Source organism: Bacillus sp. SKDU12 (genome assembly GCF_010093085.1).
Taxonomy (GTDB): domain Bacteria; phylum Bacillota; class Bacilli; order Bacillales; family Bacillaceae; genus Bacillus; species Bacillus mexicanus.
This window is the reverse complement of record NZ_MSRC01000018.1, coordinates 1-115343: the sequence shown is the minus strand read 5'-3', so window position 1 is coordinate 115343 and position 115343 is coordinate 1. Positions and strand designations below refer to the sequence as shown.

General features: G+C 44.9%; 120 protein-coding genes, 2 tRNA genes, 1 pseudogene and 1 riboswitch (1 of these 124 running past the window's edge). Of the genes and pseudogenes, 34 read left to right on the top strand and 89 right to left on the bottom strand.

Annotation, left to right across the window (positions count from 1 at the left end; all coding sequences use genetic code 11):
• The 3 genes from BTW01_RS16660 to BTW01_RS16650 all read right to left on the bottom strand — a co-directional run.
• A tRNA-Ser gene (locus BTW01_RS16660) sits at window positions 1-9 on the bottom strand (it extends 82 nt beyond the left edge of the window).
• A 4-nt stretch (window positions 10-13) separates the two neighbouring features.
• Window positions 14-88: transfer RNA gene (locus tag BTW01_RS16655), tRNA-Asn, on the bottom strand.
• A gap of 120 nt (window positions 89-208) precedes the next feature.
• Window positions 209-661 carry a SprT family protein gene (locus BTW01_RS16650; protein ID WP_162104104.1) on the bottom strand — a complete coding sequence of 151 codons (453 nt, stop codon included), beginning with the start codon at window positions 659-661 and terminating at the stop codon, window positions 209-211.
• A 103-nt stretch (window positions 662-764) separates the two neighbouring features.
• Here BTW01_RS16650 and cmpA point away from each other — a divergent pair, with 103 nt between their 5' ends.
• Entirely contained in the window at window positions 765-878 is a 114-nt protein-coding gene (cmpA, locus tag BTW01_RS16645; protein WP_003225207.1) for a cortex morphogenetic protein CmpA, read from the top strand.
• A 9-nt stretch (window positions 879-887) separates the two neighbouring features.
• Here cmpA and BTW01_RS16640 read toward each other — a convergent pair whose 3' ends face one another.
• The 14 genes from BTW01_RS16640 to acpS form a co-directional block, all read right to left on the bottom strand.
• Entirely contained in the window at window positions 888-3047 is a 2160-nt protein-coding gene (locus BTW01_RS16640; RefSeq protein ID WP_162104103.1) for a Tex family protein, read from the bottom strand.
• Between the two features lie 166 nt (window positions 3048-3213).
• Window positions 3214-3813, bottom strand: coding sequence for a phosphoserine phosphatase RsbX (gene rsbX, locus BTW01_RS16635; RefSeq protein WP_162104102.1), 600 nt, complete (start codon window positions 3811-3813; stop codon window positions 3214-3216).
• Window positions 3813-4601: an RNA polymerase sigma factor SigB gene (sigB, locus tag BTW01_RS16630; protein ID WP_003240361.1), complete on the bottom strand. Its 789-nt coding sequence runs from the start codon at window positions 4599-4601 to the stop codon at window positions 3813-3815. The genes rsbX and sigB overlap by 1 nt, the downstream gene beginning before the upstream one ends.
• Window positions 4567-5049, bottom strand: a complete 483-nt coding sequence (gene rsbW, locus BTW01_RS16625; protein WP_162104101.1) for an anti-sigma B factor RsbW — start codon at window positions 5047-5049, stop codon at window positions 4567-4569. The genes sigB and rsbW overlap by 35 nt, the downstream gene beginning before the upstream one ends.
• Complete coding sequence (gene rsbV / locus BTW01_RS16620; protein ID WP_162104100.1) at window positions 5046-5375, bottom strand: anti-sigma factor antagonist RsbV; 330 nt, start codon at window positions 5373-5375, stop codon at window positions 5046-5048. The genes rsbW and rsbV overlap by 4 nt, the downstream gene beginning before the upstream one ends.
• A gap of 61 nt (window positions 5376-5436) precedes the next feature.
• Entirely contained in the window at window positions 5437-6444 is a 1008-nt protein-coding gene (rsbU, locus tag BTW01_RS16615) for a phosphoserine phosphatase RsbU (RefSeq protein ID WP_162104099.1), read from the bottom strand.
• Window positions 6445-6455: 11 nt separating this feature from the next.
• Entirely contained in the window at window positions 6456-6857 is a 402-nt protein-coding gene (gene rsbT / locus BTW01_RS16610) for a serine/threonine-protein kinase RsbT (protein ID WP_162104098.1), read from the bottom strand.
• 3 nt (window positions 6858-6860) lie between these two features.
• The gene (rsbS, locus tag BTW01_RS16605; RefSeq protein WP_162104097.1) at window positions 6861-7226 is read right to left on the bottom strand and encodes an RsbT antagonist protein RsbS; all 366 of its coding nucleotides are present in this window, start codon (window positions 7224-7226) and stop codon (window positions 6861-6863) included.
• Window positions 7227-7230: 4 nt separating this feature from the next.
• A complete protein-coding gene (gene rsbRA / locus BTW01_RS16600) occupies window positions 7231-8055 on the bottom strand; it encodes an RsbT co-antagonist protein RsbRA (RefSeq protein WP_162104096.1) in 825 nt (274 codons plus the stop codon).
• Window positions 8056-8170: 115 nt separating this feature from the next.
• On the bottom strand, window positions 8171-8521 hold the full coding sequence (gene ndoA, locus BTW01_RS16595) for a type II toxin-antitoxin system endoribonuclease NdoA (protein ID WP_003156187.1): 351 nt from the start codon (window positions 8519-8521) through the stop codon (window positions 8171-8173).
• Between the two features lie 4 nt (window positions 8522-8525).
• Window positions 8526-8807, bottom strand: coding sequence for a type II toxin-antitoxin system antitoxin EndoAI (endB, locus tag BTW01_RS16590; RefSeq protein ID WP_003225183.1), 282 nt, complete (start codon window positions 8805-8807; stop codon window positions 8526-8528).
• Window positions 8808-8921: 114 nt separating this feature from the next.
• Complete coding sequence (gene alr, locus BTW01_RS16585; RefSeq protein WP_162104095.1) at window positions 8922-10091, bottom strand: alanine racemase; 1170 nt, start codon at window positions 10089-10091, stop codon at window positions 8922-8924.
• Window positions 10092-10202: 111 nt separating this feature from the next.
• A complete protein-coding gene (locus tag BTW01_RS16580) occupies window positions 10203-11219 on the bottom strand; it encodes a LolA family protein (protein ID WP_162104094.1) in 1017 nt (338 codons plus the stop codon).
• 164 nt (window positions 11220-11383) lie between these two features.
• A complete protein-coding gene (acpS, locus tag BTW01_RS16575) occupies window positions 11384-11749 on the bottom strand; it encodes a holo-ACP synthase (protein WP_162104093.1) in 366 nt (121 codons plus the stop codon).
• Between the two features lie 93 nt (window positions 11750-11842).
• On the opposite strand from acpS, the gene BTW01_RS16570 reads away from it, so the two are divergent.
• Entirely contained in the window at window positions 11843-12442 is a 600-nt protein-coding gene (locus BTW01_RS16570) for a rhomboid family intramembrane serine protease (RefSeq protein ID WP_162104092.1), read from the top strand.
• A 191-nt stretch (window positions 12443-12633) separates the two neighbouring features.
• Here the strand turns inward: BTW01_RS16570 and BTW01_RS16565 are convergent, their stop codons facing one another.
• The 5 genes from BTW01_RS16565 to BTW01_RS16545 all read right to left on the bottom strand — a co-directional run bounded on the left by BTW01_RS16565 (window position 12634) and on the right by BTW01_RS16545 (window position 19177).
• Complete coding sequence (locus BTW01_RS16565) at window positions 12634-14115, bottom strand: PH domain-containing protein (protein WP_162104091.1); 1482 nt, start codon at window positions 14113-14115, stop codon at window positions 12634-12636.
• Window positions 14105-14584 (bottom strand): PH domain-containing protein, encoded by a 480-nt coding sequence (locus tag BTW01_RS16560; protein WP_162104090.1) that lies wholly within the window; start codon window positions 14582-14584, stop codon window positions 14105-14107. The genes BTW01_RS16565 and BTW01_RS16560 overlap by 11 nt, the downstream gene beginning before the upstream one ends.
• Window positions 14585-14755: 171 nt before the next feature.
• Window positions 14756-16249, bottom strand: a complete 1494-nt coding sequence (gene cshA / locus BTW01_RS16555; RefSeq protein WP_162104089.1) for a degradosome RNA helicase CshA — start codon at window positions 16247-16249, stop codon at window positions 14756-14758.
• Window positions 16250-16646: 397 nt separating this feature from the next.
• Window positions 16647-18020, bottom strand: coding sequence for a UDP-N-acetylmuramoyl-tripeptide--D-alanyl-D-alanine ligase (locus tag BTW01_RS16550; RefSeq protein ID WP_162104088.1), 1374 nt, complete (start codon window positions 18018-18020; stop codon window positions 16647-16649).
• A 71-nt stretch (window positions 18021-18091) separates the two neighbouring features.
• Complete coding sequence (locus tag BTW01_RS16545) at window positions 18092-19177, bottom strand: D-alanine--D-alanine ligase (protein WP_162104087.1); 1086 nt, start codon at window positions 19175-19177, stop codon at window positions 18092-18094.
• A 153-nt stretch (window positions 19178-19330) separates the two neighbouring features.
• Between BTW01_RS16545 and BTW01_RS16540 the strand changes: the two genes are divergently transcribed.
• Complete coding sequence (locus tag BTW01_RS16540; protein WP_162104086.1) at window positions 19331-19651, top strand: thioredoxin family protein; 321 nt, start codon at window positions 19331-19333, stop codon at window positions 19649-19651.
• 14 nt (window positions 19652-19665) lie between these two features.
• On the opposite strand, the gene BTW01_RS16535 is transcribed toward BTW01_RS16540, so the two are convergent.
• A complete protein-coding gene (locus tag BTW01_RS16535) occupies window positions 19666-20538 on the bottom strand; it encodes a cation diffusion facilitator family transporter (protein ID WP_162104085.1) in 873 nt (290 codons plus the stop codon).
• Between the two features lie 247 nt (window positions 20539-20785).
• Between BTW01_RS16535 and BTW01_RS16530 the strand changes: the two genes are divergently transcribed.
• Together BTW01_RS16530 and fbpB are read left to right on the top strand one after the other, a co-directional pair.
• Entirely contained in the window at window positions 20786-20950 is a 165-nt protein-coding gene (locus BTW01_RS16530) for a Fur-regulated basic protein FbpA (protein ID WP_162104084.1), read from the top strand.
• On the top strand, window positions 20937-21083 hold the full coding sequence (fbpB, locus tag BTW01_RS16525; RefSeq protein ID WP_162104083.1) for a Fur-regulated basic protein FbpB: 147 nt from the start codon (window positions 20937-20939) through the stop codon (window positions 21081-21083). Before BTW01_RS16530 ends, fbpB begins: the two co-directional genes overlap by 14 nt.
• A gap of 81 nt (window positions 21084-21164) precedes the next feature.
• On the opposite strand, the gene BTW01_RS16520 is transcribed toward fbpB, so the two are convergent.
• The 9 genes from BTW01_RS16520 to dctS form a co-directional block, all read right to left on the bottom strand.
• Window positions 21165-22310, bottom strand: a complete 1146-nt coding sequence (locus tag BTW01_RS16520; RefSeq protein WP_162104082.1) for an acyl-CoA dehydrogenase family protein — start codon at window positions 22308-22310, stop codon at window positions 21165-21167.
• A gap of 128 nt (window positions 22311-22438) precedes the next feature.
• Complete coding sequence (locus BTW01_RS16515) at window positions 22439-22774, bottom strand: hypothetical protein (protein ID WP_162104171.1); 336 nt, start codon at window positions 22772-22774, stop codon at window positions 22439-22441.
• 95 nt (window positions 22775-22869) lie between these two features.
• Entirely contained in the window at window positions 22870-23637 is a 768-nt protein-coding gene (locus tag BTW01_RS16510) for an ABC transporter permease (RefSeq protein ID WP_162104081.1), read from the bottom strand.
• Window positions 23630-24556 (bottom strand): ABC transporter ATP-binding protein, encoded by a 927-nt coding sequence (locus tag BTW01_RS16505; RefSeq protein ID WP_162104080.1) that lies wholly within the window; start codon window positions 24554-24556, stop codon window positions 23630-23632. Before BTW01_RS16505 ends, BTW01_RS16510 begins: the two co-directional genes overlap by 8 nt.
• Before the next feature lie 89 nt (window positions 24557-24645).
• Complete coding sequence (locus BTW01_RS16500; RefSeq protein ID WP_162104079.1) at window positions 24646-25884, bottom strand: dicarboxylate/amino acid:cation symporter; 1239 nt, start codon at window positions 25882-25884, stop codon at window positions 24646-24648.
• Between the two features lie 68 nt (window positions 25885-25952).
• A riboswitch (cyclic di-AMP (ydaO/yuaA leader) is annotated at window positions 25953-26083 on the bottom strand.
• A 47-nt stretch (window positions 26084-26130) separates the two neighbouring features.
• Window positions 26131-27183, bottom strand: coding sequence for an AI-2E family transporter (locus tag BTW01_RS16495; protein ID WP_162104078.1), 1053 nt, complete (start codon window positions 27181-27183; stop codon window positions 26131-26133).
• A gap of 272 nt (window positions 27184-27455) precedes the next feature.
• Complete coding sequence (gene dctP / locus BTW01_RS16490) at window positions 27456-28721, bottom strand: C4-dicarboxylate transporter DctP (RefSeq protein ID WP_162104077.1); 1266 nt, start codon at window positions 28719-28721, stop codon at window positions 27456-27458.
• A gap of 119 nt (window positions 28722-28840) precedes the next feature.
• Window positions 28841-29521 carry a response regulator gene (locus BTW01_RS16485; RefSeq protein ID WP_162104076.1) on the bottom strand — a complete coding sequence of 227 codons (681 nt, stop codon included), beginning with the start codon at window positions 29519-29521 and terminating at the stop codon, window positions 28841-28843.
• Entirely contained in the window at window positions 29511-31118 is a 1608-nt protein-coding gene (gene dctS, locus BTW01_RS16480; protein WP_162104075.1) for a two-component system sensor histidine kinase DctS, read from the bottom strand. Before dctS ends, BTW01_RS16485 begins: the two co-directional genes overlap by 11 nt.
• Window positions 31119-31188: 70 nt before the next feature.
• On the opposite strand from dctS, the gene BTW01_RS16475 reads away from it, so the two are divergent.
• Both BTW01_RS16475 and BTW01_RS16470 read left to right on the top strand, forming a co-directional pair.
• The gene (locus BTW01_RS16475) at window positions 31189-32241 is read left to right on the top strand and encodes a TRAP transporter substrate-binding protein (RefSeq protein WP_162104074.1); all 1053 of its coding nucleotides are present in this window, start codon (window positions 31189-31191) and stop codon (window positions 32239-32241) included.
• Between the two features lie 86 nt (window positions 32242-32327).
• Window positions 32328-33149: a manganese catalase family protein gene (locus tag BTW01_RS16470; protein ID WP_162104073.1), complete on the top strand. Its 822-nt coding sequence runs from the start codon at window positions 32328-32330 to the stop codon at window positions 33147-33149.
• Window positions 33150-33185: 36 nt separating this feature from the next.
• On the opposite strand, the gene BTW01_RS16465 is transcribed toward BTW01_RS16470, so the two are convergent.
• From BTW01_RS16465 to BTW01_RS16445, 6 genes are all read right to left on the bottom strand, one after another.
• On the bottom strand, window positions 33186-33524 hold the full coding sequence (locus BTW01_RS16465; protein WP_162104072.1) for a YdbC family protein: 339 nt from the start codon (window positions 33522-33524) through the stop codon (window positions 33186-33188).
• Window positions 33518-33859 carry a cupin domain-containing protein gene (locus tag BTW01_RS16460; RefSeq protein WP_162104071.1) on the bottom strand — a complete coding sequence of 114 codons (342 nt, stop codon included), beginning with the start codon at window positions 33857-33859 and terminating at the stop codon, window positions 33518-33520. The genes BTW01_RS16465 and BTW01_RS16460 overlap by 7 nt, the downstream gene beginning before the upstream one ends.
• Window positions 33860-33991: 132 nt before the next feature.
• The gene (gene gsiB, locus BTW01_RS16455) at window positions 33992-34363 is read right to left on the bottom strand and encodes a glucose starvation-inducible protein GsiB (protein ID WP_162104070.1); all 372 of its coding nucleotides are present in this window, start codon (window positions 34361-34363) and stop codon (window positions 33992-33994) included.
• A 278-nt stretch (window positions 34364-34641) separates the two neighbouring features.
• On the bottom strand, window positions 34642-34842 hold the full coding sequence (locus tag BTW01_RS18545; protein ID WP_238391433.1) for a hypothetical protein: 201 nt from the start codon (window positions 34840-34842) through the stop codon (window positions 34642-34644).
• Window positions 34843-35115: 273 nt separating this feature from the next.
• A complete protein-coding gene (locus BTW01_RS16450) occupies window positions 35116-35496 on the bottom strand; it encodes a UPF0715 family protein (RefSeq protein ID WP_162104069.1) in 381 nt (126 codons plus the stop codon).
• 292 nt (window positions 35497-35788) lie between these two features.
• On the bottom strand, window positions 35789-36604 hold the full coding sequence (locus tag BTW01_RS16445) for an EcsC family protein (RefSeq protein ID WP_162104170.1): 816 nt from the start codon (window positions 36602-36604) through the stop codon (window positions 35789-35791).
• Window positions 36605-36722: 118 nt separating this feature from the next.
• On the opposite strand from BTW01_RS16445, the gene BTW01_RS16440 reads away from it, so the two are divergent.
• The 4 genes from BTW01_RS16440 to BTW01_RS16425 all read left to right on the top strand — a co-directional run bounded on the left by BTW01_RS16440 (window position 36723) and on the right by BTW01_RS16425 (window position 39391).
• The gene (locus BTW01_RS16440) at window positions 36723-37175 is read left to right on the top strand and encodes a DUF2188 domain-containing protein (RefSeq protein ID WP_162104068.1); all 453 of its coding nucleotides are present in this window, start codon (window positions 36723-36725) and stop codon (window positions 37173-37175) included.
• Window positions 37176-37252: 77 nt separating this feature from the next.
• Entirely contained in the window at window positions 37253-37510 is a 258-nt protein-coding gene (locus tag BTW01_RS16435; protein ID WP_003225121.1) for a GlsB/YeaQ/YmgE family stress response membrane protein, read from the top strand.
• Window positions 37511-37740: 230 nt separating this feature from the next.
• Entirely contained in the window at window positions 37741-39018 is a 1278-nt protein-coding gene (locus tag BTW01_RS16430) for an Nramp family divalent metal transporter (RefSeq protein ID WP_162104067.1), read from the top strand.
• 106 nt (window positions 39019-39124) lie between these two features.
• Entirely contained in the window at window positions 39125-39391 is a 267-nt protein-coding gene (locus tag BTW01_RS16425; protein WP_162104066.1) for a hypothetical protein, read from the top strand.
• Between the two features lie 299 nt (window positions 39392-39690).
• On the opposite strand, the gene BTW01_RS16420 is transcribed toward BTW01_RS16425, so the two are convergent.
• The 4 genes from BTW01_RS16420 to lrpC form a co-directional block, all read right to left on the bottom strand.
• Window positions 39691-41415, bottom strand: coding sequence for a pyruvate oxidase (locus tag BTW01_RS16420; RefSeq protein WP_162104065.1), 1725 nt, complete (start codon window positions 41413-41415; stop codon window positions 39691-39693).
• Between the two features lie 65 nt (window positions 41416-41480).
• A complete protein-coding gene (locus tag BTW01_RS16415; protein ID WP_162104064.1) occupies window positions 41481-41930 on the bottom strand; it encodes an NUDIX domain-containing protein in 450 nt (149 codons plus the stop codon).
• 129 nt (window positions 41931-42059) lie between these two features.
• The gene (locus BTW01_RS16410) at window positions 42060-44246 is read right to left on the bottom strand and encodes a DNA topoisomerase III (protein WP_162104063.1); all 2187 of its coding nucleotides are present in this window, start codon (window positions 44244-44246) and stop codon (window positions 42060-42062) included.
• A gap of 64 nt (window positions 44247-44310) precedes the next feature.
• On the bottom strand, window positions 44311-44745 hold the full coding sequence (lrpC, locus tag BTW01_RS16405; RefSeq protein ID WP_162104062.1) for a transcriptional regulator LrpC: 435 nt from the start codon (window positions 44743-44745) through the stop codon (window positions 44311-44313).
• Window positions 44746-44930: 185 nt separating this feature from the next.
• On the opposite strand from lrpC, the gene BTW01_RS16400 reads away from it, so the two are divergent.
• Window positions 44931-45221, top strand: coding sequence for a DUF3817 domain-containing protein (locus BTW01_RS16400; RefSeq protein WP_162104061.1), 291 nt, complete (start codon window positions 44931-44933; stop codon window positions 45219-45221).
• 44 nt (window positions 45222-45265) lie between these two features.
• On the opposite strand, the gene amj is transcribed toward BTW01_RS16400, so the two are convergent.
• The 5 genes from amj to BTW01_RS16375 form a co-directional block, all read right to left on the bottom strand.
• Complete coding sequence (amj, locus tag BTW01_RS16395) at window positions 45266-46075, bottom strand: lipid II flippase Amj (RefSeq protein WP_162104060.1); 810 nt, start codon at window positions 46073-46075, stop codon at window positions 45266-45268.
• A 493-nt stretch (window positions 46076-46568) separates the two neighbouring features.
• Window positions 46569-46991 (bottom strand): pyridoxamine 5'-phosphate oxidase family protein, encoded by a 423-nt coding sequence (locus BTW01_RS16390; protein WP_162104059.1) that lies wholly within the window; start codon window positions 46989-46991, stop codon window positions 46569-46571.
• Window positions 46992-47068: 77 nt separating this feature from the next.
• Window positions 47069-47620: a GNAT family N-acetyltransferase gene (locus tag BTW01_RS16385; RefSeq protein WP_162104058.1), complete on the bottom strand. Its 552-nt coding sequence runs from the start codon at window positions 47618-47620 to the stop codon at window positions 47069-47071.
• Window positions 47621-47706: 86 nt separating this feature from the next.
• Window positions 47707-48210, bottom strand: a complete 504-nt coding sequence (gene lyxE / locus BTW01_RS16380) for a D-lyxose ketol-isomerase (RefSeq protein WP_162104057.1) — start codon at window positions 48208-48210, stop codon at window positions 47707-47709.
• A 15-nt stretch (window positions 48211-48225) separates the two neighbouring features.
• Entirely contained in the window at window positions 48226-49086 is an 861-nt protein-coding gene (locus BTW01_RS16375) for an SDR family oxidoreductase (protein ID WP_162104056.1), read from the bottom strand.
• A 150-nt stretch (window positions 49087-49236) separates the two neighbouring features.
• On the opposite strand from BTW01_RS16375, the gene BTW01_RS16370 reads away from it, so the two are divergent.
• Entirely contained in the window at window positions 49237-49833 is a 597-nt protein-coding gene (locus tag BTW01_RS16370; protein WP_202923610.1) for a class I SAM-dependent methyltransferase, read from the top strand.
• A 19-nt stretch (window positions 49834-49852) separates the two neighbouring features.
• Here the strand turns inward: BTW01_RS16370 and BTW01_RS16365 are convergent, their stop codons facing one another.
• The 12 genes and pseudogenes from BTW01_RS16365 to BTW01_RS16310 form a co-directional block, all read right to left on the bottom strand.
• Entirely contained in the window at window positions 49853-51364 is a 1512-nt protein-coding gene (locus tag BTW01_RS16365) for a class I adenylate-forming enzyme family protein (RefSeq protein WP_162104055.1), read from the bottom strand.
• A gap of 210 nt (window positions 51365-51574) precedes the next feature.
• Window positions 51575-53659 carry a BglG family transcription antiterminator gene (locus tag BTW01_RS16360; RefSeq protein ID WP_162104054.1) on the bottom strand — a complete coding sequence of 695 codons (2085 nt, stop codon included), beginning with the start codon at window positions 53657-53659 and terminating at the stop codon, window positions 51575-51577.
• Window positions 53660-53925: 266 nt separating this feature from the next.
• Window positions 53926-55932 carry a penicillin-binding protein 3 gene (gene pbpC / locus BTW01_RS16355; RefSeq protein WP_162104053.1) on the bottom strand — a complete coding sequence of 669 codons (2007 nt, stop codon included), beginning with the start codon at window positions 55930-55932 and terminating at the stop codon, window positions 53926-53928.
• Between the two features lie 386 nt (window positions 55933-56318).
• Window positions 56319-56564, bottom strand: a complete 246-nt coding sequence (locus BTW01_RS16345; protein ID WP_162104052.1) for a YczI family protein — start codon at window positions 56562-56564, stop codon at window positions 56319-56321.
• 173 nt (window positions 56565-56737) lie between these two features.
• Window positions 56738-57379, bottom strand: a complete 642-nt coding sequence (locus BTW01_RS16340) for an SGNH/GDSL hydrolase family protein (RefSeq protein ID WP_162104051.1) — start codon at window positions 57377-57379, stop codon at window positions 56738-56740.
• 63 nt (window positions 57380-57442) lie between these two features.
• A complete protein-coding gene (locus tag BTW01_RS16335) occupies window positions 57443-58195 on the bottom strand; it encodes an IclR family transcriptional regulator (protein ID WP_162104050.1) in 753 nt (250 codons plus the stop codon).
• Between the two features lie 15 nt (window positions 58196-58210).
• Window positions 58211-59218 carry a biotin-dependent carboxyltransferase family protein gene (locus BTW01_RS16330; RefSeq protein ID WP_162104168.1) on the bottom strand — a complete coding sequence of 336 codons (1008 nt, stop codon included), beginning with the start codon at window positions 59216-59218 and terminating at the stop codon, window positions 58211-58213.
• Between the two features lie 2 nt (window positions 59219-59220).
• Window positions 59221-59943, bottom strand: coding sequence for a 5-oxoprolinase subunit PxpB (gene pxpB, locus BTW01_RS16325; protein ID WP_162104049.1), 723 nt, complete (start codon window positions 59941-59943; stop codon window positions 59221-59223).
• 68 nt (window positions 59944-60011) lie between these two features.
• Window positions 60012-60077: pseudogene (locus BTW01_RS18540) on the bottom strand (hypothetical protein); the annotation flags it as partial.
• A 92-nt stretch (window positions 60078-60169) separates the two neighbouring features.
• Window positions 60170-61384: an NRAMP family divalent metal transporter gene (locus BTW01_RS16320; protein WP_162104048.1), complete on the bottom strand. Its 1215-nt coding sequence runs from the start codon at window positions 61382-61384 to the stop codon at window positions 60170-60172.
• A 14-nt stretch (window positions 61385-61398) separates the two neighbouring features.
• Window positions 61399-62172, bottom strand: a complete 774-nt coding sequence (locus tag BTW01_RS16315; protein WP_162104047.1) for a 5-oxoprolinase subunit PxpA — start codon at window positions 62170-62172, stop codon at window positions 61399-61401.
• A 201-nt stretch (window positions 62173-62373) separates the two neighbouring features.
• The gene (locus BTW01_RS16310; RefSeq protein ID WP_162104046.1) at window positions 62374-63123 is read right to left on the bottom strand and encodes a phosphoglycolate phosphatase; all 750 of its coding nucleotides are present in this window, start codon (window positions 63121-63123) and stop codon (window positions 62374-62376) included.
• 130 nt (window positions 63124-63253) lie between these two features.
• On the opposite strand from BTW01_RS16310, the gene BTW01_RS16305 reads away from it, so the two are divergent.
• Window positions 63254-63418 (top strand): hypothetical protein, encoded by a 165-nt coding sequence (locus BTW01_RS16305; protein WP_162104045.1) that lies wholly within the window; start codon window positions 63254-63256, stop codon window positions 63416-63418.
• A 35-nt stretch (window positions 63419-63453) separates the two neighbouring features.
• On the opposite strand, the gene BTW01_RS16300 is transcribed toward BTW01_RS16305, so the two are convergent.
• The 6 genes from BTW01_RS16300 to BTW01_RS16275 all read right to left on the bottom strand — a co-directional run bounded on the left by BTW01_RS16300 (window position 63454) and on the right by BTW01_RS16275 (window position 68390).
• On the bottom strand, window positions 63454-63846 hold the full coding sequence (locus tag BTW01_RS16300; protein ID WP_162104044.1) for a 3-hydroxyacyl-ACP dehydratase FabZ family protein: 393 nt from the start codon (window positions 63844-63846) through the stop codon (window positions 63454-63456).
• A 161-nt stretch (window positions 63847-64007) separates the two neighbouring features.
• Window positions 64008-64571 (bottom strand): signal peptidase I sipU, encoded by a 564-nt coding sequence (sipU, locus tag BTW01_RS16295; protein ID WP_162104043.1) that lies wholly within the window; start codon window positions 64569-64571, stop codon window positions 64008-64010.
• Between the two features lie 278 nt (window positions 64572-64849).
• Entirely contained in the window at window positions 64850-65971 is a 1122-nt protein-coding gene (locus BTW01_RS16290; RefSeq protein ID WP_162104042.1) for a mannitol-1-phosphate 5-dehydrogenase, read from the bottom strand.
• Between the two features lies 1 nt (window position 65972).
• Window positions 65973-66404 (bottom strand): PTS sugar transporter subunit IIA, encoded by a 432-nt coding sequence (locus BTW01_RS16285; protein WP_162104041.1) that lies wholly within the window; start codon window positions 66402-66404, stop codon window positions 65973-65975.
• A 24-nt stretch (window positions 66405-66428) separates the two neighbouring features.
• Window positions 66429-67865, bottom strand: a complete 1437-nt coding sequence (locus tag BTW01_RS16280) for a PTS mannitol transporter subunit IICB (protein ID WP_162104040.1) — start codon at window positions 67863-67865, stop codon at window positions 66429-66431.
• Window positions 67866-68036: 171 nt separating this feature from the next.
• Window positions 68037-68390 (bottom strand): hypothetical protein, encoded by a 354-nt coding sequence (locus BTW01_RS16275; protein WP_162104039.1) that lies wholly within the window; start codon window positions 68388-68390, stop codon window positions 68037-68039.
• Between the two features lie 163 nt (window positions 68391-68553).
• Between BTW01_RS16275 and BTW01_RS16270 the strand changes: the two genes are divergently transcribed.
• Genes BTW01_RS16270 through BTW01_RS16260 form a run of 3 tightly spaced genes read left to right on the top strand, consistent with a single transcriptional unit; the run spans window position 68554 to window position 71409 of the window.
• A complete protein-coding gene (locus tag BTW01_RS16270; protein WP_162104038.1) occupies window positions 68554-69126 on the top strand; it encodes a DeoR family transcriptional regulator in 573 nt (190 codons plus the stop codon).
• Window positions 69127-69155: 29 nt separating this feature from the next.
• On the top strand, window positions 69156-70781 hold the full coding sequence (locus BTW01_RS16265) for a copper resistance CopC/CopD family protein (RefSeq protein ID WP_162104037.1): 1626 nt from the start codon (window positions 69156-69158) through the stop codon (window positions 70779-70781).
• Window positions 70782-70794: 13 nt separating this feature from the next.
• Window positions 70795-71409 (top strand): YcnI family protein, encoded by a 615-nt coding sequence (locus tag BTW01_RS16260; RefSeq protein ID WP_162104036.1) that lies wholly within the window; start codon window positions 70795-70797, stop codon window positions 71407-71409.
• A 42-nt stretch (window positions 71410-71451) separates the two neighbouring features.
• Here the strand turns inward: BTW01_RS16260 and gdh are convergent, their stop codons facing one another.
• From gdh to gabT, 4 genes are all read right to left on the bottom strand, one after another.
• Window positions 71452-72237 (bottom strand): glucose 1-dehydrogenase, encoded by a 786-nt coding sequence (gene gdh / locus BTW01_RS16255; protein WP_162104035.1) that lies wholly within the window; start codon window positions 72235-72237, stop codon window positions 71452-71454.
• 19 nt (window positions 72238-72256) lie between these two features.
• Window positions 72257-73120, bottom strand: a complete 864-nt coding sequence (gene glcU, locus BTW01_RS16250; RefSeq protein WP_162104034.1) for a glucose uptake protein GlcU — start codon at window positions 73118-73120, stop codon at window positions 72257-72259.
• A gap of 124 nt (window positions 73121-73244) precedes the next feature.
• Window positions 73245-74633 (bottom strand): succinate-semialdehyde dehydrogenase, encoded by a 1389-nt coding sequence (gene gabD, locus BTW01_RS16245; protein WP_162104033.1) that lies wholly within the window; start codon window positions 74631-74633, stop codon window positions 73245-73247.
• A 68-nt stretch (window positions 74634-74701) separates the two neighbouring features.
• Window positions 74702-76012 (bottom strand): 4-aminobutyrate--2-oxoglutarate transaminase, encoded by a 1311-nt coding sequence (gabT, locus tag BTW01_RS16240; protein WP_162104032.1) that lies wholly within the window; start codon window positions 76010-76012, stop codon window positions 74702-74704.
• A gap of 105 nt (window positions 76013-76117) precedes the next feature.
• Between gabT and BTW01_RS16235 the strand changes: the two genes are divergently transcribed.
• Window positions 76118-77596 (top strand): PLP-dependent aminotransferase family protein, encoded by a 1479-nt coding sequence (locus BTW01_RS16235; protein ID WP_162104031.1) that lies wholly within the window; start codon window positions 76118-76120, stop codon window positions 77594-77596.
• On the opposite strand, the gene BTW01_RS16230 is transcribed toward BTW01_RS16235, so the two are convergent.
• Window positions 77559-77873 carry an ArsR/SmtB family transcription factor gene (locus BTW01_RS16230; RefSeq protein WP_162104030.1) on the bottom strand — a complete coding sequence of 105 codons (315 nt, stop codon included), beginning with the start codon at window positions 77871-77873 and terminating at the stop codon, window positions 77559-77561. The two genes, BTW01_RS16235 and BTW01_RS16230, sit on opposite strands and share 38 nt — an antisense overlap.
• 140 nt (window positions 77874-78013) lie before the next feature.
• On the opposite strand from BTW01_RS16230, the gene BTW01_RS16225 reads away from it, so the two are divergent.
• From BTW01_RS16225 to BTW01_RS16210, 4 genes are all read left to right on the top strand, one after another.
• Entirely contained in the window at window positions 78014-78301 is a 288-nt protein-coding gene (locus tag BTW01_RS16225; protein WP_162104029.1) for a putative quinol monooxygenase, read from the top strand.
• 16 nt (window positions 78302-78317) lie between these two features.
• A complete protein-coding gene (locus tag BTW01_RS16220; protein ID WP_162104028.1) occupies window positions 78318-79067 on the top strand; it encodes an NADPH-dependent oxidoreductase in 750 nt (249 codons plus the stop codon).
• Between the two features lie 162 nt (window positions 79068-79229).
• Entirely contained in the window at window positions 79230-80108 is an 879-nt protein-coding gene (locus BTW01_RS16215; protein WP_162104027.1) for a TetR/AcrR family transcriptional regulator, read from the top strand.
• 31 nt (window positions 80109-80139) lie between these two features.
• A complete protein-coding gene (locus tag BTW01_RS16210; RefSeq protein WP_419724076.1) occupies window positions 80140-81546 on the top strand; it encodes an MDR family MFS transporter in 1407 nt (468 codons plus the stop codon).
• Between the two features lie 49 nt (window positions 81547-81595).
• Here the strand turns inward: BTW01_RS16210 and BTW01_RS16205 are convergent, their stop codons facing one another.
• The 4 genes from BTW01_RS16205 to yclN are packed head-to-tail and all read right to left on the bottom strand — an operon-like array spanning window position 81596 to window position 85214.
• Window positions 81596-82549, bottom strand: a complete 954-nt coding sequence (locus tag BTW01_RS16205; RefSeq protein WP_162104025.1) for a siderophore ABC transporter substrate-binding protein — start codon at window positions 82547-82549, stop codon at window positions 81596-81598.
• Between the two features lie 22 nt (window positions 82550-82571).
• Window positions 82572-83330 carry a petrobactin ABC transporter ATP-binding protein YclP gene (gene yclP, locus BTW01_RS16200; RefSeq protein WP_162104024.1) on the bottom strand — a complete coding sequence of 253 codons (759 nt, stop codon included), beginning with the start codon at window positions 83328-83330 and terminating at the stop codon, window positions 82572-82574.
• Window positions 83324-84271: a petrobactin ABC transporter permease YclO gene (gene yclO, locus BTW01_RS16195; protein WP_162104023.1), complete on the bottom strand. Its 948-nt coding sequence runs from the start codon at window positions 84269-84271 to the stop codon at window positions 83324-83326. The genes yclP and yclO overlap by 7 nt, the downstream gene beginning before the upstream one ends.
• Window positions 84264-85214 (bottom strand): petrobactin ABC transporter permease YclN, encoded by a 951-nt coding sequence (gene yclN / locus BTW01_RS16190; protein ID WP_162104022.1) that lies wholly within the window; start codon window positions 85212-85214, stop codon window positions 84264-84266. Before yclN ends, yclO begins: the two co-directional genes overlap by 8 nt.
• Before the next feature lie 393 nt (window positions 85215-85607).
• Here yclN and BTW01_RS16185 point away from each other — a divergent pair, with 393 nt between their 5' ends.
• Together BTW01_RS16185 and BTW01_RS16180 are read left to right on the top strand one after the other, a co-directional pair.
• Window positions 85608-86972, top strand: a complete 1365-nt coding sequence (locus BTW01_RS16185) for an aspartate kinase (RefSeq protein WP_162104021.1) — start codon at window positions 85608-85610, stop codon at window positions 86970-86972.
• A gap of 148 nt (window positions 86973-87120) precedes the next feature.
• The gene (locus BTW01_RS16180; RefSeq protein ID WP_162104020.1) at window positions 87121-87225 is read left to right on the top strand and encodes a YjcZ family sporulation protein; all 105 of its coding nucleotides are present in this window, start codon (window positions 87121-87123) and stop codon (window positions 87223-87225) included.
• 92 nt (window positions 87226-87317) lie between these two features.
• Here the strand turns inward: BTW01_RS16180 and BTW01_RS16175 are convergent, their stop codons facing one another.
• The 5 genes from BTW01_RS16175 to gerKA form a co-directional block, all read right to left on the bottom strand.
• The gene (locus BTW01_RS16175; protein WP_162104019.1) at window positions 87318-87440 is read right to left on the bottom strand and encodes a PhrC/PhrF family phosphatase-inhibitory pheromone; all 123 of its coding nucleotides are present in this window, start codon (window positions 87438-87440) and stop codon (window positions 87318-87320) included.
• Complete coding sequence (rapC, locus tag BTW01_RS16170; protein ID WP_162104018.1) at window positions 87424-88572, bottom strand: response regulator aspartate phosphatase RapC; 1149 nt, start codon at window positions 88570-88572, stop codon at window positions 87424-87426. The genes BTW01_RS16175 and rapC overlap by 17 nt, the downstream gene beginning before the upstream one ends.
• A gap of 359 nt (window positions 88573-88931) precedes the next feature.
• Window positions 88932-90056, bottom strand: coding sequence for a spore germination protein (locus BTW01_RS16165; protein WP_162104017.1), 1125 nt, complete (start codon window positions 90054-90056; stop codon window positions 88932-88934).
• Window positions 90057-90079: 23 nt separating this feature from the next.
• Window positions 90080-91303: a Ger(x)C family spore germination protein gene (locus BTW01_RS16160; RefSeq protein ID WP_162104016.1), complete on the bottom strand. Its 1224-nt coding sequence runs from the start codon at window positions 91301-91303 to the stop codon at window positions 90080-90082.
• A complete protein-coding gene (gerKA, locus tag BTW01_RS16155; RefSeq protein WP_162104015.1) occupies window positions 91293-92900 on the bottom strand; it encodes a spore germination protein GerKA in 1608 nt (535 codons plus the stop codon). The genes BTW01_RS16160 and gerKA overlap by 11 nt, the downstream gene beginning before the upstream one ends.
• Before the next feature lie 125 nt (window positions 92901-93025).
• Here gerKA and BTW01_RS16150 point away from each other — a divergent pair, with 125 nt between their 5' ends.
• Window positions 93026-93247, top strand: a complete 222-nt coding sequence (locus BTW01_RS16150; RefSeq protein WP_162104014.1) for a hypothetical protein — start codon at window positions 93026-93028, stop codon at window positions 93245-93247.
• A 14-nt stretch (window positions 93248-93261) separates the two neighbouring features.
• Here the strand turns inward: BTW01_RS16150 and BTW01_RS16145 are convergent, their stop codons facing one another.
• Window positions 93262-95016, bottom strand: a complete 1755-nt coding sequence (locus BTW01_RS16145) for a right-handed parallel beta-helix repeat-containing protein (protein ID WP_162104013.1) — start codon at window positions 95014-95016, stop codon at window positions 93262-93264.
• A 279-nt stretch (window positions 95017-95295) separates the two neighbouring features.
• Here BTW01_RS16145 and BTW01_RS16140 point away from each other — a divergent pair, with 279 nt between their 5' ends.
• Window positions 95296-96774 carry a peptide MFS transporter gene (locus BTW01_RS16140; protein ID WP_162104012.1) on the top strand — a complete coding sequence of 493 codons (1479 nt, stop codon included), beginning with the start codon at window positions 95296-95298 and terminating at the stop codon, window positions 96772-96774.
• 221 nt (window positions 96775-96995) lie between these two features.
• Here BTW01_RS16140 and BTW01_RS16135 read toward each other — a convergent pair whose 3' ends face one another.
• From BTW01_RS16135 to BTW01_RS16120, 4 genes are read right to left on the bottom strand one after another with little or no spacing between them, the layout of a single operon-like run.
• Window positions 96996-97460: a pyridoxamine 5'-phosphate oxidase family protein gene (locus tag BTW01_RS16135; RefSeq protein ID WP_162104011.1), complete on the bottom strand. Its 465-nt coding sequence runs from the start codon at window positions 97458-97460 to the stop codon at window positions 96996-96998.
• Window positions 97457-97684, bottom strand: coding sequence for a phenolic acid decarboxylase subunit BsdD (gene bsdD / locus BTW01_RS16130; RefSeq protein WP_162104010.1), 228 nt, complete (start codon window positions 97682-97684; stop codon window positions 97457-97459). The genes BTW01_RS16135 and bsdD overlap by 4 nt, the downstream gene beginning before the upstream one ends.
• Before the next feature lie 16 nt (window positions 97685-97700).
• Window positions 97701-99122: a phenolic acid decarboxylase BsdC gene (bsdC, locus tag BTW01_RS16125; protein WP_162104009.1), complete on the bottom strand. Its 1422-nt coding sequence runs from the start codon at window positions 99120-99122 to the stop codon at window positions 97701-97703.
• A gap of 2 nt (window positions 99123-99124) precedes the next feature.
• Window positions 99125-99745 carry a non-oxidative hydroxyarylic acid decarboxylases subunit B gene (locus tag BTW01_RS16120; protein WP_162104167.1) on the bottom strand — a complete coding sequence of 207 codons (621 nt, stop codon included), beginning with the start codon at window positions 99743-99745 and terminating at the stop codon, window positions 99125-99127.
• A gap of 83 nt (window positions 99746-99828) precedes the next feature.
• On the opposite strand from BTW01_RS16120, the gene bsdA reads away from it, so the two are divergent.
• The 6 genes from bsdA to BTW01_RS16090 all read left to right on the top strand — a co-directional run bounded on the left by bsdA (window position 99829) and on the right by BTW01_RS16090 (window position 104851).
• Complete coding sequence (gene bsdA, locus BTW01_RS16115; RefSeq protein ID WP_162104008.1) at window positions 99829-100701, top strand: transcriptional regulator BsdA; 873 nt, start codon at window positions 99829-99831, stop codon at window positions 100699-100701.
• A gap of 115 nt (window positions 100702-100816) precedes the next feature.
• Window positions 100817-101623, top strand: coding sequence for a cystine ABC transporter substrate-binding lipoprotein TcyA (gene tcyA / locus BTW01_RS16110; RefSeq protein ID WP_162104007.1), 807 nt, complete (start codon window positions 100817-100819; stop codon window positions 101621-101623).
• Window positions 101610-102314, top strand: coding sequence for a cystine ABC transporter permease TcyB (tcyB, locus tag BTW01_RS16105; RefSeq protein ID WP_162104006.1), 705 nt, complete (start codon window positions 101610-101612; stop codon window positions 102312-102314). The genes tcyA and tcyB overlap by 14 nt, the downstream gene beginning before the upstream one ends.
• A 13-nt stretch (window positions 102315-102327) precedes the next feature.
• Window positions 102328-103071, top strand: coding sequence for a cystine ABC transporter ATP-binding protein TcyC (gene tcyC / locus BTW01_RS16100; protein WP_162104005.1), 744 nt, complete (start codon window positions 102328-102330; stop codon window positions 103069-103071).
• A 359-nt stretch (window positions 103072-103430) separates the two neighbouring features.
• A complete protein-coding gene (locus tag BTW01_RS16095; RefSeq protein WP_162104004.1) occupies window positions 103431-104078 on the top strand; it encodes a YczE/YyaS/YitT family protein in 648 nt (215 codons plus the stop codon).
• Window positions 104079-104176: 98 nt separating this feature from the next.
• Window positions 104177-104851 carry a 4'-phosphopantetheinyl transferase family protein gene (locus tag BTW01_RS16090; protein WP_162104003.1) on the top strand — a complete coding sequence of 225 codons (675 nt, stop codon included), beginning with the start codon at window positions 104177-104179 and terminating at the stop codon, window positions 104849-104851.
• Here BTW01_RS16090 and BTW01_RS16085 read toward each other — a convergent pair.
• Window positions 104846-106180: a PLP-dependent aminotransferase family protein gene (locus tag BTW01_RS16085; RefSeq protein WP_162104002.1), complete on the bottom strand. Its 1335-nt coding sequence runs from the start codon at window positions 106178-106180 to the stop codon at window positions 104846-104848. The two genes, BTW01_RS16090 and BTW01_RS16085, sit on opposite strands and share 6 nt — an antisense overlap.
• Window positions 106181-106303: 123 nt before the next feature.
• Here BTW01_RS16085 and BTW01_RS16080 point away from each other — a divergent pair, with 123 nt between their 5' ends.
• Together BTW01_RS16080 and BTW01_RS16075 are read left to right on the top strand one after the other, a co-directional pair.
• Complete coding sequence (locus tag BTW01_RS16080; RefSeq protein WP_162104001.1) at window positions 106304-107242, top strand: DMT family transporter; 939 nt, start codon at window positions 106304-106306, stop codon at window positions 107240-107242.
• A gap of 53 nt (window positions 107243-107295) precedes the next feature.
• Window positions 107296-107853 carry a YcxB family protein gene (locus BTW01_RS16075; RefSeq protein ID WP_162104000.1) on the top strand — a complete coding sequence of 186 codons (558 nt, stop codon included), beginning with the start codon at window positions 107296-107298 and terminating at the stop codon, window positions 107851-107853.
• A 14-nt stretch (window positions 107854-107867) separates the two neighbouring features.
• Here BTW01_RS16075 and BTW01_RS16070 read toward each other — a convergent pair whose 3' ends face one another.
• The 4 genes from BTW01_RS16070 to BTW01_RS16055 all read right to left on the bottom strand — a co-directional run.
• Entirely contained in the window at window positions 107868-109094 is a 1227-nt protein-coding gene (locus BTW01_RS16070; protein ID WP_162103999.1) for an MFS transporter, read from the bottom strand.
• Between the two features lie 99 nt (window positions 109095-109193).
• Window positions 109194-109925: a surfactin biosynthesis thioesterase SrfAD gene (gene srfAD, locus BTW01_RS16065; RefSeq protein WP_162103998.1), complete on the bottom strand. Its 732-nt coding sequence runs from the start codon at window positions 109923-109925 to the stop codon at window positions 109194-109196.
• Between the two features lie 27 nt (window positions 109926-109952).
• Window positions 109953-113780, bottom strand: a complete 3828-nt coding sequence (gene srfAC, locus BTW01_RS16060) for a surfactin non-ribosomal peptide synthetase SrfAC (RefSeq protein WP_162103997.1) — start codon at window positions 113778-113780, stop codon at window positions 109953-109955.
• Window positions 113781-113816: 36 nt separating this feature from the next.
• On the bottom strand, window positions 113817-115343 hold a 1527-nt coding region (locus BTW01_RS16055), incomplete at its 5' end, for a condensation domain-containing protein (protein WP_238391432.1).

The window sequence follows — 115343 nt, the reverse complement described above, 5'->3', positions numbered from 1 at the left end:
TACTTCTCCAATATGGCTCCACAGGCAGGATTCGAACCTGCGACCGATCGGTTAACAGCCGATAGCTCTACCACTGAGCTACTGTGGAATAATGAGACAAGACTTATTTTATCAGCCTTGATTTTCAGTGTCAAGAGGTCAATGTTTTTTCATCTCTCGTAACGACTTTTATAATGTAACATAGACTTACTATAAACGTCAACCTTTTTCACGAAAAAATTCTTTTTATTTTGCCGCGGCATGTTCCGCACCTGTATCGGTCAGGGTTCATGGCACGTTTCTTTATATACTGTTGGCCGCACGCCGTACAGATATACATATAAGTTTTTTTGTTTTCTGTTTTTTTCTTAAGAGGTGTACAGAATCTTGGGGCATTGACCTGTTGCATCAGCATTCGAAAATCTCTGTCTCTATGCTTGTACCCTTTCCCCTCAAGATGAAGATGGTAATGACAGAGTTCATGCTTGATGATGCCGATCAATTCCTCCCTGCCATGTTCAATCAAATATTTTTTATTCAATTCAATGTTGTGGGAAGTTAACAGATACCTTCCGCCCGTCGTTTTAAGCCTATTATTAAAAAGCGCCTCATGGCGGAACGGCTTTTTAAAATACGTTTCTGAAATATCCTCAGTCAGCTTTTGAAGCTCTTTATTATCCATCGTGCACCTCACTTAAAAAACATTGAACGGGACAATTCACCGTCCGCATACAATATGGTAATCACTGTCCCTCTTATGATAAAAGCTGAGGAGGAATGAGCCTATGCCAAATTGGCTTAAAAAACAGATGCAAAAAGCATTCCTTGAGAAAGACAATTACCAAATTAAACTGCTGAATCAATGCTGGTATTTCTATAGGAAAAAACACTGCTCGTAAGCAGTGCTTTTATTTTATCATAGACAGCGATACTCTGCCTTTTTGCACATCTACGCCGTCAACCCAAACTGTGACAATATCGCCAACCGATACGACATCAAGAGGATGCTTGACGAATTGATTGCTGAGTTTGGAGATATGCACTAATCCGTCTTGTTTGACTCCGATATCAACAAACGCTCCGAAGTCCACTACATTGCGTACGGTGCCTTGGAGCTCCATTCCCTCTTTCAAATCTTCCAGTTGAAGGACGTCTGTTTTCAGCAAAGGCTTTGGCACCTCATCGCGGGGATCGCGTTCCGGCCTTGTCAGCTGTTCACAAATGTCTTTCAGAGTGATTTCTCCGATTCCCAGCTCTTGTGCCGTTTCAGAAAGCGCGAGCTGATTGATTTTATCCTTCAATTCCGCTGTACCGATTTGTTCTGTTGAAAGGCTGAGCTTTTTCAATAACGCTTTCGTTTCTTTATAGCTTTCCGGGTGGATGCCCGTTCTGTCCAAAGGCTCTGTCCCTTCCTGTACCCTTAAGAAGCCAATACATTGTTCATAGGTTTTTGCACCGAGCCTTGGAATATCCTTTAGTTCTTTTCGATTGGAGAACTTTCCGATTTCATCGCGTTTTTTGACAACATTGCCTGCAACAGACTTTGATAATCCCGCTACATATTGAAGCAGCGCGGCTGATGCTGTGTTGACGTTTACTCCCACTTTGTTTACGACCGTTTCAACAACGAACCGCAGAGATTCATTTAATCGTTTTTGACTGACGTCATGCTGATACTGTCCGACGCCAACAGATTTCGGATCGATTTTCACGAGTTCAGCAAGCGGGTCTTGAAGTCTTCGCGCGATAGATACAGCACTGCGCTCTTCAACCTGAAGCTTTGGAAATTCTTCTCTGGCAAGCTCAGAAGCTGAATACACGCTTGCTCCTGCTTCATTGACGATCACATAATAAATTTTGCGGGGCATGTCCTTCAGTACATTGACAATGAACTGCTCCGTTTCTCTGGATGCCGTCCCGTTTCCGATTGCCACCATCTCGACTTGATGCTGCTCAAGAATCTTTTTCACTTTTTCATGAGCTTCTTTTGTTTTGTTGACTGGCGCATGCGGATAGATGACATCAATCTCCAAAACTTTTCCGGTCTCATCAGACACAGCGAGCTTGCATCCAGTTCGGAAGGCTGGGTCAACACCGAGAACGGTTTTGCCTTTCATCGGCGGCTGAAGAAGAAGTTTTCTTAAGTTTTCGGAGAAAATATGAATCGCCTGCTCATCCGCTTTTTCTGACAGCTCTTTCCTGATTTCACGTTCGACTGCCGGCTGAATCAGTCTTTTATAGCTGTCTTCAATCGTTTCCTGCAAGATTTCTTTTACAGACGTTGAGCGGTTTTTGATGATTTGATTTTCTAAATACGCCTTAATCTGGTCCGCTGGCGGTTCGATAGACACCTTTAAAATGTCTTCTTTTTCACCGCGATTCATCGCCAGCACTCTGTGCGGAACGACTTTTGCGATTGGCTCTTCATACTCATAATACATTTCATATACATTTTTCTCGTCGGTGTCTGCCGATTTTCCGGCTGCAGACTTCATGATTCCTTTTTTAAAGGTTTCCTGGCGAATCCACTTTCTGAAACTCGGCTCGTCTGAGATTTGTTCTGCAATAATATGCTTGGCGCCTTCAATTGCTTCCTCTCGTGTGAATACTTCTTTTTCTTCACTGATGTATCGGTCTGCCGTTTCTGAGAGACGGTCATCCTGCGGAAGCGTCAGGATATAGTCAGCAAGCGGTTCGAGGCCTTTGCTTTTCGCGACTGTTGCCTTCGTTTTTCGTTTTTGTTTATACGGGCGGTAAAGGTCTTCGACTTCCTGAAGCTTCACCGACTGCTCAATTTTTCGTTTTACGTCATCTGTCAGTTTATCCTGCTCTGCAATGAGTCTGATGACCTCTTCTTTTCGCTGAGTCAGGTGTTGTATGTATTGCCAGCGTTCAGAAATCGTCTGAATCTGAACCTCATCCATTGAACCCGTCTGCTCTTTACGGTATCGGGCGATAAATGGAACTGTGTTGCCGTCCTCAAGCAGATGGATGACACTTTCAACATGTTTTTGTGATAATCCTATTTCTTTCGCAATTTGCTGTTTTAAAAGGGCTGACGTTTCCATGTAACCAAAGCCTCCAATTTTGTCGTTCTTTCTCTAGTGTATCAAAAACCGAAAAAAACACATAAAAAAAGACAGTCAGCGCTGCCGGTTTTTATGCTCATATGTCTGTTTGATGGCCAATCGAAAAAAAAGAAGCCGACGTTCCGGCTTCTCATTTTCTGTTCTCCTAGGACAGTTGCCCAAGAATATAGGTCAGATCATCTTTTCTTGATGTCGTATACATTTTCAGCGAATTCGATATATCTTCTACCGACTGGCCTTTTTTCAAGTGGGAGCGGATGTCGGGTACGTCAAGCCCATCTGTATGTATAATGAACTTTGAACCCTTTTCATAAGTGGCGGTGTGCGTTTTGTATTTTTGCGGCTTGCCTGATAAATAGCCAGATATCGGCAGAGGATAAAAGCTGTCACCAGATGGAGAATGCAGAATAAACCGTACGTTTCCGACAGAGCAGTACGTAAACTGTCTTTGTTCAAAATTAATCTTCAGAATAGATGCTGTAGCGCCTCTTTTGTTTTTCATCGCCTGATTACAGCGTTCGATAATGCTTTGTACGTCTTCATTCGCATAATCTTCCACTAAGTCTTTGATGGCTGCAGAAGATTCGTTGGCAAGCGATCCGCTTCCAAGTCCGTCAGCTACCGCACAAATTAACTCCTTATCATCAGCTTTCATAAAAAAGCTGTCGCCGCAGATTGATTTTCCTTCTTTATTCAGTTGGTATACAAGTGTTTGAATGTGCTCGTTTTCTTCAACCTGAATCATTACATTAACTCCATCGAGGGATCTTCAATCAAGGCCTCTCTGAGCTTCTTCACAGCTTTTCGCTGCAGACGCGAGACGTGCATTTGAGATATACCGAGAATGTCCCCAGTTTCTTTTTGGCTTTTGTTTTGAATATACGTTAGATCAATAATTTGTTTTTCGCGGTCTGAGAGGACGTGAAGCACGCTTTGCAGCATCATTTGCTGGTTGACCCGCTCATATCCGTCCTCCTGAGATCCGACGATATCAAGAATCGTGACAGTGCTTCCATCCGCATCCGCTTCAATGCTGTGGTCAACGGATAATGCTTGATAGCTTTTACCCATTTCCATCGTCTCAAGAACCTCTTCTTCTGAAACATCGAGGAATTCAGCAATCTCTTCTACTTTCGGAGACCTTTGTGTTTCAGTTGTCAGCTGATCAACCGCCATTTTGATTCTTGGACCCAGCTCTTTAATCCGTCTCGGCACGTGAACACTCCACGTTTTGTCTCTAAGGAAACGTTTAATTTCCCCGATAATTGTCGGAATGGCAAAAGCCTCAAACGATTTGCCGACGACGGGATCGTATCGCTTAATGGCACCGAGCAGACCGATCATGCCGACCTGGCGGAGATCCTCATGGAAGCTTTTGCCCTTTGAATATTTTTTCGCAAGCATATCAACCAAATTTGTATATACTTGCACAAGCGTTTCTTGCGCCTGTTCATCTTGATTTGTTTGGTAATCGCTTATGAGCCGATCGACTTCATCTTTAGTTAGTTTCGTAGTTTTTGATGGTTGTGTCATGATCAACTCGCTCCCCATTTAAATACTTTGTCATCGCTACGGTGACGCCGGAGTTGTTTTGCACTCTGACTTCATCCATGAGCGTTTCCATTAAATATAGACCGAGCCCTCCTTCTGATAATTGATCAACTGTGTGAGAAGGAGTGTACGGCCCTAAATCTTGCTGCTTTTGATCAAAATCAAAGCTGTCTCCTTCATCTGCCACAATGACCTCTAAACGGTCTTCAAACACACCGAATCGGATTGACACTTCTCCGCTTTTATCTTCTTTGTAAGCGTGTTGAACCGCATTTGTACACGCTTCACTGACTGCGATTTTGAGATCTTCAATTTCATCGTACGTATAACCCATTCTGCTCGCGATGCCTGACAGTGTCAGCCTGATAATTCCTACATATTCAGGCTGGGCCGGCACTTTCATTTCGATGTAATCAGCGTTATTCTTCATTGTACTCCACCTTCTGACTTTGCAGAAATATCAATAATGTCCTTTAAGCCTGTAATCTCAAACAGACGGATCAACCGATCAGAAAGATTTTCAAGTTTCAGCGAACCGCCTTGTTTCTTGACTGTTTTAAAGACGCCTACAAAAACGCCGAGTCCGGTACTGTCCATGTAGCTGACATCTTTCAGGCAAATTCTTAAATCAGCGCCTTGTTCTGCCAGAGGAACGAGTTTCTCTCTGAGCACCGGAGCTGAATATACATCTATTTCTCCTGCAATATTTACTTGCGTATCATTCTGACTTTGCTTTACATCAACATTTATATTCATGCATATCACCTCAAATTATCCTTCAAATCATTAATTGTCTTATACCCTCGGCTGATTGATGCTAAACCTTTCTTCGCAAAACAATTAACGTAAAATCATCATGAAGCTGAAAATCCTGCAATTTGAGGAGGCTGTCATAAATGTTTTTGACCATTTCCTGCGCGGAAGAACACATATGTTCCTCAATAAGCTTCTGCAGATCAGGACGCTCCAAGAAACCGTTTTCCGTTCTGCATTCTGTGACACCGTCAGAAAATAAGACAATCATATCGCCCGTTTCGAGGTGCTGATCGAATTGTTTGTAGTCATAATCCTGCGAAATGCCGAGAACAAGTCCTTTGGCTTCTAAATCGTAAAACGTGTTGTCTTTTTGAGAATAGTAAAATCCCGGTTCATGTCCCGCTGAAGCATATGTAATTTGATGTTTATCCATATTGTAATTTGCATAAAACATCGTAATAAACATACTCGCATCAACGTTTTGTTCAACAACTCGGTTTAAGTTTTTCAACACCTGAGAAGGGTGTATGCCCGTTTCCGGTAAAGAATCCATCGCATATTTAATCATGGACATACAAAGAGCAGCCGGAATGCCTTTTCCGATCACGTCCGCGATTGCGATATTAATCGATTCCTTGTCTTTTACAAAATGGTAATAATCACCGCTCATCTGTTTAGCAGGCACACTGATGGCCCCGATATCCAGCGCTTCTTCCATCGGGATCTTTGTTCCGAGCAGAGTCTGCTGGACATTGGCCGCGATTTCAATTTCTGATTTGATTTCCTGCTGTATTCCCCTTAGTGTTTGATGCTCCTGATAAGCCATTCCATATCCAATCATGACTTCTATTAAAAAATCCAGCGAATGAAAAACATCTTCCGGGAGACTTGGATACAGCTCCTTCAGCACTTTTCTGTGAATACTGATGATTTCTTCCGGAGGAATTTGATGCTCGATTGTTTTTCGGCTGAATTTTTGGGCTTGATATAAAGATGTTTCTGTTAATTCGGCGATATATCGGCTAAGCAGCTGATGATACCGCTGCTCAATAACCTCCCTGAAATCCACTTTCTAACCTCCTACCGAAGCCACTTAATGGCTTGTATCTCTGTTCCTTCCCCCGCTACGGAATTTAAACTGAATTCATCCATCAGCCTTTTCACGCCGGGAAGTCCCGCTCCGAGTCCGCCAGACGTTGAAAATCCGTCTTCCATGACTTTGCGGATATCAGGAATTCCCGGCCCTTGGTCTTCCGCTATGATTTTTAAACCCTTTTTTCCTCTGTCTAAGACTTGTTCAATTCCGATCTGGCCTTTGCCGGCATATAAATAAATGTTCCTGGCTAATTCTGAAATAGCCGTCGTAATCCTAGCCTGGTCTACCGTGCCGAAACCCAGTTCTTTGGCAACGTTTCGCCCCAGTTGTCTAGCAGCCACGATATCCCATTCTGTCATGATTTTCACACAGGATTGGTCGTTCATTCGCTATTCCCCCAATTCCCGCTTCAATGTATCAAGCCCTTGCTCTAAGTCGAGCGCAGTTTCAATTTCCTCAAGTGCGATTCCGAGTTCAATCAGCGTCACTGCTACAGCAGGCTGTATTCCTGTCAAAACCACTTTTGCGCCCATTAATTTAGACATCGTGATTACATCGCCAAGCACTTTAGCGATAAAAGAATCAATCATGTCGACAGAAGTCAGGTCAATCACAACTCCGTTAGCACCTGTTTCGTATATTTTATTTAATAAGTCTTCTTGAAAGGTTAATGCAGTTTGGTCATCTAGTTCCCATTGAATGGACACTAATAAGCAATTATACAGTTTCAAGATCGGGATTTTCGGATGTCTCAAAATGTTATTCCCCCAATGAAACGATTTTTCGATCTGTCATTTCCAAAGCTGTTTGAATTCCTTTTTGCAGGGTATTCTTAGTTATAACTTGAGATAAATCAATGCCCAGATTAACGATGGTTTGAGCAATTTCCGGACGGATTCCAGCGAGCAGGCATTTTGCTCCGACAAGCCTTACCGCTTCAGATGCCTGAATAATATGATGGGCAACCATCGTATCGACGACAGGGACACCTGTAATGTCAATCAGCACAACTTGGGAACGGTGTTTGACGACGCCGTTAAGCAGGTTTTCCATAATGCGCTTTGCGCGTTCGGTATCAATGGTTCCGACAAGCGGCATTACGGTGATATTTTCAAATACCGGGATGAGCGGCGCCGATAGCTCCTGGAGCGCGATTTTTTGCAGTGATACTGTTTTTTCCCATGAGATTGAGTATTGATTTAAGATTTCTGTATTAATCGGGCTGAAAAAGCGCTCCATTCGCCAAATTAATTCCGTACTTTCTTGATCTGGCAATCTCTTATCATTCATTTTCATATAGAGACGCTTCCAAAATTCAGTCAGCGCCGTAGCCAGAAACTTCAAAGAAAGTCCGATTTGAACGGCTCTCAGCGCCAGTTCGCTGATTTGGTCTTCAGCAGTGCTGTCATCCTTAACAGATGAAAGCAGAATGTCGATATACTCTTTAGATATATTTTCATACACTTGGTCAGTCAGCTGATATGATTCTTGCTCGCTTAATTCTTTTAGTGTGTCAGTCCAAAGTTGGAGCAGTTCATTTTGATTCTCGGCAATGAACTGGTATACAGTCTGATTCGACATCAAATTCGCTTACCTCCCGATAAAAAACAACATATTTTTTTCGTTATTCCACTATTATATCGCTTATGTTTTTTGAAAACAAAAAAAGTTGCTCTATTTGAGCAACCTGTACATATGTCTAAAAATCAATGAGTGCCAGACTGATTTGTAAGGCTTCATCAACCTTATCCATCATTTCATCATCCAGATGAGTAATCTTATCCGTTAATCTTTGCTTGTCAATCGTCCGAATTTGCTCCAGCAAAATAACGGAGTCTCTTTCAAAACCGTAGCGTTTTGCATCGATTTCGACGTGGGTTGGTAATTTCGCTTTCTGTATTTGGGCTGTTATGGCTGCAACAATAGCAGTTGGGCTGAAGCGATTTCCGATGTCATTTTGGATCACTAAAACCGGGCGCACTCCGCCTTGTTCTGAGCCAACAACAGGAGATAAATCAGCAAAATAAACATCGCCGCGTTTCACAATCAAATGATTATCCTCCGCTGACTAAGCGCTCAACTGTCGTTTCAGCCTCGCACTCCGCAAAGTGAGCCTCAGAAGAAATATTCAGGTTGATTTTCGCCATTTCCATATAGCCGCGTCTCATCAAATCACGATTGTGACGAGTTGTTCGTTCGCTGACATACGCTCTCACTGCTTGTGATATCAGTTCATTTCTGCTTCGTTTCTCCCGCATCGCTACACCATCCAATTCAGCTACTAGGTTTTCAGGCAGGCTGATTTTCATTTCGGTTCTTGCGCTGGATTCAGACAAAAAACATACACCTCCACCAAACTTACGGATACGACTCTTTATCCATCCAGTGATAATGATACCATTATTCACTCATCAAGCAAAGCTGTTTTATGAATTCTTCATTGGGGTGAGCTATTTGCTTGCATTTTCCTGCAATAAAGGATTTCTCACTTCCATTATACTCTCATTTTCCAAAAACATACGGGGAACACGGGAACTTATTGTACAAGACACCTCGTAGTTGATGGTTTCAAGCCTGTCTGCAATTTCATCCATGGAAATATATTCATTTGCCTGCCTGCCAATCAACGTGACTTTTGTGCCTGGCGGATATTCCTGATCCAGTTCCACCATAAACTGGTCCATGCAAATTCGCCCGGCGATTCTCAAACGTTTTCCCTTCACAAGAATCTCGGTTCCTTGCAATTTTCTAAGCCATCCGTCCGCATATCCGACAGGCACCGTCCCGATCCATGTGTCTTTTTCCGCTGTGTATTCCGCTCCATAGCTGACGCTTTCGCCTTTTTTGATCAATTTGACATGAGACAGCGTTGAATGCAGGGTAAATGCGGGACGCAGCACAAACGGTATTTCATCTGTAATGTCGGCCGACGGACGGAGGCCGTACATGCCGATACCGAAGCGGACTGCATTGAAAAAGCCTTTTTTCAGACGGAGGCCGGCGGCGCTGTTCGCGCAGTGCACCATCATTTTCTTTAGCGGGAGCGGAGCAATCAGTTCTTTAAAACGCTCAAATTGCATGAAAAAATAGTCTCTTTCTTTTTCATCCGCTGTCGCAAAATGAGTAAATACCCCTTTGCATTTTAAACGGGGATTGCGGTCAAGAACCGCCATCACGTGACGAACTTCTTCTTCAGTTTTTACCCCAAGCCTGTTCATCCCCGTATCGACCTTCAAATGAAAACGAAGAGAGTCCTTTTTCAAGTGGCGGGCAGCCTCCTGAAGCCATTCAACAGAATAACCTGTTAATGTCACGTCATATTGGGCCGCAATTTCCGCATATTGCGGAGGAACCGCTCCAAGCACCAATATAGGTGCCTTCAGACCTTTCTTACGTAATGAAATCGCTTCATCGAGAATGGCTACGGCCAAGCATGAAGCACCTGCGTCAAGAGCCGCCTGCGCTGTTTCTGCGTCACCATGCCCATAGGCGTTCGCTTTTACAACTGCCATCAGATGGACATGTTCGCCGATATGTTTTTTCATATTACTGACATTTTCCTTTATCGCGGACAAGTCGATTTCCGCCCACGTATCTCTGTAAAAAGGTTTTGTGCTCATTATGACACTTCCTAGCTTTTATTCATTATTATTTACATATCATACTAAAATTAAAGGGCAAAGGGAAACGATGCCAAACGAAAAAAAGGCCAAGTGTTTGGCCTTCAGCTTTTATTTAGATGATTGACCTTGCATGCTTTTCGCGACTGTCACCATTTCCTCTTTCGAAAGGTTTTCAGAGGAGAGAAGGTAATCTACGCCGGCATATGTCCATGATAATGAAGCATCCGACAAGGCGCCGATAGTGTAGCCAAGGTTTACCGGCTCGCCGTTCATTGTGATTGAGGAAGAAGCTTTGGCAATTTGGGCTTTTTCCTGAATTAAGGTAAATGATTTTTCTCCTCCGAAAGTCATGATGATCCGCTTTCCATCCTCAGTAGAAATATCTTTTTCTTCAAGAAGTTTTACGCCAAGCGGCAGTTCAAGAGGTGTTTTGACCGCGAATGTCTCGGATGGCTTCGCACTTGTAGCGACATCCATTTGGGAAAGAGTCATATTTTTCTTTTCATCAAATGATTCTTTGTCAAATTGTTTATTAAATTCGAAACTGCTGAATTCTACTTTTACCATGACTTTCCGGTCAGTATCCATGACTTTGACAGAGGATGGGCTCATATCTTTTTTGTTAAATGTGATTTCTTGTGTTGGCAGCATTTTATTATGCTGATAGTTCGTTTTTGTTTCGAATACGTATTTCTTTTCTTTCGCAGTAAAGACCGCATCCGAATCGTTTTGAACATCCTTTACGAGCGATTCAAACAGGTAGATCTGGCTGCTGTTGTTCGGCCAGTCGCTTTGAAACCTGAAGCTCTTATTTAAAGACGGCGTGAGAACAAATACTCCGTTTTCGTTTCGTAAAATGACTTGATTTTGGTCCTTTTTGGAATTTTCTAAATAAACCCTGTACAGAGATGGCTTTTTGTGCCAGATTTCCACATTGTATACTTGAGGCTCACTCCCTGTCTCGATGGTCATTTTCGCTTTTGCTTTGTACGAGGTGTATTCTTTCGCCTTTTCATCTAAACCGGTCACAATATCTTGCTGTGTTTTTTGCCCGCAGGCAGAAAGAATAAGGACAGCAAGCAGTCCCGTTAAAAGCAAAACAAAGCTTTTTCTCACCTTTTTCAACCCCTTTTTCTCAATTGATGTAAAAGGAAGAAATCGCTTGTTTGGCTTTAACGGTACGCTCGGTACACGTTAGACAGAACGAATGCGTACCATAAAAGCCTCAAACAACTTGTCTCCCTTAATGCACTATCAAATATATGAGTGGGGTTTCCCTAATATGCAGACTAGCTTGACAACCTTTCAATGATAACCTGCGCGGCTGCATATTCTTTTGTATGAGTGATCGATACGTGGACAGCGGCTTGGCTCAGCTTCGCACAAGTGATATAAGGCTTGCCATTAGGATCTTTCTTAATTTCAATGTCTTGAAAACTGAGCCGCTTCCCTATACCAGTGCCATACGCTTTCGAGAATGCTTCCTTTGCCGCAAATCTGCCCGCGAGAAATTCGATTTTTCTGCTCTCTGAAAGCCCTTGGTATTGGTCCAGCTCGCTCTGCATCAACACACGCTCTGCAAACCTTTTCTGGCGGCCGGCCATCGAAGCGACTCGATTAAGCTCGATGATGTCTATTCCAATGCCATAAATCATGTATAATAACCTCCTTTGCGTATGTACTATTCGAATGGTTTGTCTCATAAACGTGTTACGATAGAAATATCAAAATAAGAAAAGGGGCTCGGAATGTTTATACGGACGGAAAATGTACAAACGTTTATCAGACTTTATCCCATTGTCACCTTTATATTGGCCTTACAAGCCGTTCTCTGGCTACTTTTTTCACTTCCTGTCCATTCAGTTGCGTTATGGAGAGATGCAGTCACAGGCTATAATCTAGGCGTCGCAAACGGTGAATGGTGGCGGCTGATCACCCCAGTTTTGCTGCACGCCGGTTTTACCCATCTGCTGTTTAATTCCATGTCCATCTTTTTATTTGCCCCGGCTTTGGAACGTATGCTGGGAAAAGCGCGTTTCCTGCTTGTGTACGCCGGCTCCGGCATCATCGGCAACATCGGCACATATGTCGCAGAGCCGCTTGATTACGTGCATGTCGGGGCTTCAGGCGCGATTTTCGGACTGTTCGGGGTGTATTTGTTTATGGTTCTTTTTCGCAAAGAGCTGATCGGTCAGGAGCATTCTAAAATGATTCTCACACTGCTCGCATTTGCCGTGCTCATGTCGTTTATCAACTCCAATATTAACATGACGGCCCATCTGTTTGGACTTTGCGGCGGATTTCTCCTCTCGTTTTTATGTGTGCAAAAAAAAGAGCGGCGGTTTTAACCGTCGCTTCAGATTGTTGACAACATCCTAGAACGGTTTTCATTTTAGGATGTTGTCATCTTTTCAGCGTGATTGAAAATCCTTGCAGTCTAGGAAGGACGAGCGGAGCAGAGCGAATGGTAATTCGCGAGCACCAACGCGCAGGACTGACAACGAATGCAAGGGGTTGTCAATACGCTTGAGCGGCGGTTTTAATCGTCCGCTCTTTCATATGAGTACCAGTTTAAAATGAAGTCTGCATCCTCTTCCCCTATATCCCTCACCGTTAACTCTTCCATATGGCTCGATGATTTTGCCGAGGTCGAAATGGTGTACAAGCGGCCCTTCTTTTGAAAATAGGATTGGCTGAACTTACAAACCTGCATTCGTCTTTTTAACACAATGGCGGTTGTTCTGCTGATAAATCTGGACGTCAATTGAAAGCGGTCTCCACTGATCGTCCATGATGCATCTTTATACGCGAGGTAGCCGAGGATCAATTCAATCGGAAGTAAGATAATCGTCAGATAACCCCATGGCTGAAAGAAGATGCATATTGGAATGATCAAAAAGAGTGAAAAAATGACGGAACGGAACAGATATCGTTTCAACGCGCGGCGCGGCAGACGACAGACGGTTTCTTCCAGCGTATATTCCGGTGTAAACGTCCGGAGCATGTGAGGAAGCTTTTTCTTATGAATCAACGGAAAAAGAATAGTCAATGCGCCTTCTTCTTTTTCTCTGTCGCCTCCTCCCGCGCTGACGATAGATACCGTCACAAAGCCGAAAAGCTGGCGTATGATGTTTTCTTTTATTTTAATGGCTTGTATTTTTCGAAGCGGAACGGTGACTTGGTGTTTTTCAATAATCCCTCTTGAAATCACCAATTCCTGCTCTTTTTTTATGATTTGAAAATTCGCGTATTTAAACATCATACCGGCGATGCTGAACACCCAGGCGATCAATAAACCAATAAAAATAAGGACAGCGTAAATGCCGATGCTTGCGTGATGAAGAAAGGAAAATTTATCGAAAAACCAATCCATCGGCAGTACTTCGTCAAGCTGTGTAAAAAGCGCAAATACAGCAGAGATTATCACTCCGATTCCGCCGGACGTGGAAGCGGCCATAAGCAGCTCTTTTACGTTCATCCGATAATGTTCTTGCTGCTCAACAGCCGGAATGAACTCCTGCTCAGCTTCAGGTGATTCTTCATCTTGTTCGCTTTTGTGCTTTTGGGCTTTCCGCTTAAAGACGGCTTCCTTGATGCGTTCGGCTTCTTCAACAGAAATAGCAGAAAGTACAGCTTCCGCTTCCTTGCCTCCGCCTGCTGTTTCAATTTGCAGCTTCACAAGCTTAAAGATTTGCTGGACCACTCCTGCGCTCGTATTCATTGTTTGAATACGCTCGATCGATATGTATCGCTTTTTCGTAACAAACAAACCTTCTTCGATTCTAAATTCATCATCTTCAATTCGATAGGTAAACCTTCTCCAATTGATGATGCTTGCTATTATTAGCCAGATAAACAGTATACCAAGCGCAATAGCTCCGTAAAAACGGACAGTATTGTTCGAATTGACGATATACACAAAAAAGAATGGCAGAATGATATTTTTTATCGTTTGAATGATGGTATGGCATAAATTCAAAATAACTGCCGCCGGGTGCAGGCGTTTCGGTTCAGACATCATCGTCAGTCACCCTTGCCAGGCGAGAAATGGAGTCTCTCAGCCGATCCGCTTCCTCCATCTCCAAAGCAGGAATTGAGTGAACGGTCGCGGCCGTGGAAATTTTCACCGTTGCCAGATTGTACTTTTTCAATATCGGTCCCTGCGATGTATCGACGTGCTGTACCCTGACCATCGGGACAATCACACGCGTCACCACAAAAATGCCTGACCGAATATCTATTTCATGTTCATGGACTTCATAGCGCCACACTTTATGACGGATCTTCGGAACGATAAAAACCGTCACAATCGAACCCAGCAGCCAAACCGCTCCGAGCCCGCCGCTGATCCAGTATGGCCAGTGAAAATAATAGCTTAACACTGCAGCCGCTATGATGATAAGCAAGCAGACAGCGGATATGATGATTTCTTGAAGTCGCCAAACCTTTAATCCGTCTGGACTGATTTGGTTTTTTGGCTGGTCTCTCAAATTACCTACCTCCCTTTTTTCGTTGGTTACCTATACGTCTCTTATATAGAAATGGTTTCATTTTTAAGCATACATAGAAAAACAGCATTCGTCAGCTGCAAGTTTGCTGAATAACCAATCGTAAACATAAAAAAGCCCAAAACGTCATGTTTTGGGCTTTAATTAATCGTATTAGTATGATTTTTTCTGGCGTCTGTCACCTGAAGAACGGCGATCGTTTGAACGCTTTTTGTCATAGGAAGAACGGTTGTTGTTGCTGCTTTTCCCTTTTCCGCCGCCGCGGTAGCCGCCGCCTTGTCCGTCTCTTCTTTTAGAAGAACGCTGGTTTTTGTAGCGTTTGCTGACCATTGGCGCTTCGTCCGTCAAGCGAACCGGTGTAGCATCCGGCTCTTTTGTAGACATTTTGATAGCCGCCGCAACCACTGTTACTGCATCATGATCTTTAAGCAGCTCAGCTGCCGCTGTCATGTAGAAGTTCAGGTTGTTTTCACTGATAGCCGTGCGAAGACGTTCAACAGTAACCTGCTGCTGGCCTTCTAACGCTTCATCAAGTGTAGGCTCCTTCATGTGGTCCATTTTGCGTTTTGTTGTTTGTTCAATTGCGCGAAGCATGCTTTTCTCACGCGGTGTGATGAACGTCATTGCCATACCTGTTTTTCCTGCACGGCCTGTTCTTCCGATACGGTGAACGTAGCTTTCAGGATCTTGAGGTACGTCAAAGTTGTATACGTGTGTTACACCTGAGATATCAAGTCCGCGAGCGGCAACATCAGTTGCGACAAGAACTTCGATTGCACCTTCTTTAAATTTGCGAAGCGCAACCATACGTTTCGCCTGCGTTAAGTCACCATGAATTCCTTCAGCCGCATATCCGCGAAGGTTCAGAGCTTCAGCCAGCTCATCGACACGGCGTTTTGTACGTCCGAATACGATCGCAAGCTCAGGAGACTGAATGTCAAGAAGACGAGTCAATGTATCGAATTTTTTACGCTCTTGCACTTCTAAATAGAACTGCTGAATGTTAGAAACTGTCATTTCTTTCGCTTTTACTTTTACGTGTTCCGGCTCAGTCATGAATCGCTCTGCAATGCGTTTGATCGGCGCTGGCATTGTCGCAGAGAACAAAAGTGTCTGATGCTCGCTCGGCACGTTTGAAAGAATAGATTCAATGTCGTCAATGAATCCCATGTTGAGCATTTCATCCGCTTCATCCATTACAACAGTGTTTACATTGTTTAAACGAATTGTGCGGCGGTTGATGTGGTCAAGAAGACGTCCAGGTGTTCCCACAATAATATGCGGATTTTTCTTTAATGCTCGGATTTGCCGTCCAATATCCTGACCGCCGTAAATAGGAAGCACCTTCGCACGCTTATCTTGTCCGATTTTATATAATTCTTCAGATACTTGAATGGCTAATTCACGGGTTGGTGCGATTACGATTGCTTGAATATTAGGAGACTCGTGGTTAATTTTTTCAACAAGGGGTATACCAAACGCAGCTGTTTTACCTGTACCTGTTTGCGCTTGTCCAATGACATCTTTATTTGAAAGTCCGAGCGGTATCGTTTGTGCCTGAATTGGTGTTGCTTCTTCAAATCCCATACGATTGATTGCCTTCATGAGATCAGAACTTAAATTAAAATCTTGAAACGTTATAGTCAAATTATTCAAACTCCTTCTAATTGCTGTTTCAGTAATGTCGTGGTTTACCACTTAAAAACTGCCCTTTAGACAGAAAGGACAGGATCCATACGTATACAAAGCCCGAATTACTTTATATTTTATATTACCATTACACTATTTGTTTTTCAATAAGATGAGAAGCAGATCGGCTTCTCGAATATGCCGGCTGGCTCATCCGCTCTCAAAAGTCCGGCGGAGAACTTCGGGTCAGCGGATGAAAGTCCGGACGAATATGTTCGCATTGCGAAATAACCTGTATATATTGTATCATAGCCGCAGCCTGCCAGACATACATAATTTCATGCCGGCATACATTAGTGTTTGCACATCATATTATTTTATGACGCAATATGCGTTTTTCCGCAGGATTTTTTTCTTATAAAAGCGGGCTCTCTATTAAATCTTTAACGATTTCTTCAAGCTTCATACCTCTGGACGCTTTGAATAAAATCAAATCTCCCTTAGACGCGCTTTCCTTCACCGCTTGGAGGAGATCTTTTTTCTCAGTGTAATGACTGACGCGGTCTTTTTCAAAATGTTTCAACGCGCCCTCCGCGATAAACGCTCCCAGTTTTCCGTACGTAAAGACGCGATCGATTTTCTCAGGGCTGATCACAGCGCCGCACTCTTTATGAAATGTTTCTTCAAGATCGCCGAGTTCAAGCATATCGCCGAGCACGAGCATTTTTTTCCCGTAGCCGTCAAGGCTTTCTGTCAATTGAATGGCAGCCTTCATGGATGTCGGGCTCGCATTATAAGCGTCATTGATAATCGAAACCCCACTGTCTGCTTTGATGAGCTCAAGTCTCATGCCAGTTACCTTTAGTCCGCTCAGCCCTTTTGCCGCATCCTCAAGTGTGATGCCGAAATAAGCTCCTGCTGCAATCGCAGCCATGGCGTTCATGACATTGTGCTTGCCGAGTATCGGAATAAAAAACGTTTTTTTCATTCCTTTAATTGTAAAATGGGTTCCTGCTTCACTCTGGCTGATATCCTGAAGCTGGTAATCATTTTGCGCACCAGTTCCGTACGTTTTCGTTTGGCAGCTGTATGCTTGTTGAAGGAGCGGTTCGTCTCCGATATAAATCAGCACGCCGTCTTCTTTCAGCCCGTTAATGATTTCCAGTTTCGCCTCCGCAATGCCTTCTCTTGAGCCAAGGTCTTGCATGTGGGATTCACCGATATTCGTAATTACTGCCGCATCCGGGTTTGCCAGACGGCTCAAAAGGTCAATTTCTCCTTTGGCGCTCATTCCCATCTCCAATACAGCGATTTCTGTATCTTCAGGCATGGCTAAAACAGTCAGCGGCAGGCCGATGTGATTATTGAAATTCCCTCCTGTTTTATGGACACGGTACCGGGTTCCCAGGACGGCGTGGATCATATCTTTTGTTGTCGTTTTGCCATTGCTTCCAGTTACCCCGATGACACGGGCGCCAAGCTCTTGCAAATAAGCTTTCGCAAGCTGCTGAAGAGCTAGAAGAGTATCGTCTACTAAAATAACCGCATGATTCTCAGGCGGATTTGGTTCAGACCGATCCCACAGAACGGCTGCTACACCGGCTTCAAAAGCCCGCGGCACAAAAGTGTGACCGTCAAAACGTTCCCCTTTCAGCGGGATAAAAAGCTGATGTTGCTCCAGTTTTCTTGTATCAGTTGCCACTCCATGAATGATTGTTTGTTCATATTGCGGATTTGTCAGTGTGCCTTTAACCATATCGGCAATATTCTTAACTGTTCGCTTAATCAAGTGAGATTCCTCTCTTTCTTTTGTATATACGGGAAAAGACACTGCCCTCTTACCGGCAGTGTCCATCTACATTAGAATGTATGCTTAATGAATTGTTTCTCAGCGTGGCGTTCTTTTGCAAGTTCTACAAGCTGTTCAATCAAGTCCGCATATTCCACTCCGGCCTCTTTCCAAAGCAACGGGAACATGCTGAAAGGTGTAAAGCCAGGCATTGTATTGACTTCATTGATCAGAACCTCGCCGTCAGCTGTCAGGAAAAAGTCTGCTCTGACAAGACCTGAACCATCGATCGCTTTAAACGACTTAATCGCCATATCACTGATTTTCGCGTATTCCTCATCGGTCACAATCGCCGGGATTACAAGGTCCGTGTCGCCGTCCTCATATTTCGCTTTGTAATCGTAGAAATCAGTTTTCGGCGCGATTTCTCCCACAACAGAGCATTTAGGATCGTCATTTCCAAGTACACCAATTTCGATTTCGCGACCGTTAATTCCTTCTTCAACGACGACTTTTCGGTCATATTGGAATGCAAGCTCAAACGCTTTTTGCAGTTCTTCACGGTTTCGGCATTTGCTGATTCCGACACTTGAGCCAAGGTTAGCCGGTTTTACGAAGCAAGGGTAGCCTAATTCCTGTTCTACCTGCTCACAGCTTTCTTCCGGAGAACGCGTCCACTCTTTCTTAAGGAAAGCTGCGTATTTCGCCTGAGCAAGGCCGGCCTGCGCGAATAAATGTTTCATAACTACTTTATCCATGCCGGCTGAGGAAGCAAGCACACCATTGCCGACATAAGGAATATTCAGCAGTTCAAGCATCCCTTGGATCGTACCGTCTTCTCCGTTTGGTCCGTGGAGGAGCGGGAATACGACGTCGATGGCTTCATTTTGCTGTGATACTTCCTGCGGAAACATCTCTTGGTTCAGAGCAGCTGGAGAAAAAGCACTGCCCCCTTGCTCAAATTGAAGCATTTTCACATTTGAAACAGGCTCAGTTAAACGGGCGCCTCTGACCCATTCGCCTTTTTCAGTTATATAAATTGGATGTATATCAAACTTCTCAGTATTTAACGCTTTGATTACAGCCAGAGCTGTCTGCAGAGAAACATTATGTTCTGCCGACTTTCCTCCGTACACTAATCCTAGACTTGTTTTCAATGGATACTCCCCCCACTACAATTCATCTTTACTATCTTATCACTTTCACGAGAAAATGATCTAATTATTTTTGGGCATGCTGATGTTGAAGGCATATGTATGTAATTCCTTTTTATTTTATATTAAAATGACATTGAAAAGGAGATGTGACATATGAAAAAAATCACAACAAACGAACAATTTAATGAACTGATTCAATCTGATAAAGAAATCGTCGTGAAATTTTATGCTGATTGGTGTCCAGATTGCACACGCATGAATATGTTCATCGGCGACATCTTGGAAGAGTACAATCAAAACGATTGGTATGAGCTCAATAAAGACGAGCTTCCTGATTTGGCTGAAAAATACCAAGTAATGGGCATTCCTAGCTTGCTTATTTTCAAAAACGGTGAAAAAACAGCTCATCTTCACAGCGCCAATGCCAAAACGCCTGAAGAAGTGACTGATTTTTTATCTGAACATATAAGCTAATTCGTTTGACAGTCTTATTTTATGTCGTCAGGCTCTACATGAACATGAACATGAGTGACATCATGTTCATGTTTTATTTTGTCTTCTACTTCATCTGCCACGCCATGTCCTTCTTCTACTGTAAGCTTCGGATCAACCGTGATGACCATCTCAATATGAACTGCGCTCCCTAGATATCTTGCTTTTACATCTTTTAAACGATGTACATTCTCAATCCTGCCAACGGTCTGTTTGTAAGGCTCCAAATCTTTCACATGAAATCCGTCTGTTAAAGAATGTGAAGCGTCTTTAAAGATATCCCATGCCGTCTTGCAAATGATGAGGCCAATGATAAAAGCTGTTACCGGATCAATCCACGGCAGCTGCAGCCGGGATGCTATCACGCCGATAAATGCTCCGGCACTAACAAAAGCGTCTGACCTGCTGTCCTTTGCCGCTGCCATCAGGGCAGAGCTTTTAATGGATGCGGCCAGCCGTTTATTATATAAATAGACGCCGTACATAAACACGGCACTGCCTAAAGCCGTCCATGCGGCGATTAGACTTGGCGTTTCTGTTGTTCCGCCCGTAATCGCTCTTCCTCCGCCGATTAACACTTCAATGCCGACAGTCATCATAATAAAAGACGCAACAAGAGACGAAATCGTTTCAGCCCGATAATGGCCATATGGATGGTCACTGTCAGCCGGTCTTTGAGAAATGCGCAGCCCGATCAGCACCGCTGCTGACGCAACAATATCTGTCCCATTATTTAATCCGTCTGCTCTCAGCGCTTCAGAGTGATAGAGAGTCCCTATGAAGAGCTTCACCACAGTAAGAATGACATATGCCAAAATATTGAGGAGCGCCCCTTTTTCTCCCTTTTTCAGATTTTCCGTCCGCTCCATTGAATACCAGCCTCCATTCTATGGCTTAGTATGGTTCAAAATATGAAAAATAGCAGCGACAGCATGTAATGAAGAGCGACATTTCGACAGAAAATATTGCCCGGGAAACTTTTTGTCGATCTGTTGAACACTTTAATTTATCAGAAAAATAAAACTACTATTGTCTTTACAGGCTATTCTGAACATTGTATACTCAATTTAATTGATAATGATTATCATTTTTATTTGATTGGAGGTTAGTGACACAATGACACCTCAGTCAGCAGACATCAGAAAAACAAAGCTCATTCATCTGTTAATACAGAATGGTATATACAAAAAGTCAAAGCGTCATTTGTATGAATTGTCGCTGACGGAGTTAGAAAGCGAATATACACATGTCAGGAGGGCGCAGGGATATGCCGAAGCGTAAAGTGAAAACCTACCAACAACTGATTCAGGAGAACAAAGAGGCGATTATCGGGAATCCAAAGCTGATGAACATCATTTATGACAGGATCGACCGCAAGCATCTAAAAAACCTGCAAAAGCAAAACAATGCATAAAAAAGAGCCGTGAAGGCTCTTTTCCAGATTGTTGACAAAATCCTAAAACGGTTTGCGTTTTAGGATTTTGTTATCTTTTCTTCATGACTCAAATGCTTCTGCAGCCAATTTTTGGATCACCGCGTCATCCATCGGCGGGTTATGAAGACCGGCGCGCACATCGCGATAATAGCGCTGAAGCGGATTGGTTCGTTCAAGGCTTCTGGCTCCGACAATTCTCATTGCTTTATCGACAACAGACATTGCCGCATTTGTAACGATATGTTTCGCCGCACCGAGCTCACTTCTTAAATGAGGGCGGCGCTGAGGATCATCATACAATTGAGCGATATGAAAAAGAAAATGTTTGGCATTGAGCAGCTCAAGCTCCATTTCGCCAGTTCTTTGCTGTACGGCCGGGACATCTTTGATCGGCCCCTTCAAACTGTTTGGCGAATACTCAGATGCGAATTGGACCGCATAGTCTCGTGCCGCTCGAGCAATGCCCAGATAAACCGCCGGGATGTGAAGCAGCCAGCCATTCGGCTTCGCTCCCCGAGGCCCTTGAAGCAATTCCACCAGCTTCTCCTCTTCAAGCGTTACCTCATTCAGTACAAGGTCATGGCTTCCTGTCGCCCGCATCGCACTCATATCCCACGTTTCTTCAATCGACAAACCGGGGTCATCTTTATGAATGAGAAACACGCCTGTTGTTTGTTTTTCCTCAATCCATGCCGTCACTAAAAAATAATCCAATGCTTGTGACATCGTGGTGAAGGTCTTTCTTCCGTTCACTGTCCACTTGCCATTCTTTTTAACGGCGTTGGTGCCGGGACGCCCTCCTCTTGTCGGGCTTCCAGTTTGCGCTTCTGTCGCTGCCCTGTTGATGACGGCTCCGTTTTGAACTTCCTTCGCAATACATGCAAACACGTCTTTATCCCAGGTGTTTCCTTCTCCAAGCTCTCCGATTACGCTCAAATGCCAGCCGATACTTAGTGCTGTGGGAGCGTCTCCCCGCGCAAGCCGTTCTTGAAACAAAAGCATATCGTAAACAGAAATGCCTTCTCCTCCAAAAGATGACGGCAATGTTAATGACGTATACCCGGCATCACGCAGTTTTTGTATTTTTCCCACAGGAAAACGCCCCTGTTTGTCATCTTCAGCTGCTGTTTGCTGACATTCATCCGCAATCCGTCCGATTTTCTCCACCCATCGCCGCTGTTGATCGTTTTGTATAAATAATGACATCCGGAAGCCCTCCAATTTCTAATTCCGATAAATTTAATAAGTATTATAGATTTCCTGCCGGCATTCCGCAACTGTTAACCTTTCTCTCCGGAATTGAAAAAACGCCGTTCCTCTAAGGAACAGCGCGATTACACAGGATTTGCATCCCGGTCTTGTTTCATGCCGAGATAAATCAGCATATATGTCAGGTAACCCATTGTCATCACCAGACCGCCGAAGAAAAAGCTCGAAAAAATCGGCTCTTCAAAAGCAGTTACTGCCGCAAGCACAATCCAGCTTGCATACAGATAGACGATAAAATAACGGATACCCGTCTTCATTTTATATATCATGTACAGCCCCGCGAGAGAAAACAATCCAAGTGCGAGTCTGAAATAAACAAGATGTTCAAACTGAAACATGAATGACACAAATGAGAATCCCAACAGCAATACAATCGGTAAAGCGGTAATAAAGTTTCTCAGATCGAGACACCTCCGTTAGTACCTATAGTATAAACCAAAAGATCAAATCATATTAATTTACGTGAGCTTTTTCACAAAAATGTCATTCTTTTCCTCTAAACCCGAACATCCCGTTTGCAGAAGCACCACCAGCCAACGGCGATAAAAAATATGGCATGTATGATGATAATTCCTACTGAAAACCACGGCGTCATGCCTGAAAACAGGACTGTCTGTCCGCTGCTGTATTGAGTGAAATCAGTATTTGCAAAAAGCAAAAAGCTGCCCCATTTGTTTTCAAATAGCTTCATGAGCTGAACAAGTGTACTCGCTCCATATAAAACAACAAAAGAAACGACAACTGCAACTGCGCTGTTGCGGAACAGCGAAGAACAAAGCAGTCCGAATAACCCCATCATGACAGCTTCAAGCCAATTTGACCCAATCAGCTCCAAAGTATTCATCAGCAATGTCTTTGAGTCTGCGCTTACTGATGTGCCAAAAAAGATGAGACCGAATAACAATGCCAAAATGTAGTATGCCAGATACAAATAGAAACTGACCAGCACAACTGTGATTAATTTGGACCAAAAAATCTTTTGGCGTTTTACCGGGCGAATAAGCAGAAATTTGATCGTCTTTTTATCAAATTCCATTGAAACAATTGTCGCTGCAATCACGATCGTTAAAGCCTGCAGCAAGATGTTCAGGCTCGGTGTATATGATAAATAGCCGATGAAGTTTTCATCTGTTCCGGCACTGATGACTATCCGTTTAATGATCAAAGCCATGAAAAATTGAAACACCGCCATCAGGATGAGAGATACCAGTGTGACCTTCCGATTGAAAAGTTTCATATGTTCATTCCAAATTAATTTAGACAAGCTCTTCTCCCTCCTCTTGATGAGCGGTTGTCGCTTTTATAAATTCATCCTCGAGTGATTGCGTGTAAGGCGTAATGGAAAAGACATTCAGGCCTTGTCCGACAAGTGAACGGTTTAGCTCCGGAATGTTTTCTTTCGCTATTTCAATCACAATCGCTCCGTCTTGCCGCTCCGCATGATATTGATTGCCTGTCAGCCAATTGAGCGCTTTTTCTTCCGGCTGCACTTCAATGACCGCTTTCTCTGTTTTTTGATCTGTTCCATGCAAGCTGACTTCCGCTTTGATCTCACCTTTTTGAATAATGATGACACGGTCGCACAGGTCTTCAACTTCACGCAATAAATGAGTGGCGAACAGGACTGCTGTTCCTTCTATTTCTGCGAGCTCCTTGATATGATCACGAAAATCTTTCATACCCGCCGGATCGAGACCGTTTGTCGGTTCATCTAAAATAAGAAGCTTCGGCCGGTGAATAATCGCTTGTGCAATACCGAGACGCTGACGCATGCCTAAGGAATAAGTTTTCACCTTATCGTGGATCGCTGATGTCAGACCGACACGTTCGACTACCTCATCAAGCCGTTCATCTGCAATCTTTTGATGCATATTCGCAAAGTGCTTGAGGTTTTCCCAGCCAGTCAAATACGGATAAAATTCAGGATTTTCGACGATCGCCCCAACGGCCTCCATCGCTTTTTCAAACTCTGTATCATGATGGAATCCGCTGATTGTCACACTTCCGCTATTTTGTTTTAACAGCCCGACGATGATACGGATGAGCGTTGTTTTTCCAGAACCATTCGGACCGAGGAGACCGATGATTTCACCCTCCATGACATCCATGCTAATCTGTTTTAAAATTTGAGTAGACCCTATCTTCTTATCGAGGCCTTCAATATGTAAAATCGGCTCAGCCATAAAGCCTTCCTCCTTTTCGACAAAAATAAACAGTGCCTAAACATTAGGCACTGTTTGTATTATAGCATTTGTTGCTTCCAAATGTTTGGTTAAACCGATAGAGTCGGCGCCTGCTCAGGCTGCTTATTCTTCTCTGTTTCTGTAATGACGACGGCACAGGCCGCGTCTCCTGTTGTGTTCACTACTGTGCGGAGCATATCAAGCAGGCGGTCAATTCCGAGAATTAACCCGATCCCCTCAACAGGCAGGCCGACAGATTGAAGCACCATGGCGAGCATAATCAGGCCGACTCCAGGAACACCCGCGGTTCCGATACTTGCTAAAACAGCCGTCAGTATCACCATCAGCAGCTGAGTGAATGTCAAATCATGACCAAATACCTGCGCAATGAAAACGGTGGCTACCCCTTGCATAATGGCTGTTCCGTCCATATTAATCGTGGCGCCGAGCGGCTGCACGAAGCTGCTGATCGGCTCAGGCACTTTTAATTTCTTCTGTGCCACATCCATGGATATCGGCAGAGTCGCATTGCTGCTGGATGTACTGAATGCAACGACCATGACCTCTGAGAAATTTTTAAAAAATGTAATCGGATTTTTTCTGGCTATAAGCGCAATCGTAGATCCGTAGGTCACGATTGCATGGATCAGTAATGCAATTGTGACCACTATCATGTACAAACCCATCGCTTTCATTGCACTGAATCCTTGGCTTCCGATAGCTGTCGCAATCAGACCGAATGTACCATACGGAGCGAATTTCATGACAAGATTCACCAAGTACATCATCAATTCATTTCCTTGTTCAACGACTTTGAGGAGCATATCCGCTTTTTTTCCGAGCATTGTAATCCCAAGCCCGACAAAAATGGCAAAAGCGATAATTTGCAGCATATTTCCTTCTGTCATCGCTTGAACTGGATTCGCAGGGATAATGTTCAGAAGAGTGTCGGCAATACTTGGGGCTTTTTCAGCAGTGAATTCGGCAGACGATGTATCATACGTCCCGAACTCTCCCGGTTTAATAACAAGAGCTAAAATGATGGCAATGGTAATGGCCACCGCTGTTGTGAGGAGAAAATAAGAAATCGCCTTGACACCGATTCTGCCAAGCTTCTTAGGATCACCCAGACCGGCTACTCCGAGTGTCAGTGAGAAAAAAACAATCGGAACGACAAGCATTTTAATAAGATTTAAAAAGATGGTGCCAAGCGGACCGAATACAAACTTATTTAAATTTTCAAATAATTCAGGCGATGTGACATTAAGAACAATCCCTGTCACCGCACCTAGCACCAAGGCGATGATAATCTTTGTAGCCAGTTTCATCTGCATTCCTCCCCTTTTTTTGAAAAAAGCCCGCGAGAGACCCCCGCGGACTTTGAATCATCAAACCACAGGACTCTCTTCACGCTGATGAGGTTAGCTGACGGGTTCGGACGAAGAGATGTCCGTTTTTCAGATGAAAAATTAACCCCAAAAGATCGGGTCCCCCACTCCTTACGAAAGGATTAAGCGTGTGGCTTACTTTTATATGATTAGTTTATTTATACAGAAAAGTTCCAATTTTGTAAACTATTTTTTGTTACTTTTTTCTCGTGATCTTTTAGGTCCTTCTTCCTTGTTAGTGACATCTAGAATATCAAGAAGAAATACAAAGATCGGAATCCCAATAATTAAACCCCATATGCCGAAAAAGTGCTCAGAAAAAATGAGGACTGTGAAAGTGAAAAAGATCGGCAGCTCCGTTTTCGCAGACATCAGCTTCGGATTTAAGAAATATGTTTCGACCGCATGAATGGCGAATATGACGAGCACAATGTAGAGAACGTAAATTCCGCCGCCAGTGCTGTAGGCGATAATACTGAGCGGGATCAAAGAAATGACGACACCCGCTACAGGGATCAATCCAAGGAAGAACACCATAATCGAAAGCCCGAACAGCTGCGGGAAATGCATAATCGAAAGCGCGATAAACGTCAGCACACAGTTGACGAGCGCAATGATGAATTGAGCTTCAAGCACCTTGCCGAACGTTCTTGCAAATTTGCTTCCGAAAAAAGCAATCTCCTCATAAAAAACCGCCACTTTGCTCGTTTTAAATTTCGCCATGAATTCAGAAAGCCGCTTTTTCTCAAATAAGAAAAACATGCTGAGAATGAGCGCCATTACGATCTGCAAACCGAATGTGCTAATATCGGCCAGATACGTATACACCACATTGAAACCCTCTTTGACATACGAGCTGATATTAATATCTCCGAAAACACTTGTGATTTCATCAAAGAAAGGGATGGTGTCTGGGTGGTACGCAATATGTTTAATCTGCTTCACCAGCTGCTGAATCTGCGCCGCGACGACCGGATAAAATACAAATCCTCCCACAGTAAGCAAAACGGCCAACAGGATATAAAGAAACGTTATAACAACCCGCTGGCTCACGCGGAAGAACCGGCTTACAAACTGTCGTACAACAAGTTCTAACCGATCCATAAGAAAAGTGAAAATGAAGGTCAGCAATATTAAGTTGATCATGCTCTTAAATAAATATAACACACCAGTTAATACGACAAAGATGGAAAAACGTCTTACACCCGGGTGCTGAAAAAATTTAACTAAAGCGGTCATTTATACACTCCTGTTAGGACAAACGTCCTTCATTCAATATAGTATCCATTTGTAAATTATATAACAAAAAAATGCTGAGGTCTCTGTCCATACCTTAATAATTCTTAAACAATTAAAAAAACGGCCCTTGATGGACCGTTCCGGATAGTTGATAACATCCTAAAACGGGTTATCGTTTTAGGATGTTATCATTTTTTCAAAAAAATTGAAACTCTTGAAGTTCAGTAGGGACGAGCACCTGACACCGCATGCAAGAGTATGACACCGTTTTTTCAGACTGCTGTTTTCATTTTTTTCATGCCGTCAACAGCCTCTATGCTTTTGGCTTCATCGAATTCGTTTTCGCTTTTTGCAACAATGATCGTCGCGATTCCGTTTCCGATCAGGTTCACTATTGCTCTACCTTCACTCATAAACCGGTCGACTCCCAGCAGAAGCGCAAGTCCCTCCAGCGGAATGACCTGAAGCGCTGACAGTGTTGAGGCAAGGACAATAAATCCACTTCCCGTCACACCTGCCGCTCCCTTCGATGTCAGCATCAGAACGAGAATAATTGTAATTTGCTGACCAATGCTGAGGTCTACTCCAAACACCTGTGCAAGAAAAACAGTCGCCATCGATAAATAAATGGATGTGCCGTCAAGGTTGAACGAATAGCCCGTCGGAATAACAAGCCCGACAACGGATTTTGAACAGCCGTACCGCTCCATTTTATCCATCATTCGCGGAAGCACCGATTCTGAAGAGCTGGTGCCAAGCACGATTAGAAGCTCATCTTTAATGAAGCGCAAGTAATTCCACAGGCTGAATCCGTACAGCTTACAGATAAGATTTAAAGCAACAAATACGAACAGGAACATCGTAATATAAACCGACATCATTAAGCTTGCGAGCGGTTTGATAGAGTCAAGACCGAAGTGCCCGATCGTATATGCCATCGCCCCAAATGCCCCAATAGGTGCGGCGCGCATGATGTAGCCGATGATTTTGAAAAAGACGTGAGAAATTTTGTCGAAGAAATCAATGACGCTTTTTCCTTTTTCACCTAATGCCGCAAGACCGACTCCGAAAAGAATAGAAAAGAATAAGACCTGCAAAATGTCCCCTTTTGCGAAGGCATCAACCATGTTAGACGGAACAATATGTGTGATAAATTCAATCCAGTCGATTCCCTGACCGCCATTTTGCGTGTATTGTGATACATCTCCCTTTTCAAGCTTGCTGTAATCAAGACCCGCGCCCGGCTTCATCATATTGACGACAAATAAACCGATAATAAGCGCGAGGGTGGTGACAACCTCGAAATAAATAAATGCTTTTCCGCCTACTTTCCCGACCTTCTTCATATCGCCCATTTTTGCAATCCCAAGAACGATTGTGAAGAAAATGATTGGAGCGATCACCATTTTAACTGCATTGATAAATGTATCGCCTAGCGGTTTCATTTCTTTGCCGGCATTTGGCCAGACCAGCCCGACAATGACCCCGATGATGACCGCAGTTATGACCTGAACTGTTAAATTTTTAAACAGTTTCATATTCTTCATCCCCCTGTCCTATTCGCCTTTGTGTCTTTCTTACTATAATGATAGCGTTTTCATATAATTGGGGGAAGTTTATGATCATAACGGACATTTTGGTCTTTTTGGTCTCAGGTTTATCTTTTCAACACATAGCGATTGACGGGCCGGCCGACTCCGCCGTATTGAACGTCCAATTGAATCGCTCCGGTTTTCTCCAAATAATCAAGGTATCGTCTGGCTGTCACTCTGGCGATGCCGAGCGCCTTGGCGACCTCTTCCGCAGAAAGAGATGCGTTTTGTTTGTTCATAATAGCAGTAACTTCATTCATCGTGAAATGATTGAGCCCTTTCGGAAGATTTTGCACGGCCTGCTGCGGAATATTCAGAATTGCATCAAGCTGTTTCTGAGACAGCGTATCGCTCGCTTCTATTTTTTGTTTGTATTGCTTGTACTTTTCAAGCGCCTGTCTCATTCGCTCAAGCTTAAACGGTTTTAAAATATAGTCAGCCGTCCCATTTTGCAGCATAAGAGAGATCGTTTCTTTGTCTTTTGCAGCGGAGACGACAATGACATCGACTTCAATTTTTTGCTTTCTGATCTCCTGTAAGGTTTTGATTCCGTCTTTTTTCGGCATGTACACATCGAGAATGACGAGATCGGGCTGTTTTTCTTTAATCAGCTTGATCCCTTCTTCACCGTTTCCTGCTGTTGCACAGACGGTAAAGCCTTTGACAGTTGTGATGAAATCCTTATTTACCTCTTGAACCATCGGATCGTCTTCGATGAGCAGAACCTTCCATTCCTTACGAGCCATGCTGCAATTCCTCCCCCTTCATTGGAAAAACGATAGAAAAAGATGTTCCCTTACCCGCGTATGAATCAACCTCTATCGCGCCCGATCCTTTGTCTGTTATTTGTTTCACTAAATAGAGTCCATAGCCTGTGCCGCCTGCTTTATTGACCGTGAATCCTTTGTCGTAAAGGCGCGGCATGTGTGCCGGTTCAATCCCGCAGCCGTTATCTTCTATTAAAATAGCAAGGATATCATCTGCTTGTTCGATGCTGATATCAATGCGTTTGTCATCAGACTGAACCGGTTCAAATGAACCGAAAGCATTTTCAATCAGGTTGCCGAGAAGCACGACGAGATCATGCTGATCAACGAGCTCAGGAAATTGCTGAAGACTGCTGTTTTCATCAATATGAACAGCAATGCCGAGCTCTCTTCCCCTTCTGGTTTTACTTAATAGCAGACCGGCAACGGCATCATTTTGAATCGAGCGGTGCAGAAATTCGGTCGCGTTTCCCTGCTCCGCTGACGTCTGGAATGCAAGCTGCAAGGCTTTTTCAGATTTCCCCAGCTGGATCAGACCGGCGATCGTATGCAGCTTATTCATATGCTCGTGATTTTGGACGCGGAGCGCTTCCACAAAGTTTCTGACGCCAGTCAATTCCTCTGCCATCTTCGCCGCCTCTGTTCTGTCCTGAAAAATCGCGACAGCCCCGATAACTTTTTTCTTCATGACGATTGGAATTCTGCTGCTCATAATCACCTTTCCGCTGACACGAATTTCTTCATTATAAACCGCTTTGTTCTGCTCCACGATTTCCGGCAGGCGTGAATCCTTGAGGACGTCCCAAATCACCTTCCCGACCAGATCCCCCTGCACTTCAAAGATCTGTTTCGCTTTTTCATTGAATATCGTGATGATGAGCCGATTATCAATGGCAATGACGCCTTCATTCATGGAGTGAAACGTCGCTGTCCGTTCTTCATACATGCGGACAATCTCATGAGGCTCAAGCTGAAACATTTGTTTTTTAATATGGCGGGCCAAAAGAAAGGAACCTGCGAGGCCGAAGCCGAGTGTCATCACAACGATGAATGTGATATCACGCTTCAAATGAAGCAAAATGTCTGTGATCCCCGGCAATGTTTTTCCGACAAGCACAACGCCTATCTGGTTCAGATCATGATCCTTCACCGGATAAAAAGCGCGGACCGCCGTGCCGATTTCGCCCTTTGCTTCTGAGAAATAAATGTGCTCCGCAAACGCCGCCTCTTCGTCGGCACCCTCGGATTTTTTGCCGATGCTTGTGCTGACAGGATGTGTGTAGCGGATGTGGTTCATATCCATGACGACAATATAGTCTGCCTCATTAATCATCCTGATTTCTTCAACTGCGTGGCGAAGATCTTCTGTTTGATTTTTTCGCGCCAAAGCCTCTTTTGCTTCTGTCATTTCCGAGACTGTCCGAGCAGTATTCATCAAACGTTTTTTCAGCTCCCGCTCCTCTGTGTGCTGGATATTGCCGATAAGCACAATGCCGCCGATCAAAAAGGAGAAAATGACGAGAATGTAGGATAAGATCGTGATTTTCCAACGGATTGAGAGCTTCTTTTTGTTCATCAGCTTCTCCTTTCAGGTCTTTACGAATGGCATGGCCCCTATTATTCTTAACTTAGGGGGAGGGCTGTTCATGAAAAGTTTGCTTGCATGTCTTGCACTGATGGCTGCCGGAATTGCAACCGCTTTATTTATCGGGTTCCATGATCATACTGGCCGTGAAAAGATTGTTTATGACGACGACCAGGAAGGCTTACAGGATCAACGCGTGTTTACATTCAGCCATGTGGTTGCCGAAAATACGCCAAAAGGGCTGGCCGCCAATAAGTTCGCCGAGTTGGTGAATGAGAAATCCGGCGGTAAAATAAAAATTGAAGTCTTTCCGAATGGAAGCCTGTATTCAGACATTGAAGAAATTGAAGCATTGCAAAACGGCGATGTTCAATTTATCGCCCCCTCCACATCGAAGCTCGGCATGCTCTCGCCTGAATGGGGCGTGCTGGATCTGCCGTATGCATTTACAAATTATGATGCCGTCAAAAAAGGGCTGAACGGCAGTATCGGCACACAGCTGTTTAATTCTTTAAAGAAAAACCAATTAAAAGGACTCGCCTATTGGACAAACGGCTTTAAGCAAATCACGACAAACCAAGGACCGGTCAAAGAACCGGATGATTTAAAAGGACAAGCTCTCCGCATTATGCAAAGCGATGTGATAGAGGATCAGTTCAAGCTGCTTGGCGCAGCGCCTCATCAAGAATCCTTCAATTCTACCTTTCAGCTGTTAGAGAACAATGTAGTCGATGGCGAAGAAAATACAATCTCAAATATCTATTCTAAAAAATTTTATAATGTTCAGGACTATTTGACAATAAGCAGCCACGGTTATCTTGGTTATGCTGTCATGACTGATGAGCATTTTTGGAAAACACAAACACCGGAGACAAGACGCGTCTTGACTGAAGCGATGAAGGAAACGACGGAGTGGAATGAAACGCATGCCGAAAAAATGAACAAGGGACAGCTGGAAGAAATCAAAAAAAATTCTTCTATTAAAATATATGAGCTGTCAGATCAAGAGAAAAAAGAATGGATGAAGCGCCTTGATCCTATTTACCGGCAGTATGAGCCCATTTTGGGCCGCAAGCTGATTCAAGAGCTTTTAAAGCTGCGTGAAGATTCATAGCCCATCTTAATACGCTATTTTTCGTTTATCTTTCAAACGATCGGAAATATAGAAAGAGATAGATAAATGAAAAAGGAGATGGGTACATGTTTAAGCACACAAAAAGGCTGCAGCATCCTGCTAAGCCAGATCGTCCAGATCCATTATTCGCTAAAAAAATGCAAGAAATTTTAGGCGGGCAATTCGGAGAAATTTCCGTTGCCATGCAATACTTATTTCAAGGCTGGAGTACAAGAGGAAATGAAAAATACAAAGATTTGCTGATGGATACGGCAACTGAGGAACTCGGTCATGTTGAAATGATCGCCACAATGATCGCCAGACTTCTTGAGGATGCTCCGCTTGACCAGCAGGAAAAAGCTGCTGAAGATCCGGTCATCGGCTCTATCTTGGGCGGTATGAATCCTCACCATGCGATTGTATCAGGACTCGGCGCCATGCCGGAAAGCAGTACAGGCGTACCTTGGAGCGGCGGCTATATCGTAGCGAGCGGAAACCTGCTGGCAGACTTCCGCGCCAATCTGAATGCGGAATCTCAAGGCCGTCTGCAGGTTGCACGCCTATTTGAAATGACGGATGACAAGGGCGTTAAAGATATGCTCAGCTTCCTGCTGGCGCGTGACACGATGCATCAAAATCAATGGCTCGCGGCCATTAAAGAATTAGAAGCACAGGAAGGTCCGATTGTGCCGGGAACATTCCCGAAAGCACTCGAAAAACAAGAGTTCTCGCATCAGCTGATCAATTTCTCTGAAGGCGAAGAAAGCGCCGGGCAAATCTGGCTGAACGAAAAAGCGCCTGACGGAGAACCGTTTGAATATGTAAAGGAACCAAAAGCTTATGGAGAAAAACCTGAGCTAAAACCAGCACCGCCTTTCGTTCATGATACACTTCCGGGACGCGAGTAAAGACAAAAGCCCAAAACACAATGTTTTGGGCTTTCATTATGCCTTCAAAACAGTCCAGTCTGGTTCGTATTGAATGTCTGGGTTATGTAACAGATCGTGCTCTTCGTATAGCGACACTTCTATCGAATGCATCCCAGCCTTCTGTCCGTTTCCATCGTAAATGCTGTCGTGTTCGTTCTTCATAAAATGATCATAGGCGGCTCTGTTTTTCCAAACGCTGATGATTTCTGCGGTTAGCAGTCCATCTATAGTTTTCCACCAGCCGCCTGCCTGTTTGATGAAGCCATTTACATGTGATAATGCTCCCCACTGCGATTTTGCAAATGCTTCAGCGTTTGCATCGTCTATTTCACACACAATCTTTTTGATCAGCATGACGCACCCTCAGTGATAACTGTTTCCGCATGCTTATGCTCGACACAGAGATTCACGGTTCTGACGTAAGAGCGCGTGCGGTGAACTGTGCCTTTCGGAATGAGCAGGCTGTCATTCGCTTTGAGTGCCGCGGTTTCTTTGTCCTGAAAATCGATCAGCAGCTCCCCTTCAAGAACGATAAATAATTCATCTGAGTGGGGGTGATAGTGCCAGTCATATTCTCCCGTAAACACAGCAAGGCGCACGCAGTGGTCGTTGACCTCTGAGATTGAAAAATTGGCGTGCTTGTCTTTGACTTCATTTGCGATGGCGAGCAAGTTTTGCATCTCGGACATTAGCGAAAACCCCTTTTTCACTTATTGTATCGCAACACCGGCTTAGATCAAGAAATCCCCATCATAAAAAGCGATCCAGCTGATGCGCCGGATCGCTTTTTATTTACAGGTTGTCTGCCTTGTTGTTTTTGATTAGTCGTTGTTGCGGGCGTTTCCACCTTTTGAGCCAATTTCTTGGTAGAATTCTTTATCATGATTTTTGCTTGTTGTCTCTCCGCCTTTACGGCCGATTTCTTGATAGAATTCTTTGTCATGATTTTCGCTAGTGGCTTCTCCGCCTTTTTCACCGATTTCTTGATAGAATTCTTTATCATGATTTTCGCTAGTGGCTTCTCCGCCTTTTTCACCGATTTCTTGATAGAATTCTTTGTCATGGTTTTCGCTAGTGGCTTCTCCGCCTTTTTTGCCAATCTCTTGATAGAATTCTTTGTCATGGTTTTTGCTTGTTGTTTCTCCGCCTTTTTTACCTGCTTCTTCTCTGCTCATTTTGTTATTGTCTGCCATTTTGAATTCCTCCTTTAATTGGTGTTGGTTGTTGTATTCCCGCTGGCAATTCTTTTAAACAAACAAAACACATCGGGTGTGTTTTTGGACTGTCGAGAAGTTTTCCTTAACACACACACTCTCCTGTAATAAAGTAAAAGGAAGACTGACAGCTGGAGCAGAAGCACATGCTTAACAGATACAAAGTTTTTTTGATGAAAGTACACGACTTGCGGATGTATATGGCATAAGCTGCTTACCAGATAAAGCCGATTGAGGATTTAATAGATAAAATCCTGTTACCATAAATGTAGAGCAAGAAACGAAAATGCCCATGCACATATGCCGAACATGACAAAGAACCGAAGAAAAGTTTCATATGTTGTCAGTCTTCGTTCTCTTTTTGTTTTCCTTAATCTCCAATAAAGAGCGTAGCCGGATAACAATAAAATGATTTTCCCCAGTTGTGACACGGACTCTAAAAGTTTAATGCCATTCATTGTTTCACCTCTTATTTTATTATCACAGACGAAAAAATCGTTTCCAACAGTTATATAAAATTAAGCAATCCAATGGCATAAAAATAGAACTCTGGTTCACTTTATGGAATACAGAACGTTTTTTTAAAAAAGAGCAGACCTTTAAAGGACTCTGCTTTATTTAATCTGATAAGTAAGAGTTATTTTTTAGAAGACCCGCCAAAAGTAATTCTTAAACCAATAGCCTTGATCATTGCAATAGTCCAATAATATGAACTAAGGGATAAATCTACTTCATTTTTTTCTCTGAAAAAAAACAGAATCCCAAAGCCAATAAACGAAAGCTAAAAGAAAACTAAAAACGTACAATACATACCTAACAAAAACAATAAGACCGTAATCAGTAAGTAAAGCTAAAACCGAACAAACAATAAAAGCAAAGAAGAAATAAATCCATAAGTAACGGATATTAAACTTTTGAGGTTTTCGATTTAAAAAAAGTTGTACAGGTACAGCAAAAATAACATAAGCAATAAGCATAAAAAGGGAAGTCACCTGAAAATAACCAAACCCAAAGTCTGGGGGAGTAAACACAATCATATAGACAAATGTTGCTGATGTTACGGAAAGGACAAGCATACATACAAAGCTAAAAATTCCACTCAGAATACGCATCCCAATTACAAACTCCTTTTCGATTCATTTAAATCGAGGTTTCTGCATGAAAAATATCTATATACTACGTTTTATAATTCTGCTTTGTTTTGTTTATTCACAAAAAACAAAGAGTTTTATTTGATAGAAATACGAAGGCAAAAGATAGTGCCCCTACAATAAACGTAAACTATAAAGATGATACCTACAAGTTTAAAAAACGAAAAACCTATATACACTGGTTCGGCTGGTACCATAAACAGCGATATTATAAAAAAGCAGGCGGAGCGCGGTGTCCGTCTGCTTTCGGCTATTACATTTCTCGTTGTGTTTCTTTCAGTCGCTCAAGGATGCGCCGCTTTTTATACAGCATCATGCCTGTTTCGGTAATATCGTTTAATGTTGAGCGGTTGGCTGCGGCGCCAAAGATCATTCCCGCAACCGGCACCAGCTGAAAAAGCTTTTTCCAGCCAAACGTATCGCGATAGCCTAAAATGACTTCACGCCAGCCTTGGATTTGAGATGCGACATTTTTATATGTACGGTCTTGATCATAGTCTTTTAATTCTTGCAAAATTGATTTTTTGCCGACAACATCAGCAGATGTCAGCTGCAAACATTTTACGATGAAGACACGCTCTTTTTTCTCCTTTGGGTTATAGCCGTAAGCAACCGCGATATCCTGTAACGTTTTTAACGACAGGCCAAGTACGGCCGGAATATCAGCCGCCAGCGTAAACACACCGCCCACTCCCGTTGTCGCGCCTTGAACGGTTGCCGTGTTGATTCTGTTTTTGCCCATTCCTTCAGCAATTTCATTCATGAGAGAAAGAGGCGCTTTTCGTACGTCTTCGAGTGATTCGACATTCTCCTCCGGCAGTTTCTTTTGAAACGCCCTGATAATTTGTTTTTCAGATGTCAGGTACTGTCCTCCTGTTTGAACAAAGCTGCCGACCTCATCCAAAAGCTTGCCGATCTTTTTTTGAATGAATGCCGGTGTCAGCTTGTCCAGCAGCTGAAACGGGAGACGGCTGAGCTTTTCCCAAAACCAGACTTTTTGCTGAGCTTTTTCCCATTTCTCTATCTCTTTTAATTGCTGATGTAAGTCTTCTGTTCGTTCTGTTATCACCTCATCCACACGCCCCTTCCGTTTTTTCTACTATATAGTATACCCTTCATTTTCTCGAACACGTTTTTATTTTTCACCTGCGGGTACCATTTTTATAAAAGGAAAAGGAGTGATGGAAATGCCTTGGTCGATGAAGGATTATCCCGCTTCACTCAAAAATCTGGATAAGCCGGTGAAGAAAAAAGCAATTGAGATTGCGAATGAGATGATTGATGAGGGTTATGAGGACAGCCGCGCGATTCCAATTGCGACAAGCAAAGCAAAGGAGTGGGCAGAAAACGCCTCTAAAAAAGAAATGGATGATTTCATCAAGCATGATGATGAGACAGAACGCGACGAAGATTCTAACAGCGGCGGAGACCATGAGCTCATGGATAAAGCAGAGCATGTCATCAAACATAAAAATGGCTGGGCGGTCAAAGCTGAAGGTGCCAAACGTGCCTCTGATATTAAAGAGACAAAAGAAGATGCGATTGAACGGGCAAAGGAAATTGCAGCACATAAAGGCACTGAGGTGATTGTTCATTTGGCTGACGGAAGCGTGCAAAGAAAAATCAAAAAAGAATCATAAAGCGATATGCTTTTCGATGTTTCGAATGCAACATAAGCGGATATTGATTGATAAAACATTGATGAGAGGTGAGTATGATGATTAGCTTTTTAGTTTCATTAGTAGTTGCAATCGTAATTGGATTAATTGGAAGCGCCATTGTAGGAAACCGGATGCCCGGAGGAATTTTCGGATCTATGATTGCCGGGCTGATCGGCGCTTGGATCGGACACGGACTCCTTGGCACTTGGGGGCCGAGCCTTGCTGGCTTTGCTATTTTCCCAGCCATCATTGGAGCCGCCATCTTCGTATTTTTACTGAGCCTCGTATTTCGCGGGCTGCGTAAGGAAGCCTAGACCCATTTCATGCAGGAGGCATCGTTTCGAACTGAAACGATGTCTTTTTTTATATGGACCTTATCTGAACCCCTACATAACATGTTACATATCAGGGAAGAATCCGGATGTGGCTTTTGAACATTTTCAGTTGACAAGAAACCGTGATGATCATATGATGTAGATAAAATAATTTGCCTTAAGGAAACTCTTTGTTGTTTGGCAAAAACCAATTAGAATTTAGGTGAGACATGATGAACAAGGATATCACAGCACAATCTCCCCGTTCCAAAGCAGTCCAAGATGCGCTTGACGGGAAAATCAGAGGGTTCAGAGGGCTGCTTCCTTTTCTGGGCCCCGCGTTTATAGCAGCTATCGCTTATATTGATCCCGGCAACTTCGCAACGAATATATCGGCGGGCTCTAAATATGGATATATGCTGCTCTGGGTGATTTTGTTTTCTAATATCATGGCGCTTTTAATCCAATCCTTATCCGCCAAACTCGGGATCGCAACAGGCAAAAATCTGCCTGAGATTGCCCGCGAAGAATTTCCAAAGCCTGTCTCAATCGGATTATGGATTCAAGGTGAGCTGGTCATTATCGCAACTGATCTGGCGGAATTTATCGGAGCTGCTCTGGGACTGTATTTGCTGTTTGGCATTCCGATGCTTGAAGCCTCTATTATAGCGGCGATCGGTTCTTTCGCGATATTAGAGCTTCAGCGCCGCGGATATCGTTCACTTGAAGCCGGCATTACCGGTATGCTGTTTGTAGTGGTGATCGCCTTTGCGCTGCAAACCTTTTTCGCAAAGCCTGATGCCGCGTCAGTGATGAAAGGCCTTTTTGTTCCGGCTTTTCAAGGCACTGACAGTGTGCTTCTAGCAGCGGGTATTCTCGGCGCAACCGTGATGCCGCACGCCATTTATTTACACTCTGCCCTTACCCAGCGGCGGGTGGTCGGCAAAACTGATGCTGAACGAAAAAAAATCTTCAGGTTTGAATTTATTGATATTTTAATAGCGATGCTGATTGCGGGGGCTATTAATGCAAGCATGCTGATCGTGGCTGCTGCTTTATTTTTCAAAAACGGCCTGTTTGTCGAGGATCTCGATGTCGCATTTCAGCAATTCGGACATCTTGTCAGCCCTGTGTCAGCGGCTTTATTCGGAATCGGCCTGCTCGTTGCCGGACTATCCAGTTCGTCTGTCGGCACGCTTTCAGGCGACGTGATCATGCAGGGATTTATCAAATACCGCATCCCGCTGTATGTGCGCCGGTTTATCACGATTATTCCGCCGATCTTAATCATTGCGTCAGGCGTCAATCCGACGACCGCTCTCGTGCTGAGCCAGGTCGTGCTGTCCTTCGGAATCGCCTTTGCCTTAATCCCGCTCATTATGTTTACAAGCAATAAACGGATTATGGGATCACTGATCAACACCAAATGGGTCACAGTGGCATCATGGCTGATCGCTGTATTAATCGTCGCTTTGAACGTGTTTTTAATTGTTGATGCGTTTCGTTAGAAAAAACCGGCTCTCGAGGCCGGTTTTTGATTTTGAGTAAAAAGCTCATTGATACCCTTCTTGTCAGAAATTTGTTATGATAGAAGAAAAAATCGGAGTTTTGATGATGTCATTATTTATTCTGTTTTATTTATGGATTGTTCCTATTGTCATCGGTATTTTATGTTCTGTTGCTGCCTATAAATCTAAGGGAAAAATGAGGATCGCGCCCGGCATCGCCATGACCGCGCTCAGTATCGTCTCCTTAATCACCGCGTTTACGGCCGGACACACGAATTTCCATGTGTTTATCGGCGGCATGTTTTTATTCGGCACTTTATTGGTTGGTTCTGCTTTTCCTTTCTTTTTTGGGCTCAAAAAGAAAGAGAAATAAACTCATAGAGATATGAGCGCTGTAAGATTTGATAAAAATAAACATATAAAACATACAAGGACAAATGCGCTGATCTTTCTGTTTTGAAAGAAGATGCATTTGTCCTTTTGTCCGTTTTGAGCATGGCGAATATCATGACAAGCTGCATAGATCATTCCTAGAGACCCTAATAAATACACCGCTAATTTTATAGATTCAAACATGCTTTCCTCCTTTGATTTCATATACTGCTATGGTAACTTAAAATCCACTTGTTTCCAACACTTAAAAACAGGGGTCCTTAATAGGCCTCTGTTTTATTAAAATAACCGTTTTAAACTTTTCTTCAGTGACGGCATTTCGATTTTTTGGTTTTCGAAGAAGTTTTTCAGCATGTACTTGCTAAAGCCTTTTGCCTGCCCGTAGGTGATTTTTCCCGGCAGCGGCGGTTCATTTCCGATCGTGACGTCCACCACAACCGGCTGGTCAGCGCGCAATGCCTCATGGAAAGCCGGCGCAAGCTCTTCAGCTTTGGTTACCTTGATGCCTTTTGCCCCGCAGCTTTCTGCAAATGCAGCATAGTCGACATTTTGAAGGTTTGTGACAAAGTCGATATTGCCTTTGACCTGCTGCTCATATTCGATCATGCCGAGATTTTCGTTGTTTAAAATGACGACGGTGATCGGGAGTTTGTATTTGACGGCGGTCGGGAGATCCTGCATGACCATGGAAAAGCCCCCGTCACCACAGACAGCGATCGCCTGACGCTCCGGTTCGGCCAAGCTTGATGCGATCGCTCCCGGCAGGCCGCAGCCCATTGTCGCAAGCCAGCTGGACACGATAAAATCCTGATTCGCATTCATTTTGAAATGACGCGTCATCCAGACTGTTACAGTGCCGACATCTACAGAGAGCACTGCATCATCGGCTGCTGCTTCCTGGAGACGCGCTACGACTTGCTGGGGTTTGAGAGGTGTTTCCGCCTCACTTTCATCTTTTTCAATTTCATTCCACCAATGCTGCATATGTTCCGTGCAGGCATCTAAGAATCTTCTGTCTTCCTTCCGTTCAATATACTCGGTCAATTCACGCAGGCCAAGAGCAGAATCGCAGACAAGGCCGGCTGTCACCGGATAGCGTTTTCCGATTTTCGTCGGGTCTGAATCGAGCTGGATGGCCGGTGTGTCATCAGGCAAATAATCACGGTATGGGAATGACGTTCCGAGCATGATTAATAAATCGCATTCCTCCATTGCCTCGTAAGCCGGCTTCGTGCCAATCTGTCCGAGATTGCCGAGAAAATGCGGATGCTTATCAGGCACAACGCCTTTTGCCGGAAGTGTGACTACAATCGGCGCGGCGGCTTTATCCGCAAACTCCAGAAGTTCCTGTTTTGCCTTTTTCATTCCCCGGCCCGCCAAGATAATCGGCTTTTTGGCATTATTAATATATTGCGCACAAGTGACGAGCTGTTCCTTTTTCGGTTCAAGGTTCCCTTCAATATACACGGGTGAAGTGTACACAGGCTCGCGTTTAATTTTCTCTGCAAACAAGTCATCAGACACGCTCAATACCGCGACGCCTTTTTTGCTGTAGGCGGTGCGAATCGCTTGGTTCAAAAGATCCGGCAGTGACTCGGCACTATGTACCTCTCTGTTGAACACAGCTACGTCTTCAAACATTTGTTCAAGCTTAATCTCCTGAAAATAATCCCGTCCGACCTCGCCTGATGAAACCTGTCCTGCAATGGCCAATACAGGGGCGCCGTCCGCTTTTGCATCATATAATCCGTTTAATAAGTGTACTGCACCCGGTCCTGCGATCGACAGGCAGACACCGATTTTGCCGGTGAGTTTCGCTTCAGCCGCAGCCGCCAGCGCTGCCACCTCTTCGTGGCGGGTTTGAATAAATTTCAATTGACTGCTTTCGTGTCTTAATTCTTCAACAAACTCATTTATACTGTCTCCAGGGATGCCGTAAATATGATTAACTCCCCATTGTTCCAGCAATTCTGTCATCGCTTTTCCTGCAGTTTTTTGTGCCATGCCGTATCCTCTCCTTTTTCTTTTTCATACCACAGGAGAAACGCTTTAAAACCCGGAGACTTCTATCACTTGCCCAATCTTCTTTTCAACAGTCCGATTGCCGCGAGCATCCCTCTGTCTTTGAGGATGATGGTCGCATCTTGAACACCCTGCATAGCATCTTTGATTTGTTTTTTTCGATTGGGCACCATCAAAATTGGCAAACACTTCGGAGAAAACCACTTCAGCCCCGCTGTCTCTATGCCGTTTTCTATTGCTTGTCCGCCTGTTATGTATCCGGAAAACATGTGCTGTTCATCTTGAAATTTTGGTCTTTGATAGACACCTATTTTTGCAGAAAGCGATGCGCTATATCCCGTTTCTTCCGCTACCTCCCGGACTGCTGCTGCTTCAGCCGTTTCCCCGGGATCGACCATGCCGCCCGGCAGATCCCATAAAGGGACGTCTTTTCGTTTCACCAGCAGGATCCGCTGATTTTCGTTCAGTACGATCACAAATGCGCCTTGTGTATACATGGCAGTTCTCCTTTTCCCGCAAAAAAAGGACCAAGGTGATACCCTTCCTTGATCCTGTAGCTTTCTTTTAAAATGATACGGCAGCATGGCTGCCATTGTGCCTTTTTCCAGAGCAGCTAGTTTTCTCTGTTATTTATCCAAACCGAGTTTCTTCAGCTGTTCTGCCAGCGCGTTGTTAATCGGTTCGTCTTTCGTATTTTGTTTTTTCATATAAGAAGAAACGTCCCGTTTGGAAGCGCGCCCTTTGTCTTTGTTTTTTCGTTTTTCAAATACGGAAAGCTTCTCACGGTGCCCGCAGACACATGCGAAGGTTTGACCCTCACCTTGGCCGCGAAGCTCCATTTTTTTATGGCAGTTCGGGCAGCGTGCGTTTGTTTTTTTGGCAATCGTTTTTCTGCTTCCGCATTCACGGTCTTGGCACACGAGCATCGTGCCGCGTTTGCCGTTCACCTTCAGCATCATTTTGCCGCATTCCGGACATGCCGTTCCTGTGATATTGTCATGTCTGAATGTCTGGCTGCTGTTTTTGATTTCTTTGACCGTTTGGTTGGCATAAGCTTTCATGTCTTTAACAAAGACAGTTGATTTTAGTTTTCCGGCGGCGATTGCAGAGAGCTTTTGCTCCCATTCTGCCGTTAAGGCCGGTGATTTCAAATCGTCCGGAACTAGCTGCAGAAGCTGTTTTCCTTTAGAAGTGATAAAAATATCTTTATCTTTTTTCTCGATTAAAAAGCTGTTGAACAGTTTCTCAATAATGTCTGCACGCGTTGCCACTGTGCCGAGGCCGCCTGTTTCTCCGAGCGTTTTGACGAGACCTTTTTCTTCTCCCTGCATAAAGGCGCTTGGGTTTTCCATTGCTGACAGCAGGGTTCCCTCGTTAAAGCGGGCAGGCGGTTTCGTTTGACCGCTTGTTTCCGTTAACGTGCGGACGGCAAGAGCATCGCCTTTTTGAAGGGCTGGGAGGGTCTGATCTCTGTCATCCTCATGCTCGTCATCTTCATCCGCCATATCATAAACGGCTTTCCACCCTTGTGACTGCACGGTTTTGCCTTTAGCAGTAAAGGTTTCTCCGCCGATCTCTGCTATGACCTTTGTTTCCTCATATTCAAACGCCGGCATTAATACAGCTAGAAAACGTTTCGCAATCAGATCATACAGCTTGCGTTCTTTGTCACTCAGGCTGCTGAGAATGAGCGGCTCTTCGGTCGGGATAATCGCATGGTGATCTGACACCTTCGCGTCATTGACGTAGCCTTTATGGGATTTGATGCCGCGGCTTTTAATTTGGCGGGCATATTGGGCATACGGTTTTACTTCCATGCCTTCCAGACGGTCTTTTAACGTCGGGACGATGTCACTGGATATAAACCTTGAGTCTGTTCGCGGATATGTGACAAGCTTATGCTGCTCATATAGCTTCTGCAAAACAGAAAGTGTCTCTTTGGCAGAAAATCCGAAGCGCTTGTGGGCGTCACGCTGCAGCTCAGTTAAATCATAAAGCGCGGGAGCAAAGCTTTTTTTCGCTGTTTTTTTCAGTTCAGCAATGACCGCTTGCTTTCCGTCAAGGTCTTTTAGCAAACGGCTTGTCACGTCTTGATTGAACGTTCTCGTTTGCTTTGATTTTTTATCCTGCCATGTCAGCGTCATGCCCTCGACCGCTGCGCGGATGCCGTAATAAGGAACAGGCGTAAACGCTTGAATGTCCGCCTCGCGCTTTGCAATCATGGCAAGCGTCGGTGTCTGTACACGGCCGCATGAAAGCTGGGCATTGAATTTTGTGGTGAGCGCACGGGTCGCGTTAATTCCCACGATCCAATCCGCTTCCGCTCTGGCGACAGCAGAATGATACAGGTTTTCGTATTCTTTGCCGCTGCGCAGCTTTTGAAAGCCTTCCTTAATCGCTTTATCTGTCACAGACGAAATCCACAGCCGTTTGATCGGTTTGCGGACATTCGCTTTTTCAATGATCCAGCGGGCGACAAGCTCTCCTTCCCGGCCTGCATCAGTCGCGATGACGATCTGGTTGACGTCTTTACGGGTAAGCTGGGATTTGACTGCATTGAACTGTTTTCCGGTTTTCTTAATCACAACCAGCTTTAAGGGTTCGGGGATAATCGGCAAATCCTCCAGCCGCCATGATTGAAACTCTTTTCCATAGCCTTCCGGATCAGCGAGTGTCACTAAATGGCCCAAAGCCCATGTAACAATATATTGATCACCTTCGAGATAACCATTTCCTTTTTTATGACACTTCAGTACCCGGGCCAAATCCCGGCCGACTGAAGGTTTTTCAGCTAATACAACTGTTTTTGACATGCTTGATCACTTCTCTTTCTTTCACGCTCATCCATTTATTATAACAGACTTCGCGCAGCACTCTCTAACCGCGCCCGTTTTTCGTGTCAATTTCTGAGAAAATGACGTGAGTGACGGTTTGCGCGTATGGTGATGTTTTGTTGATGAAATCTTCTACCGCTTCGAGGCTCTGAGCATTAATTTTCAGCATATAGCAGGCTGCACCCGCAATTCGGTAGCAAAATTCGATATTCGGCAATGTTTGAATATAGTTTTTGAACCGCTCGTAATCCCCGTTTTTGACAGTTGCTTCTACAATACAGGAAACAGGAAACCCCAGTTTTTTCTGATCGACCTCCAGTGTGTATTGCTTGATGATCCCAAACGATTCAAGCTGCCTCACCCGTTCTGTCACAGATGGCGGCGACAGCTTAATTTTTCTGCCTAATTCCCTCATCGACAAACGGCTGTCTTTCTTCAGCTCTGCAATGATATTCAGATCAATTTGGTCAAGTTTCATGTCAACATCCTTCTTTACTCATGTTGTACACATTATCTCGGGTATTTTTGCAAATGACAAGTACAGCCCGCTAGAGCTAGGTTGTAAAAATGAATGTTGTTTGAACATTTTCTGAAAACTATCATGTCCGCTCGCCGTATTGTTTATCATATAGAAAGAAAACACACCCACAAGGAGGGCGATTTATGTTGCAAACGCCGATCGGAAGACTTCGCACGATGGGTTTTATTGAAGGAATGTCACTCTTAACTCTTCTGTTCATTGCCATGCCGCTGAAATATTGGGCAGGCCTTCCGCTTGCCGTAACAATTATCGGTTCGGTTCACGGCGGGTTGTTCATTTTATATTTACTTGTCTTGGCGTATGCGGCTTTCTCTGTCAAATGGCCGCTGAAATGGTCAGCCGCCGGATTTATCGCCGCTTTTGTCCCATTCGGAAACTTTTTGTATGACCGCGGATTAAGAAAATATAAATAAGGAAACGCGAAAAAGGCTGGATCTTTATGATCCAGCCCTTCTTATTAAAACCACTTTGTCAGCCACGCGATATAGTAGGCGCCCGGAATAAACATAAGCTGGGCGAGGAGTGTGCCCGCCACCCTTGAGGTAACCATTGTGATAGAGGCCCACTTTAAATACGTATAGCTTCTTTTTCCTTTTGCCACGTCATCGGCGAGAACAGATACCTTAGGATCAACAAAAATGGCCAGCAGCATCGTCGCAATCCCGTTGATCAAACCCGATGCCATTACGGCTGTCGTACTGCGCTCCGGTGCCAGAAGGCCTGCATACAAAGCTGAAAGCACGCCGATCGTATAAATCGATGTAATCAGCATGTTGATGACAAACAAACGCTTCGGAATCAAGCGTATGTGAAATCCTTTCACATACGAAAGAGACGGCAGCCGCAAATAGGAGAGCGCCTTTTTGAATCCTTGTTTCGAGAATCCCTTCCGAAACACTTGTAAAACAGAGCCGCCGCCGCTCGCCAAGTGAATTATCGCCCGTGAAAATAAAGCGACAAAAGACGGGAGCAAGAGAATACCCAGAATGGTGCCAACTGTCGACCCAAAAATCAAGAAGCGAAACTGCTCGCTAACAATCGACAGAGCGTTTTTTCCCGCGTCATCAATTAAATGTCCGGTAAAGGGCTGCTGCACCATGTTCGACATTCTGGATACGATGACCATGACATTGAATAGTGAAAGCGCAGACGCAATAAATCCTACGCGAGCCCCGGAAAGCCTTGTGGCATAAGCTAAGGTTTCTATCGAGTGAATCAGCAATAAAAAACAGAAAATAAAAAGCACCTGTGTTGTGATGACATGCACGTTATACTTCCTCCAATTTCATCCTAGAGATAAGACTGTAAAGAAGATAGAGAGGTTTCAGTTTACAATAAAAAACCGCCGGCGTACGCCGAGCGGTTTGTCTTATTCTTTTCTATATGCAAATAAAGATTATATCATCCGCCTCATCAGGCGGGTTAGATTCATAAAGCATTGTTCCGAAGAATCATTCTGGAAAGTAAACACCATGGAAATTTCTTGAACACAAGACAACGAAAGCCCTACCTCTCAATCGTCACTGCGGCTCCGAAGCCGCGCCGGTGTGAATTGTAAAACAAAAAAGTCTTTTTTCCATCTCATCGTTAGGGGCGATTTGTTATGAAGGAAAAGAATAAGGACAGCTAGTATGCTGCTCGTGAAGCGGTAAAGCTTCTATCTCAAAACAGAAAAAAGAAGTTTACTTTCTTTTTTATTTGCTTATTTATCTTGCTTAGCTACTCATGATAACATATCGCCCCTGCAAATGCAAACTTTTTTATAAGTCGAGTGAGACTGGCGTTTTTTCTCCGGCATTCATTAATCTGATATCCTCCGGTTCAATTTCAAGAATCACCAGATTCGGATCATCCTTACCGTCAAACCAGCGTTCTAATTGAGAATTCCAGATTTTGTCCTTCAGTTCGGCTGAATTGTTGATTTTGGCCTTTCCGGCAACTTCCACATACGCGTCACCAAAGCCTTCACCATCATAGCCTAATAAAATATGGACATGAGGGTTGTTCTCAATTTCTTCCGCTTTATGAGTTTCCTTGCTTGTCGGTGTGTAAATTGTCAGACCGTCATGGAAAAAAGTCATGTAGCGGGAATGCGGCTTGCCCTTTTGAACTGTAGCGAGCGAACCTACTTTATGGTGATCTAGAACATCAAATACTTTTTGTTTCATATCTTGCTGATTCATCGTGAATCACTCCTTTTCAACGTCTCCGCTTTTACTTTTCCACACACGAAGAAGATTTAAACAAGAAAATGTGCGCTTTATTTCGATTCTTTCCATTCACGCTTCAGCAAGCTGTAATAGACAAGGTCATGATACCTGCCTCCAATGAATAAGCCGTCCCGTGCCTTCCCTTCCTCCTGAAAGCCGAGCCGCTCCGGGACCGCTCTGCTTTTTTCGTTCCCGACAGCCGCACATATCGCAACGCGGTTCAGCCCAAACTCTTCAAAAGCATACGAGATCAGAGTTCGGCAGGCCGCGGTCATGATGCCTTTGCCTTCATACTCTTTGTCAATCCAATAGCCAATTTCCGCTTTTCGATTCACTTGGTCTAAATTGTGGAGGCCGATCATGCCGCATAGGCTGCCGTCATAGAAGAGCCCAGCTTCGATGCCGTTCAGGTCGGCATATTGCCGCCGCCAATCTGGAATAAGTGTTTCTCGATACGTTTCAGCACTGCTTGGGTTTTCCGCAAAAAAGAGCCACCGGCCGAGCCGCTGCTGATTTTCGATAATCAGTTCGGCAAGCCGATCCGCATCCTTTGGCTCCAACAATCGAAAGGTGATGTACTCATTTACCTTGCAGGTGAACATTCCCTCGCCCTCTTTCCTTTTTTACCCATTATAGCGGTGATTCTGTTTTTTCAATACAAAAAAGGATGGGCTGTTACGCCCCATCCTTAAATTCTTGGATCTGTAAAAATATCATGATCGTCTGTGCTCGTCGAAGACATTTCCGTCACAACGGCTCCTTCTTCCCCGGCCTGGAACCAATGCTTGGTGTTCGGCGGGATCGTATATTGCTCGCCTGGTTTAAGCTCAATTTCGTGCCAGACTGTATAGTATTCTTTGTCCTCTTGCGGAGGGAGAACCTTTGGAAGCTGTGTTTCTTCTCCTTCTACATAAAGATATACTTTTCCATAACGGCAGCGGAATGTCTCTTCCTTGCCTTTCTGGCCGTCGACCGGCGGATGGCGGTGTTCCGGGCAAGTCTGTCCCGGAAACAGCACCAGTTCCTTTGAGCAATAACGGTCTGTATTCACGTAGATGAAGAGCTGGAGCCCGGCTTTTCTTTCTTTTCCTAAGCCGTAGTCCATCAGCTGAATTTGGCCTACTTCTTCATCTGTTAATACAATACCGGCTTTTTGATAATAGCTGTTTACTTCTTCTTTCGTGATACCCACATGTTTCACTCCCTCTTATGTCGTCACAAAACTGCCGCCATTAACGTGCAGTGTTTGGCCTGTCATGTAAGATGACTCATCTGAAGCCAGCAGCACATAAGAGCCAACGAGCTCAACAGGCTGTCCAGGACGGCCTAGAGGCGCATTTTTTCCAAATTGAGCGACTGTCTCTTCTGAGAAGGTAGACGGAATTAATGGCGTCCAAATTGGTCCCGGTGCAACTGCATTCACACGGATTCCATCACTGGCAAGCGCCTGTGCCATTGTTCTTGTAAAGGCATTGATCGCACCTTTTGTCACTGTATAATCAATCAATTTCGGGTTCCCTACGTACGGATTGATAGATGTCGTGTTGATAATAGTACTGCCCGGTTTTAAGTAATCAATTGCTTTTTTAGTCAAATAAAATTGTGAATAAAAGTTAGTTTTGAATGTGCGGTGAAGCTGTTCACTTGAAATATCTTTGATGCTGTCCTTAGGATGCTGTTCACCGGCATTGTTGACAAGAATATCTAGGCCGCCTAGCTCCTTAACCGTTTTTTCAACCGCTTCATTGCAGAATTCCTCTTCGCCTACGTCACCAGGGATCAGCAGACATTTTACGCCTTCTTGTTCTATGCGCTTTTTCGTCTCTTCTGCGTCCCCATGCTCATCTTTATATACAATGGCGACATCCGCACCTTCTTTTGCATATGCAACAGAGACCGCGCGTCCGATCCCGCTGTCGCCGCCTGTAACGAGCGCTACTTTTCCTTTTAATTTGCCAGAGCCTTTATAATGTTCGTATTCGTACACCGGGGTTGGATCCATTTCACTTTCAAGTCCCGGCTGACGATTTTGGATTTGTCCCGGCAGTTCATTTGGATAATTTGTCATGCTGAATCTCCTCCTTTGTTTTCATGTCTATTTGTTGTGTACCTCACACATTCTTGCGATAAACATGGTTCAACACCTTCACATTGTTTTATCAGAAAAATGTTTCACATGAAACGTAAGGAGGAAATAACTTGCAAAGGGGGTTGCTGAATGATTAATATGCTTTCAAAAAAATTCAGCAGGCCAAAGGGCGTAATCGGCATGATAGCCGGATACATCATGGCTGCTGAAAATCAGACACTGAATCAGTGGACAATAGATCAACTGGGGATCACACATGGGGACAGCATTTTAGAAATAGGGTTTGGGCCGGGATACTGTATGCAGCAGATGCTGAAACGCGAGAAGAGCATTCATCTTTATGGGATTGATGTATCAGAGGCTATGCTGAAGCTGGCCGCCCGCAGAATAAAATCGAAAGGTGTGTGCCTCATACAAGGAAGTATCGAGACATTTCCTCTCTCCGACTCGTTTTATGATAAAGTCATTTCCGTTAACAACTACACCATCTGGAATGACCAGACAAAAGGCGTGAAACAGATTTATCAGGCGCTAAAGCCCGGCGGAAAAGCGGCGATTACGATGCAGCCGCGGGAGGCTGATGCCAGTCCCGAGAAAACAAAATCATTTGGACAACAGATGATTGCCGACTTCCAAGCAGCCGGATTTGAAGACATAGAACTGCAATTTAAACATATTAAGCCTCAGCTTTCCGTCTGTGCAACCGCAAAAAAGCCCGCCACATAATGAAGTGACGGGCATTTTTTTATGAATGTACGGCCTGCTTGCGCAAGACGTCCTTTTTCACCTTGCCGAGGTTATTTTTCGGCAGTTCGTTCACAAACTCAACTTCAGGTATTTTATAAGCGGACAGGCGTTCTTTACAATATGCGATGACGTCCTCTTCTGTTAAACGCTTGCCGCCGTTTGTCACGATAAAAGCGCGCGGTTTTTCTCCGTACAGCGGGTCTGGTATACCGACCACAGCCGTTTCAAGAATTCCCGGGATCTGCTGGATAACTTCCTCAACCTGATCCGGATAGACGTTATCGCCTCCGTAAATAATGACATCCTTGTAGCGCCCCGTGATGAAAATAAAGCCATCTTCATCCACGTAGCCTGAATCTCCGGTTTTGAACCAGCCGTTTTGCAGCACTTTTGCCGTTGCTTCAGGATTGTCTTCATAGCCTTTAAATAAGAATGGCGTGTGAACAACGATTTCGCCGATCTCACCTTGAGGGAGCTCTTCTCCCGTCTGCGGATCTTCGACTTTCACTTTCACACCCTCCACAGGTTTTCCTGCTGATGCCGCTTTATCCATTCCCATCTCAGGCATCCATGTACTGATTCCCCAAGCTTCAGTGCTTCCATAGCCGTGTGCGAGCGGAATGCCGATATCAGAATAACGGCGGATCAGGCTGCTCGGCACTTTTGTACCGCCTGTCATTAAAATCACGAGAGAAGATATGTCGGTTTGGTGCTTTTCCCATGCTTCGAGCAAATACGTGTAAAACACAGGAAGAGCCATCACGCTTTGAATTTTTTCTTCTTCAATGACCTTCAGCATATCAACAGGATCTTGATCCTTTGTAAAAATGAAACTCGTTCCTGCAAAGGTTCCCAGCATGATGCAAATGAGCGCACTCGTATGATAAATCGGGTGGCACGCAAGAAAACGAAGCCCCTTCATACGAGTTGCTGAGCTAGTGGATTTTTCTACGTATCTGTATATGCCGCCATGTGTGATCATGCATCTTTTCGGGTTTCCTGTCGTTCCAGACGTAAACATCAGAAGCGCCGTATCATCAGGGGAGACCATTTCAGTTTCAGGGAAATGGGCAGGACCCGCAAACAGAGCTTCAAATTCATCAGATGTTTCGTAAGCTGTACCTGTTTCCATCATAATCTGGAGTGAAGACAGTTCAGGAAGAACTTCATTGAGTGTCTCTTTAAACTCCGCTCCGTAAAACATCGCTTTCGGTTCACTCGCTTTTAAAATGCCTGTCATTTCATATGGTTTCAGCTGCCAGCTGACAGGCACCACAACAGCACCTATTTCAAGCGCTGCGAACATAACAGTTGATGCAGGATGGCCGTTTTTGCAAAGCAGTGCGACACGGTCTCCTTTTTGAATTCCTTTTTGCAGCATGGCATTTGCCAGTTGATTAATCCGCTTACGGTATTCTTTATATGTCAGTGTATGAGCTCCGCTTTTTACAGCCTCTATTTCTTCGTTATCCGGCATGTCATGCAGGATCAGATGCTGTAGTGTTTCCATATCGTCATCTCCTATATTCTCATTAATCTTCAATTATTTGTTAGATTTTCTTCCTTGCATCACCCATTTTAACCCAAAAAAGATAACTTGTAAAACTATTTCATTTTGGAATTATTCCATTGATGAATGATAAAATAGTCCTATTTTTCTTATTTTGCACCCTATCCACATAAAAACACACGTCAATTTTTTGACGTGTGCCCTGCCGGATTACAGTATGTTTTTCTCCTGCATCCATGTGAAAAATATACGGTTTAACCGTTGGTAGAGTTCAGGTTCTCCCTCTTCCTGAAACCCCGCCAGGCTTTCGCTGCTCTCAATAATCGCCGAGCTGATCGCACTTAATATCTCCGATCCTTCAGCAGATAATGAGCCCGGCGCCATCATAACGAGGATGCGTGTCATGAGGAGGGTATTTCCGTCCATGCCATTCACTTCATAAGAGGTGTTAAGATCATATATTTTGAAAAAAGGCAGGACAATTTCATCATTTTTGAGATGATAAAGCGCCATGTTTGTTTCCGGTATTCCCAATCCGCCTTGTTTTTCCCGCTCCGCCAGGCAAACCGCCGCTTTTTTCGGATCATGGATCAAGCCCTCTTTCTTCAGCTGTTGAAAAAGCTCTAGGTGGAGCATATGATGATCCGGTTTTGTACTGAGGTGAGTAAGCGTAAAGTGACGCAGAACATCTTGAGTGACAGCCATATACCGCCCCATGCTTTCCACCGCTTCCAGCATATCAGGCACGTCAGCTTGCTGCTTCTCTTTCTTCGGGCTTCTTTTTTTCTCAAGTATGAGCGGAATGTTCCGCTTGATATACTGCTTCACCTGATTTGCGTCTTCTTCATTTAAAAGCGGGCTGACCATAATATAATCGATGTTTTTGTAAGGAATCGGGACGGTGGAAACGATCATATCATAAGCGTGAACATCTTTGCTCTTCAGCTCGATCAAAGATGACATGTCAAATGATTGAATGTCCGGCAGTTCTTTCTTTAGTCTGGAAGCAAGCATTTTCGACGAGCCGATTCCGCTTGAGCAAACGACAAGCGCTTTCAATTTTGCTTCTTCTTTTTTGATTTCAAGAGCAGAGCCGAAGTGAAGAACGATAAAAGCGATCTCATCATCAGAAAAAGACATACCCGGAAAATACTGATCGACACCTTCCTCGACCGCCATATATAGCAGAAAATAATCGCGCTTGATCTGTTCCTTCATTGGATTGTATATCTCGATATTCTCTTTAATGCGGCTGACGGCTGGCTCCAAGTGGGCGATCAGCCCTTCATATAAAGAGTAGTTTTTCGTAAGATCGATTCTGATTTTTTCTGAAATAAAAGCAATGAGCCGTTTCGTTTGCAAGGCCGTTTCCAGTTCGATTTCCTGTGCTTTATACTCTGTTTTGTATTTGCGGTTGGCGCTTCGAAGATGGATTGTCATATAGCCGACCTCCGCCTCTGGAATCGTCACGTCGAAAGCACGTTCAAGCTCGCCCGCGATCTCAAGCGCGGAGCTGTATTCTTTTGCGTTCTTCAAATCCTCAAGCTCAGTTTCCTCCATGGTAATGGTCTCCCCAAGCTTGATGCGTTCGATCGCATACGTCAGATGGACAACGAGCGCTATATAAGAGCTGTCGGATAACGAAAAGGCGATTTTTTCTTTCAGATGAAATAAGATCCCCTCCATTTTTAACAGCTCACCTTTGCTGACGACACCGAACATTTTCTCTGAAGAATCGTTTTTTCCTTTGATGTTTACTTCAACCGCTTCCAAAAACATTTGGATGTCGAGGCGGTTCACAATGAGGTTGCCGACAATTTTTCGTTTTGCATTTTCCGGCCCTATAAGCTGGATGCCAAACCCCCTTTTACGGATCAGTGTCAGTCCGAAAGGTGAGATCCATTTCTCCAACTCGTCTAAGTCATAGCTGATTGTGGCGTTCGTCACCTGCAGATCTTGGGCCAGCGTGTACAGCTTAACAGGCTCCTGAGACTCTAATAACGAACAAAGGATGAGCAGTTTCCGTTCATCAGTGCTGTATTCATGCTGTTCATATGATAAATCGGTCAGCATCTTTTGTTTATCCTCGGAACTTCCCACCGCCTTCAATCCTTTGCCGGGCTGTTTATCGAGCATAAGCCCGGCCGCCTCCATCAATGGCTTAATGGATTTCAGCTCCCTGTGAATGGTTCTTGTGCTGACTCCCATCAATTTAGCAAGCTCAGTTACGGTTACATATCGGCTTTGCAATAACAAGTGCTTTAACAGTTTTTGTTCTCTGACAGTCATATACATAAAAAAGGCCTCCTAGACAATCATGATGTGCAGATGAAGCCGCAAGGAAAAAGTGAGGTCTTCTTTTAAATATAAAACGCTTTCATTGAAGATTCAAACACTTATAAATGGAAATTTGGCACTAAGCGGTGTGACAATATTGAAAAAGCACCAGCTGCTAAGCTGGTGCTTTTTGTTAAGTATATTGTAACATGCGCGGCTGCATAAATGCGAAACCACCGATTCTGATCAAGTTGTATGTCAGCGCATGTACAGCGAAGGGTATTTTAATTTGATTGAAATTGCTTCTTCGCTTTCTCAACAACGTAGTGACTGCCGCCGTGATCCTGCACATTTTGGATCATCATTGCGATTAGCAAGTCTTTGTTTTTATAATCATAGCCGACGAACCAGCCATTTTCCGCGCCGTCTTTATCATCTTGTGATGTTTTCAGCTCGGCTGTTCCAGTTTTTCCGGCAACAGTGATTCCGTTCACGACAGGCTGATATGCTGATCCGCGCTCATCTTCCACAACGCCTTTCAGACCTTTTGTAATGTCTGCCGCCCCTTCCTTCGTGACCACTTGCTTATGCCAGACATCAGCTGTTTGTGAGTCTTTTTTGATCAGCGTCGGTTTGACAAGATCTCCATTATCGACAAATGGCGTGTAAGCAGCTGCCAAGTGAAGCGGAGACATTTGCATCTGCCCTTGTCCGTACCCTGTATCCGCAAGCAAAATGTCTGAATCGAGCTTGCCGTTTGCGATAGACGATTGCTGGATCGGGAATTCATATGGAATATCCTCTGAGAAGCCGAACGTTTTCATGCCTTTTGTGAAGGTGTCCGCTCCCATATCAAGCGCATTCTGGGCAAAGTAAATATTGTCTGACGTAATAAGGGCATTTTCTAAATTGACCTGCTGAAGGCTCTCTGATACACGTGTGACTGAATAGCCGCCCCAGCTCGAATCCTTTTGCCACTTTTTCCCTTTAATTGTTTTCTTCTCATCTGCTTTTAGGGTGCCGTTTTTGATTCCGATAGCAGCCGCAATCGGTTTAATCGTAGAACCCGGTGCATATGTTTTGTTGAACTTCGCTGAGAATGGATTGTTTTTATCTTCGTTCAGCTTTTTCCATTCCTTATCGTCCCAGCCGAAAATAAATCCGTTCGGATCATAAGAAGGCGCGCTGACAAGTGCAAGTGTTTCGCCTGTCTTCGGCTGCAGCGCGACTGCCGTTCCGCTGTCATCCTTCAGCTCATCATACAGCTTTGTTTGCGTTTTGATATCAATTGTAAGATGAAGATCCTCGCCGTCCTTCGCTTTCTTTTCAGCGATGACTTCTCCGGTTTGCGGCACGTAGATTTTCCATCCGGTTGTGCCTCTCAGCTTGTCTTCATACACATTTTCAAGTCCGGCGATGCCGATCTTAGATGTATCGCTATACGTACCATCTTTCTTTTTCTTTAATTCTTCCGCAGTGATGGCGCGGACATAGCCTGTCAAATGGGCTGATTTTTCGCCATATGGATAGTAGCGGGAGCTGACATTTGTTCTTGTCACCCCTTGCAATGAGGTCGCCTCAGACACTACATTTTGCTGGTCAGGCTTGACCATTTTGATTGGGACAAATGAGTCGTCTTTCACCCAGCCTTGATCCAGCTTTTTCTTAATATCGTCTTCAGTTATATCCAATTTTTTCGCGAGATCTTTCATGATTTTTTCTTTTTTATCGCCAAGCTCCCCGGGAATAATTCCAATTTCCGGAACATCTGTATTGACAGCTAAGCCTTTCCCGTTTTTATCGTAGATTTGGCCGCGTTTCGGTTCAATGCTCATAATTTGCACTGTTTTGTCATCAGACAGCTGCTTGAAAATAAACGATGGGTCCCAATCTATATTCCATGACTCCTCGTCATCTGTTTTTTCTTTTTTCAGCACAGCGGTATTTTTGAAGCTGACTTTACCCGCGTTCGTGTCCATGCTGACTTTATACGGGATGTGCTTCATCTTCTCGTTGTCTTTATCGTCCTCATCCACTTTTCCCGCAGTGACTTTCAGATTTTTTACGCCTGCCTGTTCGTAGATGGCTTTATACCTATTGACGAAATCTTTTTTGGAGATTTCTTTTTTGACATCTTTGGTCAGGCTTTGATACATGTCATCGAATTGTTGATCGTTCCACTGTTTCACGAATGCTTCCATGCGATCCTCTGGCGAATCTGTTTTGGAGCATCCGATTAATCCAATCAATCCGATGCATAGAAATACTAGTAGAATACACTTTTTTAACATGACTTTCCCCTGCCTTCCATTTGTTATTTTCTCTTAAATGAATTGGTGCGTGCAAGATTTTTTTAAAAATAAAGGAAAAGGTTCCCGTTTTTACAGAAACCTTCTGTCAATTTCGATAGATGATTTGAAAAGAGGAAAATAAGGGATGACATGGTCAGAAAGGCACAATACGCACATGAGAGAAGGGCTTGAACAAGAGGTTGAGAAGGCGTTCCGGCTGAAGGGCTTTATCACTCTTCTGCTATTTGCTGCTTAGGGAGGCGGGAAACACTTGAGGGCCATACAGAAGGCTTTCGCGGTTCCAGAATATCAAGAGTGGAAAACCTCGCTTCATCGGTTCTGACCGTATTCCCGATGGTCGGGCATTTTCAGGGTGTGTAATAGATTTATATAATATGAAGCGTAAAACCGATAAGAGAGATAGACCATACGAAAACGGCGGTATAAATATTAAAAGCGCCGGAGCCGTCGTTTTCTTTATTCCGCTCTTCAAGCCCCTGCATAAACATAACAGCACCAAGAAAGACGAGCATAACCGATTGGATAACAGAGGTGTGTTCCGTATAGTTAAAAGCAATAAGCGCCAATAAAATAATGATAATCGCAAAAGACATTTTAAAAATCCGAAACAAAAGGACCATCCTTCCTAATATACGAAATATTGAACGCTATGGCTATATTTGCCTACATCCTCCATTATTCTAGCGCACTTTTTTATTCTGTAGAACAGGAGACAGGGAAATTTAAGTTTCTTTTAATGTTTCATTTACACATAAAAAAGGCACCCCTTTATAAGGTGCGCTTTCTATGAAACTGACAATTCTTTATAGCCTAACCGATGAACGGCTTCGGCCATTGCTTGATAGCCTTTGCAGTTCGGATGGACACCGTCAAGGGACAGATATTCCTGTTCTTTACCTTTAAAAATGCTATAGGCATCCGCGACTTTGACATGGGGTGCTGCTGCAAGTGTTTCTAAATGGGAATTAAAAGACCTGATCCATTTGCCAGCGATCGCAATGCTGGGAAACGGATTGTATAAGTTGAACACACGGATGGCGTACGGGGACGGATTCTCTCCTTTGATCTCGGCGATGTTGGCAATCATCTTTTCAAAATTCTCATGGCAATGGGCGGATACACGGCTGAAAATCGTTTCATCCTTAGATGTTTGGTAAGCTAAAACCGAATCGATGAGATCGTTTCCGCACCCCGTGATCGTTATCATATCAGCATGTCGAATGCATTTTTGCACATAAGGATATGACAGGAGCCCCAGAATCTCTTCTGTATTCAGGCCTGATTTGGCAAAGATGGATATGGCCGTTTTTGTTTTCAAGTCAGCCTCCATCATATCTCCGAAACGCTTGACGTACCCGGGTGAAAACAGCCCGGAGCCTCTCCCTGTCGTCAAAGAATCCCCCAGTGCTGTATATCGAAGCACCATGTTCTTTCCTCCACTCCTGAACGTCGATACGTTAATGTACGCAGCGGAGAAAAGATTGGCTACTCATGTATACCCTATTTTTCGTGAAATCTGTAAAGCGGCGTCCTTGACCTTTTCTGTTAAATAGGGCAGCCTGTCTTCTGTAAATCTCGCTTCAAAGCCTGCAATACTGATGCCGGCTGCCACCTGACGTTTATGATTAAAGATCGGGGCGCCGATCGCCGCCGTATAGTTTTCAAGTTCTGAATAGCTGATGGTATAACCTTTTTCGACGGAAGCATCAATCACCTGGAACAATGTTTCAGGATCGGTAATCGTGCCGGAGCCAATTGACTTAAGCTTGTTGTGTTTGATGTATGTTTCGATTTCTTCGCGGGGAAGAAAGGACAAAATGCTTCTGGCGCATGCTCCCGCATAAAGAGGAGAACGTCTGCCGACCGCCGTGTACAGCCGGACAGTCTGCGCCCCTTCTATTTTCTCAACGTATATCGCTTCATCGCCGTCCCTCATGATCAATTGCACAGCCTCATCCACTTCCCGGCACAGCTCCTCCATCACCGGTTTCGCTATTTTTCTGATATCCATCCTGTCAGCGACAAGCTGCCCGAATTCTAAAAACACCAATCCGAGCGAATATGCGCCGGTCGCATCCCGATTGAGAAATCCCATTTCCTCCAAAGAGCTGACCATCCGGTGAACAGAGGTTTTCGGCATACCTGACAGCGATACCAGTTCACTTAAGGTGAGGCTTGGTTCACGCAAAAACAAATTAAGCAGAGCCATAGATTTGACTACGGTTTTATTTTTATTCTGCATCATTCATCCCCTTTGTTATGTCAGCCATTCCATCTTCATTCTCGTTTTCAGTTCTTTTATATGCTGCTCCCGTTCAATCGCAAGGGCTTCCGCTTCCTGAAGGGATACAGGCTCAAACTGGACATGCTCGCCCGGCATGATTTGAGAGACAATCGGCAGGTCAACAGATATGATATGCGCGATCCTTGGATAGCCTCCTGTCGTTTGCCGGTCTGCAAGCAGGATAATCGGGTTGCCGTCAGGAGGCACTTGTACTGTTCCGAACGAAACTGCTTCCGATACCATCTCAAGCGGCGCCTTCAGTTCAAGCGGTTCTCCTTTGAGCCTGTACCCCATACGGTCGGACTGCGGCGTGACCCGAAATGTTTCTTCATAAAAACGCGTTTTCGATTCTTCTGTAAAAAAGCGAAATTGTTTGCCTTCCAGCACTCGAATAACAGGATTCTTTTTCAATGGCAGAAACCTTCCGCGGCTGACCGACCATTTCGGGGCAGCAAACTCCTGCTTTTCAAGCTGCGGGCTTAATCGGGAAAGGATGGTGAGCGAAAGAGGGGACGCCTCTCCAATAGTCAGTTCATCTTCCTTTTGAAGCGCTCTGCCATGAAGTCCGCCAATTCCTGCTCTGACGTAGGTGCTTTTGCTTTCCATGACGTGAGGCACATCGAAGCCGCCGGCAGCCGCTAAATAGGCACGGCTGCCGAGTTTGCAGGGTCCAAAGCTGACCGTGCTGTTTTCCTTGACGAGCACAGGCTTCCATAAAGGCGCTTCCTCATCATTAATACGCAATGTAAAGTCCGCCCCCGTTACCGCAATCAGCGTCGTTTTTGAAACATAAAATGACGGACCAGGCCCCATTAGCGTAATTTCAAGACCGGCTTCATTTTCACTGTTTCCGATCAGCAGGTTAGCAATGCGCAGTGAAACTGTATCCATAGCGCCGCTTGCCAGTACGCCGTATTTTTGATAACCCGTTCTGCCTATATCCTGAACCGTTGTGAGCAGTCCGGGCTTTAACACTTTCATGCTCAATTAGATTCCTCCTTATAGGCGTGATAGTCTTCTTCTGAGATGCGGAAGAATTTCACAATATCTCCCGCCTGCAATAATGTTGGCGGGTTTTCCTGTGACCGAAAAAGAGCCAGCGGTGTTTTCCCGATCAGCTGCCAGCCGCCCGGTGTTGAAATCGGATAAACGCCTGTCTGTAATCCGGCAATGCCGACTGAGCCCGCGGGAATCGACGGTCTTGGTGATGACTTTCTTGGAGCGGCAATGCGTTTTGACATTCCGCCTAAGAAAGGAAAACCAGGAGCAAAACCAAGCATATACACTACATATTCTCCGTTTGTATGAATGTCGATGACTTCCTCCGGTGACAGCTGATTGATCCGCGCCACCTCTTCTAAATCCGGTCCGAATTCACCGCCATAGCAGACGGGAACTTCAACTATGCGGCGGTTATTCTCATAATCAGCGGCTATTTCCTGCAGCCGATCTTCGATATCGCGCTTGACCTTCTCAAAAGGCGAACTTATCCCTTGAGGCAAATGCTTGTACACCTCATACATATCATAAAACACCGTCAAACTTGTAAAAGCCGGGATGCATTCAATATATCCCGGAAATGGCTGTTCTTCTATATAAGCGGCCGCGGCATGGACAAGACCGTTGACCTGTTCGTTTATTTCTTCTCCGAATCGGATCATCATTGCAGAATCACCGAGCTGTTCGATCTCACATCGTACAGTCATCTTTCTCACCTCTTTTATTTCTCGTTCGTTAGGAGGACGAGAGGATACAGCACCGCAAGCGACTCCTCTCATCTATCTGTAATGAGCAGGTCCCCCGGCGCATGTGTGATGACCATTTCAGGTTTTACATTCATAACCGGCTAACATCGGATCGGTTATTTTCCCCTCTCGTATCAGGCACGCATCCTCCGGCACCGTTTTGTTTACTTGCTCCGCCTTTATTTTATTAACTCCACAATTTAGGAAGTTGTGTTAATAACGTGTAGAGTCCCATAATAGCCATGACAATAACAACAAGTGCCCCTGAAACAGTCAGCCAAAGCGGATGCTTATAATCACCAACAATCTTTTTCTTATATGCGGCAATCAGCAAAGTTCCGAGCGCGATCGGCAGAATCAAGCCATTCAGCGAACCGACAAGCACGAGGATTTTCGCAGGCTGTCCGATTGTGATAAAAGCTAACGTAGAAATCACGATAAATCCGATAATGATGCCGCGTGAATTCTTTTCAATTTTCGGAGAAAAGGTTTTAAAGAACGAAACAGATGTATAGGCCGCTCCGATAACAGAGGTAATGGCCGCAGACCACATGATTAATCCGAAAATTTTATAACCGACGTTTCCAGCAGCAAGCTTGAAGACTGAAGCTGCAGGGTTGCTTTCATCGATGTGCAGGCCTTTTGCCACAACGCCGAGCACAGCTAAAAAAAGGGCAATTCGCATAATAGATGTAATCAAAATTCCGGCGACCGAGCTTTTTGTCACCTGCGGGATGGATTCCTTCCCTTTAATGCCTGCATCAAGCAAGCGGTGACCGCCAGCAAAGGTGATGTATCCGCCTACTGTCCCGCCGACAAGTGTTACAATTGCAAATATACTAATTTGCTCAGGAGCAAAAGTATTTGCCACAGCATGTCCAACTGGCGGCGTAGACGTGATTGCGACGTACAGCGTTAAGATGATCATGGCAAAGCCCGCGATTTGCGTAAAACGGTCCATCGCTTTTCCTGCTTCTTTAATTAAAAAGATTAAAATGGCAATGACAGCACTGACCAATGCGCCTGTTTCTGGTGTAATGCCGAATAGGACTTGAAGACCCAGACCGGCACCTCCGATATTTCCGATATTAAAAGCTAATCCGCCAAGCACGACGAGTATAGCGATGAAATATCCCAGTCCCGGAAACACCATATTCGCAATTTCCTGTCCGCGTTTTCCAGAGACTGCAATGATGCGCCACACATTCGTTTGCGCGAATATATCCAAAATGATAGAAATCAAGATGACAAAACCGAAGCTTGCTGCGAGTGTGTTTGTGAATGTTGCAGTTTGTGTCAGGAAACCCGGGCCTATCGCTGATGTCGCCATTAAAAAGGCGGCACCCATCAGTAATGACCAGTTGCCCGCTTTTTTTCCTGCCGTTTTTTTCTTCTGCTCCATCTATTGCTCCTCCTTTATATCTGCTTCTGTGCTGAAATAGCAGTCACTTCAATTTGTGCCGCTTTAAGATCTTTTCTGATTTTTTGCACAAATGTCAGCGCGTGGGCCCCATCACCATGAATGCAAACGGTATCTGCTTTTAAAGACACATCGTGGCCTTGCTGAGATGTGACCGTTCCTGCCTTCACCATTTTGATCACCTGGGTGACAGCCGCTTCATCGCTTTCAATGAGTGCATTCGGCTGAGAGCGCGGTGTCAGTGTGCCGTCCGCTTGGTATGTTCTGTCGGCAAACACTTCACTCGCTGTTTGCAGTCCGATCCGTTCTCCCGCTTTTACGAGCTCGCTCTCAGCAAGACCGAAAAGAATCAAGCCGGGATCGATCTTATAGACAGCTCTCGCAATAGCATCCGACAGCTTTTGATCGACTGCAGCCATATTGTATAAAGCGCCATGCGGCTTGACGTGCTGCATGTGAAGCCCCTCTGCTTTCAGAAAACCGGAGAGCGCGCCTATTTGATAAACGACGAGATCATATGCTTCCTCAGGAGAAATCGCCATATTGCGTCGCCCAAAGCCTAGTAAATCCGGCAAACCCGGATGCGCACCGATTTTCACGCCTTTTTCTGCCGCAAGCGCAACGGTTTTCCGCATAACACCGGGATCTCCGGCATGAAATCCGCATGCGATATTCGCAGATGTGACATACTCTAAAATATCTTGATCAAGGCCTATCGTGTAGGCTCCGAAGCTTTCTCCTAAATCACAGTTCAAATCAACTTGAAACACAGAATCCCTCCTGCCAAAGCAAACGATGTGCTTTATGTATTTATTGTACCGAAATTCGGAACCACTATTCCGAATCTTTGAACTTTGCTTTATTATAATTTAATCATCTCAGTTTGTGAAATACTTTTGTCAGAAAACCTACCATGGTCCCAGAAGAAAACCTGCCAAACTAAAAAAGAGTCCCTCTTAGGACTCTCTTTTCTATAATACCCACTGGCGAATCGCTTTAGCGACACCATCCTCACTATTTGTCGCTGTGATCCAATCAGCCGTTTCTTTCACGGTGTCTTGCGCATTGCCCATCGCGACGCCCAAACCCGCTTCTTTGATCATTGCGATGTCATTGAGGCTGTCACCCATCGCCATCACATTTTCCATCGTAAAGCCGAGTTTTTCAGAAACCTTTGCAAGAGCTGCGGCTTTGTTGATGCCAAGCGCGTTGACCTCAATGTTTGTCGGGCTTGAATTGGTGATTTCGAGCTCTTTATTTTTTCTCAGCTCCTCCAGCACCTCGTTTCGGATGTCGTCATCCTCAATCTCAAAGCCGAATTTGAGCCATTCATGGTCTGTAATATTTTCAGGAAACTCGCCTCTCCATACTTTATCAACGGTAGAAGCCCAGAAGTTGGTGTTATGCTTATTCCGCAACTCCCACATCATTTGAATATGATCCGTATGGAGCAGCTTTCGTTCCACCAATTGAAAATTCGAGTCCCAGATTTCGCTGCCGTTTGCTGTGATTAAAAAAGACGACAGCTCAAGCGATTCCGCCAGCTCCCGGCACGTCATCAGCGTCCGGCCCGTGCTGATCACCACATGCACGCCTTTATCCTCGGCTTCACGTATGGCTTTGCGGTTTCCATCTGAGATCAGCTGCTCGTCATTCAGCAGCGTGCCATCCATATCAATTGCAATCAGCTTGATATCTACATCTTCTCTTTGAATAGACATATATGTACCTCTCTTTATCTTTTACTTGTGCTTCTTTCTATTCTAATACATTATACCCGGCGGAACAAAAAAGCGATTTCACATGTTTGAGGCGTGCCAATAAGAGGAAAACAAATGGTGAGGTGATAGTATGGCAGAAAGAAAACAGCAAAACAAACCAAATGAAAATCCTGAACACAATGACTTAACAGATCCGATTCCAAATGAAGAGCTCAAGGAAAACATGAATGATGAAAAACACAAACGGCAGCAAAGAAACAATTCACAAAGCGAACGGGATTATGATACGAAATAATAGAACCCCTCACAAATTGGTGTGAAGGGTTTTTTTCATTTTTGGATATAAATGCTGATATCAGCTTCAGCAACAGGCAAACCGCCTACTGTCGCTTTAGCATGTCCAAACACAAACCCGCGCCGATTGCGCGTCACTTTAAACGTAAGATCAAGCCGATCACCAGGTACGGCCGCTCCAAGCTTTTCCGCCTTCTTCACAGAAGACAGTAAGCCCAAGCTATTCTCAGCTGTCATTCCTGTAAAAGCCGCGGTTTGCGCAAGCGCTTCAACCACAAGTGAAAAAGGCATTTCTGTTTGCGTGTCAGTAATAAACCAGTCGTTCTCACTGACCAGCTTATAAGCTGCCGCATGTTTGCCGGGCTCGCTTTCCGTCACGCCGTCAATAAACATAAACGGATAGCGATGAGGCAAAGGAAATGAGTTCATTTTATCTCTCCTTTTTTGACTATTATCAATCAGCCGGAAGCTGAACGCCGGGAGGCAAATCTTTGTGAGTGCAGGGCAACGATTGTGAGTCCTACTCTGTTTCATCCGGTTGTTCTTACACGCGCATACATGTTGTCCGCGGCGCTCAGTCCATTAGGTTTTTATTTTGCTTGTCTCATCTCACCGAACGGATAAAAGACGAGTGATTCAGTACCGACGATATCTTCCTCAGATGGCATCCCCATTCCGTTTCTGCTATCCATCGAATTGAGACGGTTATCTCCCATTACAAAATATTTGCCGGATGGAACCTCGACTTCAAAGTCAGCTGTTAAGCTTACACCCATCTCTTTAGACTCTTGTCTATGTTCCTTAAGGTACGGCTCTTCCACTTTTTTATCATTTATGTATAGCTGATCATTCCTCATTTTCACACTGTCACCTGGTAAACCGATCAAACGTTTGATAAATGAGCGGCCGCTCGTTTTGTCTTGAATGACTATGATGTCGCCTCTGTGAAAACCGCCTGTATATTTGGCTCCTTTATCCACAAAAATTCTTTCCGAGTCTTTAAGCGTCGGAGCCATTGATGAGCCTTCAACAAGAAAAGGCCTGTAAAACGCCATTCTGACCGTAAAAATAAGCACTGCGATTAAAATGATACTGAGTACAACGATCCATTTCGTTTTTCTTTTTTTCTTTACTGTAATTGTTTCTGTATTCAACTTCCTTCACCCATTACCTTCCTAAGAATTCCAAATCATTATACAGCATTTGATTCTTTTTGGTTAGTCTTTGGCGGACTTTTTCGTCAGGCAGACGTATGGACCTCGTCTTCAGACACCATCCACCGTGTTCTATGGAACATCATCACAAACTTCCTTGCACCTCAGCAGCAGCCACCCCCGGTATTACCGCAATCTCGGATTGTTTCCCCTTCCCCGGTTATCGAAAGTGTTTTTCACTAAAAAACCCCCGCGACATGCTGTCACAGGGTGATGATTTATTGGTTGAGTTTTTTTAAAATGATGGCATGCAACGGCTCATGAGCCTTAATGCCGCACACCTCTTGAAGCACGCCGCTGTATCCTTTTTCTTCAATCAGCTCTTGCAGTTCAACCGCTTCAGGGTCGTCAGTAAAATCAAAGCGCAATGCGGCGGCAATCCCTTCCGCCAGTGCATTCGGCTCTTTTATTTTCTTTGCCGGGCCTACGAGTCTATCATTCTCTCCCAGTTTTCTCAGAGGTGATCTCGCCACACGGGTCACATCGTCTGTAATGAATGAATTTTCAAAGCGTCCGATGATTTTTTTGATATATTGTTCATGTTCGGCTTGCTTAAAGCCATACGTTTTAATGAGATAGTTCCCCGTTTCAAGCAGCGCCGAATGAACAACACGGCGGATTTCCGGATGGTCGATGGCTTCTTTGACTGTTTTCAGCCCGCGCTGATAGCCTACATACGCTGTTACTGCGTGTCCGGTATTGACGGTAAACAGCTTCCGTTCGATATACGGTGTTAAATCATGAACAAACAACGCACCTTTTATGACGGGGGTTTTCCCTTTAAAGGCTGATTCATCAATGATCCATTCAAAAAACGGTTCAACTGATACTTTGAGCGGATCTTCATAATGCTGAATCGGCACGATCCGATCAACGGCTGAATTTGGAAAACCAACCATATCACTGACAGATTCCCCCTCCGCTTCTGTTAGATGGCTGTATACCTCTTTCTTCAAGAAGCTGCTGCCGCCGATCATGTTTTCGCAGGCAATGATGTTGAGGGGAGCTGCATGGCTTCTTCGTCTTAATCCTTCTGCGATAGACGGCGCAATCAGCTTTAACACGGCCGGACCGACCGCTGTCGTGATAAGCGCCGCGTCATTGATGAGCCGGTACAGCTCCTCTTGCTGGCTGCTGCTATTGATGGCGCTGACCGGACCGATCACCTCTGATGAATGCCCCTCTTCTGCCAGCTCCACTGTGTATGCTTTTTTTTCATTAAGGAGGCTGACCATCGTATCATTCACATCCGCAAACACGACATCATAGCCGGAATGGTGAAGCAGCGCGCCGATAAACCCCCTCCCGATATTTCCCGCACCGAAATGTAAGGCGATCATGTCAGTTCACCTCGTCGAAAATAGCGATCAAATCTTCTTCGCTTTTAGCAGAGATCAGGCGTTCAATGTTGTCTTCTTCCGAGCAGATGATGGCGATGTTAGATAAAATGTCTAAATGCTCATTATTTTTGCCGGCAATCCCGAATACCACTTTTGCCGTGTTGCCTTCCCCGTACTCGACACCGTCTGGAATCTGGATGATTGAGATTCCAGAGTGAAGCACCTCGCTTTTTGCTTCTTCTGTGCCGTGGGGAATCGCAATGAAATTCCCCATAAACGTACAAGACGTTTCTTCCCGTTCAAACATTTTGCCAATGTAATCTTCCGTCACATAGCCATTGTCAATCAGCGTTTGGCCTGCGATTTTGATGGCTTCTTCTTTTGTTGCGGCTGTTTGATTGAGTTTAATATTTTTCTTTGCGAGTACTTGCATGTGTATCACTCTCTTTCTTTGAGTTTACTTTTTCAGCTTTTCGAGAAGCTCGTCGTATTTCGGGCTGTTTAAAAAGTTATCCACTGATATGTGCATCGCGTTCGGCAGCTTCGCTTTCGCGCGGTCTGTCAAATCTTTGTGGGTAATGACAATGTCCGCATCGCTTGGCAGAGTATTAATGGATGTGTTGGCTACACTTATATCAAGCTCTGCTTTTTTCACTTTGTTTCGTAAGATGGATGCTCCCATGGCACTTGATCCCATTCCCGCATCACATGCAAAGATAATTTTGTTTGCGCTTTCATAAGATATTTCAGATGTTTCCTCAGCTTTCGTTTGCTCCGTTTCTAAAGCAGCGGCTGCTTGGCTTTTCTTCCCTTTCATGGCCTGCATTTTTTCAGCTGCCGCAGCGAGGTCTTCTTCGTTTGCTTTTGAAGATTTCAGGATCACTGCTGATACGATGAATGAAACAGCTGCAGCGACCAACACTCCCGCCAATACGCCGAAGTAGCCGCCTCTTGGCGTCATTGCCAGCAATGCGATCACGCTTCCAGGTGATGCTGCTGCGACAAGTCCGGCATTAAAGATTGTAAATGTTAAGAGGCCGCTTGCTCCGCCGGCAATCGCCGCCAGAATCAGAACTGGTTTCATCAAAATGTACGGGAAATAAATTTCGTGAATCCCGCCCAAGAAATGGATGATCGCCGCACCGGGAGCCGTTGATTTTGAGGCACCTTTGCCGAAGAACATATACGCCAGCAAAATGCCGAGCCCCGGCCCAGGGTTTGCTTCTACTAAAAACAGAATGGATTTTCCTGTTTGGGATGCTTGCTCAATTCCGATCGGGCTTAAGATTCCATGGTTAATGGCATTGTTGAGAAACAGCACTTTTGCCGGTTCCACAAAAACGCTGGCTGCTGGCAGCAAATTAGCGTGTACAATGACTTCCACACCGGCCGCCAGCAATTTGTTTAATGTCAGGACAACCGGGCCGATGGCGTAAAACGCGAGAATCGTTAAAGCCGCGCCGACGATCCCTGCCGTAAAGTTGTTGATGAGCATTTCAAAGCCTTGTTTGACTTTTTCCTTGAACAATTTATCAGTCTGTTTTATGAGATATCCGCCAAGCGGTCCCATCAGCATTGCGCCTAAAAACATTGGAATATCCGACCCTACAATCACTCCGATTGCCGCTGTCGCACCAACGACTCCGCCGCGGTGATCGTAAATCATTTTTCCGCCTGTATACGCTATCAAAAGCGGCAGTAAATATGTGATCATCGGGTTGACAAGTGTATTCAGCTGTTCATTCGGAAACCATCCCGCCGGAATAAACAGCGCGGTAATGATTCCCCACGCGATAAACGCACCGATATTCGGCATAATCATTCCGCTCAAATAACTGCCAAAGCGCTGTACTTTCACCTTCATGCCGCCTTGCTGCTGTCCTTGCTGCTGCATATATAAACCCTCCCTGTTCGCTTGTCGTTGTGAGATAGAAAAATATGTTCAGAGAATGCCTTCCCTTTGACTCTATATTAAAGCGCTTACAATTATTTTCACAATTGAAAGTAAAGAGAACTTTGGCACATGAGTGTGACAATTTTTTAAAAACAAAAAAGGCCCTGATATTCAGGAGCCTTTTCTTTTTCCTTTATATATAATGTTGCCATTTTGAATCACGTACTTGGCGATCATTCGCTCACTCACAATGAACACAGGATAAGCGCACACTAGCGCAAAAACAGCCATCGGCACATGCTGTACAGCCGGAAGTATTGAGCCAGCCGCATTGCGGAGGAGCAGCAGCAAATAAATGAGCAGCACGATGACCGCTAATGACACCAGCATAATCGGAGCTGATACTTTATATTCATAAAGCCGTTCTCGGCAGTGTCCGCAGCGAAATTGACAAGGCACATTTGACGATCTGACCATGTCTCCTGTCAAAGGTTTGCCGCAGTTCGGGCATACTGTTTCTTTCATAGGGTATTCCTCACTTTCCATTCCATACATCTATTATAACAGAGTCCCTTCTGTTTCGTTTTGTTGAAGTTCAACATATTTTCACACTTTTTATCATAAAGTTACTTGTCAGTACCTCTAAAATCCCCTACGCTTAAATATATCTAAGGAAGGGGATGAATGAATGCTTCCTATAAATAGACAGCAACACATTCTGAAGTGGCTGAAAGAAGAAGGCGCACTCAAAATTTCTGACATTAGTGCGAGATTCGGCGTTTCTGAAATGACGATATACAGAGATGTCAATCAGCTTGTTCAGTCACATCAGGTCATGAAAACGGCGGGCGGCATCACGCTTCCTGCCCAAACATCACAAGCGGAGCATATGTGCAGCTATTGCCTGAAGCCGGTCACTCAGACTCATTCCGTACAACTGATTACGGTAAATCAAGAGATTGAACAGTTATGCTGCTCACATTGTGCGCTGTTGCGTTACGCAGATAAAACGGAAGAGGTTTCACACTTGATTTGCAGAGATTTTCTGTTACACACAACAGTCAGTGCCGGATCGGCTTATTTCGTCGTCAATGCCGAATTAAATCTGCATTGCTGCCAGCCGCAGGCGATTCCATTTGCGACTCTCGATCACGCCGAACGATTTCAAAAAGGATTCGGCGGAGCTGTCCGCACCTTCGACCAGGCGTTGGAAGACATGCTTCACGACAGAAAAAAACGCTGCACCTGCACCATGACATAACATATACAGCGGAAGGAGGTGTCTGAGTAATGAAGCGAAATAAATGGTGGATCATCCTCCTGCTTGTTCTTGTTTTCCTGCCGAAAACAAGCTTTGCTCACGCCTATATTGTTACATCTTCACCTGGGGAAAACAGTGAATTAAAAAAAGCTCCTTCACAGGTGGAAATCGAATTTAATGAACCGGTTGAAGAAGGCTTTCATTACATTAAAGTCTATAATTCAAACGGCGATCGGGTGGATACAGATAAGACTGAAATCAAAAAAAATGACAGTCACATGATGTCAGTGAAGCTGAAAAAAAATCTGCCGAAAGATGTGTACAGAGCGGAATGGAATGCTGTGTCCGCAGACGGGCATCCAATCTCCGGCGTCATTCCTTTCAGCATTGGGAAAGCGGATGGCGGATTCAGCAGCCAAAAAGCCGCAGGTTCAGCGCTGAATCCGGCAACAGCCGCAGATCGCGCGATACTGTATACAGCCTTATCGCTGTTCATCGGAACGGTTTTCTTCCATCTCTTCTGGTATAAAGGAGATTCAGAACAGCTCGCCAAACGTACGAAACGTATTTTGATCGTCTCAATCACCGCATTGGGGCTGGCGCTTTTGCTTCAGCTTCCCATTCAAACAAAAGCGAACGCGGGCGGCGGCTGGGGCAGCGCCTTCCAGCCGGGCTACATCTCAGAAACACTATTTGAGACAGCAGGCGGCACCATTTGGATCATACAGGCCGTGCTGTATGTGCTGCTTGCACTATCTGTGATCCCAGTGATACGAAAAAATCGCTACTCATCCTTTGCCTATTGGACAGCGCCGCTCATTTTCTTTTTCGGTCTCCTGCTTGCCAAAGCGTTTACCGGACATGCGGCTGTCATTCAAGAAAAAGCGGTCGGCATTTTGATGGATTTCCTCCATTTATCTTCCGCTTCCATCTGGGTCGGCGGAATAGCGACACTCGTTTTGCTGCTCGCAAAAGAATGGAGACAGCCTGATAAAACGCTTGCATGGGAAACGGTAAGCCGGTTCTCCCCTTGGGCGCTCACTGCTGTCGGCGTCATTTTGTTTTCAGGCTTGCTCAATGGATTTTTCATCATTCGTTCGATGGATTCACTTTTCCATACGGCGTACGGTCAAGCACTTTTAGTGAAAAGCGGTCTGTTTGTTTTGATGCTGATCTTAGGAGCAATGCATTTTCTGCTTACCAGAAAACAGCGCCGCCCGGGAATCAGCCGAACGCTGAAAGCAGAATGGGCAATCGGTATCGCTGTATTCATCACAGCGGCCGTTTTTACAAGCCTGCCAAGTCCGCCTGAACCGGCGCCTGAACCGTTCTACCAAACAAAAGCGATCGAGCAAGGACAACACGTGTCTCTCAGCATCAGCCCTAACCAGCCTGGCAAAAACGTATTTGAGCTGCGGGTCACCGACCATAACGGCGAACCGGTGAAAAACATCCAGCAAATCACGTTAACCATTTATAAAACAGGTCTGTCAGGCAGTGAGAACAAAAGCACATTTCAATTAAAAGAGACAACAAAAGGCGTCTTTCAGGATGAAAACCTATCCATGAATGAAAAAGGAAACTGGAAGTTCAAAGTCCATGGACTGACAGGAGATTTTAAGGAAATCAATCTTATATTTACAAAAACCAATTAAAGGAGTGTTTGAATTGTTGAAAAAAATCGCATTCACACTATGTCCGGCTATTATTGGCGCTCTCTTATTTTTTACGGCCTCTGCCAGCGCGCATGTGTCTGTAAAACCTGCTGAATCAGCGGCAGGCTCTTGGGAAACGTATACGATGAAGGTTCCTTCTGAGAAGAATCTGCCGACAACAAAGGTTGTCCTCAAAATGCCAAAGGATGTTGAATTCCAGCAATACGAACCAATTCCAGGCTGGAAGGTATCCACTCAGAAACATGATGACAAATCAGTGTCCGTGACGTGGGAAGCGACAGATGGCGGCATTCAAGAAGGTCAGTTCCAGCAGTTTACCTTTGTTGCCAAAAACCCTGATAAAGCGGCAGAAGCAGCTTGGGACGCATACCAGTATTACAAGGACGGCAGCATTGTCGAGTGGACTGGTGACGAGGATGCGGATACGCCTCACGCTATTACAAACATTACCGCTGCAAAGCAAGTGACAGATGAACACGGCGCCACGAAAACGAAAGACGACGCTGAAGAATCAAACTCCTCAGCACTGGACATCACAGCAATTGTGCTGTCTGCGGCTGCCATTATTTTATCTGTAGCAGCGCTTGTCAAAAGAAAGCGATCCTAATAAAAAAGCGATCCAGAATCATATCTGGGTCGCTTTTTTTGATTAACCTCGTCCTGCCTGGAAGGAAGGATACTTCGTCATTCCGCCGTCCGCAAACAAGGTGATGCCTGTGACATAGCTGGATTCCTTCGAAGCAAGCCACACTGCCACTGCGGCGATTTCCTCCGGTTCACCGATATATCCCATCGGAATCATACTTTCTACGTCTGCTTTCTGTTTAGGGTCAGCAAATTTTTCAGCATTGATTGGCGTATTGATCGCACCCGGCCCAATATTATTGACTCGAATACCCTTCGGCGCGTATTCCAAAGCCAACGTTTCAGACATCAGCTTAATTCCGCCTTTACTTGCTGCGTAGTGGACAAATAACGGCCACGGAATCATTTCATGCACACTGGACATGTTGATGACATTTCCTTTGATGTCATTTTCCACGAAATATTTAATCGCTTCACGGCTTCCTAAAAAGGCACCCGTCAAGTTCGTGCTGATGACTTTGTCCCAATCCTTCAGTGGCATCTCATGAGACGGTACAGGATTTTCAAGTCCGGCATTGTTAATCATAATATCAAGTGTGCCAAACTCTTTTATTGCCGTTTGCACGATATTTTTTACATCTTCCTCTTTCGTGACATCTCCTTGGACGAGTACCGCTTCCCCGCCCGCCTTGATGATCTCTTCTTTGACCTCATTTGGATCCTGTTTGCCACTATAATAGTTGATAACCACTTTTGCCTGCTCCTTGCCGAAGCGAACGGCCATAGCTCTCCCTAGACCTGATGCAGCCCCTGTGATAACGACGACTTTCCCTTTTAAATCTGGATACATATATATTCCTCCTCAATTATTATGAATTCGTTTTGGCGATTCCTAAAAAAACAGCGGCCGCAATAATCAGAGCGATCCCGATACCTATCCCAATGAGCTGTCGCTTGGATTTCTTTTCACGCAGGATGAAAATACCGCCCAGCGTAGAAATGACAATACCCATTTGTGAGAGAGAAAAGCTTGTGGCCACACCGACTTTCGGCTGAGAAATAAACAAAAACATATTACCGCCTGCCCAGATTAAGCCTGGGAGGATATTTCTGATGGCATACTTGTTAAAGGGCTTGTGTTTATAGGTTAAAATAAGCCCTCCGACAACCATGCCGATAGCCTGCGGCAGCAGCGCAGACCAGCCGGATACATCAAACAATCTGGCGACGACTACATAAACCAAATAGCCGAGCGTTGAAACAAGAAGAATCAAAATGCCCTTTTTGAAGTTGCTTGGCTCTCCCTCTTTTTTGTCATTTTTATCTTCTAATGACGCGAGAATGATTCCCACAATGATAAAAATCAAAGCGAGAACGCCAAGTGTAATCGCAATCGGTGTTGACCATTCGCGAAACACGATAACCCCAAAGAGTGAGGTCGACACAAGCTGCAACCCTGTGGAAATCGGCATTGTTTTGGAAACACCCATCAATTCAATGCTTTTCAGCTGGTTGGCTTGTCCAAGAGACCAAAATAATCCGGATACGATGCCGACGATAAAAATACGCATAGACAGAACCGGCTGAACAAAAAAGTAAATCACGATAGACACAATGAGCGCCCCGATCGTCGTACCGAGTGTCTGGCTGTACGGCCCGCCGCCTAATTTCACATTGAAGAGAACAATGCTCCCCCAAAACAAAGCCGGGAGCAGAGCTAGTATTAAATCCATTATTGGGGAACCTACTTTCAAATTGTATTTGCTGTTATTTTGGCTGTAACCACTAGGTTTATTCGCCGGAACAACAAAAAGAGCTGCCGGAAGATTCCGGCAGCTATCAGGAGCTTGCATTCATTTACAAGCCGATGGACATATATTTTGTTTCAAGGTACGGCTCGATGCCTTCCGAACCGCCTTCACGGCCGATGCCGCTTTCTTTCATTCCGCCGAATGGTGCTTGAACCGCTGACGGTCCGCCGTCATTCCAGCCGATAATGCCATAATCAAGATTTTCGGAAATATAGATGCCGCGGCGATAATTTTCTGTGAAGAAGTAAGCTGCCAAGCCGAATGGTGTATCGTTGGCAAGCTGAATCGCTTCATCAATATCAGAAAATGTGACAATCGGAGCGACCGGGCCAAATGTTTCCTCGTGCATAATCGTCATAGACGTATCAACATCAGCGAGTACTGTCGGGCTGACGAAGTAGCAGCCTTTGTCATCGTTTCGATCATACGTGCCTCCCGCAAGAACCTTCGCACCCTTTTCAACCGCATCATTGATTTGGCTGACGATTTTTTCAAAGCCGTTTTTGTTGATAATCGGGCCGACATTGACGCCTTCTTCACGTCCGTTTCCGACTTTGAGCTTAGACACTTGCTCACTCAGTTTCGCAGCAAATTCATCTTTGATGGACTCATGAACAATCAAGCGATTGGCACAGACGCACGTTTGGCCGGCATTTCGGTATTTAGATACCATCGCCTGTTCAACGGCAAGATCAATGTCGGCATGTTCATCCACGATGAGCGGTGCATGCCCGCCGAGCTCCATAGAGATATGCTTTACAGTATCCGCACTGTTTTTCATAAGAATTTTTCCTACTGGGGTTGATCCTGTGAACGTGATTTTGCGGATTTTCGAACTGCTTGTAAACACGTTTCCGATTTCTTCTCCGTCGCCGATCACGACTTGAAGAGCATCTTTTGGAATGCCCGCTTCATAAGCGAGACGCGCAAGCTCATAGGCAGACAGCGGTGTGTCCGGTGCCGGCTTGATGATAAACGTACAGCCGGCAGCTAGAGCAGGTGCCGCTTTGCGTGTAATCATCGCATTCGGGAAATTCCACGGTGTGATGGCAGCAACAGGGCCGACTGGCTGGCGTGTCACGACAATTCGTTTACCAGTTGTCGGAGCGGGAACAGTTCTTCCGTACACACGCTTTGCTTCTTCCGCGAACCATTCGATATAACCTGCGCCGTAAAGGACCTCACCGACCGCTTCCTGATACGGTTTTCCGTTTTCCTTTGTAATTAAATCTGCAAGTTCTTCTTTATGTTCAACAATCAGCTCATACCACTTTTTCAAAAGAGACGCTCTTTCGTTCGCTGATGTTTTAGACCACGATTTAAACGCTTGATGTGAACGTTCAATGGCTTCTTCTACTTCTTTGGCTGTTTGCTGAGGAATCGTTTGAATCTCCTCACCAGTAGCCGGATTGTAGACCGTTAATTGATCTGGCATATTGAACATTCCTTTCTTTTCATGATTACTTAAAATGATAGCAGAGCCAGCCGTTTTCTTTCCAATGATTAGGCTCGGAGACCCGCCTCCAAGATGCTGAGCCCTTCATTCAGAAGGCTGTCTGAGATGACGAGAGGTGTCAGGAAACGAATGATATTTCCATTAATTCCCGCTGTCAGCAAAAGCAGTCCATTTTGATTCGCATAGGCCGCGATCGCCGCTGCCTTCACTTTATCAGGCTCACGCGTGTCAGGGTCTTTGACGATTTCGATTGCCGCCATTGCCCCGAGTCTGCGGATGTCACCGATGAAAGGACATTCTTGTTTCCACTCATATGCCTTGTCTTCAATGAGTTTTCCAATTTCTTCAGAGCGCTCATTCAGCCCTTCTTCTTCAATTATATCCAAGACAGCCAAAGCCGCCGCGCACCCGATCGGGCTTCCGGCATACGTACCGCCCAGCTCTCCGGGCGCTGCGGCATCAAGCATTTCCGCCCTGCCGATCACACCGCTTAATGGAAGGCCTGCCGCTAGTGATTTAGAGACCGTGATCAGATCAGGAACCACATCAAAATGTTCAATTGCAAAATAAGTGCCTGTTCTGGCAAAGCCGGTTTGAATTTCATCAGCGACAAAAACAATGCCATGTTCTTCGCAAAAAGACGCGACGTGCTGCACAAACCGTTTCGACGGGATGATGAAGCCACCTTCTCCCTGTACAGGCTCCATCACGACACACGCTACCATTTCCGGCGCGACTGCAGCGATAAAGAAATCATTGAACGCTTGGATCATCATGTCGTCATAGCTTTCATCACTCATGCCGGCCGGTTTCTGATAATAATAAGGGAATGGAGCTTGATAAACCTCTGACGCAAAAGGTCCGAACCCGAATTTATACGGTTTTACCTTACTCGTCATGCTCATCGTCATATTCGTGCGCCCATGAAACCCGCGTGTAAACGAAACGACCGCTTGGCGCTTTGTATATTTTCTGGCGATTTTCACTGCATTTTCAACCGCTTCCGCTCCTGAATTCAGAAAGATCGCTTTTTTCTCATGGCCGCCCGGTGCGATGCCGCACAGTTTTTCCGCTAATTCGATATAAGACGGATACATCATGACATTGAAGCCCGGATGAATCAGCTCCTCCGCCTGCCGCTTCACAGCTTCAACCACCTTCGGATGTGAGTGTCCGACGTTTAACGTTCCGATAGCGCCTGCAAAGTCAATAAATCTCCGCCCATCCAAATCGTACAGCTCAGCCCCTTCTCCTTTTACCGCCAGACTGCGGTTGCCGTTGCTTACACCTTTTGATATGAACCGTTCCCGTTTTTGCTGCCACTGAGCAGTCGTGATGCCAGCTGTTGTTTGACTCATATGAAAGCCCCCCTGTTGCTATTTTCTTATCATTCTGACTTCTTTTTGGTATGATGAAAAGTACCAATTGTAACTTTTGGATGGTATCAGAAGGAGAAGGCAAAAATGGACATCACAATCATACTCGACCGTTCAGAACGGGCAGATTATATCTATCAGCAAATTTATCAAAAGCTGAAGAAAGAAATCCTCAACCGGAATCTGCTTCCCCATTCGAAGGTTCCTTCTAAACGGGAGCTGGCTGAGAAGCTGAAGGTCAGCGTAAACTCAGTGAATGCGGCCTATCAGCAGCTCTTGGCCGAGGGATATTTGTATGCCATTGAGCGAAAGGGATTTTTCGTGGAGAAGCTGGATGTGTTTTCTGCAGACGAGCATCCTCCATTCGCATTGCCGGAGGATCTGAAAGAGGTTCACATCGATCAGAGCGACTGGATTTCGTTTTCCCACATGAGTGCCGATACAGACCATTTTCCGATCAAAAGCTGGTTTCGCTGTGAACAAAAAGCGGCATCCCGTTCCTATCGAACACTCGGCGATATGTCGCATCCTCAAGGGATCTATGAAGTGAGAGCAGCCATTACGAGGCTCATTTCCCTGACACGGGGCGTAAAATGCCGCCCGGAACAAATCATCATCGGAGCAGGCACACAGGTGCTCATGCAGCTATTGGCTGAGCTTTTGCCCCAGAAAGCAGTATATGCGATGGAGGAGCCCGGTTACAGGCGCATGTATCAGCTTTTGAAAAACGCTGGAAAACAGGTGAAGACAATCCTGCTGGATGAAAAAGGCATGTCGATTGCGGAAATCAGCAGACAGCAGCCTGATGTACTGGTGACGACCCCATCGCACCAATTTCCGTCCGGCACGATGATGCCTGTATCAAGAAGAATTCAGCTTTTGAACTGGGCAGCCGAGAAGCCGCAGCGCTACATTATTGAAGACGATTATGATAGTGAATTCATATATGATGCAGACAGCATCCCGGCGCTCCAAAGCCTTGACCGTTTTCAAAATGTCATCTATATGGGCACCTTTTCAAAGTCGCTTCTCCCCGGCTTGCGGATCAGCTATATGGTATTGCCGCCTGAGCTATTGCGAACGTACAAACTGCGGGGCTATGATCTGCAAACATGCTCATCGCTTATACAGCTCACTCTGCAAGAATTTATCGAGTCTGGTGATTATCAGAAGCATATAAAAAAAATGAAGCAGCATTATAAAGAAAAGAGGGAGCGTTTGATCGCCGCTTTAGAATCAGCATTTCACGGAAAAATGATCGTAAAGGGGGCAAATGCGGGCCTGCATTTTGTTACCGAATTTGATACACGCCGCACTGAACAAGACATTCTGACACACGCCGCCAGCCAGCAGCTTGAAATTTTCGGCATGAGCCGATTTGATCTGAAGGAAAACAAGCGGCAAACAGGCAGGCCCGCTCTCATTATCGGCTTCGCACGGCTGAAGGAAGAAGACATTCACGAGGGTGTCGAGAGACTTTTCCGCGCTGTTTACGGACATAAAAAAATCCCCGATACGGGGGATCGATTCACCAGCGGCTCTGGTCCACATTCAGCACCGCTTTAAGCAGACCCGGAAATGCCTTTTCAAGGTCTTCGGCACGAAGCGAATAATACCGGCGCTTTCCTTCTATGCGAACTTGGGCGATGCCTGATTCTCTCAGCACTTTAAAATGATGCGACAAGGTCGATTTCGCAACCTGTACATCTGCACAAGTGCCGCACGTTTTTTCTTTCGCTTCAGCTAATTGCTTGACGAGCTCTAAACGAAGCGGATCACTCAGTGCGTGAAGAACCTTTGTCAGCTGTAACGTTTCTGTTTCTGGATGGTTTGGAATGTTCATGACACAAATGTATCACACAACAATTCGAATGACAATTTTACTATTTAAGTCTTTTTTCTTTACCTCATTTTAATTAGATGTTACAGTTAGTTCGAATAAATTCGAACAATAAACTTACCATAACAATGGAGGAGATCAACATGATCGTATTACAAGCTTATATGAAAGTAAAACCAGAAAAACGCGAGGAATTCTTGAGCGAGGTCCAATCTCTTCTTCAACATTCAAGAGCTGAGGAAGGCAACGCGCAGTATGATCTATTTGAAAAAGTAGGCGAAGACAATACATTTGTGATGCTTGAACAATGGAAAGATGAAGCAGCGATGAAATCCCACAATGAAACTGCACACTTCCAAGGGTTTGTCGCAAAAGCAAAAGAAGTGCTGAGCGCTCCTCTTGACGTTGTCCGCACGGAGCTTAGCGAGTAAGGAAAGGATGTCCCATATGAATGAAGTCATCAAATCATTAAGAGACCACCGCTCGATTCGCAGTTATACAGATGAGCCTGTGGCTCAGGAGCAATTGGAGCAGATCATTCAAGCTGTGCAATCAGCTCCATCTTCTATCAACGGGCAGCAAGTGACTGTGATTACAGTACAGGATAAAGAGCGCAAAAAGAAAATCTCCGAGCTGGCAGGCGGACAGCCTTGGATTGACCAGGCTCCTGTTTTCTTGCTGTTCTGCGCAGACTTCAACCGGACGAAAATTGCGCTTGAAGATCTGCATGATTTCAAAATGGAAATCACAAATGGCTTAGAGTCGGTTCTTGTCGGCGCAGTAGATGCTGGTATCGCTCTTGGCACTGCAACAGCAGCGGCAGAATCACTCGGGCTTGGAACTGTTCCGATCGGTGCGGTTCGCGGAAACCCTCAAGAGCTGATTGAACTGCTTGAGCTTCCGAAATACGTGTTCCCTGTATCCGGTCTTGTCATCGGCCATCCTGCTGACCGTTCAGCGAAAAAACCTCGCCTTCCGCAGGCAGCAGTCAATCATCAGGAAACATACCTGAACCAAGATGAACTGACTTCTCACATTCAGGCATATGATGAGCAGATGTCTGAATACATGAATAAGCGTACAAACGGAAAAGAAACAAGAAACTGGTCACAGGGCATCGCTTCCTATTATGAGCGCCTGTACTATCCTCATATCCGTGAAATGCTTGAGAAACAAGGATTTAAAGTTGAAAAATAAGCCTCACCCGGCCTGTCGGAATCTCCGGCAGGCTTTTTGATTGTCTGGGGAAAATCCATTGACTTCTATTTCGTTTATTTGGTAAAATTTTTTCATTGTTACTCATTGGTTTTCTGTGAACCAATGAGTTTTCTAATGTTCAAGAAAGAAGGAAGCCCTGAGATGCTTGATAAAAAAACAGATATCTTGTTAGCTGCGCGAACGCTTTTTTCGGAAAAGGATTTTACGTCGGTTTCCATGCAGGCGATCGCAGAAGAATGCAAGATGTCAAAAGCTTCGATATATAAGCTATTTCAATCTAAGGAAGATCTGCTTTTGGAACTGCTGTCATTTAACCAGAAGCAAATGGTGGCTACCGCCTCAAAACTTCAGGAAAATACCTCGCTGACACCAGAGGAGCGTTTGATGCAAAAGGTCAAAATGGAGCTGGAAGGCTTCAGGCAGAACCAGCAGTTTTTCAATATGCTGACCTACGGAAACTCCGCGCTGCATAATGACCGGATCAAACAGCATATCCATCAGACCAGATCGACGATTATCTGCTGGCACCGCGATTCGCTGATTCAGGCGTATGGAGAAGCCGTTCTCCCGTTTGTGTGGGATGTAGTGATCATTCTTCACGGCATGATACGTGAGTTTTTAATGCTGATCAAATTAGAGGAACAACCGCTTGAACTTGATCCGATCGCAGAGTTTATCATCAGCACCCTCAATCAGATTGTCAAAAACAAGGAAACCCGGCAGTCTCTTCTTCCGCCTGAAGCCATTGAGCTTTACCTTCATTCAGCATCCTCCTACAAGCCAAAGGATAAATCAGCCCTCTTGTCGGAAAGCCTGAAGGAATTACATAAAGGCATTTCTTCCTTGCCTGCAGCGGACTATGACGTAGATGAACTGACATCCGCAGCTGCCATGCTTGAGGAAGAAGCGAAGAAGGGCGACCCCCGTGCTTTTTTGCTTAAGTCATTGATTGGCTATCTGGAACAAACCGGTGTTTTAGCACAGCCCGTTTCCATGCTAAAAACACTGTTAATCACGTAGAGAAAAGAAGGGATTTGTATTGGATAAAAGTATGGAACCAAAACCTTTTAACCGTTCTGTCATTGTCGGTATTTTATTAGCCGGGGCGTTTGTCGCAATTTTGAATCAGACGCTGTTAATTACCGCGCTTCCCCATATTATGAGGGATTTTAATGTAGACGCGAATCAAGCGCAATGGCTGACAACTTCATTTATGTTAACAAACGGAATTTTAATTCCGATTACCGCGTTTTTAATTGAGAAATTCACGAGCCGGACACTGCTTATCACAGCAATGAGCATTTTCACTGCCGGAACAATCGTCGGCGCATTCGCCCCGAACTTCCCGGTTCTGCTTGCAGCACGTATCATTCAAGCAGCCGGAGCCGGTATTATGCTGCCGCTCATGCAGACCGTATTCCTGACGATCTTTCCGATTGAAAAGCGGGGCCAGGCTATGGGTATGGTTGGATTGGTCATCTCGTTCGCGCCTGCGATCGGACCGACTCTTTCCGGATGGGCGGTCGAAGCTTTCTCATGGAGATCACTGTTTTATATCATTCTTCCGTTCGCTGTAATCGATTTAATTCTTGCCAGCATCCTGATGAAGAACGTGACAACTTTACGAAAAACACAGATTGATATTTTATCAGTGATCCTTTCAACATTTGGATTCGGCGGCCTTCTGTACGGTTTCTCAAGTGTTGGCTCTTACGGATGGACCAGTTTAACTGTCTTGCTTTCACTGCTGGTGGGTGTCATTTCACTGCTATTGTTTATCACAAGACAAATGAAGCTAGAAAAACCGATGCTGGAATTCCGTGTCTTTACGTTTGGCATATTCAGCTTAACAACACTGCTCGGAACCATTGTCTTTGCATTATTGATCGGTACAGAAACCATTCTGCCGCTTTATACACAAAACGTCAGAGACGTCACAGCTTTTGATACAGGGCTGATGCTTCTTCCGGGAGCTGTTGTCATGGGCTTCATGTCACCGATTATCGGCAGAATCTTTGACCGTGTCGGCGGAAGAGGGCTGGCGATTACCGGTTTCTGCATCATCTTCCTGACATCACTGCCGTTTATGCAGCTGACTGAACATACATCGCTTGCTTGGATTGTTGTGTTATATACCGCTCGTCTCTTAGGCACCGCCATGATCATGATGCCAGTGACAACAGCTGGAATCAACGCGCTGCCGCGCCACTTGATTCCGCACGGAACAGCAATGAACAATACCGTTCGCCAAGTCGGCGGCTCAATCGGAACTGCCCTATTGGTATCCGTGATGAGCAACCAGGCAGCACACGCTGGCAATGCAAATGTGAAACACGCCGCTCTGCACGGCATGAACGCCGCTTTTATCGTAGCGGCCTGCATTGCACTCGTCGGCTTCCTTCTCTCCTTTACACTAAAGAAACCTCAGCGCCCTGCCGAACAGCAGCCGGCACGCTGATTTCCATACAAAAAGAGCCCCGCTTTTAAGCGGAGGCTCTTTTTTTGGTTTACTTCTCTAAACCGTCTTTCACTTCTTTAATCATTTGCGTCATTGACTCAAGTCCGCCTCCTGATAAGTACCAAGTAGCAGAATCAAGGTAGACGACATGATTGTTTTTCACTGCATTTACGTTTTTCACATAATCATTTTCAACGACTTGTTTCGTAGATGATGATTCTCCGATCGCTGTACCGCGGTCAACAACAAACAGATAATCCGGGTTTGTTTTTGAAATATATTCGTAAGAAACGCTTTGTCCATGCGTAGATGCTTTGATGTTTTGGTCAGCCGGTGTCACACCGAATACGTCATGAATCAGGCCATATCTTGATTTAGGGCCAAACGCGCTGATTTTCCCGTCGTTCGCCATGATGACGAGACCGTTTTTGTTAAGCTTTTCAGCGGTTTTCTTTACATCTGCGATTGAGTGATCAATGTTTGCGAGCTCATCTTTCACTTTGTCTTCTTTATCAAAGATTTTACCGATTGTTTCAGCGTCTGACTTAAATGACTCCATATATTTCGCTGTGTCCACGCCAAGGTAAATCGTCGGCGCGATTTCAGAGAACTCTTTGTATGACTCAGATTGTCTTCCTGAAATAATGATCAGATCAGGGTCTATTTCAGCCACTTTTTCAAAGTCTGGCTCTTTTAAGCTGCCGACATCTGCATATTTATCTTCTTTGAATTTTGACAGATAATTTGGAAGGGCTTTTTTCGGCAGGCCTGCCACTTTATCATCAAGACCGAGTTTATCTAACGTGTCTAAGCTTCCTAAGTCAAATACGACAACCTTTTTAGGGTTCTTTGGCACTTTTATGCCGTTTTTGTCCAGCTGGTGTTTGACCGTGATTTGTTCTTTCTTAGATTCAGAACCTTTGCTGCCAGTGCTTTGGTTTCCGCATGCGGAAATGACAACTGCCATCACCAAAGCGATGAATAGTAATGCGAACTTTTTCATACTCCTCACCTCTTCTATATATTTAAGAAAAATAAACACCTATCCTTTGATTATCAATCAACTGAATCGGAATGGTCATATCGTAGATGTCCTCAAGCACAGAGGTTTTAATAATCTCCTCAGGCGGCCCCTCTTTTACGATTCGGCCGTTTTTCAAGGCTACGATACAATCGGAGTAAACGGATGCAAAGTTGATATCATGAATAACGATCACGATTGTTTTTCCGAGCTCCTCTACCAGCCGTTTCAGGAGTTTCATAATTTCAACCGAATGTTTCATATCGAGATTGTTCAGCGGCTCATCCAGAAAGATATAGTCTGTGTCCTGGGCAATAACCATTGCAATGAACGCCCTTTGACACTGTCCGCCGCTCAGCTGATCAAGGTATTTATCCTGAATGTCTTCCAGCTTCATATAGCCGAGCGCCTGGTTGATATGAACCCAATCTTCCTCTGTCAGCCGGCCTTGTGAATATGGAAATCTGCCGAAGCTGACGAGGTCTTTGATGGTGAGCCTGATATTGATTTGGTTTGCTTGCTTCAAAATGCTCATTTTTTTGGCAAGCTCTTTGCTGTCGCAGGCTCCAATTTCTTGTCCGTCTATGAAAATCTCGCCGGAATCCTTTTTGATCAAGCGACTCATGATAGACAGCAGCGTACTTTTGCCGGCGCCGTTAGGACCGATAAATGAAGTGATTTTGCCCTTTTGAATGGTGACTGACGTCTCTTCAAGGACCACTTTCCCGCCATATTGTTTGCTTACATTTTTGACCTCTACCATGATTTATTCTCCTTTAACAGCAAGTAGATAAAATAAATCCCGCCGGCAAAATTAATAATGACGCTCAGCGTCGTTGAGAAGGTAAACACTTTCTCAACCACAAACTGTCCTCCGACCAGCGCAATGATGCTGATGAGAACGGAGCCTGCAATTAAGTATGAATGCTTATATGTTTTCAGGAATTCTCTCGCCAGGTTGACAACAAGAAGGCCTAAGAACATAATCGGCCCCACTAGAGCTGTTGAAACAGAGACAAGGATCGCAACCACGATCAGCATCTGCTTAACAACTTTGTCGTAGTCAATGCCCAAATTCACGGCGTGCTCGCGTCCAAGCGCAAGCACGTCAAAAAATTTCGTGAAACGCCAAACATAAGCGCCTGTCAGCAGAAAGATGATAAACGCAAGCCCTAACAAATCCGTGTTGATGTTGTTAAAGCTGGCAAACATCTTATCCTGCACGACTTGGAACTCATTCGGATCAATCAGCATCTGCATAAAGGAAGACAGGCTGCTGAACAGCGTGCCAAACACGATTCCGATGAGCAGAAGGAAAAAAATATTTCTCCCCTCTCCCTTAAACATGATCTGATACAAAACTAGGGAAAACAATATCATCAGCAGAATAGAGATGATAAAGTTGATGTTTTTATTCATGATGACAATATTCGCAGAACCGAACAAAAAGATAATGCCGGTCTGAATCAGCATGTAGAGAGAATCAAGACCCAAGATGCCGGGCGTCAGGATGCGGTTGTTCGTAATCGTTTGAAAGATCATGGTCGAAAACGCAATCGCTCCCCCCGTCAGCACAATGGCGGCCACCTTTTTGATTCGTCTCGGCAGGGTGTAATCCCAATTGCCTAAATCATAAAACAGAAACAAACCAATACAGACAATGGCTAAACCAACGAGCAACGCTATTTTCACCTGGTTACGCATACGCTTTTCTCCTTAACAGCATAAACAGGAAAATGCCGCTGCCGATGATTCCGACCATCAGGCCAATCGAGATTTCATAAGGGAAGATAATGACTCTGCCCAATATATCGCAAAACAGCACAAAAACCGCTCCCAACAGCGCTGTATGCGGCAGGCTGTTCTTTAGATTGTCTCCTCTGTAAATGGATACAATATTCGGGATGATTAAACCGAGAAACGGCAGCATGCCGACGGTCAATATGACAAGAGACGTGATCAGGGACACGATAATAAGCCCGATGTTCACAACCCGCTTGTACTTCAGGCCGAGATTGACAGAAAAGCTTTCGCCCATACCGGCCAATGTGAATTTATCCGCATATACATAGGCAATGATGACGAGCGGAATACTCAGATAAAGAAGCTCGTATCTTCCTTTCACGACCAAAGAGAAGTCTCCCTGCAGCCATGATGACACATTTTGGATCAAATCATATTTATAGGCGATAAATGTCGCGATTGAACTGACGATATTCCCGAGCATTAAACCGACAAGCGGAATAAAGATGGTGTCATTAAATTTGATTCTTTCAAGAATTTTCATAAACAGAAAATTTCCTGCAAGGGCAAAGATAAAAGCGACAAGCATTTTGATTAGAGGGCTGGCGGATGTGAACAGCATCAAGGAAATTAAAATACCGAGCCGTGCCCAATCCATCGTGCCCGCTGTTGTCGGAGACACGAATTTGTTCCTGCTGATCTGCTGCATAATCAAACCGCAGATGCTCATGCTTAATCCGGCAATGATAATACTGATCAATCGCGGCAAACGGCTTGCGAACAGCGTTGACGCTTCTTGTTTGCTTAAATCGAAGAGATCAAGCGGCGACAGATCTTCCACGCCTATAAATACAGACGTAACTGCTAATACAATAAGTAGAATGAATAAGTAACGTAGCTTCATGCTGCCTCCTTACATCCTTACAGCAAAAAGAACGTATCTCCCACTCCGCAAGGACTAAAACAATCTGGCTATATATATATTAATTAATTGATTATCATTATCAATTACATCTTACCATTTTTCTAGTGTTAGTCAATATTCTTTCAGCATATTAACGTAGTCATATATTCAATTTCACTCATCATTCTAGTCATTTACCATCCCACAATCGTTAGGCTGTTTACCATATTTATCTTTAGAATGCTTGTATATAGTCAACATATCTGACGTTATTCCTTCTGTAAAAAACAAATGTTCATACCGAGGAGAAATTCCCCCTTGATTTACAGGACTGAAAAAGAGATAATAAATACTAAATTTATTTGAAAATTATAAACATTAGGGGATGTAAATATGAAGGTCGTTAAATTCGGAGGCAGCTCACTCGCTTCAGGCGCTCAGCTTGAAAAAGTATTTCACATCGTCACCTCAGACCCGGAACGGAAAGCTGTAGTCGTTTCAGCTCCGGGAAAGCGCCATGCTGGGGATACGAAAGTGACTGATCTCTTAATCGCGTGCGCGGAACAATATTTGGCATCAGGCAGCGCCCCTGAGCTGGCAGAAGCTGTTGTGGAACGGTATGCCCTCATCGCAAATGAGCTTCAGCTTGAGCAAAGCATTATCGACAAAATCCGGGATGATCTGTTTACGCTTTTAGATGGAGATAAAATCAATCCCGAGCAGTATCTTGACGCCGTCAAAGCAAGCGGGGAGGATAACAACGCCAAACTCATCGCCGCCTATTTCCGCCATAAAGGCATCAAAGCGGAATATGTGAACCCAAAGGACGCCGGCCTTTTCGTGACAAATGAACCCGGCAACGCGCAAGTTCTCCCGAAATCATATCAAAACCTTTATCGTCTTCGGGAACGTGATGGTCTTATCATTTTCCCCGGTTTTTTCGGATTCAGCGAGACTGGCGATGTGATCACATTCTCACGGAGCGGCTCTGATATTACCGGCTCGATTCTTGCCAATGGGCTGCAGGCTGACTTGTACGAAAACTTTACAGACGTGGACGCGGTGTACTCTGTCAATCCGTCCTTCGTTGAAAATCCTAAGGAAATCAGCGAGCTGACATACAGAGAGATGCGGGAGCTGTCCTACGCGGGCTTTTCAGTGTTTCATGATGAAGCGCTCATTCCTGCATTCAGAGCGGGGATTCCCGTCCAAATCAAAAATACGAATAATCCGTCAGCACAAGGCACCCGTGTCGTCAGCAAGCGGGATAACACAAACGGGCCTGTCGTCGGCATTGCCAGTGATACCGGATTTTGCAGCATTTATATCAGCAAGTATTTAATGAACAGAGAAATCGGATTTGGACGCAAAGCCCTTCAAATCCTGGAAGAACACGGGTTAACGTATGAGCATGTTCCATCGGGAATTGATGACATGACCATCATCCTGCGGGAGGGCCAAATGGATGCCGCCGCTGAACAGAGTGTGATCAAACAGATCGAAAAGGATCTGCATGCCGATGAAGTCATTGTCGAGCATCACCTCGCATTGATCATGGTTGTCGGAGAAGCGATGCGCCACAATGTCGGCACAACGGCAAGAGCGGCCAAAGCCTTATCAGAGGCGAAGGTGAATATCGAAATGATCAACCAGGGATCTTCTGAGGTAAGCATGATGTTCGGCGTAAAAGAAGCTGAAGCAAAAAAAGCCGTTCAAGCGTTATACAAAGAATTTTTCGCGGGCGTGCTGATCTCTTAACATAAAAATAGCGGGCGCAAACGCCCGCTATTTTTTATACATTCAGCCCATCATCAATTGTCCATTTTTTCACTTGTCCACTATTGCCTCAAGCACACCGACCGGTTTTACATACCTTATAGTATCCACTATAGGGAGGTGAAGCCTTATGTCAGGATACACTGGTGGCGGTTACGGCAGCTCTTTCACTTTAATCGTTGTATTGTTTATTCTATTAGTTATCGTAGGAACAGCGTATGTTGGCGGATTCTAAGTTGCTCATCTTCTCTTCGGGACGCCGTAAGACCTTGTCTTACGGCGTTTTTTTTTAAAAAACCCCCTTCTCAAATGAGAAGGGGCTGATTCTTACGTCATTCCTCTTTCTGCCACATGAAAATCAATTGCTTCCGTATTAGCGGAAATGCCAGCAGCTGTAAAAATAGCAGCTGTGACCACACAAATAACAAACAACTTAGATTTCAATTTCATGCCAACCCTCACTCCTTTGTATTTGTTTTCTTGCTTCTTCAACTTGTAGAAAATAGGAAGCAGACAATTTAAACCATTGTTGTTCATAGTAATATTTTGCTACTTCTAGGGCTAAATCCTCTATATCAGCGTACATACTTTTATTTTTTAGGTATTGGAAACATTGTTCGATTCCTTCTTCATTAGGCTGATCCTGATATAGGGATTGTAAAAATTCGAATTTTACCGCGTAATCTGCGTCGTCTGTTTCTTTAGCATATTCATAGCCCCGCTTGTGATATTCCGAAGCTTTATCATGTTTTCCTTGTTTATAATAAATCAGGGTGATTAAAAAGTAGGCTTGCGGCAGCGAATTGATGATCATGCTGCTTTCAAACGTGGAGACCGCTTTTTCAAAGTAATCAATAGCACGGTCAAGAAGATCTTGATTGTAATAGCATAAGCCAAGATTGTAATAGGCTCTTCCGACCAACTGGGCTTTTTGTTCTGTTTTGGCCATATCGAGCGCCAATTTGAAATGGCGTGCGGCTTGTTCAAAATTCCTTTCATCCATCAGATTAACCCCGTACACGAAATGGCACTGAATGATTCTCACTTGGTAGGTTTCCTGCTCCACGTAAATTTCATAGGCGTTTTTTATATTGATCAGTGAAAAATACGTTTGCTTCATATAATAGTAGGCTTCCGCCATTTTAAAATAGAACTCCGCCCGTTCAATATGGTCAGCGACAAAGGAAAGCTTTTTCTCCGCCTGTTTATAATAGGTAATGGCAGAAATAAATTCCCGCTTATCAAACTCATACATCCCGCGAAAAAAATTCACATAATAGTCGAGCAGCCCTTTGAGGTTTGCCTGGTTGCTGTCGATATTTCTTGATAATTCGGACAGGCTTGGCTGGTCTTCTATATTTAATTTCTCTAACGGCTCTAGATAATCAAGCATAAGCTGGTGGCGGAATTCCATTAGTGAATAATAAAGGAGCAAGTTGGAATCGTGCTGCATGTGTTTCAGTTCCTGCTGGATTTCAGCTTTTAACACTTCGGCATCCGGCACGCTGAATGTGCGGATATATTTGTACCACTCATTAATTTTTTGACCGACCGCTGAAGAAGGAATTACCCCGCTCTTCATTCCTTCACCCTCTCCCATCAAAAACTGTTCATGTCATATTTTATCATGTTTACAGACCATCCCAACCCGAAAAACACGCAATCTTTATTTCGGATGCACGCAATAACTTAATCGTGTGCAAAAAGGCGGATACATGTAGCTTATGTCGCTGCCCTGTATGTTTTGCCATTAAAGGATGGGAATGATGAATGTTGCGCTTTGCCTTTTTCACTTTTGATTTCTGCTTTAGAGATACCATTCAATTTCGATCATCATCTCTTGATATCCTTTCATTCCTCCAGCTAAATGTGCCATTAGATATTGTTTTTTCTTTCACAAAGCGAGAAAACAAACGCTAGCTGCTACATTCCATCGCTCTTTTATTGTTTTTTCGCTTCCGCCTCGTTTGACTTCTCTCTTCGCTTCTTTTTCCAAACGGCTATTACAAATAAGAAAAGCGGAAACAAAAGCTGAAAGGGCAAATGAATATACATTGGGACCACTTTCAGGCCTTCGTTCATATGCTCTGAAAAGTTAGTCGCGATCGTTATAGAAAGAATTAAGATGCCTAATCCCATTGGATAAGCCAATTGAGAAGGATTCTTTTCCTTAAAGAGCGTGGACGTTCCCACCACGACTGCGTATAAGTAGAGGCTGACCTTAAAGAAGCCGCCGATGATGAGTGCCAGCATAAAAAAGACATCGAGACGATCTAAAAATTCCTCGATCTTAATCGTCTGAATCGTACTTAAAAGCGGAAACTGGGATCTGAGGGTCAAATCAACATCAAGCACACTAATATTAATCGTCACGATAAGCGCCACAATCAATCCGCTGATGGCCATAGCAAGAATCCCCATCTTTTTCACGTTTTTTCGGTCATTAAGAGTCGGGAAAATCATGACAAATAATACAACTTCACCAAATGGAACGTACATCGTCTGCGTGAAAACAGAGTGAATGACAGGATAAATGCCGTCCGCTAAAACCGGTTTTATATTCTGCAGGTCTACGGAGCCTGACACAATAATAAGCACGAGGCCGAGCGCCCCCAGTAAATACATAGCTCCGAAAAGAAGCTCCGCTGCGCGGGCGAGCACCTCAATTCCTTTTCTGACGGCATATACACTCACCACCATTAATAAAGCATTTACAATAATGATAGGTGTATCATGGTAAGCAAACGTCAGCAGCATTTCTCCAAAGTCACGCAGCACCCTGGCGGCAATATAGGAAAAGTACAGGATATACAGAAATGAAAACAGCCAGCTCAGCTTGGTTCCGAGCATATCATCCATATATTCTTTCGGGGAAGACTCCGGATAGCACTGATAAATGCCTTGATACAAGTAGAAAAGAAACAGACCGATCGCACAGCCCAACAGCACTGCTAACCAGGCATCTCTTCCTGCCATCATCCCCGGTGTAATCAACAAGGAGCTGCCCAGCTCAAAAATAATAATCATGACAAACAGCTGCCTGATATTTATTCTGGCTTTTTCCATCTGCCGCTCCCCCTTTCTCGCACCTACTCATTTTTAAGCTGGTGCTGAATCGGATTGTTTCGCAACCCTGTTCGTCTAATATACGTATCCACTTTTACATCAATGGGCAATTCCGGTAAATATTCTTCGTCCCATGTGTCCTTCATTTTCTCCCACTGCTTCGGATACTTTCTATATATCTTGTCACCAAAACCGATAAAGTCTATTTTGTTCTTCTTGATCTTTTTCACAACATGGCTGATTTCCTTTTCCAGCTCTTTGCTGAGAGTTTGTTCAATAGCCGCCAGCACCTTTGGATTAGACAATTGGAAAGGGTATCTGACAGCATCTATGATTCCTTCAACATTGACTTTAACATGGATGTACGGACGTCCGTTTCTCATCCCCGGCACCAGCTTTGTGCTTTGATGCGTAACTTGTAAACTGACCGCGTTCTTTGTCTTTCCCCAGTCAGCATTAATAAACGTATGCTGAATCTTATTCATCAGCCAAACTGCCCCTACGCTTTCATGATCTCCAATCCAATACTTTAAATAGCCTGACTTATCAAAAATGGCCAAACCATCTGCCTGAAGAATGGCTTTCGGATCAGTAGCTTGCGTGTTTTCCATACTGATTCCTTTTTTATCATCACCAATCATCATATATCCCGGGATAATCGTTGCTTTTGTACTGTCGCCAAGTGTTTTCAAAGCGTCCTGAATATTGGTTTTGATAACCCGTCCGTATTCCGCCTCCGTAAAGTCGAGTGTTTTATTGACTTTATTTGACGGAATTTTATCAATCGGTGTAAGGATTTTCACGATATTTTCCGCTTTTGTTTTATGGGCGACAACGATTGTTGCCGTTGTCCTGAATTCCGTATCACGGTCAAGGTTATCTAACACAAAATCCAATCCTTCCTCACTCGCCAGCTTCTCACTGATTACGACTAGATTGGTATGGGCAAAATAAAGCCTCCGGGATACCTTTATGGAAGCTTTTCTAAGCGCTTCCGTCATATTGTCGCCTTCAATCGAATAGACAGATACAGGCGGTCTGTCTCCAGCACCGCCTCCCTGAAGCCCGCCGGCCACATTTCCGGGATTGATAATTTGAAGATGCAGCACGTAGTTGCCTTCTTTTGTCCGATCAATGCCAATCGCCGAGATAATCGCAAGATCCGTCAGCTCTCGCTTATCCCAGCAGCCGGGAAGCACAATGACGCTTAAAAGCATGAGAACAGCTAATAGACATTTACGACCCATTCTGATCCCCTTCTTCCAAGTCTTTATTCACCATTCCTTGGGAAGCGGCCGGCTCCGGACGTTGCCCTTGCCCCTGCCGCACTTTATCTTCCTTACTGACTGACTCCGGCCTTTTTTCATCAGCCCACCACGGAACCCTGAACAGCGCGTCCTTTACCCCTTGGGAAGAAAAAGGAGCAAGCGGCGACATGTAGGGAACACCGAAAGAGCGCAGGCTGCATAAGTGCACAAACATGATAATAATTCCTAAAATCAGCCCGTAGAACCCCATAACAGAGGATGCAATGATAAGGATAAACCGAATGAGACGGGCTGAAATCGCCATGGCGAAAGCGGGTGTCGCAAAGCTGGCAATCGCGGTGATCGCAACGATAATGACCATGGCCGGAGAAACGATGCCAGCCTGTACGGCAGCCTGTCCGATAACGAGCGCACCTACGATCGATACCGCCGAACCCACAACGCGCGGCAGTCTGACACCGGCTTCTCTCAGAATCTCAAAAGCAATCTCCATCATAAGTGCTTCGACAACTGCCGGAAACGGCACAATTTCCCGCTGGGCTGCAATCACGACTAACAGCTGTGTGGGGATCATTTCCTGGTGAAACGTCGTGGCTGCCACATAAACAGCAGGCGCGATAAGTGAAATAAAAAAGACCAAAATCCGCAAAATCCGTATGCTCGAGGCAATGTCAAAGCGCGAATAGTAATCTTCAACAGACTGAAAAAATTGTATAAATAAGGCAGGAGCAATAAGAACAAACGGCGTTCCATCCACAATGATCGCGAATCTTCCTTCTAATAGATTCCCTGCTACCACATCAGGACGTTCTGTATGATACATGGTCGGAAACGTCGTAAAGGTTTCATCTTCAATCAGCTGCTCGATATATCCGGATTCTAAAATACTGTCTATATCTATTTTTTTCAGGCGCTGTTTCACTTCCTTCAGCACCTTTTCATCACAAATGCCATGAATGTACATAAGTGCAATATCCGTATTCGTAACAGAGCCGATTTTCATTTTTTCCACCCATACATTCGGGTTCTTTATGTATCGCCGAATCATGGAAATATTCGTTTGCAGAGACTCTGTAAATCCTTGACGCGGGCCGCGGAAGGATACTTGAGTGCTCGGCTCTTCGATGGAGCGCTGTTCTCCCCCTTGTGTGCTGCAAATCAACGCATCGTCATAGCCATCAGCAAAAACGAGCGCATTGCCGAGCATTAATTCAGTAAAAAGCTTTTCCCAATCCTTTTCAGCTTTCACCCCTCCTAGTGGAAGTGTTTTTTCAAGAATCTGCTGGATGGCATGCGAATGTTGGATGGATTGGTCCCCAACCAAAGGATTGATTAAGGATTCATGAATCGTGTTATTATCGACCAGGCCTGCAAGATAGATAATGGCAAGGTGGACACAATCCTGTTCCCCGATTTTGATCTCGCGGATAATGACATCAGAGCTGCATCCGACTTTCTTTTTCGTTTCCGCTAGATTCTTTGCTAAACTTCTGGAAATGTGAACCGGCCTTTTGTTGTCTTGCTGCTGTTCCTGTTTCTTTTCTTCTGATTTTTGTTTCTTTTGCTTAGAAGGCATACACAAAATACCTTTCCTTGTCGTTTTCTCATATTCTTCCTTCCAGCATTGAGATTATGCATACATCTTAGATACGGTATAACTTCCTGAAAAAGATGGACACTAAGATTGGAGGGTGATGGAGCATGAAAATATTAGGCGTGACAGGGTTCATCTTGATTTGTTTATTAGCTATTTCTGTTTTTATGGACATGCTTCAAGGGTTCAGTCTGACAAAAGCTGTTTATAACAATATGTCCAGCTTTAAGATGACAACGTTCGCAGAATGGACTGTCCTTTTATTTTTTGTGGTCGTACTTGGGAGAGAAATATATGTGATCTATAAACCGAAAAAAAAGAACCCCTAGAGCGGGGCCCTTTATCAAACCAATATATTGCCGTCTGCTGTATCGCTGCTATGTTTGTTGATGGTGCCTTTGAAGATGCGATTGCCGATGATTTTGGAATTGGTTGAAGTGTTTGTTTGAATAGCTGTCGCTGTCCTTGCGGAGAGGTTATTGATGGTGTTTCCGGAGATGATAGAGCCTGCGGAACCGCTGACATAAATCACAATTGGATTCCCGGCTGTTCTGTTGACTGAAATGGTGTTATCAATAATCTCATGCACACCTGCGCTGATATAGATGGTGACCAAAAGCGGAGATCCTTCAATGTGGTTGCTGATAATAGAGGTTTTCGCAGTTGTAGAGCAGTAAATCGGATAGTTTTTAAACTCTTTAAAGATATTGTTTTTAATAATAGCACCAGCATTGTTTGTAACAGTAACAGAATATGATTCCGCGGCTGCTTCAAACGTGTCAGGGTACAGTGTATTTCCTTCTACCACCGCGTTTCCTTGAGCGATCCAAATTCCCCGGCTGTATTTTCTCAACACATTATCCTTAATGATCATATCGCCGCCGGAAATGTTCACACCATCAATGACTTCAATGAGGCAGTTATTCAGAAATACGGTATCATCCGACAGCACTGCGCGAAGACCGGTGCTGCGGCTTGTTTCAGACAATCCGTTTTGAATCTGGTTGCCGTCTACCTTTACGTCGGAAGATTGATAAACCAAGATCCCAGTGTTTTCAAAGTTACTGATTTTGTTGTTTGTGACAAGAACGCTTTTCCCCCTGACATCAATTCCGGTTGAAAACCCGGTAATCAGGTTGCCGGCGATTACCGTATCACTGCTCTCCTTCCCTTGTGACACACCGAGTCCGGTAATCCCGACTCTAGGCGCAGCAGCGGCGTTTTCAGCCCGTCTGAGAATATTCCCCTTGATCATCGTTTGCGTTCCATACCCATAGCTGATCGTATTGTCTGAATCGTTTCCCTCTATTGAAATGCCGTATCCATTAAAATTGGTCACAGAGCTTGAAACGTTTCCAATGAAATGGTTGTTGCGGATGGAAACATTGATCGGTTCCTCATAGTCAACCTCACCTTCGCCATATCCTTCTATGTCAATTCCGAATTTCGGCGCTGTTCCATTCCCTGTTCCGGCATCTTCAATTACACATTCCTCCACCGTGACCGTATCACATCCGGTAATGGAAATGTTATTTCTTCTCGACCGCCGAACCTCACAGCCGCGGATGGTGATATGTTCTGACGTACGATAATCATTCGCTGTCTTTAAACCGCTTGGACTGACAATAATCCCGTCACCGGTAAAATCAGAAATTTTGACATTATCAATGACAACATTCGAGCATCCTTCAATACATATGCCGAAACCCCATTCATGAGTTGACCTTATCCCCGCGGAGACATACGTATGCTCATCGCGTTCACCAATAATTTGTCCCCCGGAAATGGTTATATTCTCTTGCTTGCCTACATAAAATGCGGAATAACCCCACGAGCTGTTCGGGATGATTTTGATGACACACTCAGGGTCCATCATAATCTCAAGGTTGCCGGGAACAATGACCCCCGCGTTTCGAAACTTCTGATTGGGGTCTCCTCCAAGCGTTCCATCTATTAAATAGGTTCCTGTTGGGAACCAGACCATATGATATCCTTTCGAAACAGCCATACCAAAGCACTGATTAATCAACTCTGTATAATCCGTTTTTCCGTCTCCCAAAATACCGAAATCCGCCACATTTAATATAAATTCAGTCAATTGCGGGTCTCCTTCTCCATGATTTGTATCATGATACGTCTAAAAACCCGCTCCGCTTGTACATATCTCTAACATTTTATCAAAAAAGTATAAAGGAAGAAATTTGCAAGAAAATCTTACGGAAAAAGTCCTAGGAACTAGTATACACTCCCTATTTTCCTATGTTTATATTTTTTCTATTCTGGAACTTCTTGAAATGAGTATAAATTATATTGACACAGGTATTATATAAGAATATGATTTTTATAATACACTTTTTTAAGAAAGGGTTTGGCTGACATGGCTTCGATTGATAACGAAAGTATCATTAAAAGCGTCCCGCAAAAAGGGTTCTTTGGTCACCCGCGAGGACTATTTACGCTATTTTTCACCGAATTTTGGGAGCGTTTCTCTTACTATGGAATGAGAGCAATCTTACTTTTCTATTTGTATACAGAAACGGTAAACGGAGGACTCGGCTTTGACAAAGGCACAGCGGTCGCCATCATGTCGATTTACGGCTCTCTCGTATACATGTCCTCTATTATTGGCGGATGGCTTGCTGACCGGGTATTCGGAACTGCAAACACCGTTTTTTACGGCGGCATACTCATTATGTTCGGCCACATTGCACTCGCCTATCCGGGCAGCGCGACAGCATTTTATATCAGCATGGCGCTTATCATTATCGGTACAGGTTTATTAAAACCAAACGTATCAAGCGTAGTTGGGGATCTTTACACAAAAGAAGATGCACGCCGCGACTCAGGTTTTAGCATTTTCTATATGGGGATTAACCTCGGCGGATTACTCGCGCCGTTAATTGTCGGAACACTCGGACAGAAGTACAACTATCATCTCGGCTTCGGAACTGCCGCGGTCGGAATGCTTCTCGGACTTATCGTATTTGCTCTGACAAGAAAGAAACACCTCGGTCTTGCAGGGACAAATGTGCCAAACCCGCTGTCAAAAAAATCAGCGATTGGGACTGGAATCGGTGTAATTATTGTGGCGGTTGCAGTCATGATCTCTGTCCAAACAGGCACGCTGACGATCAATCGTTTCATTAATCTTGTAAGTATTCTCGGTATTTTGATTCCGATTGTTTATTTCATCATCATGTTTACAAGCAAAAAAGCGGACAAAACAGAAAAATCTCGTCTTGCCGCTTACATTCCTTTGTTTATCGCTGCTGTCATGTTCTGGGCTATCCAGGAACAGGGAGCAACCATTCTTGCAGTATACGCTGATGAACGCACTAGGCTTTCATTAGGCGGATTTGAACTTCAATCATCTTGGTTCCAATCGTTAAACCCATTGTTTGTTGTCATTTTCGCGCCAGTTTTCGCATGGCTATGGATGAAGCTTGGCAAACGTCAGCCGTCCACACCAGTTAAATTTTCAATCGGTATTATTCTAGCAGGCTTATCATTTATCATTATGGTATTCCCCGCAATGCAAGGAAAAGAAACACTCGTAAGCCCGCTTTGGCTCGTTCTCAGCTTCCTGCTTGTCGTACTGGGAGAGCTGTGCCTGTCTCCAGTCGGTTTATCTGTAACAACGAAACTGGCGCCAGCTGCATTCTCTGCACAGACAATGAGTATGTGGTTTCTGACTAACGCAGCAGCTCAAGCGATCAATGCCCAAGTAGCCGGATTGTTTGATAAAATTCCTGAAACAACCTACTTCGGCACCATCGGTATGATTTCAATCGTACTTGGCGTCATTCTCCTTCTTCTCACGCCGATTATCAAACGCGCGATGAAAGGGATCTTATAAAAGAAAACAGCCCGCAGATGTGGATCTGCGGGCTGTTTCTTATTTGTCCGCCATTTGATCAAAGGCCTGCGCTTCTTCCAGCATTGACTGATGGCTGCTTTTGACAAGTGCTCCTCGCTTTGGCGCGAATCCATAAAATAGGTTAGATTAGCATTCAAAGCGAATTGTTGAAGACGTGTCCCATTTCTGAAAGCCTGACGCATGGCGTCAGGCTTTCATTTTTATCGCTTCAATTCTTCCAGCGTCTTTTCCCATCTATTCAGCACCTCTTCAGGGCTGTGAAGCTGGATATGGACACCGGAATTCAAATCAGCGTATTTCGCAACGTCCTCCTTCACTGAAACGATGCGGCAGGCAAAACGATCTCTTTCATATTCGGCATTTTTCAAAGTTGGCAAGAGTTTACATTGCAGCTTTACATAATGAGCCGCCCCCTTCCACCATGCCGTAAACTGCGCTTTTCCTGTGCGAAGGATGTTGGCAGCAGTCGTTGTGTTTTTCCATAGGGCGATTCGGATATCCGTGCGGCTCAAAGCAATTATTTCTCCCACACTGATCATCGCGGCATGCGGCCAGCCGTCCTCCGATACCGTTTGCAGAACGAAAGCTTCATGCTGTTTCTCATTCAGGCGATCCCCGTCAAGCAGCTCAAAGAGATGGTCTGATATATCATTCACGCTGGTCAAACCTTTCGTTCCGGCACAGCCGGAACTTCAATCGCTGTTTTCGTTTCCTGCGGATCAATTTTAAACGCCGGATTGTATTTCTCAGGATTTGTAATGCTTTCTGGTTCACAGGATCTCCATGTGAAAAAGCATGTTTGGCACTGATAAACTTCCCATGCGCCTTCTACAGGCGATTTGCTCATGACTTCTCCCTTTTTTGAATCACAGCGAGGACATGTATGCATGTCAATCATCCTTTCCTTATTTATTCATTAAGTCCATTAGTTTTTGTTCCCATTCTTTCGTTGTTAATGGAGAATCAAGCGGCTGTGAATAATGCCCTCTCGTTTCCGGCGCAACTGGCGTAGTGGCGTCAAGAATCATTTTATGAGTGATGCCTGATGGGTTAGATCCCGGATCAAGCGGCAGAACCGATAAGTCGGGAATGATGACCGCATCGTGTTTCGGATGCATTTTGCTCGAAAGCGCCCACATGACTTGTGGCAGGTTGAATGGATCGACATCCTCGTCAACGACAATGACCATTTTGCAGTAGCCGAGTCCATGCGGTGTTGTAAGCGCACGCATGCCAACTGCTTTCGCAAATCCGCCATAGCGTGTTTTTGTGGAAACAATCGCGATTAATCCGTGCGTGTACATGGCGTTCACTGCGACAATTTCATTCGGATACGCTTCCTTCAACTGTTGATAAAGCGGCACACACGTATTAATGCCGATCATATAATCACATTCTGTCCAAGGCATTCCTAAGTATAAATGTTCAAAAATCGGATTGTTTCTATGATACACACGTTTAATCTTGATAATTGGCATGCTGCGTCCGCCGGAATAATGGCCTGTAAATTCACCGAACGGGCCTTCATATTCGCGCTCTCCGGAAATGATTTCACCTTCAAGCACAACTTCAGCGCCCCACGGAGCATCAAGATCAGACAGCTTTGATTTCACAATGCGATATGGCTCGCCTTGAATCGCGCCTGCCATTTCGTATTCTGATTGATCATAAAGAAGCGGAGTTGATGCCGCTGTTGTAATGACCGGTTCACAGCCGAGCGCAATGGTGACCGGAAGATTAATGCCGCGTTCTTCGGCTTGGCGCAGATGGATCGCGATATCGTGCTGCGGCACAGGCTGAATGCCGAGACGGTCTTTTCCTTTGACCTGCATTCTGTAAATGCCGACATTTTGTTTGCCGAAGTTGTCGGGGTCCTCAAGATCACGCGAAATGACACACGCTTTATCTAAATAGTAACCGCCGTCTCCTTGGTTAATTCTGAAAAGAGGCAATATATCGAACAAATTGATATCTTCTGTTATTTCATTTTCATGAAACGGTGCTGTTTCCTCCCGTTTGACCGGCATTGGAAACTCATCATAACGCTTCGCGAATTCAAAAAACTGTTCCTTCACCGGGGTGTCTTTCGGCATGCCGAGCATCATTGCATGATTCGGCCAAGAGCCGATCACATTCATCGCAATTTGCGCGTTGTGATAGCCGTAAATGTTGTTAAATAAGAGCGCGGGGCTTTTATCGCCAAGATTGCTGGCTGCGCGCGCTGCGGCTCCTAAATCCGGTTCCGGCTTTACCTCTTCATTCACTGCCAGCAGCTGTCCTTCTTTTTCAAGGGCAGCGAGAAATTCTCTGAAATCTTGATAAGCCATGATCAAGCTCCTCCTTTTTGTTTTTCAATTCCATTCCAGCGTTTCGCTTCAGGAAGGCGAATGCCGAATTGGTCCAACGTTCTGAATACGATATGATCGACCATTTCCTCTAAGCTGCTCGGCTGATTATAAAAGGCCGGCATCGGAGGAAGAATGATCGCGCCCATTTTCGTAAGCGCTAACATGTTTTCGAGATGAATCTGGTTTAAAGGCGTCTCTCGCGTTAAGAGGACGAGTTTTTTTCTCTCTTTGAGCATGACATCCGCCGCACGTGTCAAAAGATTATCTGCCATTCCAGTTCGGATACTGGCAAGAGATTTCATGCTGCACGGCGCCACAATCATTCCATCGGTATCAAACGACCCGCTTGAAATAGCTGCCGCCTGATCCTTATGCGAGTAAGTGTATGCTGCCAGTTGTTCTACTTCTTGTAAGGTATAGCCTGTTTCGTGTTTGATCGTGACGTTCGCCCAAGGAGACACAACAAGATGGGTTTCAATTTCAGCGGCCTTTAGCCATTCCAGCAGCCTGACCCCGAAAATGGCCCCTGTTGCTCCTGTCATTCCGACAACGAGTTTCACTTTGTCCCCTCCTTTGCGCTTGAATTCTGCTTTCGTTTCCATCATACTCCTGATATATCCATATGAAAAATATCTGTTATATCTATATTTCATACCTAAAAGGTATAATGAGGAGGCGCTTTCTTTTGGACATTCGCCAGCTACGATATTTCATTACCATTGCTCAGGAACAGAAAATTACATCCGCCGCTAAAAAGCTCCATATGGCGCAGCCACCTTTAAGCAGGCAGCTGAAACAGCTGGAGGACGAGCTGGGCATCATTTTGTTTGACCGGAATAAGAAAAAACAAATGACCCTTACATATGAAGGAACTGTTTTTCTGAAAAGAGCCAAAGAGATTTTACATAGGTTTGAGGATGCCGTCATTGAGGTACAAGAGCTGAAGGAGGAGGTAGCTGGCACGTTGGCCGTAGGTTCAACGATTTATTGCGCCGCTCTGATGCTTGAAAAAGTCACACAGATTAAAGAGAGATATCCGCACCTCACCTTTAACATTTGGGAGAATGAGCCTGCGACATTGTTAGAGCTGCTGGAAAGCCGGCAAATCGATGCGGCGGTTACGACGACGCTGATCAAAAGCGACATGGTCCAATTTAAACAGCTTGATGAAATTCCATGTGTGCTCGTGCTCTCAAAAGAAGCCGGATATCCGTGCGGGGACACCATCAAAATGGAGGACATCCCTTCCTTTCCGCTGATTCTGCTGCGGCCTGTCAACGGAAAAGGCGTCTATAATCAGGTTATGAATGAATTTCACTGTTTACATCTTGAGCCGCGCATTGTTTGCGAATGCCATGATTCCGCTACTTTGCTCAGCCTTGTCTCATCCGGATTTGGCGCGTCCATTCTGCCCGTCACGATGATTCCCGTTCATATGAGAAACCACGTACACACCGTTCATATTGAAAACAATCCCTTCATTATGAAGCCGGCTGTCATGTGGAGAACGGACAGTTATCTACCAAAACCTGCACAGCAATTTTTGGATTTATTTTAAAAGATTTCGCCTTATGAAAACCAAATACTTGACTCATACTAAAAAAAAGTTATCCTTTAGATTTGTAAGCTAATTTTTTATTTCAATAAAATCAACCAGAAAAGTGGGGAATAAGATGAAAAAAGCATTATTGGCTTTATTCATGGTCGTAAGCATCGCAGCTCTTGCAGCTTGCGGAGCAGGAAATGACAATCAGTCAAAAGACAGCGCCAAAAACGGCGATCTTTGGGCTTCAATTAAGAAAAAAGGTGTGCTGACAGTCGGTACGGAAGGGACATATGAACCGTTCACTTACCACGACAAGGACACTGACAAGCTGACTGGCTATGATGTGGAAGTCATCACAGAGGTCGCAAAACGACTTGGACTGAAAGCCGATTTTAAAGAAACACAATGGGACAGCATGTTTGCCGGCTTGAATTCTAAACGGTTTGACGTCATTGCCAACCAAGTCGGAAAAACAGACCGTGAAGACAAATACGATTTCTCAGATAAATACACAACATCAAGAGCTGTTGTCGTGACGAAAACAGACAACAACGATATTAAGTCTGAAGCAGATGTAAAAGGAAAAACATCAGCTCAATCACTGACAAGCAACTACAACAAATTAGCTAAAAATGCCGATGCGAAAGTAGAAGGCGTTGAAGGCATGGCGCAGGCTCTTCAATTGATCCAGCAAGGCCGTGTCGATATGACATACAACGATAAGCTTGCCGTGTTGAACTACTTAAAAACATCAGGCAATAAAAACGTGAAAATCGCGTTTGAAACAGGCGATCCGCAATCAACGTATTTCACATTCCGCAAAGGAAGCGGCGAGGTTGTTGATCACGTCAACAAAGCATTAAAAGAGATGAAAGAGGACGGGACTCTTTCTAACATTTCTAAAAAATGGTTCGGCGAAGATGTTTCTAAATAATCTGCCGGCATTGACGCTTGGCACGGCGATCCCGTGGGATCTGGTGCAGCAGTCATTTTGGCCGATACTTTCAGGGGGAATCTACTATACGATTCCCCTTACGATTCTTTCCTTTATATTTGGAATGATCCTAGCGCTGATTACGGCGCTTGCCAGAATGTCGAAAGTGAGACCTTTGAGATGGGTGTTCAGCGTATACGTATCCGCAATACGCGGCACTCCTCTTCTCGTTCAATTGTTCATCATTTTCTATCTGTTTCCGGCCTTTAACATCACATTAGATCCATTTCCAAGCGCCGTGATCGCCTTTTCATTAAATGTCGGCGCCTATGCATCAGAAATCATCCGAGCATCTATTTTATCTGTGCCAAAAGGGCAATGGGAAGCCGGCTACACAATCGGCATGACACATCAGAAAACGCTGTTCCGCGTCATTTTGCCGCAGGCTTTTCGTGTGTCGATCCCGCCATTATCTAATACCTTTATCAGCCTGATCAAAGATACATCTCTCGCGTCTCAGATTTTGGTCGCTGAGCTGTTCAGAAAAGCTCAGGAAATCGGCGCGCTGAATCTTGATCAAATTTTAGTGATCTATATTGAAGCAGCCTTTATTTATTGGATGATCTGCTTCCTGCTTTCACTCGTCCAGCATGTCATCGAACGGCGTCTTGACCGCTACGTGGCCAAATAAGGAGGTTCCGAGTATGCTTACCGTCAAAGGATTAAACAAATCATTCGGTGAAAATGAAATTTTAAAAAAGATAGATATGAAGATTGAAAAAGGGAAAGTCATCGCTATACTTGGGCCTTCAGGTTCAGGGAAAACGACGCTGCTCCGATGCTTGAACGCGCTGGAGATACCGAATCGAGGGGAGCTCGCGTTTGATGATTTCTCCATCGATTTCTCCAAAAAGGTGAAACAGGCGGATATTCTAAAGCTTCGCCGGAAGTCCGGAATGGTGTTTCAAGCGTATCATCTGTTCCCTCACCGCACGGCTCTTGAAAACGTGATGGAGGGCCCTGTTCAGGTGCAAAAACGGAACAAAGAGGAAGTCAGAAAAGAAGCGATTCAGCTTCTTGAAAAAGTCGGATTAAAGGACAAAATGGATCTATATCCATTCCAGCTTTCCGGCGGACAGCAGCAGCGCGTCGGCATTGCCCGCGCACTGGCGATTCAGCCTGGGCTTATGCTGTTTGACGAACCGACCTCAGCGCTTGATCCCGAGCTTGTCGGAGAGGTGCTGAAAGTGATCAAGGATTTAGCCAACGAAGGCTGGACCATGGTCGTCGTAACCCACGAAATCAAATTCGCCCAAGATGTGGCGGATGAAGTTGTCTTCATTGACGGCGGCATAATCGTGGAACAAGGACCGCCGGAGCAAATTTTCTCCTCACCAAAAGAAGAACGGACGCAGCGGTTCTTGAATCGGATTTTGAATCCGCTGTAAAACCTTAAAGAAACCCAAAACGACTCCCGTTTTGGGTTTCTTCTAAATTTGCGGGCTTTTGTAAAGAGGGCTATAAATGTCCAAACTCAAATACGAAAAGTTACGGAGGCGCTGTAATGAAAAAACTTATTATCAGCACAGCTTTGCTCAGTTTCCTTTTTGCTGGTTTATGAAATGGAGAATCATATAATAACAAGTCAGACTCATTTCAAACAGCAGAAAAAGCAATAAATATGTAAGCCTAAACAGGGCGTCTTCGGCGGCCCTGTTTTTTGTTGAGCCCCTTCTGCCTATTCCGCCCTTTTGTCAGATGTGCTACAATGACACTCGACTGATTTTTACGAAAGAAGGGACCTCACGTGAAGCAAGAACTTGTTCTGCGCTGGACATTTTATTTTACCGGTTTGATCATTTTGGCTTTTGGTGTATCCCTCACGATAAAAGGAAAAGCACTCGGCATTAGTCCGTGGGATGCCTTTCATTACAGCCTGTTTCAGCACTTCGGGCTTACCATCGGCCAGTGGTCCATCATTATCGGGGCGCTTATTGTCGGATTCACAGCATTGTTTACAAAGGCTTGGCCAAAAATCGGGGCAATCCTGAACATGGTGCTCATTGGTGTTTTTATAGACTTTTTCAATTTTCTTCTGCCTGCCCCCTCCACCTACACAGGCTCCGTCATCATCTTTTCTCTCGGTGTGGTGCTGATCGGCTATGGCGTCGGTGTTTATGTATCAGCTGGCCTTGGTGCGGGTCCGCGTGATTCACTCATGATGCTGATTACAGAAAAAACCGGCTGGAATATTCAATGGGTTCGAAACGGTATGGAAATCACAATTCTATTGGCAGCATGGGGCATGGGCGGTCCGATCGGTTTAGGTACTATTTTGACCGCCATCCTCACCGGACTCATTCTGCGTTTTTCATTGCCGCAGTCAATCCAGCTGCTGAATTATACGATGTCAAGACGGAGAGCCGCTGTAAAAGCATCTCCTCCTCTACACTAAAACAAAGCCGAAACGGCTTTGTTTTTTATTTGCGTCTCTATATGAGTCGAAGTATGATAGGATGGTTTTGACAATCTTTTGCAGACGGAGGACCTAGAATGAAGATTTACGGAATATATATGGACCGCCCGCTTTCTCAGGAAGAGACTGAACGGTTCATGTCTTTCATATCGCCTGAAAAACGGGAGAAATGCCGGAGATTTTATCATAAAGAAGATGCTCACCGCACCCTGCTTGGAGATGTGCTCGTTCGCTCAGTCGTCAGCAGGCAGTTCCATCTGGACAAAGCCGATATCCGCTTCAGCGCGCAGAAATACGGGAAGCCCTGCATCCCTGATCTGCCCGACGCCCATTTTAACATTTCTCACTCCGGCCGCTGGGTCGTTTGCGCGTTTGATTCACAGCCGATCGGCATTGATATTGAAAAAATGAAACCAATCAGCCTTGAGATCGCCAAACGCTTCTTTTCAAAAACTGAGTACACTGACCTTTTAGCAAAAAACAAAGACGAGCAGACAGACTATTTTTATCATCTATGGTCAATGAAAGAAAGCTTTATCAAACAGGAAGGCAAAGGCCTATCGCTTCCGCTTGATTCCTTTTCAGTGCGCTTGCATCAGAACGGACAAACATCCATTGAGCTTCCGAACAATCATACACCATGCTACATCAAAACGTATGAGGCGGACCCCGGCTACAAAATGGCCGTATGCGCCGCGCACCCTGATTTCCCCGAAGAAATGACAATGGTCTCGTATGAAGCGCTTTTATAAATGGCTCATCAGCAGCTTGACACCCCGATCAATATCTTCCGTTTTCACATTGGATATATTGATTTTTAATAGATTTTCTTTTTGATAACCTGATAAATAATGACGGTCTATCGCCTCAAGGTGAACACCTTGTTTTTTCAGTCTATAAATCACCCTTGAGGCCGGCAGATCCCGAGGAAGCACCAGGTGGGTATGCATACAGGGTGCCTGGCCGCCCGAAAACGTAAAGCGTCCGCATCCCAGCTGCCTGTGGGTTTGAATGGCTTGATGAAGCCTCAGTGATCGCTCCTTATAGGAATCTCTGATTTTCTCCTTATGCCTGCCATACATACCGCTTTTCAGATAAATCTCCAATGCCGCTTGAGAAATCATTGAACAGTCGATATCGTTCAACTTTTTGTACGCATGAAACGTATCAGTCAGTGCTTCGGGCAAAACAGCAGCCCCCACGCGAAGGCCGGGGAACATCATTTTTGAGAAGCTTTTTAAATAGATGACATGTGAGGACAGGTCATATGCGTGCAGCGGATCTGCCTTTTTATTTTCCTCCAGATCACCAAGGTAATCATCCTCAACGAGATAGACATCATACGCTTCTGCCAGTCTTACAAGCTCCTGTTTATCACGCTCTGACAAAGAGCAGCCAAGCGGGTTATGGAAGCGGGGCATCGTATAAAAAAATTTAATCGATTCTGTTTGAAAAAGCCGCTCAACCTCGGTTAAATTGAGCCCCTCTTCCGTTCGTTTCACACCGATGGCGGGAATTCCAAGCGTCTCAAGCTGTTCTACCATCAAATGGTAGCCCGGCTGTTCGATGGCGATCTTCTCTTTCCCATTTCGAAACGGCATGGCACAAAGCAAGGATAACGCCTGCTGGACACCTGAAGTAATGAAAATGTGCCGTTCATCCGCAAATACCTGCTGATTGGCCAAGAGCTTTCGGAGTACACGGATGAGTGATGGAAGCCCCTTTGGCGTCCCATAAATAAACAAATCGTTTTTGTATGTATCAATCGCTTTGTTGATACAGTGCTGAAAATCAAGATACGGAAACACATCTGGGTCCGGCGCAGATGTGGCAAAGTCGATGGGGCCAGGCTGCCCGCTTTTTGATTTCCCTGTCTTTTTCACAATATAATAGCCGCTTTTCGGAACAGAATAGATAAGGTGGCGCTTTTCCAGCTCCTGCAGCGCGCGGATCACTGTGCTTTTGCTGACTTGGTAGCGGGCGGACAGCTGACGGATAGATGGAAGCCTGTCTCCTTCTTGATAGGCGGTGCTTTGCATCATCTCCTCTATCCTCGTTACTAGACTCATATATTTCTCCATGCCTTCTCCCCCTGTTTTGTACCGGTACAGTTCATTGTTTTTCTCATTGTACCGTTCTGACCGCGGCCATACAATAAAGGGAGCGACCGGCGCTGCAATTCAGGTAAAGGAGCCCTTCCCATTATGGTTAAACATCAGCAAACCCCCGCTTATATAGCGGCTATTTTATATTCGTTCATTATCGGTTTATCCTTTCTATTCGTAAAAATCGCACTGCAAACAGCAGAGCCGTTTGATATTTTGGCGCATCGGTTCACCATTGCGTTTGCTGCGGCCACTGTACCGATCTTATTCGGCTGGGTAAAACTTTCAATCCGCGTAAAGGACGTCATTGCCATTTTGCCGCTCGCCCTGCTGTATCCCGCGCTATTTTTCAGCTTTCAGGCATTCGGCCTTGTGTACTCGTCCTCCTCTGAAGCGGGAATTATTCAGGCAGCTATTCCGATTTTCACGATGGTGTTTGCCGCTTATGTTTTAAAGGAACGCCCAACGTGGACGCAAAAGGGGTTCACGGTTTTATCCGTTACCGGCGTCATGTTTATTTTTGTGATGAAAGGCGTTGACGTGGAGTCAGCCAGCTTAAAAGGGTCTTTGCTGATTCTATTGTCCGCCTTGTCTTCAGCGATGTACAATACCGCCGCCAGAAAAATGACGCAGCGGTTCAAGCTGACCGAGCTTACCTACATCATGTCTGCCATCGGCTTTGTCGTCTTCAACGCCATTGCCCTTGTGCGTCACGGAGCGGCGGGAACAGTCGGCACTTATTTTCTGCCGTTCCGGGAGCCCGGCTTCGTTCTCGCCATTGTGTATTTGGGCGTGCTGTCTTCACTCGTCACTTCATTCTTGTCTAACTATACGCTGTCACGGATTGAGGCGTTTAAAATGAGTGCTTTTAATCATGTATCTACCATTGTGACAATGATTGCAGGAGTCGTGATTTTAAACGAAAGCCTGGCCTGGTATCATCTTTTTGGGGCCATTTGTATTATTATTGGCGTACTGGGGAGCAATACCAATCTGCAGAAAAAAAGAAAGCGCCCTGGTATGCCTGCAAAAAAATGAGAAATTATGCTAGACTGAAAGGAAAAACATGGTTAGAGGTGTAGGTTTACCGTATGATTCAATATGCTAGTGAAAGTATCAATCTTTCAGGAGAAATCACTTTTAAGGATGTAAGAGAAATCTTTTTTTATCAAATCGGAAAAATGTCATGCTTTTACTTTCTGTTGTTTTGCGCCATATTTGCTGCAGTTAACTTCATTAACGGATGGCCCCGTATCGTTTATGGCAGTGACGCGCTTAACTTGTTTATGAACAGTATTTTGATTATCGTGATGTCCGTTCTGTTTACACTGCTGCTCCTCCTTCTTCTATATGTGAAGTTTTCCAGAGCATACAAGAAGAACGAACGGATTAAATCTAAAAGAACATATAATCTGAATCAAGAAGGAATTCGTATATGTTCTAAAAAATATGACCTCATTTTCAATTGGAATGAAATCACAGCTGTTTTCGAATATAAGAATATCTTCCGCATCAATACATCCAGCAGCCAATATATTGCGATCCCAAAACATTTTTTTCACTCCGAAGAGGAGATGAACAGATTCAAGGGGATTATCCTTAAAAATACCGAAACAAAAAAACTCAAATTTAAAAAGGATCGGCATTGACAGTGCCGGTCCTTTTATATTGATTGATGGGTTTCTTTTGCCTTTTGTTTATCGAAAAACGGCACAAGCTCTATTACAGCCGTTACGCCCACAAACACGATACACACAGCAACAATCAGTAAATAACCATGAGTACTGTCAAAAAATAAACCGCCCGCATACACGCTGAGAGCTCCGGCAACCTGATGGATAAAGAAATTGATGCCTAACAGCGAGCCGATCAATCCTGTTTGATAGCTTTCAGAAATACACGCCGCAGTCAACGGAATGACGCCTGTATAACTGAGCCCGAATAACAGGATAAAACCGAAGTACCAAAGTTCGCTGTGATGAATTCCAAGAATGGGAATGATCAGAAAAATCAGGCTGATCAGCCGAAGGAAAAATAAGATGGACAGCATCATGCTTCTGCTGCCGAGGAGGTCTGACAGCCAGCCCGCCAATAATCCGCCAATGATAATAAACGCCCCGAACGCGGCCATTATTCCGCTGACATGAGAGACATGCCCGTCCTTCAGCATTGGTACAAGATGAGCATCAATGATCCCCATCGTAAATCCGCATGTAAACACGCCGAAGTACAAGATATAAATGAGGCGGGACTGCTTTATAACATTCCAAAACCCCCGCCAGTCATATGACTTTTTCACTGATGGCGCTTGCGTATGTGGCGGGTGCTTCATACCAAAGGCCAGGAGCGGCAGCAGAACAGCAGCCATGACGATACCCAATATTGTATAGATGTTTTGCCAGCCGGCATGGTACGGAGCCGCAGCCCAAATAGGTGAGAGCAGCAGCAAACCCGCAGAGTTGGCATTGGTTAAAATCGCGAGCGCCAAACCTTTGTGTGTGTCGAACCAGCGGCTGATGAAATACTGTGTCGTCACGCCGACGGCGCACGAATAGCCGATTCCGCCGAGCACTCCGTAAATGGCGGAAAACATATGGACATTCGGTGAATATGGAAGCACCAAAAAGCTGACACTGATACAAACAGCTCCGAGCGCCATCAATTTTCTGACACTGAATCTGTCGATAAAAAACCCGACGAAGAATTGAACGATGCCTGTTGTGATCATAAAAATGCTGACAGAAACCGAGATCATCGACCTGTCGGCATGAAAGGTATCCGCCATCGGCAGCATAAAAAATTGAAAGGAATTTCTGAATGAGTTCATTCCGATGGCGAAAACAACCGTAAACAGCAATACAAACCACTTCACCTTAGGGGACACGTACATGTTTCAACCTGCCTTTGTCTAAGTATTGCGGCTATTATATCATGTAAAAATTGACATTCAATGCAAAAAAGCGGAACAGCCTAAGCTGTCCGCTTTTAATCACGATTGAATGCTCGGATGCTGATTCAATATCGCAAAAATTCGCTCTGCCACTTCTTCCGTATGTGACAGCAGAAACATGTGCCCGCCGTCAAATTCGTGGAAAACGATGTCTTCCGCCCACTTCTTCCAGCCTTCCGCATCCCGAAGGCACTTTTCATCATTATGCCCGTTAAAAACATGAACAGGCGATTGGATCGGGGCCGCATCGTGAAGATCAAATTGCTCAAGAGCCCGATAATCCGATCTGAAGGAAGGCAGAAAAAAGGACATGACTTCCTTATTTTCTACAAGCTCCGCGGGCATCCCGCCTAATTTGATAAGATGATCGAGAAATTGATCATCAGGCAGATGGGACACTTTCTTCCGTTGAATATGCGGCGGCTGTATGGCTGAAATGATCACCGCCTGCGGAAAGATGCCTTCACGCTCCAGTTTTTGCGCCAATCTGAAGGTGATCATCCCTCCCATACTGTGTCCAAACAGCACAAACGGCCGATCAGGACGAAGGTTCAATTCTTGTTTGTACAAATCGGTCAGCTCTTCTAGATTCTCAACGGCTGATGTTTGTTGATTTGTGCCATGTCCCGGCGGCTCGGCAGCGAGCATCTCACACTCTCCCTGCAAAAAAGCATGGAGAGGGCGAAATGACGCCGAGTATCCGCCAGCAAATGGAAAACAGATGAGCTGTGTTTTTTCCGATGTATCAAATGATTTGAAGAGTTGGCTCATGGCTGTCTCCTCCTTTCACCACTTCAATTAAGAAACCGTTACGGTTTGTGTATTAAGTAATTCGTGTAAAATCCCCGCATTCCTATCTAGAATTTCACCCTGCAGCATTTCAGCGTGTGTTCCAAAGCCTCTTTTCACACGGTAAGCACCTGTTGTAGCCTCTTCCCACGTTGTAAGCCATTCCGGCATATCAAAATCAACATCGGAAGTCAGGAGATCAATATCAGCCTTTACCTGTCCTATGCTGATCAGATTGACATAGTATGAGTAGAAAGCTTGTGTTTTTTGTTTAAGGCCTTGTTTGACGGCTTCACTATTGAGTGCTTCATTGTCCCGATTCACATTCATCAACGCTTCAACATCACTCTCAACCGTTCGTCCATCCAGATCACTGACGTCTTGTTTTTTATAGGAATCCACCATGATAATCCGCTGAACAACGCGCCCTTGTTCTTCAAGTCTTTTAGCAGCTTCAAACGCCAGGCTGCACCCCGCTGAATATCCGAACAACGTCAAAGGCCCTTCCGGCTGAAGCTTCTGAATCAAATCTGCATAGCGGTCAATGCGATTTTCCTCCTCAATGAAGTCAAAGGCGCATAGTTTATATGAAGGCAGACGGCTGGCCAGGTTTTGGTACATGAGACCATAGCCCAAGACCGGCGGGAATGCGAAAATGATCTGCTCCTGATAAGGATTCATGATCGTGACATCCTGCAATCCATCTGAGCCCCCGTTGTTCAAATACGCTGAAATGCCGGCGATTGTCGGCGCTTCAAACAAAACCTTTACCGGAAGATCAATTCCGAGCTCTTTCTTAATACGGGAAGCAACGGTCATCGCCTTTAAGGAGTGCCCGCCGAGCGCAAAGAAATCGTCATGAATGCCAACCTGCTGTCTGCCGAGAACCTCAGTCCAAATGTGTGCGATCTTTTCCTCTGTCTCATCTCGCGGGCCAATCCATTCTTCCGTCAGCTGATCTTGATCCGGCTTTGGCAGCAGACGTTTATTGACTTTCCCATTTGTCGTTAAAGGAAGCTCGTCCAAAAATGTAAACGTCTGCGGGACCATGTATGCAGGCAGCTGTTTTTTCAGATGCGCCTTTATGTCCTCAGCTGAAAGCTGCGCCCGGTTTACGAGGTAGGCATTGATTGCTGCATCGCCAGACTCATGGCGATCTGCTACAACAACCGCATCTTTCACCCCTGGATATTCCTGCAGCTGCTTTTCAATTTCTTCAAGTTCAATCCGGTGTCCGCGTATTTTGACCTGATCGTCAATACGGCCGGCGTATTCAATCGTTCCATCGGGCAGCCAGCGTGCCAAGTCTCCTGTGCGGTAAAGCGTTTCTCCCGGCTTAAACGGGTTCGAGATAAACTTTTGCTTCGTCAGATCAGGACGGTTGATATACCCTTTTGATACACCCATTCCGCTGATGCACAGTTCACCGACCGCTCCGAACGGCTGGAGCTGATTTTGCTCGTTGAGAATATAAACATTGGCATTGCTGATCGGCTTTCCGATCGGCAATGAGGAGGTGGAATCCGGCAGTTCATGCACGACGTGAGCTGTCGCAAATACCGTTCCCTCAGTCGGCCCATAGCAGTTAATCAGCTTGCCCGGTCCCATGATCCGCAGTGCTTTTCTGACGTGCGGCACAGACGCGCGCTCACCACCGAATAACACGCAACGAAGCCCCTTCAGCCAATCCTCTCCCGCATCGGTGAGAAGATTAAAAAGTGCAGTTGTCGCAAACATGACATTAACCTTCTCTTGCTGAATCAGATTAGTGAGGCGTTCTGTATCAAGCAGTGTATGTTCATCTGCGATAATGAGCCTTGACGCATTCAGTATTGAAGCGTAGAAGTCAAAGGTAAATGCATCAAAGGCATAATTTGAAACGGATAAGAACGTGTCTTTTTCAGAAAACGCCATGTAGTCTACATGCTTGACCAGTCCTTGAATATTGGCATGCGTAGTGATATTGCCCTTCGGCTTTCCGGTTGTGCCGGACGTATACATAATATATGCCGGATCATTGGGATCAATTGCGGTTGCAGGATCGCTTGCCTGTTCCTCAAACCGCGCTTGATCATCGATGAAAAGTGTTGTTCCTGTATACGGAAGCTGAGCCGCTTTTTCTTTCATCTCCTGATGTGTCAGCAGACAGGCTGCCGAGCTGTCAGTCAGCATATACGAGATTCGGTCCTCCGGCAGCTTCGGATCAACCGGCAGATAAGCCGCTCCGGCTTTTAATACGCCGAGAAGGCCGATCACCAGTTCAAGCGAGCGCTTCGTGTACAGCGCGACAACGGAGCCTTTGCCCGCACCTTGTTTTTGCAAACGGCGCGCAAGGCGGTTCGCTTCCTCATCCAATTCGCGATAGGAAAGGGTCTGGCCGGAATATGTAAGCGCCGGCGCATCAGGGTGAACATTCACCGCTTCCTTGAACCAATCCGTCAGAGGCTTTGCCTCATGAGTTTGGGCCGGCGGGTTTAAGCCGGTAAGCAGCAACTCTCTTTCCTTTTCATCAACAAGATTGATCGTGCTGACAGGCTGGTCCGGCTTCTCGATAAGCTGCTGAATCGCTGTGAGCAGCTGAGATTTCAAGCGCAGGATAAACGCCTCATCAAATACATTTTCATTATAGGCAAGCTTAATCAGCATCTCTTCCCCAGGGGAAGCCATCAAATTGAGATCATAATTCGACTTCTCAAAAACATGAACATCTTCCATCTCAAAGCCGTTTTCATTGTTTTCTTCATTTTTTGCATCCTGAAGCGGGTAATTCTCAAACACAATAACGTGGTCAATCAGCTTCGGCTGATCGGCCTGGCTCTGAATATCATAGAGCGGCACATATTGATGCGGCTCAGACTGAAGCGATTGCTCCTGCAACTGCTTGAGCAAACCATTAAATGTCGTATCTTCAGACAGCTTCACCCGTCTCGGGACGACATTGATAAACAGGCCGACCATCTGTTCAACGCCTTTGATTTCCGCGGGACGCCCGGAAACGACTGTTCCGAAAGTTAAATCTCCAGACTGCTGATAGCGGCTGATCAATACGCTCCAAACTGCCTGCAGTGCCGTACTCAACGTGGTATGCTGCGATTTTGCAAGCTCGGCAAAGGCCTTTGTTTCCGCTTCCGGCAGTGAGAAGAGCAGCTCTTTTGGCTCGTATTCGCCCTCTTGTTTCTTTCTTTGCTCCGCAAATGTCGTCTGTCCTTCAAAACCTTCTAAGTATTCTCGCCAATAACACAGCGATGCTTGTTTATCCTGCTTTTCAAGCCACTTGATGTAATCTTTATACGGCTTGGCAGGCGGCAGGCTGTACGGCTTTTGCTGGCGCAGAGCATTGTATACCTTAAACAGATCCTGCACGACGATACCAAAGCACCAGCCGTCTAAAATCATGTGATGGTAACTCCACACCCATTCAAAGCTGTCGTCAGCTTTTTTGAAAATGGCTGCCCGCATGGGAATATCCCGCGTCAAATCAAAGCCCTTGATCTTATCCTGTTCTTTATATTCATTGATTTTGGCTGTTTGCTCGCTGGCCGATACATGTGTCAAGTCGATTTCTTCTATTTGAAACTGCCGTTTTTTCAATACGACTTGTACAGGCCTTTTTACTTTTTCATGAATGAACACGGTACGAAATACATCGTACCGGTCCATGATCACATTCATGCTTTCTTCAAGGCATTTAATATTCAAGCTTCCTTTTACTTTCATCGTGATTTGTTCAAGATAAAAGCTCTGGCCGGGATTCAGGATGGTATGAAACAGCATCCCTTCCTGCATCGGCGATAGGTAATACATATCTTGAACCTGATCCTTGCTAAATTGACTCATATGTTCCGCTCCCGCCTTCTGTAATTCCTTTGCGTTTTACTTTAAATTCTCCTCAAGCATGTCAAAGATATCGCCCATCTCATCCATTCCAAGGTCTTCCGCACTGAAGTCGCTCGGCGTGAATTCCTTGTCTTCTTTTTCCGTGCAATGGCGGATCAGCATCAGGAGATTTTCTTTAAAGCGCTCCATTTGTTGCTCGACTGTAGCTTTTTCAAACTCTTTCTCATTGTAAGAGCAGGAAAGCACAAACCGGCCGTTTCTGATCATGCCGCTGAAGCTTAAAGCGTACAGTGCTTCTGATTCCTCACTTACTTGGCGTCCCATATCGAAAGCGGATGGCTCAAAGAAGTCGGTTTTTACTTCACTGTCGAATTGGCCTAAGTAGTTAAAGCTGATCTCCGGCGTGAAGCGACTTGTTTCCGCTGTTTCTGTGATATAACGGAGAATGCCGTAGCCAACCCCTTTGTTCGGAATGCGGCGCAGGTTTTCTTTAACTGATTTGATTATGGCTGATGTATCTTTTTCAGACATGTCGAGCATGACAGGATATTGCGCCGTAAACCATCCGACTGTTCTGGAAATGTTCACATTCGGGATCACATCCTCCCGTCCGTGCCCCTCCAGGTTAATACCGATTTTGGCATCGTTTGTCCATTCCTTCATCGTCAAACCGAGCGCACTAAGAAGAATATCGTTGATTTCAGTTCCATATGGCTGATGAACATCTGTTAAGAGATGTTTGGTGTCTTCTTCTGTTAATTCACAAAGAACAGATGATGTATGCTTGACGATCCGCTGCTCTGTTTCATAATCCTTCGGCACAGGAGAAACCTGTTCGGCGTCCATTTTCGACCAGTATTCAGCCTGCTGTAAAAGCTCAGCTGATTGGCTGAATGCCGCCAGTTCATCCGCCCAATCCTTAAAGGAATTTGTTTTTTGCGGGAAGACAATGTCCTCTTCTTTCTCAGCCTGCATATAGCCTGAAGCAAAGTCTTCAAGCAAAATCCGCCATGATACACCGTCGACCACGAGATGGTGGACAGCGATGAGCAAGTGGTCGCCAGCTTCCGTACGATATTGCTCCGCCTTGAGAAGCGGTCCGTTTTGCAGATCGAGACTGCTTTGCAGCCTATTCGCGAGAATCTTGATCTGGCTTTTCAGCATGTCTTCATCAGACCCGCACACATCAATGATTTCGAAGCTGATCTCGCTTTCGCTGATCGGTTTATAGGCTTGAAGGATCTCTCCGTCTTCCTCACGATATACCATGCGAAGTGCGTCATGATGTTCGATCAGCGCCTGTAATGTTTTTTCCACTCGTTCAGGGTCAAAGCCCTTCGCGGCGTGAAGCATCACTGATTGGTTCCAGTGGTGTTTGTTTGTGAAGTTCTTTTCAAAAAACCAGCGCTGGATCGGCGTCAGGGTGACTTCGCCTTCCACAGGGCCTTGGTCTGCCTGTTTGCCTTCGGCACGCTCCACATATTGGGTCAGCTCCTCGATCGTCGGGTGCTGGAAGAGGTCTTTCATTTCCAGCTTCCAGCCGTGCTGGTTCAAGCGGCTCGC

Bases quoted from the DNA above. Each gene is read 5' to 3' on its own strand.
- BTW01_RS16390 (WP_162104059.1), bottom strand. From the start codon at position 46,991: ATGAATCAGCAAGATATGAAACAAAAAGTATTTGATGTTCTAGATCAC.
- sigB (WP_003240361.1), bottom strand. From the start codon at position 4,601: ATGACACAACCATCAAAAACTACGAAACTAACTAAAGATGAAGTCGAT.
- glcU (WP_162104034.1), bottom strand. From the start codon at position 73,120: ATGGATTTAATACTAGCTCTGCTCCCGGCTTTGTTTTGGGGGAGCATT.
- BTW01_RS16425 (WP_162104066.1), top strand. From the start codon at position 39,125: ATGTCATTATTTATTCTGTTTTATTTATGGATTGTTCCTATTGTCATC.
- BTW01_RS16410 (WP_162104063.1), bottom strand. From the start codon at position 44,246: ATGTCAAAAACAGTTGTATTAGCTGAAAAACCTTCAGTCGGCCGGGAT.
- alr (WP_162104095.1), bottom strand. From the start codon at position 10,091: ATGAGCACAAAACCTTTTTACAGAGATACGTGGGCGGAAATCGACTTG.
- BTW01_RS16230 (WP_162104030.1), bottom strand. From the start codon at position 77,873: ATGAACATTCCAAACCATCCAGAAACAGAAACGTTACAGCTGACAAAG.
- BTW01_RS16650 (WP_162104104.1), bottom strand. From the start codon at position 661: ATGGATAATAAAGAGCTTCAAAAGCTGACTGAGGATATTTCAGAAACG.
- BTW01_RS16330 (WP_162104168.1), bottom strand. From the start codon at position 59,218: ATGAAAGTGTTAAAGCCCGGACTGCTCACAACGGTTCAGGATATAGGC.
- BTW01_RS16640 (WP_162104103.1), bottom strand. From the start codon at position 3,047: ATGGAAACGTCAGCCCTTTTAAAACAGCAAATTGCGAAAGAAATAGGA.
- BTW01_RS16435 (WP_003225121.1), top strand. From the start codon at position 37,253: ATGATTAGCTTTTTAGTTTCATTAGTAGTTGCAATCGTAATTGGATTA.
- BTW01_RS16305 (WP_162104045.1), top strand. From the start codon at position 63,254: ATGGCAGAAAGAAAACAGCAAAACAAACCAAATGAAAATCCTGAACAC.
- BTW01_RS16530 (WP_162104084.1), top strand. From the start codon at position 20,786: ATGACACCTCAGTCAGCAGACATCAGAAAAACAAAGCTCATTCATCTG.
- BTW01_RS16225 (WP_162104029.1), top strand. From the start codon at position 78,014: ATGATCGTATTACAAGCTTATATGAAAGTAAAACCAGAAAAACGCGAG.
- BTW01_RS16440 (WP_162104068.1), top strand. From the start codon at position 36,723: ATGCCTTGGTCGATGAAGGATTATCCCGCTTCACTCAAAAATCTGGAT.
- BTW01_RS16385 (WP_162104058.1), bottom strand. From the start codon at position 47,620: ATGTTCACCTGCAAGGTAAATGAGTACATCACCTTTCGATTGTTGGAG.
- rsbX (WP_162104102.1), bottom strand. From the start codon at position 3,813: ATGATTCAGGTTGAAGAAAACGAGCACATTCAAACACTTGTATACCAA.
- BTW01_RS16150 (WP_162104014.1), top strand. From the start codon at position 93,026: ATGAAAATATTAGGCGTGACAGGGTTCATCTTGATTTGTTTATTAGCT.
- BTW01_RS16360 (WP_162104054.1), bottom strand. From the start codon at position 53,659: ATGTATATGACTGTCAGAGAACAAAAACTGTTAAAGCACTTGTTATTG.
- BTW01_RS16215 (WP_162104027.1), top strand. From the start codon at position 79,230: ATGCTTGATAAAAAAACAGATATCTTGTTAGCTGCGCGAACGCTTTTT.
- BTW01_RS16300 (WP_162104044.1), bottom strand. From the start codon at position 63,846: ATGAACTCATTTCCTTTGCCTCATCGCTATCCGTTTATGTTTATTGAC.
- BTW01_RS16475 (WP_162104074.1), top strand. From the start codon at position 31,189: ATGAAAAGTTTGCTTGCATGTCTTGCACTGATGGCTGCCGGAATTGCA.
- BTW01_RS16090 (WP_162104003.1), top strand. From the start codon at position 104,177: ATGAAGATTTACGGAATATATATGGACCGCCCGCTTTCTCAGGAAGAG.
- BTW01_RS16470 (WP_162104073.1), top strand. From the start codon at position 32,328: ATGTTTAAGCACACAAAAAGGCTGCAGCATCCTGCTAAGCCAGATCGT.
- BTW01_RS16310 (WP_162104046.1), bottom strand. From the start codon at position 63,123: ATGTCTATTCAAAGAGAAGATGTAGATATCAAGCTGATTGCAATTGAT.
- BTW01_RS16285 (WP_162104041.1), bottom strand. From the start codon at position 66,404: ATGCAAGTACTCGCAAAGAAAAATATTAAACTCAATCAAACAGCCGCA.
- lrpC (WP_162104062.1), bottom strand. From the start codon at position 44,745: ATGAAACTTGACCAAATTGATCTGAATATCATTGCAGAGCTGAAGAAA.
- BTW01_RS16235 (WP_162104031.1), top strand. From the start codon at position 76,118: ATGGACATCACAATCATACTCGACCGTTCAGAACGGGCAGATTATATC.
- pxpB (WP_162104049.1), bottom strand. From the start codon at position 59,943: ATGACTGTACGATGTGAGATCGAACAGCTCGGTGATTCTGCAATGATG.
- BTW01_RS16180 (WP_162104020.1), top strand. From the start codon at position 87,121: ATGTCAGGATACACTGGTGGCGGTTACGGCAGCTCTTTCACTTTAATC.
- yclN (WP_162104022.1), bottom strand. From the start codon at position 85,214: ATGAAGCTACGTTACTTATTCATTCTACTTATTGTATTAGCAGTTACG.
- yclO (WP_162104023.1), bottom strand. From the start codon at position 84,271: ATGCGTAACCAGGTGAAAATAGCGTTGCTCGTTGGTTTAGCCATTGTC.
- BTW01_RS16335 (WP_162104050.1), bottom strand. From the start codon at position 58,195: ATGCAGAATAAAAATAAAACCGTAGTCAAATCTATGGCTCTGCTTAAT.
- BTW01_RS16185 (WP_162104021.1), top strand. From the start codon at position 85,608: ATGAAGGTCGTTAAATTCGGAGGCAGCTCACTCGCTTCAGGCGCTCAG.
- BTW01_RS16320 (WP_162104048.1), bottom strand. From the start codon at position 61,384: ATGGAGCAGAAGAAAAAAACGGCAGGAAAAAAAGCGGGCAACTGGTCA.
- BTW01_RS16340 (WP_162104051.1), bottom strand. From the start codon at position 57,379: ATGGTGCTTCGATATACAGCACTGGGGGATTCTTTGACGACAGGGAGA.
- BTW01_RS16420 (WP_162104065.1), bottom strand. From the start codon at position 41,415: ATGGCACAAAAAACTGCAGGAAAAGCGATGACAGAATTGCTGGAACAA.
- BTW01_RS16535 (WP_162104085.1), bottom strand. From the start codon at position 20,538: ATGGAGCGGACGGAAAATCTGAAAAAGGGAGAAAAAGGGGCGCTCCTC.
- BTW01_RS16415 (WP_162104064.1), bottom strand. From the start codon at position 41,930: ATGTATACACAAGGCGCATTTGTGATCGTACTGAACGAAAATCAGCGG.
- BTW01_RS16140 (WP_162104012.1), top strand. From the start codon at position 95,296: ATGGCTTCGATTGATAACGAAAGTATCATTAAAAGCGTCCCGCAAAAA.
- BTW01_RS16290 (WP_162104042.1), bottom strand. From the start codon at position 65,971: ATGATCGCCTTACATTTCGGTGCGGGAAATATCGGGAGGGGGTTTATC.
- srfAD (WP_162103998.1), bottom strand. From the start codon at position 109,925: ATGAGCCAACTCTTCAAATCATTTGATACATCGGAAAAAACACAGCTC.
- BTW01_RS16520 (WP_162104082.1), bottom strand. From the start codon at position 22,310: ATGTCATTATTTATACAAAACGATCAACAGCGGCGATGGGTGGAGAAA.
- BTW01_RS16120 (WP_162104167.1), bottom strand. From the start codon at position 99,745: ATGGAAACGAAAGCAGAATTCAAGCGCAAAGGAGGGGACAAAGTGAAA.
- BTW01_RS16495 (WP_162104078.1), bottom strand. From the start codon at position 27,183: ATGACCGCTTTAGTTAAATTTTTTCAGCACCCGGGTGTAAGACGTTTT.
- tcyB (WP_162104006.1), top strand. From the start codon at position 101,610: ATGTTTCTAAATAATCTGCCGGCATTGACGCTTGGCACGGCGATCCCG.
- srfAC (WP_162103997.1), bottom strand. From the start codon at position 113,780: ATGAGTCAATTTAGCAAGGATCAGGTTCAAGATATGTATTACCTATCG.
- BTW01_RS16430 (WP_162104067.1), top strand. From the start codon at position 37,741: ATGATGAACAAGGATATCACAGCACAATCTCCCCGTTCCAAAGCAGTC.
- BTW01_RS16465 (WP_162104072.1), bottom strand. From the start codon at position 33,524: ATGCTGATCAAAAAGATTGTGTGTGAAATAGACGATGCAAACGCTGAA.
- BTW01_RS16175 (WP_162104019.1), bottom strand. From the start codon at position 87,440: ATGAAATTGAAATCTAAGTTGTTTGTTATTTGTGTGGTCACAGCTGCT.
- BTW01_RS16460 (WP_162104071.1), bottom strand. From the start codon at position 33,859: ATGTCCGAGATGCAAAACTTGCTCGCCATCGCAAATGAAGTCAAAGAC.
- BTW01_RS16085 (WP_162104002.1), bottom strand. From the start codon at position 106,180: ATGGAGAAATATATGAGTCTAGTAACGAGGATAGAGGAGATGATGCAA.
- BTW01_RS16450 (WP_162104069.1), bottom strand. From the start codon at position 35,496: ATGCGTATTCTGAGTGGAATTTTTAGCTTTGTATGTATGCTTGTCCTT.
- gabD (WP_162104033.1), bottom strand. From the start codon at position 74,633: ATGCCAGATCAATTAACGGTCTACAATCCGGCTACTGGTGAGGAGATT.
- dctP (WP_162104077.1), bottom strand. From the start codon at position 28,721: ATGAAACTGTTTAAAAATTTAACAGTTCAGGTCATAACTGCGGTCATC.
- BTW01_RS16220 (WP_162104028.1), top strand. From the start codon at position 78,318: ATGAATGAAGTCATCAAATCATTAAGAGACCACCGCTCGATTCGCAGT.
- cmpA (WP_003225207.1), top strand. From the start codon at position 765: ATGCCAAATTGGCTTAAAAAACAGATGCAAAAAGCATTCCTTGAGAAA.
- bsdD (WP_162104010.1), bottom strand. From the start codon at position 97,684: ATGCATACATGTCCTCGCTGTGATTCAAAAAAGGGAGAAGTCATGAGC.
- tcyC (WP_162104005.1), top strand. From the start codon at position 102,328: ATGCTTACCGTCAAAGGATTAAACAAATCATTCGGTGAAAATGAAATT.
- BTW01_RS16160 (WP_162104016.1), bottom strand. From the start codon at position 91,303: ATGGGTCGTAAATGTCTATTAGCTGTTCTCATGCTTTTAAGCGTCATT.
- BTW01_RS16570 (WP_162104092.1), top strand. From the start codon at position 11,843: ATGTTTATACGGACGGAAAATGTACAAACGTTTATCAGACTTTATCCC.
- rsbW (WP_162104101.1), bottom strand. From the start codon at position 5,049: ATGAAGAATAACGCTGATTACATCGAAATGAAAGTGCCGGCCCAGCCT.
- yclP (WP_162104024.1), bottom strand. From the start codon at position 83,330: ATGGTAGAGGTCAAAAATGTAAGCAAACAATATGGCGGGAAAGTGGTC.
- BTW01_RS16400 (WP_162104061.1), top strand. From the start codon at position 44,931: ATGTTGCAAACGCCGATCGGAAGACTTCGCACGATGGGTTTTATTGAA.
- fbpB (WP_162104083.1), top strand. From the start codon at position 20,937: ATGCCGAAGCGTAAAGTGAAAACCTACCAACAACTGATTCAGGAGAAC.
- BTW01_RS16080 (WP_162104001.1), top strand. From the start codon at position 106,304: ATGGTTAAACATCAGCAAACCCCCGCTTATATAGCGGCTATTTTATAT.
- gdh (WP_162104035.1), bottom strand. From the start codon at position 72,237: ATGTATCCAGATTTAAAAGGGAAAGTCGTCGTTATCACAGGGGCTGCA.
- pbpC (WP_162104053.1), bottom strand. From the start codon at position 55,932: ATGTTAAAAAAGTGTATTCTACTAGTATTTCTATGCATCGGATTGATT.
- gabT (WP_162104032.1), bottom strand. From the start codon at position 76,012: ATGAGTCAAACAACAGCTGGCATCACGACTGCTCAGTGGCAGCAAAAA.
- BTW01_RS16270 (WP_162104038.1), top strand. From the start codon at position 68,554: ATGCTTCCTATAAATAGACAGCAACACATTCTGAAGTGGCTGAAAGAA.
- rsbT (WP_162104098.1), bottom strand. From the start codon at position 6,857: ATGAACGACCAATCCTGTGTGAAAATCATGACAGAATGGGATATCGTG.
- rsbV (WP_162104100.1), bottom strand. From the start codon at position 5,375: ATGAATATAAATGTTGATGTAAAGCAAAGTCAGAATGATACGCAAGTA.
- gsiB (WP_162104070.1), bottom strand. From the start codon at position 34,363: ATGGCAGACAATAACAAAATGAGCAGAGAAGAAGCAGGTAAAAAAGGC.
- dctS (WP_162104075.1), bottom strand. From the start codon at position 31,118: ATGAACAAAAAGAAGCTCTCAATCCGTTGGAAAATCACGATCTTATCC.
- BTW01_RS16365 (WP_162104055.1), bottom strand. From the start codon at position 51,364: ATGGAAACACTACAGCATCTGATCCTGCATGACATGCCGGATAACGAA.
- BTW01_RS16540 (WP_162104086.1), top strand. From the start codon at position 19,331: ATGAAAAAAATCACAACAAACGAACAATTTAATGAACTGATTCAATCT.
- BTW01_RS16165 (WP_162104017.1), bottom strand. From the start codon at position 90,056: ATGGAAAAAGCCAGAATAAATATCAGGCAGCTGTTTGTCATGATTATT.
- BTW01_RS16275 (WP_162104039.1), bottom strand. From the start codon at position 68,390: ATGAAAGAAACAGTATGCCCGAACTGCGGCAAACCTTTGACAGGAGAC.
- tcyA (WP_162104007.1), top strand. From the start codon at position 100,817: ATGAAAAAAGCATTATTGGCTTTATTCATGGTCGTAAGCATCGCAGCT.
- BTW01_RS16265 (WP_162104037.1), top strand. From the start codon at position 69,156: ATGAAGCGAAATAAATGGTGGATCATCCTCCTGCTTGTTCTTGTTTTC.
- BTW01_RS16075 (WP_162104000.1), top strand. From the start codon at position 107,296: ATGATTCAATATGCTAGTGAAAGTATCAATCTTTCAGGAGAAATCACT.
- BTW01_RS16505 (WP_162104080.1), bottom strand. From the start codon at position 24,556: ATGGCTGAGCCGATTTTACATATTGAAGGCCTCGATAAGAAGATAGGG.
- rapC (WP_162104018.1), bottom strand. From the start codon at position 88,572: ATGAAGAGCGGGGTAATTCCTTCTTCAGCGGTCGGTCAAAAAATTAAT.
- BTW01_RS16210 (WP_419724076.1), top strand. From the start codon at position 80,140: ATGGAACCAAAACCTTTTAACCGTTCTGTCATTGTCGGTATTTTATTA.
- BTW01_RS16070 (WP_162103999.1), bottom strand. From the start codon at position 109,094: ATGTACGTGTCCCCTAAGGTGAAGTGGTTTGTATTGCTGTTTACGGTT.
- BTW01_RS16205 (WP_162104025.1), bottom strand. From the start codon at position 82,549: ATGAAAAAGTTCGCATTACTATTCATCGCTTTGGTGATGGCAGTTGTC.
- BTW01_RS16485 (WP_162104076.1), bottom strand. From the start codon at position 29,521: ATGGCTCGTAAGGAATGGAAGGTTCTGCTCATCGAAGACGATCCGATG.
- BTW01_RS16500 (WP_162104079.1), bottom strand. From the start codon at position 25,884: ATGAAACTGGCTACAAAGATTATCATCGCCTTGGTGCTAGGTGCGGTG.
- BTW01_RS16375 (WP_162104056.1), bottom strand. From the start codon at position 49,086: ATGACAAATTATCCAAATGAACTGCCGGGACAAATCCAAAATCGTCAG.
- acpS (WP_162104093.1), bottom strand. From the start codon at position 11,749: ATGATTTATGGCATTGGAATAGACATCATCGAGCTTAATCGAGTCGCT.
- BTW01_RS18545 (WP_238391433.1), bottom strand. From the start codon at position 34,842: ATGAATGGCATTAAACTTTTAGAGTCCGTGTCACAACTGGGGAAAATC.
- BTW01_RS16370 (WP_202923610.1), top strand. From the start codon at position 49,237: ATGATTAATATGCTTTCAAAAAAATTCAGCAGGCCAAAGGGCGTAATC.
- BTW01_RS16280 (WP_162104040.1), bottom strand. From the start codon at position 67,865: ATGCAGCAGCAAGGACAGCAGCAAGGCGGCATGAAGGTGAAAGTACAG.
- bsdC (WP_162104009.1), bottom strand. From the start codon at position 99,122: ATGGCTTATCAAGATTTCAGAGAATTTCTCGCTGCCCTTGAAAAAGAA.
- BTW01_RS16565 (WP_162104091.1), bottom strand. From the start codon at position 14,115: ATGATGTCTGAACCGAAACGCCTGCACCCGGCGGCAGTTATTTTGAAT.
- gerKA (WP_162104015.1), bottom strand. From the start codon at position 92,900: ATGCCTTCTAAGCAAAAGAAACAAAAATCAGAAGAAAAGAAACAGGAA.